Below are 112474 nucleotides of genomic sequence, written 5' to 3'. Positions count from 1 at the left end.
GGGTCAGGCTTGCAAGCTCGGGAATCGCCCCCGCAGAGCCACCACAGCCCGAGGCCACGAGGCCGAGTGCGACGACGTAGGCCGCGAGAAGAGGGAGGCGCCGCACGGTCATGCCAGGGTACCCATCGACGCTGACGCCCTTCCCCTCAACCACCAAACGGGGTATCGACGAATCGAGGCGCTTCCGCCCAGATCCTCAGCGTCTCGGCCGCACGGCTGACCGCGTCGCGATCGAGCCGAATGGGCGTTGCGTGCGGCACCTGCTCGAGGCGAGCCGCAGGGAACCTCCCGTCCGACGCATCGATCACGTACCTGAGCGGCAGGGCGTGGCTGACGACGAGCAGCTGGTCCTCCGGCCGTGCGAGCAGCGTCGAAAGGGCGTCGGCGATACGAAGCGCGGCCGCCGTCCTGCTCTCACCGCCGCCGGGACACGGTGCCTCCGGCCCGTGCTCCCAGGCCCACTGCCGATACGCGGAGAGCGACCCGCCGTCGAACGAGCCGAAGCCGATCTCGTCGAGGAGCGGCTCCACGATCCGAGGCACGGATCGACCCGCGAGCGCGACATCGAGCGTCTGTTGCGTTCGGAGGAGCCTCGAGCTGAAGCCGACGTCGATCGACTCCGAGGCCAGCAGCGAGCCGAGGAGTCGTGCCTCCTCCCGGCCCTCGTCGGAGAGCCCCCCACCCGGCGGAGTGGAGCTGACGGACGCAGCCGCATTCGACTCCGCGTGCGCGTGGCGCGCGAGGATGAGCGACTTCACAGGAGAACCGAGCGGTAGTCCAGCACGTGCTTCATCCCGACCGATTCGTAGAGCCCGATTGCGACTGCGTTCTCGGCACGGACGAACAGGCAGACGGTCGGCGTCCGTTCCAGAAGCAGCCGGATGAGGTCGCGAAGCGCGCGTCCCGCGTAGCCCTGCCCGCGGGCAGGAAGATCGGTCCACACCTGCTGCAGCTGGACTGCCTCGCTCGTCCAGGCAGACACCTCGGCCTTGAACCTGATCACACCGCTCTCGATCCAGAGCCAAGATCGACCCTCGTCGATCTGGCTTCGCGTGCGCCAGCGGAAGCCACTCGGATCGCGGCGCAGCGGATCGACCGCGATCTCCTCGAGGTGCGCCGCAGCACACGCCGGGACGAGGACGTCCAGATCGGCGGGAGACGCTGGCCTGATGCCCGTGTCCCCCGCGGGCGGAGGCTCCGAGATCGCGTAGACGGGCTGGCCCGGGCGGTCGAGACGCGGACGCGGGAGCTTCTTGCGCGCCGCCTCCCAAAGTTCGGTCACGGCGCCGGCCTCACCTATCAGCATCCGTGCGCCCGACTTCGCCGCGAGGCTCGCGAAGGCATCGCACCCGACGCCCGAAGGCACGAGGTTGCTGCCGAGATGACAGAGCGCCGTGAGCTCCCCCTCCTTGTCGGCGAGCGCGGCGAACCGTCCCTGGCGACGGCGCGCGACGTCTTCGAGGAAGACGCGCTCGACGGGAGCGGCCGCGCAGAAGCGCAGGATCTGTTCCGTCGTCGGCTCGATCACACGGGAACGCACGGGCGCACTCTATTTCGGGGACGACCGGAGCGGAGCGGTAGGCTTCCGCGCATGCCAATTCACGTTCGAGCCAACCCCGGCGACTACGCCGAAGCCTGCCTTCTCCCCGGCGACCCGTTGCGGGCGAAGTACATCGCTGAAACCTTCCTCTCCGACGTCGTGCAACGCAACGGCGAGCGCGGCATGCTCGGGTTCACCGGAACCTTCAACGGCAAGCCCGTTTCCGTGCAGTCGAGCGGAATGGGCTGCCCCTCCGCGGCAATCGTGATCGAGGAGCTCGTCCAGTTGGGCGTGAAGAAGATCATGCGCGTGGGAACCTGCGGTGGCCTCCAGGCGGACCTGACGATCGGCGACCTGATCATCGCCCTCTCCGCAACCGCTGCCGACTCGACTGCCTCCCACTACGTTCTCGGCGAGCCCCATGCTCCGACCGCGGACTTCGCGCTCGTCCACGAAGCCGTCCATCAGGCGAAGCACCTCGGCAAGCCGGTGCGAGTCGGGCCGATCGTCTCGAGTGACATCTTCTACAACCCGGACACCGATCAGGCCGGCCGCTGGTCGGATCGAGGCATCCTCGGCGTCGAAATGGAGGCGGCTGTGCTCTTCACGCTCGGGGCGCTTCGGAAAATCCAGACCGGTTGCATGCTGCTCGTCAGCGACGTGATCGTCGAGGGCGAGTTTCTGCGGATCAGCGATGAGGAGATGCGCAAGGCCGTCGACGAGATGACCGAGCTCGCCCTCCACACCGTGACCTCGTAGCTCAGGGCTCCGGAACGTGCCGATGAGCGAGACCGTCTTTCTCGTCAACCCGGCGGCGGCCAACGGCGCCACCGGGCGCCGCTGGCCGGAGTTCGCCCATCAGGCTGCGGGCGTCGGCCTCGAAGGAGACGCGCTGATCAGCGAGCACCGCGGGCATCTCGGCGTGCTCGCCCGGGAGGCAGCGGCCGGTGGCGCACGCCTCCTCGTCGTCGTCGGGGGTGACGGAGCATTGAACGAAGTCGCGAACGGAATCGCGGATCTGGACGATCCTCCCGCCGTAGCCCTGATACCGAGCGGAACCGGAGGCGACTTCGTGCGCACCTTCGGGATCCCGAACGACGTCGCGGAAGCCGCGCGCATCGCACTCGACGGAGAGACGACAACGGTGGATCTCGGCCGGATCGGTTACCGCGCCTGGGACGGCGGCGACGCAACCGCTGTGTTCGCGAACGTGGCGAGCGCGGGGATGAGCGGAGCCATCGCCCAGCGTGCGAACGACACGTCGAAGGCCCTCGGGGCGAAGGCGTCCTACCTGTGGGCAACGCTCGCGGTCTTCCGGAGCTGGTCGGCCGTCGAGACGGCTCTAACGGTCGACGACGAGAGCCGCAGCGGGAAGATGTTCGACGTCGTCGTCGCGAACGGACGGTTCTTCGGTGGCGGGATGAAGATGTGCCCCGACGCCGTCCCGGACGACGGGCTCTTCGACGTCGTCACGATCGGTGACGTCACGAAACGCGATCTCGTGATGACGATGCCGAAGATCTACCGCGGCACGCACCTGCCCCATCCGAAGGCAGAAGCACTGCGCGGACGCGTCGTCACCGTCGAGACGGCGGAGCCGGTGCCCGTCGAGCTCGACGGCGAGCAACCTGGCACGACGCCGGCCCGGTTCGACGTTCTCCCCGGCGCGCTGCGCCTCCGGGTGCCTGCGTCGACCCAGGAGACTGCATGACGTTCGGCACGTCGCTGACGATCGTCCAGCTCACGGACTGCCACCTGTTCACGGATCCAATCGGCTCGCTTCGCGAGATCGTGACGCGGCCACGCCTCCGCCGTGTGATCGAGGACATTCGCAGGCGCGTCCCGGAAGCGGACCTCCTCGTCGTCACCGGAGACACGGCCCATGACGAGGCTCAAGCGACCTACGAAGAGTTCAGCCGCGACCTCGGTGATTGGACGGATCGGCTTCGGATCGTTCCCGGCAATCACGACAACAGGGCGTCGCTCAGGCGCGTCTTCCCGGACGCCTGCGACGAGGCCTCGGGTCGCGTCGTCTTCCGCGTCGAGACGACCGAATGGCTCGTCCTCGGCCTCGACTCGCAACGGATCGGCGAGGATGCGGGCGAGCTCGGCACCGCGCAGCTCACATGGCTCGGAGACCAACTCGAGGCAGCCCGGACTCGCAACGCCGTCGTTTTCCTCCACCACCCTCCGATCGAGGTCGGGAGCCCGTGGGTTGACGGTATCGGGCTCCTCGATGCCCGAGCTCTGGAGAACGTTCTCGCGGAACACCCGCAGGTGCGGGCGGTGATCTCGGGTCACGTGCACCAGGAGGCGTCGGGTCTGATCGGCGGCACGACCGCGCACACGTCGCCGGCGGTCGGCCCGCAGTTCCGACCACATACCGAGACCCTCGTGATCGATCAAGGGCCGCCTGCCTATCGCATTGTCGAGCTACACGCCACGGGCGACTGGTCGACGACGGTCGTCCGCTGTGCTTCCGTCTGAGCCTTGCAGGTGCTGCTACTCGGATGCCTTCCGAGCTCGCGTTCCCGTCGACGCCTTGGGCTTCTGCGCCCGCTTCAGCGTCGCCAGCTCCCGCTCGAGTTTCGCGACGCGCTGCTCGAGCTCGTCGATCCCACGCACCTTCTTGCCGAGGTCGTCCATACCCTCGCGAAGGTCGTTGACGGCCCTCAACGCCTTCGTCCCGCCGGGGAGCTCGGCGAGCTTCGCGATCGTCTGCTCGCCCCGGTCTGCAAGCCGGGCGATCATGTCGCGGTCGTCCTTCGGGGTCTTCGTCGCCTCTGTCATGACCCAGTCATAGCAGTAGAGCCCCGGAGAGGGAACCCCGCCGGTCTATTGTTGAGCTGTGTCCGAGGGCTTTCGAAGCTCATATGACGTACGTGTTCGCTTCGCCGAGACAGATGCGCAGGGGATCGCGCATCACGCGGCGTTCGTCGTGTGGCTCGAGGTCGCGCGTGTCGCCTACTGGGCCGAGCACGCAGGCGGCTACCGCGCGATCCAGGAGCAGGGCCTCGAGGCGCTCACGACAGGCCTGCAGATCGACTACCGGGCCACCGCGGCGTTCGACGACGTTCTGACGGTTTACCTCCGCTGCGTGGACGTGAAAGGCGCGCGGTTTCGTTACGAGTATCGCGTCGAGCGAGGGGGCGAGCTGATCGCGACCGCCGAGACGCTGCATGCCACCGTCGATGCGAGGACGCATGCACCGACCAGGTTGCCTCCCTGGTTCGTCGAGGCGATCGCTAGGGCTGAGCAGACGTAGCGGGGGCCACCGGCGTCGTCGCAGTCCCGGTGGGCGTCGTCGCTGTGGGTGGCGTGCCGCTCCGCCCCGTCTTGGCCTTGCCGCCAGGCTTCTTCGGCGGCTCCTTCGTCCCGATACGGACGAGCGAGGGCTCACCGACGTAGAACGACCGCCACGTGTTGTCGTAGAGAAGCTCGTCGTTCCCGTCATAGACGAGGCGTCGAACCGATGTCTCGCGTGGCGGCGAGCCGATCTCCTCGACGACCCGCTTGCCCTTCTCGAGCGTCGGCTCGTCGGTCTTCTCTACAGGAATCGGGCCTGTCACGACGAGCGGCGCAACGGTGCTCTCGACGCGCCGATTCACGGGCGTCCCGTAGAGATTGACCGTCAACGAGCCCGTTCCGACGAAGGTGCGCAGAAGCAGCCACCGGCCGGTGTCGTTCGCGAATCGGATGTCGAGGTCGGGATAGTTCACCGTGGCATCTCGGCCCGTCGGGTAGTGGCTGATGTAGAGCGCGTGGTTCGTCCGCGCTGTGATCGGCAACCCGCCCTCGTACGCCGCGTTGAAGACGGTCGTCGAGACCTGACAGACACCCCCGCCGAGGCCGTTCTGGAGCTCCCCGTTGATGATCACCGGAGCCTCCTGGAATCCCCTCTCGGCCGTCCGCTCACCGGTCGTCTCGTTGAACGAGAAGGTTCCTCCGGGTGCGATCAACGTTCCGTCGATCAGCTCGGAGACGAGTTGCACGTTGTTGAGACGACCGGGCGTACCACCGTAGGTCGTCGTGTACGACGCAACGACACCAGTGATGCCCATGGCCTTCGCGTCCGCGGTCGTCCGGACGGGCTCTGCGACGCGAACGACGAGCTTCGCCGTCCGCTGGTCTGCCGAGAACGCGGCAGCCGCGATCGCCTTCGCGGTCGCGGGGGTATCGAGCAGGAGCCCCGGAGCAGACGGGCGAACCACGATTGTCCCTGTTGCGGTGACCTCGAACCGCGCGTCCTGCGGCTCCCGCGCGATGGTCGCAGAGAGACGCTCGAGGTACTCCTCGGCGCCACGTCCTGCGATCGCAACGTCGGTGTTGCCCGCAACCGGTAGCTCGATGAGAGATGCGACCTTCCATCGCGGGATGCGCCAGCGGGTCTCGCCGTATGCGAGCCGGATGGGAGCGGAGAGGGCGACGCGCGCCTTCGCGGCAGCAGCATCGAGATCGGCCGCGCCGACACGGAGCGGCGTGGTCACGAGCGGAAGGGCCACCGGCGTGCCTCGGTCGAATCGGGCGAGGGACTGAACGACAACGGCCGCTGCGGCAACCTGGTCGAGCTTGCGGCCACCCTGGCCCTCGACGATCTGCACCGTGAGGCCTTTGCGAACGACCTTTGCGTCCACGCCGCTGCGGGCGACCTCCTTTGCGATCTGACCGAGCTTGTAGTCGACGGCGGCGTCGTATGCCGTCACCGGAGGTGTGGAATCGACCCCGAAGAATCGGGCCTGGAGCCGCTTGTACCCTCGGACGGGAGCGACGCCTCCTCCGGCAGAGGCGGCTTCCCGGACCGCAGCCTCCCAGTTGGCGGCGACCCCGAGCTGCGAGGCCGAAAGCGTGTACGACGTGCCGTCGGCGGTGAACGTGATCGGTGCGTCTTCGACTGCCGCGGAGCGCACCGTGAGCATCCGAACCGCCTCGCCCTGCGAGAGCCCGCCAACGTCGACCCCCCCGACGGTCGTGCCCGCGGCAAGCGCCGACGCCGAGCCGGAGAACGAGAACCCGATCAGAAGGACGAGCAGCGCGAAGACGGCCGCGAGAAAAACGGCCCGGCGCAGGGCAATCCGACGAGTCGAGTGTCGTTGCCGCGCGCGAGAGCTATAGACGGTCGTTTCGGCGCGCACAGAAACAGGGATTCTAGCGGAGGAGGTCTACGACAGGTAGATCTCTTTGGCGATCACGAGCCGCTGAATCTGCGAGGTTCCCTCGTAGATCTGGAACAGCTTCGCGTCGCGCATCAGCTTCTCCACGGGGTACTCCTTCATGTACCCGTAACCACCGAAGACCTGGACCGCGTCGGTCGTGACCTTCATCGCCGTGTCCGCGGAGAAACGCTTCGCGAACGAGGAGTACTTGGTCGCCTGGCGGCCACGCCCCTGATCGATCATCCAGGCTGCCTGCCAGCAGAGCAGGCGTGCCGCCTCGATCTCGGTCGCCATGTCGGCAACGAGGAAGCTGACACCCTGGTTCATCGCAATCGGGAGTCCGAATTGAACCCGCTCGCGCGTGTACTCGACGGAGAGCTCGAAGGCAGCCTGCGCCACACCCACCGCGCCGATAGCCGTTCCCGGCCGCGTGAAGTCGAGCGTTTGCATGGCGATCTTGAACCCGTCGCCCTCGGCGCCGAGCCGGTTCGCAGCAGGAACCACCGCATCACTGAAGGCGACGGCCGACGTGTCCGTCGATCGCTGGCCCATCTTGTCGAGGTGCCGCTCGACGATGACACCCTCCGTGTCCATCGGGACGACGAAGGCCGAGAGACCCTTGCTTCCGGCGCTCGGGTCGGTGGAGGCGAAGCAGACCATCCAGGATGCGTGGCCGGCATTGGTGATGAACATCTTGGAACCGTTGATGACGTAGTCGTCGCCCCGACGGACGGCCGTTGTCTGAATACCCGACACGTCCGAGCCGGCGCCTGGCTCCGTCAGCCCGAAGCAGCCGAGAACGGGGGCATCGACGAGCGGGGCGAGCCACTGCTTCTGCTGCTCCTCCGAGCCTGCGATCAGGATCGGGCCCGCGGCGAGGCCGTTGGCACTGATCGACGTGCCGATGCCGGAGCAGCCCCAGTTCAGTTCCTCCGACACGAGTATCCCCTCGAAACACGGGAGGTCGACCCCTCCGAGTGCCGCCGGCAGATGCACGTTCATCAGGCCGATCTCGTGCGCCTTGGCAATGATGTCGGTGGCATGGACCTGACCCTCGTCACATTCGGCTGCGCGCGGACGGATCTCCTTCTCCGCGAACTCGCGGGCGAGCGCGCGCAGTTCGCGTTGCTCGTCGGCCAGCCCGAACGAGACGCCGGTGGAGACACCACTCTCGACTGTTGCCATGATCTTGCCCCTTCTTCCGCGGAACGGCGGGCACCGATCGCAGGGATATGTTTCGATTGACTAGTCAGTCAATAAGTGTAGACACAGCCGAGGTAGACGGTCAACCCCTCGTCGCGCTCTGCTGCTCCGACGTTCGCGTCTGGCGTTGGCATCAGGCGAGCGGGAGCCGCAAGCCGCTGCTCGACGCCGTCTCGTGGACCGTGCGGCGAGGCGAACGCTGGGCGTTGCTCGGCCCGAACGGGGCCGGAAAGACGACGCTCCTGACGCTCGCCGCCGCAGCGGACTTCCCGAGCGCCGGGAGTATCGAGATCCTCGGGGAGGCAATGGGGCGCACAGACGTAGCGCGCCTCAGGGAGCAGATCGGGTTCGTCGACGCCCGCGACGTCGACCGCTTCGCACCGATGCTGACGGTTCGCGAAGTGGTGCGCACGGGTGCCACGGGCACGATCGGCTACTTCGAGCAGCGGCTCGGGATGCTCGACGTCGACCGGGCGGACACGCTGCTCGGCACATTCGGACTCGGCCCGCTCGCCGAGCGGCGATTCGGCGACTGCTCGCAGGGCGAGCGCAAGCGCGTTCTCATCGCGCGGGCACTCGTCGGGAGACCACGCCTTCTCCTCCTCGACGAACCGGGGGCCGGCCTCGATCTTCCCGGACGCGAGATCCTCCTCGGGTCGCTCGCGCGGCTGGCCGGCTCCGATCCGGAACTGACGATGATCGTGACGACCCACCACCTCGAGGAGCTCCACGGATCGACGACCCATGCGCTTCTGCTTCGGGACGGCGTCGTCCTCGCCGCAGGGCCCGTCGCGGAGACGCTGACGGACGAGCATCTCACGGCATGCTTCGGGATCCCGATCGCGGCGCAGCGCAGGGGCGATCGCTGGGCTGCCACCGCCGGGTAGGGATTTTTCTATATATTTTCGAGAAATGCCCCGACCCGGAGGTTCACTCCCGTGACCACGACTGCAGCTCTCCCCGCGCTCGACCCTCATGACTTCCTCGCGATCGACGCGCTGCTCGACGACGAGGAGAAGGCGATCCGCGACACGGTGCGGCAGTTCGTCCGCGAGCAGGTCGTACCGTATGTCGGCGACTGGTTCGAGCAGGGCATCCTCCCCCGCGAGGTCATCTCAGAGCTCGCGAAGCTCGGGCTCTTCGGCATGCATCTCGACGGCTATGGCCTCCCGGGCGCAAGCGCTGTCGCGTACGGGCTGACCTGCATCGAGCTCGAGGCAGGCGACTCGGGAATCCGTAGCGCTGTCTCCGTGCAGGGGTCACTCGCAATGTTCGCGATCTGGAAGTGGGGGTCCGAGGAGCAGAAGGAACGCTGGCTTCCCGGGATGCATACGGGCGACGTGATCGGCTGCTTCGGCCTGACGGAGCCCGATGCCGGCTCCGACCCGGGCACCATGCGCACGCACGCACGCCGCGACGGCTCGGACTGGATTCTCAACGGGACGAAGATGTGGATCACGAACGGCTCGATTGCCGACATCGCGATTGTCTGGGCCCGCACCGATGACGGTGAGATCCGCGGGTTCATCGTCGAGAAGGGAACGCCCGGGTTCACGGCACCCGAGATCCACAAGAAGCTTTCGCTGCGCGCCTCGGTCACGTCCGAGCTCGTTCTCGACGATGTGCGTGTCCCGGCCGATAGCATGCTGCCAGGGGCATCGACCCTGCGAGGACCTCTCTCGTGCCTCAATGAAGCGCGGTTCGGGATCGTCTTCGGTGCGGTCGGAGCCGCACGTGCGTGCTTCGAGGAGGCGCTCGCCTACTCGAAGGAGCGAATCGTCTTCGACAAGCCGATCTCGGCCTACCAGCTCACCCAGCTGAAGCTCGCCGAGATGGCGCTCGAGATCAATCGCGCTACCCTTACCGCGCTCCACATCGGCCGGATGAAGGATGCCGGCACGCTCCGGTCGGAACACGTCAGCCTCGGCAAGATGGGCAACGTGCGCGGCGCGATCGAGGTGTGCCGAAGCGCCCGAACGATCCTCGGCGGCAACGGGATCACGCTCGAATACCCGGTGATTCGCCACATGAACAACCTCGAGTCGGTGCTCACGTACGAGGGAACGCACGAGGTGCACACGCTCGTCGTCGGAGGCGCGCTCACGGGCACGCCGGCCTTCCGGTAGATCGCGCGCATGGCGATCACGGTCCCGGCGCGGGCGCCGACGGCCCAGGATCGCGCCGCCTCGACGCTGCGGCGTGCGATCCTCGACGGCGAGCTACGGCCCGGCCAACGCGTGAATCAGGAGGCCTGGGCGGAGCGTGCCCGGGTCAGCCCGATTCCCCTGCGGGAGGCGCTGCGAGCACTCGCGGGAGAGGGGCTCGTGACGTATCGGCCGCGGCGCGGGTACGCGGTGACGGAGCTCGACCTCGCGGAGTTGGAGGAGGTGTACAGGCTGCGAAAGATGCTCGAGACCGATGCCCTGCGACGCGGCGTGCCCCGTGCAACCCGGGCCGACGTCGCCTCGCTCGAGGCCGCGGCGGAGGCCTGCCGGGCGTCTGCCGCGAGCGGTGACGTGGCGGGGCAACTCGCCGCCAACCGGCGTTTCCACGACAGGCTCCACGCGCTCGCAGAGAGTCGTCCCGCGACGCGCCTCATCGACCTTCTCTGGGACTCCACGGAGGCCTACCGGGCGCTCTACTACGCGCTTCCCGGTGAGGCTGCCGCGGCCGACCGAGCGCACCGGACGATCATCGCCGCCGTGCGGGCCGGCGATCCGGAGCGCGTCATCGCTCTCCAGGACCAGCACCGTGCACGGGCGCTCGAACGTCTACGGACGTCGTTCCGGGGTGAGGCCGATACCTCCCCCGAAGCCGCGCTGAGCGTCTAGGCAGGCGAGCCTGCCGGCACGAACACGCCCGTCGGTGCCGAGGCGCCAGGCGGCGCCCCGCCCCACCCCGAGTGGCCGTGGTGACCACCTGCACCGCGCTTCGCCTCGATCATGTCGTCGAGGCGCTCACTCGTTCGGGCGCGGATCTCGTCGGCCTGAGCCTTGGTGATCCGACCTGCCTTGACCGCCGCGTCGAGCTTCGACTCGAGGTCGGCCCTCAGCTTGGCCTTGAGTCCCGCCACGGACTTCCCTTCGGCCTTTGCGACCTCGGCCAGCGATTTCCCCGACTCGAGTTCGGCACGAAGCTCGGCCTCGGTGAGGCCCAGGTAGGTGGCGGCTGTCGCAAAGCCGTGCCCGCGGTGGCCGCCGGGGCCGCCGCGGTGTCCGCCGCCCGTCCCGCCAAAGCCGCCGTGACCACGACCGCGAAAGAGCGGGAGCCCACCGTCCTTCGACCGCTGCTTCATTTCCTCGCCCTGCTCCTTCGTGATCTTGCCCGCAGCCACAGCGGCGTCGATGCGCGCGCCGAAGGCGCCCTGGAGCGCCGCCTCGAGCTCGGCCGGGCTGACGTCGAGCCGCTTCGCAGCGTCGCTCAGGAATGCCTGTTTCTCGGTGTCGGAGTCGAGCGTGCTCCCTGCGATCGCGACTCCCGTGCCCACCGCCATGATCGCAGCCACGAAGCCGACGAGCATCGCCGTCTTCTTCCGATTCGTCACGTTGTCTCCTTCGTTCGGATTCTCTACTCGAAGTACAGCACGCGAATCTAAGAGCCACCTGTGAGTTCCTCAGCCTTGACCAACGAGAAGACGAGCGGGATCGCGAGCAGGATCGGAATCGCGAGCACGGGCCAGAGCACCTGATATCCCTGCGTGTCCGGGAGGGACGGCGCCAGCACGTCGATCAGGATCCCCGCAAGGAGCGTGCCGAAGATGAGTCCGATTCCCTTGGTCGTCGTCGCGAGTCCCGAGATCGCGCCGCGGTCATCCGGCGGCATCAGTTTGAAGAGCAGTCCCCACGCGAGCGTCATCACCGTTCCCGCGAAGATCGCTACGACGAAGATCAACCCCAGGAACCAGGTGTGCCACTGCGTCGCAAATCCCCCGGCGAGCAGCCCAAGTCCGTAGACCACAGAACACCACGTGATCACTCGCGCGAGGCCGAGGCGGTCGCCCACCCATCCGGACACGAGCGCGGCGACGACATACCCGCCGGCGACAGCTGCAAGCACGAGCGTCGACGTCCCGAGTGACTCGTCGAGCCCGACCGTGATGTAGAGGACGACGAACGTGCGAGCACCGGCGAACGTCCCCTCCCACGCCGCATTCGCGACCAGGAAGCGGCCGATGTCGGGGTTTCGGCGAAGGACGCGCCAGGAGTGGCGCAGATAGACCCGAACTCCCTCGAAGACGCGGCCATGTCCACCGTCTTCGCGGAGGAAGAGAACCGGTACGAGGCACGCAGCCGAGACGATTCCGGCAGCGAGCAGGAACGGCGCGGGCTGCCAGAGATGGAAGAGCACTCCACCGAGAATCAGCCCACCCCCGAGGGCGATGCCCCGGAAGAGGTGCTGCACGCCCTGGGCGCGCCCGTAGACGCCCTCCGGCAGCAGGTCGGGGTAGAGACCCCGGTACGGCGGCTCGTAGACGTAGTAGGCGAAGAAGAAGGCTAAGACGAGGAGCGCGGTGGTCCAGAGGCTCGGCATGAAGGCCATCAGCGCGAGGCAGAAGCCGATCGGGGCAACGGCGACGAGCATGAAGGGCCGCCGCCGCCCGAGCGGCGTGTGAAACGTGTCGCTCCACGGGCCGATCACGAGCGGCAACGTAAGCGCGAACAGGCCTTCGGCGGCGAGCACCGCCCCGATCAGCGAGGTCGATCCCGTGTACTCGCCGAGCACGGGAGGGAGATATGCGGCGGTCGTCGTCAGCGACCAGGCGAGACCGAACGCTCCGACACCGAGCTTGATAACCGTCCCGACACTGGAGGGGTCGTCAGGCGTTATTGTCGCTGCGGACGGTGAGACCGCCACAGACGACGTCGATGATTGTCCGCTCTGCACGGGCAACCTCCTCGTCACCGTCGGGAAGCTGGCCGAGCACCCACCCCGTGAGGATCTCCTCGAGCCCTCCGTAGAAGATCCAGCTTGCGAGCCTCGGGTCGAGGTCGGAACGGAAGACACCCTCGGCCTGCCCGCGCTCGACGACGCGCTGGATCGTAGAGAACGCGGCACCGATCTCCTCGATCTGATCGTTGAGGTGGGAGCTCCGCGCCACCTCACGCACCATCACGCGCACGAGGTCGGGATCGTTGCGCCAGGAGCGAAGGAGTATCTTCGCCATCCCGCGGAGCTGCTCGTCGGCCGGCTCGTCGGAGCTCTCGACGTCGGCCAGTCGACCGAGAAGCTCGCCCCAGTTCTCCCGAAAGACCGTTGCCAGCACCTCTTCCTTCGAGGAGAAGTAGTGATAGAGCAGCCCGTGGGCGATGCCGGCCTCTTCCGCGATGTCACTTACCCGAGAGGTGTGGTAGCCGCCGCGGGCGAAGACCCTCACGGCAGCATCGAGAATGAGCCGACGCTTCTCCTCGCTCGCCGCCTGCCGATCGCGCGCAGGGCGCTCCTGTGCCGTTGAACCTTCAGTCAATGTGCAGGGAGGATACGGCGCATTGCAGATGGCGCGCGGCGGCGGCCGCTAGACGGCAGTCAGCCCGAGCGCGACGGGCAACTGGAAGAGATCCGTGATTCGGTCGCGCTCGCCGGGATAGAGGTCGTCGCGATCGACGAGGATTGCGCGCATACCGAGCGCTCGGGCACCCTCGATGTCGTCCTTGACGGAGTCGCCCACCATCACAGCTTCGGGCACCGTGACCCCGAGCGTCGACAGTGCGCACTCGAAGATCGAGGCATGCGGCTTCGCCCTCCCGTGCGCCTTCGACCCCACGGCGCAGTCGACGCGCAACTGATGATGCGTCGCGAACTCCTCGAGGTCGCGTTGCCCATTAGAGATCAGGCCGATCGAGAGCCTGTGCTCGCGGAGAGACGCGATTACGGGAAGCGCGTCGTCGTAGAGGTGGAAGTTCTCGTGGATCTCCCAGCGCCGCACCATGTCGGCTGCGCAGGCGCGGGCACCGGCCGCGTCGCCGCCCATACCCCGCACGATGTCCTCGGTAAACGTCACCCACAGCTCCTCGTCGTGGACGAACTCCGGGTGTGAGCGGAGATCCTCCATTGCAGCAAGACGGGCCTCCTCGTACTGACCCGGGTCGAGATCGAGCCCGTGCGCGAGCCCGACCCGCCGATATGCCTCTGGTCCGAGTTCAGGCCCGGGCTGCGAGAGCGTGAAGTCCACATCGAAGATGACGGCCCGCAGCATGGAACGAGGATAGTCGGCACGTCCCGGCCGACAGCGGACAGCCGGCCGACAGCCGACAGCCGACAGGAGGATGGGGTTGGCGGGGGAACCATGGGTTCCCCCGCCGTATCGGGGTGCCCAGATTCGAACTGGGGACCTCTCCGACCCGAACGGAGCGCGCTACCAGGCTGCGCCACACCCCGAGCGCCCACAGGGTACCCGCTCGGGCATCTCGGAGAGCGTGGTTCGTGCCTTCTAGACTGTGCGCGTGGCCCGCCGGGACGAGATCGTCGCATACGCCAACGCGCTCCTCGAGGTCGAGCGTTGGCCCGAGTTCGCCCCGCCGGGGCTGCAGGTCGTCGGGAACGACGAGGTGACTCTGCTCGTGTGCGGTGTCTCGAGCTCGCGTGAGCTGTTCGAGCGCGCCGGCGCAGAGGGAGCCGACATGATCCTCGTCCACCACGGGCTCTTCTGGCGCAACGAGCCGCTCCTCATCGACGCGCGACAGCGCGGCCGACTCGAGGCGCTCTTCGACGCCAAAGCATCGCTCGTCGCCTACCACCTCGCCCTGGATGCGCACACAACGCTCGGCAACTCCGCGCAGCTCGCCGCGCGTATCGGGGCGACGCCCGACGGGTCGTTCGGAGGAGTGGGCCTTGCCACCACTGTTCCGGGCGTCACCGTCTCGGAGTTGGCTCGGCGCGTCGCGGCGGCCACCGAGCGTGACCCGCTCGTGTTCGCGCACGGCCCGAACCGGATCGACCGCCTGGCGATCTCGACCGGCGCAGCCGGCTATGACCTGATCCGCGCGGCTCACGAGGGCTTCGACGCACTGCTTACCGGCGAGCCGGAGGAGCCGAACCTCGCAACGGCGCGTGAGCTCGGCATCCATCTCATTGCGGCGGGCCATCACGCGACGGAGCGATTCGGTGTCCAGGCACTCGCCGCCCACCTCGCGGAGACGTTCTCGATCGAGTGGCGCTATCTCGAGGTCGACAACCCGGTGTAGCTCCTGGTGGCGCGGGAGGCCGTCGGCGCAGCCATGGGAGGGGCGAGGCCCCAGATCGACAAGCAGGACGCAATCCTGTGTGCTCGCGGTACGCTCTCCCCTCGCGAGCACACAGGATTGCGTCCGTCCTCCTGCAGGAGTATCCTGAATGCAACCATGGTAAGAATCGGGAGGCAGGCCCGTTGACCCCTGTCATTGACAATCCGAGCGTCGAGTTAGCCCGACTGCGCGCCTTGCGCCGGCGGGCTTTTTTGATGCTCGAAGGAGGCACCGAATGGCGAATCATCTGACGCCCGAGGAGCTGTCGGTCGAGCTCGGCATCGACCGTGACGTGATCATCAAGCTGTGTATCGAAGAAGGTGTGCCGATCTACCACGGCAAGATCGACAAGCATCTTTTCCAGGTTCAGGCCGAAGCCGTCGGCCTGCCTGTCGTTCAGCACGCCTGAGCCGGCTCGCGCGCCGCGGAGCGTCGATTCTCCCCTGGGAGACGGCGCTTCGCCGCGCAGCGCTAGCTCTTCGAGCGTGCCCGCGGCTTCGCAGGCGCCTTCTTCTTCGGCGTTGCGGGCGTATGGCGTCCGACCTTGGCGGCGGCAACGCTCGCCTTGAGGGCCTCGAGCAGATCGACGGCCGGTGCGCGCTCGGGCTCGGCGTCCGCAACCGGTGTCAGCTCCTCGCCGTGGAGCTTCGCCTCGAGTAGCGCGCGAAGGTCACGCCGGTACGAGCTCGTCAGTGCGGTGGGATCGAACGTCCCCTCGAGGCTCTCGATGATCTGGTGGGCAAGCGCGAGCTCGGGGTTCTTGACCTCCGTCGTCCCGACTGCCTCGCTGATCTCCGCGTCCGAGTACACGTCCTCCGAGAGGAACAGCGTCTCGAGCACGAGCGCTTCGCCTCGCGACCGAACGAGGCAGAGCGACTCCCGGCCGGTGCGAACGAAACGCCCGAGAGCTCCCGTACCCGTCTCACTCATTGCCTCGAGAAGCAAGCGGTAGGGCCGCCGCTGAGCGGGGGTCGTACCCGGGACGAGAAAGTAGGCGCGATCGCGCCAGATCGAATCGACCTGCTCGACGGGCACGAATTGCGAGATCTCGATCGACCTCGAGTCGTCGTGGCCCTCGAGCGCCTCGAGCTCGGCCTCCTCGACCAGCACGAACTGGCCCTTCGACGCCTCCCACCCCTTCACGATCTCGTCAGGTGCGAGCTCGCGGTCGTGCTTGGGACAGAAGCGCTTCTGCTTGATCGGGGTCAGGCACTCACGATGCAGCAGCCGGAACGAGACGTCCGACTGGCGGGCGGCAGGCTTCGTCGCCGGCGCGAGTCCGACGGGGATGCTAACGAGGCCGAATGTGAGTGATCCGTTCCAGGTCGTACGCATGGCTCCTCGATCGATCGGGGACCGACCTCATTCTGCCCCGAAACTTCCGTTCCTGCACGCCGACGAGTAGATTGCCAACCGTGGACAGCAATCGCACGATCGCCCGTCTCTGGCGGGAAGCAGTCTCCGGAGAGCGCGAGGGGACGGCCTACCTTGTCCAGCATGGCGACCACTGGCACGAGGTGAGCTGGGGTCAGGCCGCAGCACGCGTGGAAAACCTCGCGAACGGCCTGCTGGCACGTGGGATCGTGAAGGGTGACGCGTTCGCGACGCTTGCCCGCACGACACTCGAATGGGCGCTGTTCGACTTCGCGCTGGCGCAGGTCGGGGCGGTCGGTGCCGGAATCTACGCGAACAGCTCGTCGAAGGACGTCGGCTACGTCCTCGCGCACTCGGAGGCGGTCGGCGTTCTCTGCGAGGACGCAACACAGGTCGAGAAGGTCGACGCGGAGCGCGCCTCCCTTCCGCGTCTCCGCCACATCCTGACGTTCGCCGACCTTGCCGCGCTCGAAGCAGAGGGTGTGGCGTTCAAGGCACAGCATCCGTCGGCGCTCGACGAGGCGATCGCCGCGATCGACGAGGACGACCTCTTTACGTTCATCTACACGTCGGGGACGACCGGACCGCCGAAGGCCTGCATGATCCGACACAGGAACTACTACGCGATGGTCTCGGTCGTCGACCGCCTCCCGGGCTACTTCCACGGGAACGACTTGATGTTGCTCTACCTCCCGTTGGCGCACAACTTCGGCCGCCTGATGCACCTCGCCGGCCCGTACGTCGGCTACACCACGGCGTTCCTCCCGGATCCGCTCAAGACCGCCGACGCACTGACGACGCTCGGCCCGACGGTGCTACCGAGTGTCCCGCGCGTGTACGAGAAGATCCATACCGCGATCGTCAGTGCCATCGACGAGGCGACGGGCGCAAAGCGCCGACTGGCCGAGTGGTCACTCGTCGTCGGCAGGGAGGCGAGCGCGCGGGAGGCTGCTGGAAATCCCGTCACGGGAGCGCTTGCGTTGAAGCTGCGTGTCGCCGACAAACTCGTGTTCACAAAGATTCGCGCTCGCCTCGGCGGACGTCTCCGCACGCCCATCTCCGGCGGAGCGCCCCTCTCGAAGGAGATCGAGGAGTTCTTCGACGCGATCGGGATCCGCATCCTCGAGGCCTACGGGCTGACCGAGTGCACGACGGGCGTCACGACGAACACGCCCCAGAACTGGCGTTTCGGCACCGTCGGGCAGGCGTTCCCCGGCACCGAGCTTCGTCTGGCCGAAGACGGCGAGCTGCTCGTCAAGAGCGAAACCGTCTTCGCCGGTTACTACAAGGAGCCGGAGGCGACCGCAGATGTCCTCGACGCCGACGGCTGGGTGCACACGGGCGACATCGCGGAGATCGACGCGGACGGGTTCGTGACGATCACCGATCGCAAGAAGGACATCCTCGTCACCGCGGGTGGCAAGAACATCGCCCCGCAAAACATCGAGAACGACCTGAAGGCCTCGAAGTACGTCTCGCAGGCGGTCGTCGTGGGAGATCGCCGGCCGTATCCCGCAGCGTTGATCACGCTCGACGCGATCGAGATCGGGAAGTGGGCCGACGCTCAGGGCATCGCGGATGGCCCGGACGAACTCGCCTCCGACGACCGTGTCCGTGAACTCATCCAGGTAGTCGTCGACGACACGAACCGCGACCGATCACGTTACGAGCAGATCAAGCGCTTCGCGATCCTGCCGCGCGACTTCACGATGGAGCACGATGAGATGACGCCGACCCTGAAGCTGAAGCGAAAGCCGATCCTGGAGCACTTCGCTGACGTCGTCGAGTCACTCTACGACGCGTAACGCTCGACACCCGAACGGAGCGGGCTAGAGACGACGCGCGCCGACCCAGCCCGAGCGGTAGATGCTCGAGATCTTGACCACATCGCCGGTCTGGGGCGCGTGGATGTACTGGGAACCGCCGATGTAGATGCCCATGTGACCGAGGCCGTTGTAGAACACGAGGTCGCCCGGCTGAAGATCCGACTGGGAAAGCGGCGTTCCGTAGTTGTAGATCGAGGCGGCGTGATGCGGGAGGGAAACGCCGACCTGCGCAAAGACGTACGCAACGAGACCTGAGCAATCGAAGCCGCTCGGACTCATACCACCCCAGAGGTAGGGAACGCCGAGGTATTGCATCGCGATGGCGACGACACCACCGTACTTCGCGGGCGAAGCGGTCGGAATGAGCTCCTCGGCGCTGTCCTGCGGGGCGATCGACGAGGAGGAATCCGGGGCGACGGTCGCCTGCGCTGTCTGCGTCGCCTGCGCTGCCTGAGCTGCCTGAGCTGCCTGAGCGCGGGAAGCGGACTCCGCCGCGCGCGCCTGTGCGTCGAGTCGCGCTCTTGCCTGAGCCTCGATCTGGGCCTGACGTCGGGCCTCTTCGGCCTGGAGCTGGCGGATCTCACTCTGCAGCCCGGCGAGCATCCGCTGCTGCTGTGCAATCTGGCTCTCGATCGCCCGCTGTTGGCTCGCCCGCTGCGCGACGATCCGTTCCTGCGAGATGCGCGCGCGTTTCAGGTTCGTGCGGCGCTGCTTGACCTCCTTGCGGAACTGCGTCACATCCTTGAGAACTTTCGCGTCCTGACTGCCGACGCGCTGCACCATGTCGAGGCGCCCGAGGAGATCGTCGAGGCTCTCGGCTCCGAGAATGACCTCGACCGCACCGCCGCCGTCGCCGTTCACGTACAGCGCCCGCAACCTGTCTGCGATGTGCTCCTGTGCTACACCGAGACTCTTCCTCGCAACGACGAGATGTCGTGCGTTCGAACTCAGATCGGCGTCGATCTCCTTCAACTGCACGTTCGCGTAGTTATACGTCTCGATCGCCTGCTCGAGTTGCGGGTGTGCCGCCTCGATCTGGGCCAGAACCGCCTGAGCCTGCGCTCGCTTCGACTTGATCGACGGATCGGCAGTCGATGAGGAGGCGAGGGTCAGGACCGAAAGACAGACCACCGCAACGGCGAGGATTTTGGCCGGAGCCTGTCGCGTTCTCGAACTATTCATAAGCCGGTTCGATCGTCGAAAGGCACCTCCAAAAGCGGCGAAGCCCATCCGAGGGGCGCACTCTAGCAGCGCTCGCGGCCGACTGCAACCGGGAAGGTAGTGAAACCCCTGTAAATTACCGCTTTCTGGCCCGTTGACGGCGGCGGTTTTGCTACGGTCTACGCCTTGTGCGAGCGCTGAACTCACGATGGCCGCTGCTCGCGGCGGCTGTCGCAACCGGCGCTCTGGTCACCGTCTCGACACCGTCCGCAGGCGGCGCCGAAGCCGCGCCGGCGCTCGCCGAACGGGTGGCAGCGCTTGGACGCTCGGAGTCTGCGATCCTCCTCGAGCTCTATGCGGCAGAGTCGGCGCTTGCGCGCGCGCGGAGCGACGCGGCGGCGCTCACCGAGCGATCCGCGCTCCTCGAGCAGAACGAGCGGAGCCTCGCCGCTCGCACGGAGATCGTCCGCCGCTCCCTCAAAGCGTCGCAGGCGCGCGTGGCGATGCTCCTGCGCGCGCTCTACATCCAGGGCGAGCCCGATCCGATCTCGGTGATTCTGGGCGCCACATCGCTCGAGGAGGCGGTCGCGGGGATCGAGGGCCTTTCGCGAGCGACGGCCCAGAACCGGCGGCTCAGCGTCGAGGCCACGGCCCACGCCCGGAAGCTCGTCGGACTCAAGACGCAGCTCGCCGAGGAGCGCACGAACCTGACACGCGCCGAGAATGCCGCGCGCGCGAGCGTTGCGCACCTCGAAGCAGCCGTAGCGGGGCGAAGCGCAACCGTTGCCGCAGTTCGCCGCGCGCGATCGCTGACGACGACGCGACTCGCGGCGCTCGAGGCGCAAGCGCAGGCAGCCGAGCGCCGATCGGCCAGGATCGCGTCGACCGCCGCGACGCAGACGACCACCGAGGCCGCTTCCGCGCAAAGCGCGTCCGAGGACGCTCCGGTGCCGGAGGCGGCGGCACCTTCTGCCTCACCGATGCAGGGGACGCGCACCCTCGTCGCCGACGCTGTCGCGTATCACCTCCCGGGGAGGACGGCCAGCGGCCTGCCCGTCGGTGTGGGCGTGATCGCCGTCGACCCGAGCGTGATCCCCCTCGGCACGCGGGTCTTCGTGCCCGGATACGGGCCAGCGGTCGCGGCGGACGTGGGCACGGCAATCAAGGGCAACATCATCGACCTCTGGATGCCGAGCACGGCGCAGGCGCGAGCCTGGGGACGACGCACGGTCACGATCACGATCTACGGGTGAGCTTGTGAGGATTCGGGTATGTCTCGCTGCGCTCGCCGTGGCGTGCGTCCTCGGTGCCGCGGCCACGGCGCTCGGCGCAAATGGCCTCGAGCCACGACTGACGAAGGCGTTGACCGGGACATCCCTGTCGCTCGGCAAGACGGCCGCCCTGGCGATCGACATGTCGAACGGCGAGACGATCTACGCCCACAACAGCGACGTTCCGTTGGCCCCCGCCTCGAACGAGAAGATCCCCGTCTCCTTCGCAGCCCTCACGCGCCTGGGGACGGGATACCGCTTTCACACCGAGGTCTACGGCGTCGGGCGGCGCGCCGGGTCGGCGTGGGACGGCGACCTCGTACTCAAGGGCTTCGGCGATCCGACGCTCGCCTCGGCCGACATCGACCGACTCGCCGCAACGATCCGCGGGCGCGGCATCCGTTCGGTCACGGGCAGGATCCTCGGCGACGAGACGTTCTATGACTCGAGGCGGGCGGTGGCCGGGTGGAAGTCGACCTTCCTCCTCCGTGAGACGCCGCCGCTCTCGGCCCTGATCGTCGATCGCGCACAGGGCTGGCCGGCGCTCTCGCCGCCCCTGCTCGCCGCTCGGGCGCTTCGTGACGCTCTCGGGCGACGTGGTGTCGTCGTGGCTGGACGCCCGGGACTCGGCGTCGCTCCCGCTGCGGCGACGACACTCGCCTCGGACACGTCCGACCCCCTCGCAGGGGTCGTGAAGCACATGAACCAGGAGAGCGACAACTTCTATGCAGAGATGCTGCTCAAGCAACTCCCCGCAGCCGCGGGCCAGGCCGGCACGTCGGCGGGCGGCGGTAAGATCGTGATCGCGACGATGCGGGCGGCGGGGATCCCGGTCGCAGGGGTGCGTATCGTCGACGGGTCGGGCCTCTCGAGCCTCGACCGCCTCACGGCGGCAGCCCTCGTAGGCGTGCTCCGTGCCGGGGCCACAGATCCGTCCATCGCGCGCGCGTTCGTCGACTCCCTCGCCGTCAGCGGCAACAGCGGCACGTTGGGCGATCGCCTCCCGGCCCTTCGTGGCGTCGTGAAGGGGAAGACCGGCACGACGAACCTCGCCTGCACGCTGTCCGGGCTGATCGGGGCAAAGATCGTGTTTGCGGTGCTCCAGAACGGGAACCCGGTGCCGTCGTGGGCGGCTCGGGGCGCGCAAGATCGGTTCGTGACGATCCTTGCTACAACGACGCCGATCGGCTGAGTGAAGGCAATGGCGACCGGCTTCAGCCGGTCGCCAGAGTTACTCGATCAGACTACGAGCCGTCGAGGAGCGCCCGCAACTCGGCTTCGCCGAGGATCGGGATGCCCGCCTTCTCAGCCTTCGCCGCCTTCGAGCCGGGGCTCTCGCCCACGATCACGCCCGTCGTCTTCTTCGAGACCGAATCCGACACCTTCGCGCCGAGCGCCTCGAGGGCGGCCTTGGCTTCCTCGCGCGTGTAGCCGTCGAGGGTGCCCGTGATCACGTACTGCGAGCCGGTCAGCGGGCCGACGACGGCGCGCTCGGCCTCCCCCACCTCGAACTGCAGCCCGAGCGAGCGTAGATCATCGACGAGGGCCTGATTCTCCTCGTCGGCGAACCATTCGGCGATCAGCTCGGCGCGATCGGGCCCGATTCCCTCCGCCTCCTCGAGGTCCTCCTGCGTCGCGCCGACAAGCGCGTCGATCGTGCCAAAGTGCCTCGCGAGATTGCGCGCGAGCACCCACCCCACCTTCGGCATGTTGAGACCGAAGAGGACGCGTGAGAACGGCTGCGCTCTCGACCGCTCGATCGCAGCGACCGCATTCGTCGCAGAGATCTCGCCGTAGCCCCCGATCTCGAGCAGCTGCTCCGACGTGAGCCGATAGAGGTCGGGCATCGAGCGCAACAGCCCCTCGTCCCAGAGCTTGCGCACGAACTGCTCGCCCACGCCCTCGATGTCCATCGCGGCGCTGACCCAATGGATCAACGTCTCGAGGCCACGCGAGGGGCACGCACGATTGGGGCAACGATGCTTGACCTCCCCCTCGGGCTTCACGACCTCGATCCCGCAGAGCGGACAGTGCGACGGCATCTTCCATTCGACGGTTCCGGGCCGATGCTCGCCTGCCGGCCCGACGACCTGCGGGATCACATCGCCGGCGCGCTGCACGATCACGAGGTCGCCCTCGCGAATCCCCTTACGGTTGATGTCCTCCTCGTTATGCAGGGTCGCGCTCGTGACGGTGACACCGCCGACCTGGACGGGCTCGAGTTCGGCCCACGGGTTCAGCGCGCCCGTCCGCCCGACCCGGATGTGGATGCGCGTCAACGTCGTGATCGCCGTCGAGGGTGCCCACTTGAACGCCCGTGCCCACCGCGGCCGTTCGTGCAGCGCTCCGAGGCGCTGCTGCTGCGCGAAGGAGTCGACCTTGATCACGATGCCGTCGATCTCGTAGTCCAGGTCAGCCCGGTGGCTCTCCCAGGCCTCGCACGCGCTCGCAACCTCCGCGATCGTCTCGAAGCGCTCTGCGTGCGGGTTCGTCCGGAAGCCCCGCTCGCGCAGCCAGCCGAGCATCTCGAAGTGCGTCACGGGCGTCGCGCCCTCGTGGATACCGGCGCCGTAGATCCAGAGCGACAGCGGCCGCTCGGCGGTGATCGCCGGGTTCAGCTGACGGAGCGATCCCGCCGCGGCGTTGCGGGGGTTAGGTGCCTCCTTCTTGCCTGCGTCGATCTGGGCGGCATTGAACCGCGCGAAACCCGAGAGCGGGAAGTAGACCTCTCCCCTCGCCTCGAAGAGCGGCAGTGGTCTCTCACCGTCCGGCACCCGCATGCGCAGCGGGACCGCCTCGATCGCGCGGACGTTCGCGGTCACGTCCTCACCTCGGAACCCGTCACCACGCGTTGCTGCGCGCACGAGCACGCCCTCCTCGTAGATGAGCGAGATCGCGGACCCGTCGATCTTCGGCTCGATCACGTAGGCGACCGGCTCGTCGGTGCCGAGACGCTTCTGCACGTCCGCCGCCCACTTCTCGAGCGCCTCGCTCGTCGTCACCTTCTCGAGCGATCCCATCGGAGTGAGGTGCTCGACCTTCGTGAAGCCTGCTGCGGGGGCGGCACCGACCCGCCTCGTGGGTGAGTCCGCAGCGATCAGCTCGGGATGCTCGTCCTCGAGTGACTGCAGTTCGTCGTAGAGCGCGTCATAGGCCGCGTCGGGGATCTCGGGGTCGTCGAGGACGTGGTACCTGTAGGCGTGGTGCTCGATCACTCGCCGGAGCTCATCGATCCGTGCCGAGGCGTCAGACAAGCGCGAGGATCTCCCCCGGATGCTGAACGAGGGCATCCGGCCCTACAGCAAGAAGCCGTTCGTCGGGATGGATCCCACCCCAGCCAACCGCTATCGAGTACGCGCCCGCGGCGTTCCCGGCGTTGATGTCGAACGGCGAGTCGCCCACGTAGACCGCCTCGTCCGGGGTCGCACCGAGACGGCGCAGGGCCTCGAGCACCGGGTCGGGATCAGGCTTGTGCCGCTCGGTGTCGTCGGAGCCGATGAGAACGTCGGTCAACTCGGCGAGAAACGGGAACCGGTCGAAGGCGAGGTGAACGGTCGAGCGCCGCTTTGCTGTCACGATCCCGAGCTGGTGTCCGCGCTCGACGAGCTCGCGCAGGAGCTCGGGGATCCCGTCGAACGTCTCGAGCGTCGCGTGCAACGGCTCGTTGTGGGCACGATAGACGTCGATCAGTTCGTCGACGCGATCAGGGTCGAGGTCACGCATCTGAGACACGAGCCCTTGTCCACCGATGGCTGCACGCACAGCCTCCTCATCGGGCTCGCGGCCAAGAACGGTGACAGACGCATGGCGCATCGAGGCCATGATGATCGGCCCAGAGTCGATCAGCGTGCCATCGAGGTCGAAGAGGATGACGCGGTAGCGCACCGCCCGATCGTATCGACGCCAGCACGCGTCACTCGTGAGACGCGTACTCGACTCCCACGAGGTACAGCCCATGCGGAGGCGAGGTCGCCCCACCCTCTGACCGGGGCCGACCGTCGAGAAGCCGAGCAAACCGCTCCGGGCTGCTCTGCAGCATCGTCCCGACGAGCGTCCGCACCATGTGCCGTAGGAACGAGTCAGCCGTGACCGTGAAATGCAGGTGGTCGCCGCGCCGTTCCCAGGCCGCCTCGCGGACGATCCGCACGAACACCTCGTGCTGGCTCTCGACCGGCGTGAACGCCGTGAACTCGTGCTCCCCCGGGAGCAAAGCGGCACATTCCTGCAGTCGCTCGAGCTCGACGGGTCGCGGCCACCAGAGCGAGCTCCGAACCTCGAGCGCCGACCGCGCGGGGCGATTGAGCACGACGTAACGGTACGAGCGCGCCGTGGCCGAGAAGCGCGCATGGAAGCCCTCGGGCGCATCCTCGACCGCGAGCACCGAAACGTCCGCGGGCAGAGCCGTGTTCAGTGCCTCGGCAGCCTTCACGGCCGGCGCGCCGGCCGTGACGTGCACGCTTGCGACCTGCCCGGTCGCGTGAACCCCCGTGTCGGTGCGGCCGGCAACCGCCAGGTCGCTCCAGCCGCGAGGGTAGATGACGTCGAGCGCCTCGCGCAGAGCGCCCTCGACGGTTCGCTGGTCGGGCTGCCTTGCCCAACCATGGAACGCGCCGCCGTCGTACTCGAGTGTGAGCCTGAGCAGTGCCACGGCCGATCGTTGTACCAGGCTTCTACCGCTCTGGAGCGGGATCGACCTCGAGCACGAGTTCGTCGACGGCACGGACGATGATGCTCGAGCCCGGTTCGATCGTCGCACGGGAGCGAGCACCCCAGATCTCCCCGTCGACCCGCACCTGCCCGGTCTCCTCGGGCGTCCCCGCCGTGAGGCGCGACGACGCGACGCCACGGCGCCCGACGAGTGCCTCCACCCCGACTGCCGGAGGCCCCTCGCGGCGCTGTCGACGCGACCACCACAGGAAGACGAGAACCTCGACGACATCGATCACGATGGCAACGACGACGACGACGACGTTCCAGGGCGACGAGAGGAACAGGAGCGCGAAGATGAGCGCGATCAGCGTGAGCATGCGTGAAGCGTACGGGTCGGCATGAGGGTCAGGGAGCACTGGTCCCGCGAGAACGACGAGGGGCGCCCGCGGGCGCCCCTCGAATCAGCTTCGACCGTGTCAGGTCAGGCAGCAGCAGCCGGGTCATAATCGACGAACTCGAGCAACACCATCGGCGCTGCGTCACCCGGGCGCGGCCCGAGCTTGACGATGCGCGTGTAGCCACCGTTCCGCTCCGCGAAGCGCGGAGCGACATTCAGGAACAGGTGGTGCACGACATCGTTCGAGCGAAGCTCAGCCATCGCCTGGCGTCGCGCGTGAAGGTCACCACGCTTGCCGAGCGTGACCATCTTCTCGGCGTACGGCTTGACCGCCTTCGCCTTCGCCTCGGTCGTCTTGATCCGGCCGTGCTGAATCAGCGCGCCTGCGAGATTGGAGTACAGCGCCTTGCGGTGAGCTGAATCCCGGCCGAGCTTCTTGCCTGCGCGTGCGTGTCGCATGACTTAAACGAGCTCCTCGCCCTTGAGTGTCAGCCCGTGGGCGGCGAGGGTCTCGCGCACCTCCTCGACCGACTTGCGACCGAAGTTCGGGATCGCGGCGAGCTCGGCCTCGGACTTGGAGGTGAGATCGCCGATCGTTTCGATGCCGACGCGCTTGAGGCAGTTGTAGGAACGGACACCGAGCTCGAGCTCCTCGATCGGGAAGTTCTCCATCCCGTGCGAGGTCGACGCCTCGGCAGCTGCCTCGATCGCAGCTTCGCTGAAGCCCTCGATCGCGTCGAGATCGGTGAAGATCGCGAGCTGCCGAATCAGGATGTCTGCGGCCTGACCGATGGCATCACGCGGCTCGATCGAACCGTCCGTCGTAACGTCGAGGACGAGCTTGTCGAAGTCGGTGCGCTGACCGACACGAGCGGACTCGACCTCGTACGCGACCCTACGCACCGGCGAGAAGATCGAGTCGATCGGAATCACACCGATCGTCATGGTCTCCGTGCCACGATTCACGTCGGCCGGCATGTAGCCGCGGCCACGACCGATCGTGAGCGTCATCTCGAGCTTGCCCTTCGCGGCGAGCTGAGCGATCTCGAGCTCCGGGTTGAGAATCTCGAGGTCGGCGGGCGCCTCGATGTCGGCAGCGGTGACGATGCCGGGACCCTTCTTGGAGATGTGCACCTCGACCTCGGGTGACTCGCCGTGGAGCAGGCAGATCAGGCTCTTGAGATTGAGGATGATGTCGGTGACGTCCTCGCGCACGCCGGGGAGCGTCGTGAACTCGTGCGACACGCCCTCGATCTTCACCGCGGTCACAGCCGTCCCCTCGAGTGACGAAAGTAGGACGCGGCGGAGCGAGTTACCGAACGTGTAGCCGAATCCGCGGTCGAGGGGCTCGATCGCGAACACGCCGCGATGATTGTCGCCCTCTTCGCTGACGATGCGGGGAATCTGGAATTCCATCAGGCTTGAACGAGTTGCCAATGCGATCCTTTCGTGTTCTTCACAGCGGGCGAGCGGCCGGGGTTGCGCCTCACCCATACGGTCCAGAGAGGCGTGCCTCTCCGAGGTCTACTTCGAGTACAGCTCGACGATGAGTGACTCCTGCACGGGGGTGTCGATCTCCGCCCGCTCGGGCCAGCGAAGCACCTTGCCGGCGAGACCCTCGTGATCTGCCTGCAGCCACGGTGCAACGGAGGCGGTGAGGTCGGTCGCGTCGCGCACGAGCGGCGCCGCAGCACTGCCCGACTTCAACGTGATCACGTCGTTCGGGCGAACGGCGAAGCTCGGGATGTTGACCCGACGGCCGTTGACCTGAAAGTGGCCGTGGCGAACGAGCTGCCGCGCCTGTGCGCGGGAGCCCGCGAAGCCGAGCCGGTAAACGACGTTGTCGAGACGGGTCTCGAGCATCCGAAGCAGGTTCTCGCCGGGGGCGCCGAGGCCCTTCGTTGCCTTCTCGTAGGTGTTGCGGAACTGCTTCTCGAGCAAACCGTAGTAGCGGCGCGCCTTCTGCTTCTCGCGCAGCTGCAGCAGGTACTCGCTCTGCTTGATCCGGCCGCGGCCATGCTCACCCGGCGGATAGGAGCGGCGCTCGATGGCGCACTTCTCGGTCAGGCAGCGCTCGCCCTTGAGGAACAGTTTGATGCCCTCGCGGCGGCAGAGCCGACACTTGGGGCCGAGGTCGCGAGCCATTAGACGCGCCTCCGCTTCTTCTGCCGGACGCCATTGTGCGCCTGCGGGGAGACGTCCTTGACGCCCAGGATCTCGAGCCCGGCTGCCTGCAGCGAGCGAATCGCCGTCTCGCGGCCGGAGCCCGGCCCCTTGACGAAGACCTCGACCTTCTGCAAACCGTGCTCCATTCCCTTGCGTGCGCAGTTGTCCGCCGTGACCTGTGCTGCGAACGGCGTGGACTTGCGCGAACCCTTGAACCCGGCCGATCCGGCCGACTCCCAGGCGATCACGTTTCCATCCTTGTCCGTGAGCGACACGATCGTGTTGTTGAACGATGTCTTGATGTGGGCCTGGCCGATCGCGATGTTCTTCTTGACGCGCCGGCGCGTGCGACCGCGAGCAGCCGCTGCTTTACGAGGAGGTGCCATCTACTTCCCCTTCTTCCCGCGTCCGACCGTCTTCTTCGGGCCCTTGCGTGTACGAGCGTTGGTCTTGGTGCGCTGGCCGCGAGCCGGAAGTCCACGACGATGCCGGATGCCGCGATAGCAGCCGATCTCGGCCAGTCGCTTGAGTGCCTGGGATCGTTCGCGACGCAGGTCACCCTCGACCTCGACGTGGTCGTCGATGTAGGCGCGGAGCTTCGTGATCTCGTCGTCGGTCAGATCCTTGATCTTTTGGTCGGGATCGAGCGCGAGCGCCTTGCAGATCTTCTGCGCGGTCGACTGGCCGATGCCGTAGATGTAGGTGAGCCCGATCTCGAGACGCTTCTGATTCGGGAGGTTGACGCCTGCGATGCGAGCCATTAGTGGTTCTCAGCCCTGCCTTTGCTTGTGCCGTGGGTTGACGCAGATCACCATGGTGCGCCCATGCCGCTTGATCACGCGGCAGCGCTCACACATTGGCTTGACTGATGGGCGGACTTTCATCGTGAATTCCTCGGTGGCGGTTGTGTGGTGACGAGTCAGCGGTGTCGGAACGTGATACGGCCGCGTGTGAGATCGTAGGGAGAGAGCTCGACCTTGACTCGGTCGCCAGGGAGAATGCGAATGTAGTGCTTGCGCATCTTCCCGGAGATCGCGGCGAGAACCACATGTCCTTCATCGAGCTGCACCCTGAACATCGTGCTCGGGAGCGCCTCGACGACCTCGCCTTCGACCTCGATCTTCTCTTCCTTGACTGCCACCCTTCCCTCGCGCGAACGTCTTGTGGTGATGGAGCCCCCGCTTCGGGGGCACGAACGAAAACGGTGAAACCGAACCGTCTGACGAATCCCATTGCGCAGCGAGACGGCCACGCCGCGGGCCGCTTACTGTAGCAAACTCGCAGTCTCGACCGCGATTCCGACGCGCGGGGTGAGAATGCGAGGTCCCGATGCTGCGATTGCGACCGTGTGCTCGAAGTGCGCGGCGAGCGAGCCGTCTTCCGTCGAGATCGACCAACCGTCGTCGTGGAGGTAGACCTCAGGCGATCCGACCGTGATCATCGGCTCGATCGCGATCGTCATCCCGGCCGTGAGCTTCGGTCCTCGGCCGGGCTGGCCGAAGTTCGGCACGTGCGGATCCTCGTGGTAGTGCCGGCCGACGCCGTGACCGACGAGGCTTCGAACGACGGAGAAGCCCGCTTGTTCGACCACCGTCTGGACGGCGAACGAGACGTCCCCGATCCGGTTCCCCGGCTGCGCCTGCGCAATACCGGCCGCTAGGGCCGCCTGGCAGGTGTCGAGAAGGCGCTGCGCCTCCGGGTCGATCTCCCCGACGCCGAACGTGTACGCGCTGTCGCCGAACGCCCCCTCGAGGACGATCCCGACGTCGATCGTGACCAGGTCACCGTCCCTGACGACATAGGGGCCTGGGATCCCGTGGACGACCATCGAGTTCGGGGAGATGCAGATCTCGGCGGGGTATGTCCCGTGGTAGCCCTTCGAGGCGGAGACGCCGCCGTGCGCGGTGACGAACGCGCCGGCGATGTCGTCGAGCTCACCCGTCGTGATGCCCGGGCGCAGGTGCTCGCCGACATGGGAGATCGTCGCGGCGACGAGGTCACCTGCGCGCGCGATCCGCTCGATCTCCTCTGGCCCCTTGCGGATGATCACCGGGCGACCTGACGGAGAGCGTCCTCGATCTCGGCAAAAACGTCGTCGACACCCCGATCCGCAGCGAGGGTGTGAAGCGTTCCGGCGGCGATGTACCGCTCGATCACCGGCTCGGTCTGCTCGTGATAGATAGCGAGCCGCCGTGCCATCACCTCGGGCGTATCGTCTGTCCGACCTTCCTCGTGGGCGCGCCCGAGCGCGCGAACGGTCGCCGTCTCGTCATCGAGGTCGAAGAAGAGCACCGTGTCGAGCGGCCTTCCGATCGCCTCGAGCATCTGGTCGAGCTCCTCTGCCTGGAGGAGATTGCGCGGGAAGCCGTCGAGGACGAAACCGCGGCTCGCATCATCCCGTGAGAGCCGCTCACGGATGAGGGCGACGGTCAGCTCGTCCGGGACGAGCTCGCCAGACGCGAGAATCGGCTCGACCTGGCGGCCGAGATCCGTTCCTTCTGAGATCGCGGCACGAAACATGTCCCCTGTCGAGACGTGAGGGATGCCGTGGGCTGCGCAGATCCGCTTCGCCTGCGTGCCCTTCCCGGATCCCTGTGGCCCGAGAACGAGGACGTTGATCGTGGCTATTTGAGGAAGCCCTCGTAGTTGCGCATCATCATCTGACTCTCCATCTGGCGCATGGTGTCGAGTGCAACGCCAACCGCAATCAGCACGGACGTACCGCCGAGGGCGCCGGAGCTCGCCTGGGAGAACCCGAAGAAGCGGATGAAGAGGCTTGGCGAGATAGCGACCAGCGCGAGGAAGAGCGCGCCGGGAAGGGTCAGCCGCGTCATCACGCGGTCGAGGTACTGCGCCGTCGGCGGGCCAGGCCGGATGCCGGGGATATAGCCGCCGTACTTGCGGAGGTTGTCGGCTTGCTCCACGGGGTTGAACTGCACCGCTGTGTAGAAGTACGTGAAGAGGATGATCAGCGAGGCCTCGATCAGCAGATACGTGATGTTGCCGGGCTGGAAGTGATCGTTGATGAACTCCTGCGTCGCCGGAAAGTACTGCGCGATCGTCGCCGGGAACGCGAGCAGAGCAGCCGCGAAGATGACCGGGATCACTCCGGCCATGAGGATGCGTAGCGGCAGATACGTCGCGCCGCCCGTCGTCATCCGCCTGCCTACCTGGCGGCGCGCGTACTGGATGGGGATCCGACGCTGCCCTTCCTGGACGAACACGACGGAGGCGACGATGGCAAGAGCGATGAGCGGGAAGAAGATGCGCTCCATCGGCCCGCCGTTCCACCAGGCGCTGATCCCGATCGGAAGGCTCGTGAGGATGGAGGCAAGGATGAGGATCGAGATGCCGTTGCCGATCCCGCGCTTCGTGATCTGCTCGCCGAGCCACATCAGGAGAACGGTGCCCGTCGTCAACGAGACGACGATGAGCGTCATTCGGCCGGCGTTGGCCTCGAGCGCGTCCTGCCGCTGAAAGAGCACCGCGTAACCAAAGGCCTGCAGCGCGGCGAGCACGACCGTGAGATACCGCGTGTACTGGTTGATCTTGGCGTACCCGGACTCGCCTTCCTTCTGCAGTTCGGCGAGCTTCGGCACGGCGACCGTCATCAACTGCACGATGATCGACGCCGTGACGTACGGCATGATCCCGAGCGCGAAGAGGGAGAACTGCGAGAGTGCACCACCGGAGAACAGGTTCAAAAGCCCGAGAATCGAGCCTCCCTGGCCGTTGAAGTAGTTCTCGATCGCGGCCGCGTCGACGCCCGGGGCAGGCAGCCACGACCCCAGCCGATAGATGGCAAGGATGAACGCCGTGAAGAGAATTCGACGTCGAAGTTCAGGGACGCGCCAGGCGTTTCCGAGCCAGCTCAGCATTACTCAGCGGTTGCCTCGTCGGCCGCAGCCTCGGGTGCCTCCTCGACGATCTCGACCGCGACATCTTCGACCGCAGCCTCCTCGGCCGCGTGGGGCCGCTTCGCCTTGGCCCTCTTCGGCTTCTTGGCGACGGGCTCGCCGCGCAACCACGTGACCGTTCCGCCCGCTGCCTCGATCTTCTCCTTCGCGGTCTTCGAGAAGCCGTGTGCCGTGACGCTGAGGCTCTTCGTGAGATCACCGGAGGCGAGGATCTTGATGTCGATCTTCGTGTTCTTGATCAACCCGGCCTCGACGAGTGCGTCGGGAGTCACCTCGGCGCCCGCTTCGAAGCGGGCCTCGAGGTCACGGAGGTTGACGGGCTGCGTGTAGGTGCGGAATGGCCCGATCGGCATTGCGTCGGCAGACGTGTTCCCCCGGAGCTTCGGGAGCTGCATGTCGATCGGCATCTGCCCACCCTCGAACCCGGCCGGCATCATGTGCGACCCGGAGCGTGACTTCTGGCCCTTGATCCCGCGACCGGAGTAGCGGCCCTTGCCGGAGCCCATGCCGCGGCCGACCCGCTTGCGTGCCTTGCGCGGCTGTGCCGGCTTGAGGCTGTGGAGATTGAGCTCCTCGGCCATGTCTACGCGTCCTTCCCTTCGACCTTGACGAGATGAGCAACGTGGCGCAACTGGCCGGCCAGCTCGGCGCACTCGGTGTGCTCCGCGCTGCGACCGATCTTGCCGAGGCCGAGCGCCCTGATGGTGCCGTGGTGCGCCTTGCTCTGGCCGATCGTGCTCCTGATCTGAGTGACTTTCACCGTGGTCATGCCGGCACCTCCACCGCGTCAGCGTCGGAAGGCGCCTCGGCCTCAGCAGCAGCGGCGGCCGCAGCGGCCACCGTGACTGCGTCGTACCCACGCGGCAGCGGCAGCACTTCACGGATCGTCTTGCCGCGCTGCCGTGCGATGTCCTCCGGCCGCCGCAGGTGCTTGAGCCCGTCCACGGTGGCCTTCGCCATGTTGATCGGGTTCGTCGTGCCTAGGCTCTTCGCGAGAACGTCACGGATACCGGCGAGCTCGAGGACGGCACGCACTCCGCCGCCCGCGATGACGCCCGTACCCTCACTTGCGGGCCGGAGGAAGACGCGTGCAGCTCCGAACTCGCCGAGGATCTCGTGCGTGATCGTGGTGCCGTGCTTCGGCACCGTGAACATGTTCTTCTTCGCGTCGTCGACGGCCTTGGAGATGGCGAGCGGAACCTCGCGCGCCTTCCCGTATCCGACGCCGACCCGATCGGTCTCGTCCCCGACGACAACGAGTGCCGTGAACGAGAACCGCCGGCCGCCCTTGACGACCTTGGCGACGCGGTTGATCTCGATCACGCGTTCCTTCAACTCGCGCGTCTCAGCTACCCCAAACGTGCTCAAAACTCAAGTCCTCCTTCGCGCGCGCCGTCGGCGAGCGCCTTGACACGGCCGTGGTAGAGGTAGCCGCCGCGATCGAAGACACAGGCGGTAATGCCTGCTGCCTTCGCGGACGCGGCGAGCTGCTTGCCCACCTCGGCTGCCTGTTCTGACTTGTTGCCGGAGAAGTCCTTCAGCTGGAGCCAGCCGGCGGCCGCCAGCGTGCGTGCCTCCCGGTCGTCGATCAACTGGGCGAAGATGCCCTTGTTCGAGCGGAACACGGCGAGACGCGGCCTTTCGGCCGTTCCCGCAACCTTGCCGCGAATGCGGCGATGGCGGCGAAGCCGTGCTTCGCGCGTCGACAGAGAGCTCATGCGCGCTTCCCAACCTTTCTCCGAACCTGCTCGTCGCGATAGCGGATTCCCTTGCCCTTGTAGGGCTCGGGCGGCCGCACCTTGCGGATCTCGGCGGCGATCTGTCCGACCGCCTGCTTGTCAGTGCCCTTGACGATGATCTGCGTGGGGATCGGCACCTCGAAGCTGATGCCGTCGCGCGGCGTGATCGTCACGGAGTGCGAGTAGCCGACGGCGAGCTCGAGGTCGCTGCCCTTGAGCTGTGCGCGGTACCCGACGCCCTGGATCTCCAGGTGCTTTTCGAATCCCTTCGTGACGCCCTCGACCATGTTTGCGACGAGCGTGCGCGTGAGTCCGTGCAGCGCGCGATCGTCTCCCCGGTCGGTGGGTCGCGTGACGTTGAGGACGCCGTCCTCCTGGACGATCGAGATCCGGACTGGGACCTGCTGCTCGAGTTTTCCGAGCGGGCCTTCCACGTTCACCGTTCCACCCGGCGACACCTCGACGGTGACACCACTCGGAACCTCGATTGGCCTGCGCCCGATACGACTCATCGCGCTACCAGACGAAGGCGAGAACTTCGCCGCCAACGCCGCGCTCAGCGGCCTGACGGCCGGTGATCACGCCGGTCGAGGTGGACAGGATCGCGGTACCGAGACCACCGAGCACGCGCGGGAGCCGGTTCTTCGGCGCATAGACGCGCCGGCCCGGCTTGGAGATGCGCTTGAGATCGGTGATCACGCGCTCGCGGTTGCGGCCGAACTTGAGCTCGACTACGAGCGTGGAGTAGGGAGTGCCTTCGACGACCCTGAAGTCCTTGATGTACCCCTCGTCTTTGAGCAGGCGGGCAATCTCCTCCTTCATCCGCGAGGAAGGCATCTGGGTGCTGTCGTGCATCGCCTTGTTGGCGTTGCGGATCCGGGTCAGCATGTCTGCAATTGGGTCAGTCAGCATTTTCGCTCCGTGGAACAGCTGCATTGTCGCTTCGCGAAACGGCTGTTTCACGGAGCGAAAATGCTCGATGGGCGGGATAATTGTCGGCTCGAACCGAGCCGAATCTCTTCCCTTGGATACGGTGATTCATCCCCATGAGATCGTGTCCACCGAAGGCGGAACCATAGATATGGTTTTCATCACCAGGAACTCTTGGTCATACCTGGAATGGCTCCTTGGTGTGCCAATTCGCGCAGGCAGATCCGACAGAGCTTGAACTTCTTGTAGACGGCACGCGGGCGACCGCAACGGTTGCACCGCGTGTACGCCTGGGTCTTGTACTTCGGCGTCCGCTTCTGCTTGACGCGGAGTGAGGTCTTTGCCACTTTTAATCCCTTCTGCTTTCGGCTGCGAACGGCAGACCGAGGTGGCGCAGGAGCGCGCGCGCCTGGTCATCGTTCTCCGCCGTTGTGGTGATAGCGATGTCGAGGCCGCGGATCGACTGCACGCTGTCGTAGTCGATCTCCGGGAAGATGATCTGCTCCTTGATGCCGAGGGAGTAGTTGCCCCGGCCGTCGAACGAGTCCGGGTTGAGTCCCCGGAAGTCGCGGATCCGCGGAAGCGATATCGAGACGAGTCGGTCGAGGAACTCGTACATCTTGGCGCCGCGCAGAGTGACCCTGGCGCCGACGGCCATGCCTTCGCGGAGCTTGAAGCTCGCGATCGACTTCCGGGCGCGCCTGACCTGCGCGTGCTGCCCCGCGATCGTCGAGAGCTCCTCGATCGCAGCGTCCATTGCCTTCGCGTCGGTCTTCGCCTCGCCGACACCCATGTTGAGCGTGATCTTGGTCACCTTGGGGACCTGCATGACCGAGTCGAGCTCGAGCTCGTCCTTCAGGGCGGGGCGAATCTCGTCGTCGTAGCGCTGCTTGAGGCGCGCGACATATGTCTCGGTGGCGGCCATCAGCGATCGATCTCCTCGTTACAGCGCTTGCAGAATCGGACGCGAACGATGCTGCCCTTGATCTCCTTGACATGCACACCGGTGCGCGACGCCTGCTTGCAGGTCGGGCAGACGAGCATCACGTTGCTGACGTCGAGCGGCGATGCCTTTTCGAAGATGCCGCCGGGCGTCATCTGCGCACCGCCCATGCGAGACGTATCGCGCACGGGTGCCGGCTTGCGGTGCCGCTTCACGAGGTTGAGGTTCTCGACGATGACGCGACCCTCACTCGGGCGTGCCTCGATGACACGGCCCTGCTTGCCGCGATCCTTGCCTGAGAGCACCTGGACGGTGTCGCCCTTCTTGATCTTCATGGTTGTTGCCATTAGAGAACCTCTGGAGCCAGGCTGACGATTTTCATGAAATTCTTCTCGCGCAACTCCCGTGCGACCGGCCCGAAGATGCGGGTTCCGCGCGGGTTCAACTGTGCATCGATGATGACGGCGGCGTTCTCGTCGAAGCCGATCAGCGTGCCGTCGCTACGACCGTAGGGCTTCTTCGTCCGGACGATAACGGCCTTCACTACCTCGCCCTTCTTGACCGTGCCCTGCGGTGTCGCGGCCTTCACGGTAGCAACGATGATGTCGCCGACGCGGGCGTAGCGACGGTGCGATCCTCCCATCACGCGGATGCAGAGGATCTCGCGGGCGCCGGTGTTGTCGGCGACCTTGAGTCGGCTCTCCTGCTGGATCACTTGGCTACCTCGACGATCTCGGTCAGGCGCCAGCGCTTCGTTGCCGAAAGCGGGCGCGTCTCGACGATGCGGACGACGTCGCCGACGTTGGCGGTGTTGCCCTCGTCATGCGCGTGGAACTTGACCGACCGACGAACGACCTTCTTGTACTTCCGGTGCGACTTCGTCACCTCGACCTTGACGACGATCGTCTTGTCCATCGCGGCCGACACGACCGTGCCCTGGCGCTCCTGGCTGCGACCGCGCTCGTGCTCCGGCTTCTCGAGTCGGACGATCGGCTTGCGCTCGGTCGCCTTCTCACGCATCGGACGCGTCTTCTGCGGACGGAGCGCGCGAGGGAGCCGCTTCTTCTTCTGCTTCGGCCCTGACTGCGGGGCAGGAACCTTCTCCGCTGCGGCCTCGACGACCTCCTCGGCAACCACCTCAGCGGCAGCCTCCTCGATCGCCTCCTCGACAACGGCGGCCTCAACGACCTCCTCCGCGATCACCTCGGCAGCAGCCTCCTCGATCGCCTCCTCGACAACGGCGGCCTCGACGGCCTCCTCGGCAACCGCCTCGGCGACAACCTCCTCGATCACCTCGATTGCCTCCGCGCCTTCCTCGGCCGTGATCTCGCCATCGGCGACGGCCTCGACGACAGCTTCCTCTGCCTCCACGCCGGCCTCGAGATCGGCCGCGGTCGCTTCCGCGGCTGCTTCCTCGATCACTTCCTCGACGGCTACGACCTCGGCAGCGATCTCCCCGGCGTCCGCGACGACGGCGGCGTCAATGGCCTCCTCCGCCTCGGCGACCTCGGCAACGACCTCGGCGATGTCCTCGGCAACAGCCTCGTCGATCGCCTCTTCGACCGCGACGACCTCGTCAGCGATCTCGGAGGCGTCCTCGGCGACTGGCTCGACGACGACCGCTTCGACCTCCGCGGTGTCGACCGGAACCTTCTCGGTTGTCTTCTTCTTTCGTTCTGCCATCTCAGATCTTCCCCAGTCGCTCACGTTCGGTCTTCACGGTCAGGATGCGGGCGATCTCGCGCTTTGCCGACTGCAGCCGGGCGCTGTTCTCGAGCGCGCCGGTGGCCGACTGGAAGCGGAGATTGAAGAGCTCCTTGCGGGTTGCAACCATCTTCTCCTCGAGCTCCTCGTCCGTCATGTCACGTAGCTGGCTAGCTTTCAAAGAGATCAGCCTCCCGCCTCACGAACTTCACTTTCATCGGCAGCTTCTGGGCTGCGAGGCGCAACGCCTCGCGCGCAAGAGCCTCGTCGACGCCGGCGAGCTCGAAAAGCACACGGCCTGGCTTGACGACAGCGACCCAGCCCTCGGGTGATCCCTTACCCGAGCCCATGCGCGTCTCGGCGGGCTTCTTGGTGAACGGCTTGTCCGGGAAGATGTTGATCCAGACCTTGCCGCCACGCTTGATCTTGCGCGTCATCGCGATACGAGCAGCCTCGATCTGCCGGTTGGTGATCCAGCCGTCCTCGAGGGCCTTGATCCCGTAGTCGCCGAACTGAACGGTCGTCTGACCCTTCGCGAAGCCGTCACGGCGGCCGCGATGGTGCTTCCGATGCTTGGTCTTCTTGGGCAGCAACATCAGGAATCAGTCCCCTCTGCCGGAGCCTCGGGCGTCACGTCCGGCATCGGCGCGTCCGTCTGCTCGGGAGCCGGAGGTTCAGCCTGGCGCGGCGGGCGCTGGGACCGTGCCGGCCGCGGACCGCCACCCTGTCCACCCGAAGGGCGAGCCTGACCGCCACCCGGCCGTGGGCCACGCCCACCACCCGGAGGACGTCCGCCACCGGGTGCTCCGCCGCCGCCCGGGCCGCGTCGGCCCTTCTTGACGAGGCCGAGACCCTCTCGATCCTGACTGCGACCGCGACCGCTCTCGCGCGAGGCGCCGAGGCCCTCTGCAGCGCCACCGCGCTTGCGCCGCGCCTGATCCTGGTCGCCGAGACGAGTCTCCTTCCCGGTGGACGTGCCTTCGTAGCCTTCCGGCATGATCTCGCCCTTGTTGACCCAGACCTTGACGCCGATCCGTCCGAACGTCGTCCGTGCCTCGGCGAAGCCGTAGTCGATGTCGGCGCGGATCGTGTGCAACGGCACGCGACCCTCGGTGTATCGCTCGACGCGGCTCATCTCGCCGCCGCCCAGCCGCCCGCCGCACTGGATCTTGATTCCCTGAGCACCCGACCGCATTGCCGAAGCGAGAGCCCTCTTCATTGCACGCCGAAACGAGACACGGTTCTGCAGCTGCTCGGCGATCGACTGCGCGACGAGTTGAGCATCGAGCTCGGGACGCTTGATCTCGTTGATGTTGATGTGAACCGACTTGCCGGTGATCGCGTGCAGTTCCTTACGAAGCGCATCGACCTCGACTCCCGACTTGCCGATCACGATCCCGGGGCGCGCGGTATAGATGTCGACCGTGATCCGCTGCTTGTCCTTCCGGATCAGGATGTCGGAAAGGCCAGCGTGGGAAAGCTTGCCGTTGATGTGCTCGCGGATGCGAACATCCTCGAGGATGTAGTCGGCGAACTCCTTCTTGCCGGTGTACCAGTTCGACTTCCAGTCGTGGATGACACCGACGCGTAGGCCGCCAGGATGGATCTTCTGGCCCATCAGGCAACAGCCTCCTTCTTCTTCGCCGGCGACTTGCGCTTCGGCTTCTCGACGGCAGCGGGAGTCTCCGAGACCGGGGCTTCGGTTCTGGCAGGCTTCTCGGCCGACCGCTTGGGCCGCGCCGCCGCCTTCGGGTTCTCGCTGACGATCAGGGTGATATGACACGTGCGCTTGCGAATCCGGTTGACGCGGCCGCGGGCGCGGGCACGCCAACGCTTGAGCGTCGGCCCCTCGTCCGCGTAGGCGGCAAGAACGATGAGCTCATCGCCGTCGAGGGCATGGGCGGACTCGGCGTTCGCGACGGCCGAGCGCAGCACCTTCTCGATGTCCACTGCGGCAGCGCGCGGCGTGAACGCGAGGATCGTGCGGGCCTCGGGCACGCTGCGGCCGCGGATGTGATCGAGGACGAGGCGGGCCTTCCGCGCCGACAGTCGAACGTACTTCGCCTCCGCGCGCGACTGGGTGAGCTTGGATGTGTCCTTGGTAGCCACTAGCGCTTCTTCACCTGGGTCTTGTTGTCACCGGCGTGGCCGCGGAACGTTCGGGTCGGCGCAAACTCGCCGAGCTTGTGCCCGACCATCTGCTCGCTGACGAACACCGGCACGTGCTTGCGCCCGTCGTGGACGGCGATCGTGTGGCCGACCATGTCGGGGAACACGGTGGAGCTGCGCGACCACGTGCGGATCATCCGCTTCTCGTTGGTGGCGTTCATCGCCTCGATCCGACTCAGCAGCCGGTCGTCGATGAAAGGCCCCTTCTTCGATGATCTGGACATAGTTTGTTAGCGCCTTTCCTTGCCGCGGCGACGGCCGCGAACGATCAGCTTGTCGGATTCCTTGTGCTTCTGGCGGGTGCGCTTGCCGAGCGTCGGCACGCCCCAAGGCGTCACCGGATGGCGACCGCCCTTGGACTTCCCCTCGCCGCCGCCGTGAGGGTGGTCGACCGGGTTCATGGCCGAGCCACGCACTGCGGGGCGCTTGCCGAGCCAGCGGCTGCGGCCGGCCTTGCCGGACTGCTCATTCGCATGATCGGAGTTGCCGACCTGACCCACCGTCGCACGGCAGGTGAGGAGCACGCGACGCATCTCGCCGGAGGGAAGGCGCAGAACGCCGTACTCCTGATCTTTCGCGACGAGCTGCACACCGGCGCCGGCCGAGCGCGCCATCTTGGCACCCTGACCCGGCTTGAGCTCGACGTTGTGCACGAGTGTTCCCGTGGGAATGTTGTCGAGAGGCAGCGCATTGCCGGCCTTGATGTCGGCGCCGGGGCCGGACTCGACCGACGTGCCGACCCGGAGGCCCTGGGGCGCGATGATGTATGACTTCGCGCCGTCCGCGTAGTGCAGCAGGGCGATTCGCGCCGACCGGTTGGGGTCGTACTCGATCGCCGCGACCTTCGCGGGCACGCCATCCTTCGTCCGCTTGAAGTCGATCACGCGGTACATCCGCTTGTGGCCGCCACCCTGGTGGCGCGTGGTGATTCGACCGTTGTTGTTGCGGCCGCCTGTCTTCTTGAGCGGTTCGACGAGCGAGCGCTCGGGAGCCTTCTTCGTGATCTCCTCGAAGGAGGAGACCGCCATGAAGCGGCGTCCCGGGCTTGTCGGCTTGTATTTCTTGACTGCCATTAGACCTGTGCCCCTTCGAAGATCTCGATGGACTCGCCCTCGCGCAGCTGCACGATGGCCTTCTTCCAGCTCGGCCGCACACCCTTGAACACGCCGCGGCGCTTCGGCTTGGCGGCAACCTTGATCATGTGAACGCTCTGCACCTTGACGCCGAAGAGCTCCTCGACGGCCTGACGCACCTGCGTCTTGTGGGCGTCCTGATGCACCTTGAAGGTGTACTTCCGGTCGGCGAGCCCCGAGTAGCTCTTCTCGGAGACGACGGGCGCGATGAGAACGTCGGCGGCGTTCACGATGCCTTCCCTTCGACGAGTGGGAGAGCCGCCTCGCTGACGAGGACCGAGCGCGCCCAGACGATCGGCGCCACCTCGAGCTCGGAAGGAACCGTGACGAGAACGCGTTCGAGATTGCGGAACGACTTGATCAGCCCGATCTCGTCCTCGTGAGCGACGACGACGAGCGGCGTCTCCTTGCCCCACTTATCGATCAATGCCTTGGCCTGCTTCGTGGACGGCGTCTCGAAGGCTCCACCGTCGACGAGCGCGAGCGTCCCGTTGCCGACGTGGTTCGAAAGCGCTCCGGCGAGAGCGGCGCGCCGAACCTTGCGGTTCACCTTGACGTCGAAGCTGCGCATACCGGGAGCGAAGGCAACGCCGCCACCCGTGAAGTGAGGGGCGCGAATCGTGCCCTGGCGCGCGCGGCCGGTGCCCTTCTGGCGCCATGGCTTCGCACGTCCACCGGAGACCATTCCGCGGGTTTTCGCGCCACGTGTACCCGCGCGGTGCGCGTTCAACTCGGCGCGCACGACCTCGTGCACGATATGCCTTTTGAGCTCGGCGCCGAACACGGCGTCTCCGAGCATTGCCGACTTGGCCGTCGTACCGCCAAGAACGTCTGCCTTCAGCGCTGCCATCAGCCGGTGCTCCTGATCTCGACGATGCCGCTCGTCGGGCCCGGAACGGCGCCCTTTACGAGGAGCAGATTGCGCTCGACGTCCACGTCGTGGACGACCAGCCCGAGCTGCGTGACGCGCTTGCCACCCATGCGGCCCGACATCTTCTGACCGCGGAACACGCGCGACGGTGTTGCTGACGCGCCGATCGAACCGGGCGCGCGAACGTTGTGTGAGCCATGAGAGACGGGGCCACGCTTGAAATTGTGGCGTTTGATGGTGCCCGCGAAGCCCTTGCCGATCGACGTGCCTGCAACCTTGATCGCGTCGCCGGGTTGGAACGCCTCGACGGTGACGGTGTCACCGACTGCGAGCTCACTCTCGCCACGGAACTCGACGAGGTGCCGGTGAGCCGAAGCTCCGGACTTCTTCAGATGACCGATCTCACCCTTTGTGATCTTGCGGTCGGCAACGGGTTCGTAGGCGAGCTGGACGGCCGCATAGCCGTCGGCGCTCTCGTTGCGCACGTGCGTCACCGGGCAGGGTCCAGCCTCGATCACGGTCACCGCGGTAACCGCACCGGATTCCGGATCAAAGATCTGGGTCATCCCAAGCTTTTTCCCGACTATGCCTTTCACGACGTCCCTCCATTGCAACGGGAAAAAGCGTTAGATAGTGCGTTCACTTGTGTGTGGAGAAGTGGTGCGTTCACTTGTGTGTGGAGAAGTGGTGCGTTCATTTGTGTGTGGTGAAATCTCATTTGAGTTTGTTCATGCTGTTATCTAGAACTGTAGAAATTGCCTCAGCAATTTCTACAGTTTTATTTCGATGTCGATGCCGGCGGGTAGGTCGAGGCGCATCAGCGAATCGACCGTCTTCGGCGTGGGGCTGTGGATGTCGATCAGGCGCTTGTGCGTACGCACCTCGAAGTGCTCGCGCGAGTCCTTGTCCTTGAACGGGCTCCGGATCACGCAGTACACGTTCTTCTCGGTGGGCAGGGGCACCGGGCCGGTGATTGTGGCGCCCGTGCGCTGCGCCGTCTCGACGATCTGCGACGCCGAGCGATCGAGCTGCTGGTGGTCGTAGCCCTTGAGCCGGATTCGGATTTTCTGTTGCGCCATAGTGTCTTGTCTCTCTTTCGAGGGAGAGGCTGCGCCTCTCCCCAACACAAAGAGGGGAGAGGCTACGCCTCTTCCCCTATTTGATGATCTCCGTGACGACGCCGGCACCGACGGTGCGGCCACCCTCGCGGACGGCGAACCGAAGTCCGGCATCCATCGCGATGGGCTGACCCATCTCGATCTCCATCTGCGTGTTGTCGCCCGGCATGACCATCTCCTGGCCGTCCGGCAGCTTGATCGAGCCCGTCACGTCCGTCGTGCGGAAGTAGAACTGGGGCCGGTAGCCGTTGAAGAACGGCGTGTGGCGGCCACCCTCGTCCTTCGAGAGCACGTAGACCTCGGCCTTGAAGTGCGTGTGTGGCGTGATCGAACCCGGCTTCGCGAGTACCTGACCGCGCTGGACCTCCTCGCGCTTGACACCGCGGAGCAGCACTCCAGCGTTGTCGCCCGCCTGGGCGAAGTCGAGCACCTTGAGGAACATCTCGAGGCCGGTGACGGTGGTCTTCTCGACCTTTTCCGTGATCCCGACGATCTCGATCTCCTTGCCGACCTCGATCTGACCCTGCTCGATGCGGCCCGTGACGACCGTACCGCGGCCCGTGATGGTGAACACGTCCTCGATCGGCATCAGGAACGGCTTCTCCGTGTCGCGAACCGGCTCCGGGATGTAGGAGTCGACTGCGGCCATCAGCTCGAGGATCTTCGGCGTCCACTCGGGGTCGCCCTCGAGCGCCTTGAGTGCCGAGACCTGGATGATCGGGATGTCGTCGCCCGGGAAGTCGTACTTCGTGAGCAGCTCGCGCACCTCGAGCTCGACGAGCTCGAGCAGCTCGGGGTCGTCGACCATATCGGCCTTGTTGAGCGCGACGACCATGAACGGCACCTCGACCTGGCGGGCAAGCAGAATGTGCTCACGCGTCTGTGGCATCGGGCCATCGGCGGCGGAGACGACGAGGATTGCCCCGTCCATCTGGGCGGCACCTGTGATCATGTTCTTGATGTAGTCGGCGTGCCCCGGACAGTCGACGTGGGCGTAGTGACGATTCTCCGTCTCGTACTCGACATGCGCCGTGTTGATCGTGATGCCGCGCTGCCGCTCCTCGGGAGCCGCGTCGATCGACGTGAAGTCGCGAACGGCGGTCCCCGTGCCGGACTCGGCGAGCACCTTCGTGATCGCCGCGGTCAGCGTGGTCTTGCCGTGGTCGATATGGCCGATGGTGCCGACATTGACATGCGGCTTCGACCGCTCAAACTTCTGCTTGGCCATCCTGCAATCTCCTTCTTACGAGCCTGACTGCGAGTCGACGATGTCGCTCGCGATGGACTGGGGTACTTCGTCGTATCGATCGAACGCCATGGTGAAAGCTGCCCGCCCCTGCGACATCGAGCGCAGGTCGGTGACATACCCGAACATCTCTGAGAGTGGCACGCTCGCCACGATCGACTGGGAGTTGCCGATTGGCTTGAGCGACTCGACTCGCCCACGCCGACCGTTGAGGTTACCCATAACGTCGCCGAGGTAATCGTCGGGTGTGACGACCTCGACGGCCATGATCGGCTCGAGCAACTTCGGCTTGGAGCGTCTCAACGCCTCCTTGAAGGCCATCGAGCCCGCGATCTTGAAGGCCCGCTCGCTCGAGTCGACGTCATGATACGAGCCGTCGATCAACTCGATCAGGACATCGACGACCGGGTAGCCGGCAAGCACACCGGCGTTCATTGCTTCCTGGATTCCCTCGTTGACCGGCTTGATGTACTCCTTGGGAATCTTGCCGCCGACGATCTTGTCGATGAACTCGTAGCCCTTGCCCGGCTCCTGCGGCAGGAGGTTGATCGTGACATCGCCGTACTGCCCTGAGCCACCCGTCTGGCGGACAAACTTGCCCTGCACCTTCTCGGCGGGCTTGCCCGCGGTCTCACGGTAGGCGACCTGGGGCCGGCCAACATTCGCGTCGACGTTGAACTCTCGCATGAGCCGGTCGACGATGATCTCGAGGTGGAGCTCACCCATGCCCGCGATGAGCGTCTGACCGGTCTCCTCGTCGGAGGTGACGCGGAAGGTCGGATCCTCCTCGGCAAGGCGCTGAAGGCCCTGTGAGAGCTTGTCCTGGTCGCCCTTCGTCTTTGGCTCGATGGCGACGGAGATGACCGGTTCGGCGAACGTCATTCGCTCGAGCACGATCGGTGATTTATCGATTGCAAGCGTGTCACCGGTCGTCGACTGCTTCAGGCCGACCGCGGCCGCGATGTCGCCTGCGCCGATCTCGTCGCGCTCCTCGCGATGATTGGCGTGCATCTGGAGGATGCGGCTGATTCGCTCGGTCTTACCGTTCGTCGTGTTGACGACGCGATCGCCGGCTGTGATCTGACCGGAGTAGACGCGGAAGTACGTCAACTTGCCAACGAACGGATCGGACATCACCTTGAAGACGAGGGCCGAGAACGGGGCGTCGAACGAGGCAGGCCGCGACAACTCCTCGCCGGTCTTCGGGTCGACGCCCTGCACCGATGGGACGTCGAGCGGGCTCGGCAGGTAGTCGACCACCGCGTCGAGCAGCGGCTGCACGCCCTTGTTCTTGAAGGCGGAGCCGAGCAGGACAGGAGTGATCGCGCTCGCGAGCGTGCCGGCGCGGAGTGCGCGGCGGAGCATCTCGGGCGTAACGGAGTCTTCGTCCTCGAGGTAGCTCTCCATCAGGTCATCGTCGAACTCGGCGACCGCGTCGATGAGTGCGTGATGGTGCTCTCTGGCAAGTTCGACGAGGTCGGCAGGAATCTCACCGACGGTGAAGGACTCGCCGAGATCGTCGTCGTAGGTGACCGCGTTCATCTCGACGAGATCGATGACGCCGCGATGGTGCTCCTCCTCGCCGACGGGGATCTGGACGCAGACGGCAGTGGCGCCGAGACGGTCGCGCATCGTCTGAACGGCGTTGAAGAAGTCGGCGCCTGTGCGGTCCATCTTGTTGATGAACGAGATCCGCGGCACGCCGTAGCGGTCTGCCTGTCGCCACACCGTCTCGGACTGCGGCTGCACGCCGGCCACCGAGTCGAAGACCGCGATTGCTCCGTCGAGCACGCGCAGTGACCGCTCGACCTCAGCTGTAAAGTCCACGTGCCCGGGCGTATCGATAATGTTGATCTTGTGGTCGCGCCACTCTGCCGTCGTCGCCGCAGACGTGATCGTGATGCCGCGCTCCTGCTCCTGCGCCATCCAGTCCATCGTCGCCGCGCCCTCGTGTACTTCGCCGAGCTTGTGTGTGCGGCCGGTGTAGTAAAGGATTCGCTCCGTCGTCGTCGTCTTACCGGCGTCGATGTGCGCCATGATCCCGATGTTGCGGACGCGGTCCAGAGAGATGCGGGAGGCAGTTGTGCTCATCGTTGTCTCCCCGCTACCAGCGGTAGTGAGCGAAGGCCTTGTTGGCCTGCGCCATCCGGTAGATGTCGTCCTTCTTCTTGTAGGCGCCGCCCTGCTGATTGAGCGCATCCATCAGTTCGCCCGCGAGCTTGTCACCCATGTGCTTCTCGCGGCGGTCGCGCGCGAACTGCACGATCCAGCGGATCGCGAGCGTGCGGGCGCGGCGCTGCGGTACTTCGATCGGCACCTGGTAGTTGGCACCACCGACACGGCGTGAGCGCACCTCGAGAACAGGGGTCACGGACTTGACGGCGCCCTCGAGGATCTCGAGTGCCGGCTTGCCGGTCTTCTCGGAGGCGAGTGCGAGGGCGTCGTAGACGATACGCTCGGCCGTCGACTTCTTGCCGTCGAGCATGACGCAGTTGATGACCTGCGTGACGAGCACCGACGAGTAGACGGAGTCGGGCTCGAGCTGGCGCGGCTGGATCTCTGCTCGACGTGGCATCAGCTCGAGCCCTTCTTGGCGCCGTACTTCGAGCGGCCCTGACGACGATCGGAGACGCCCGACGTGTCGAGTCCGCCGCGAATCACCTTGTAGCGGAAGCCCGGGAGGTCCTTGACGCGACCGCCGCGGATGAGCACCACGGAGTGCTCCTGGAGGTTGTGCCCCTCACCGGGAATGTAGACGCCGACTTCCATCCCGTTCGTGAGCCGGACGCGCGCGACCTTCCGCAGCGCCGAGTTCGGTTTCTTCGGAGTGGTGGTGTACACGCGCGTGCAGACGCCGCGCTTCTGCGGAGCTCCGCGAAGGGCCGGGGTGTTCGTCTTGGCCACGGGGGCCTTGCGGCCTTTGCGGACGAGCTGATTGACGGTGGGCACGCTGCTCCTAACACTCTCGAGAAACACAGACAAAGAATCACGCGCAGATGTGGCAGGGATCTCACCCCGCCACCTGCGGACGGAGAGTGTAGCTGAGACCGGTCCGGTCCGGCAAGAGGCGAACGCTGGTTGAGCTCCCCATATACAGATGCCTCATTCCTGCGTAGAGTTGGCTCAAGGGGAAGGGAGAGAAGGATCACGACTGCGGTAGTCGTTGCGGCTCTAGGTGCCATCTGTGTTGTCGGCGTGCTCGTCGCGTTCTGGCTCGCCTTGCGGCGGCCGGTTGACGCGCGGATTGCAACGGCGCTCGACAGGGTCGATGAGCGCCTGATCGGGCTCACCGAGCGAATAGAGGCCGCGGCCCCAGCTCCGAGCGTCGGGCCGTCGAGCCTCGACATGATCGGCTCGACGATCGACCTCGACGAGGTGTTGGGCCGCGCCCTCGCGGCGGTGGGGGCTCTGCCCGCGGTCGACGGTAGCTCGATCCGGGTCAACCGTGCCAACGGCGAGGTCAGCGTTGCGACCCAGGGCCGTGTCCGACCCGAGGATGCCCCCTTTCTGACCGGACCTCCCGACGGCGCACCGTTCAAGGCCGGCGTGATGTCATGGGACACCGAGGAGACCCACGCGCTGCGTTCGGGCCTCGTCGTCCCGATCGGCCCGGACGGAACCGGAACGCTCGCGGTCTACTCACGCATTGCGAACGCCTTCACCCAGGACTCGGCCGCGCTGCTCACTGCGATAGCGCGCCACGCCGGCCCGGCGATTCAGAATGCGTTTCGCTTGCTCGACGTTCAGAATCTTGCGGCGACGGATACCCGGACGGGGCTGCGGAGTGCGCTCGCTTTCGCCGACGAGTTGCCGCGCGAGATCAACGCGGCGCGGCGCCACGGCCGGCCGCTCTGCATGATCCAGGTCGACCTCGACGACTTCGGTTTGATCAATAGGACGTTCTCCCAGGAGACGGGCGACGCTGTCCTCGCAGAGTTCGGCGAGCGGGTTCGCGCCACGATGCGTTGGGGCGATACCGCGTACCGGAACTCCGGCGGCGCGGACGAGTTCTTCGTGATCCTCCCCGATACGACACGGGCTCTCGCGAAGCGGTTCTACGGTCGACTCGCGTTCGAGATCGCGGAGGAACCCTTCGGCGAGGCCGGCACGCTGACGATGTCCGGCGGCCTCGCCGAGCTTCGCGCAGACGACACGGTCGAGAGCCTGACGGCTCGAACGGGTGCGCTCGTGACGCGCGCGAAGCAGGCCGGCAAGAACCAGCTCGCCGACGACCGCACCCCGTAGCGGGCCGGGCACGCTCTTGCACGCTCTCGGCAGTAGGGTTCGCGCATGATGAGCACTGCCGCGCTCGCTCTCCTCGCTGCTGCCGTGCTCGCAGCTCTCATCGCCGGGGGCATCCGTGTCCGGCGTGCGAACCGCGAGAGGCACGCCGCCCTCACGCGAGGTCTCCGTGAGATGAGCGACCGCCTCGACAGCCTTGCGCGCGAGTTGGCCGAGGCCTTGGAAAGGGTGCGTGTAGAGGGCCTGAGAGCGCGTATTCTCGAGTCGCTCGGTGGGACGCTCGATCTCGACGAGGTTCTGGTTCGATGCGCCGAGGCGGCGGGGTCTCTGTCCGGTGTCGCAGCTTCCGCGATCACGGTGGAGATCGACGGGAGCCCGCATGTCGCAGCCGTCGGTGTCGACCCGAGCGCGGTAGGCCCGATCGTTGGCCCTCCGGGGAAGGAGGCCGCCCGCGCGGTCGGGCTCTCCTATCACTACCGCGAAGGGAGCAGCGCCGCGGAGCAGATGCTCTCGGCCGTGGCAGTCCCGGTCGAGTCACAACATGGCCGCCTCGGATTCCTGGCCGTCTTCGGTCGGGACGAGGCACCGCCCGTCGCCGGGACCGATTTTTTGACGCTCGAGGCGATCGCGGGCCATGCCGGACCGGCGATCGACAGGGCCTGGCGAACCTCCACGAGTCCGGCCCCGGCGACCGACATCCTGACCGGTCTCGCGAACCGCCAGGCACTCCACGAAACGCTTGCGCTCGAGGTCGCCCGCGCACATCGAGCCGGTGAATCGCTCGCCGTGTGCGTACTCGACGTCGACAATCTCTCCGAGGCGAACGCCCATCTCGGACAGCCGGGCGCCGACCGGCTTCTCGGTCAGATCGCGGCGCTCCTGTGTGAGCCGCGCCTTCCTCGCGAACGCGTCTTCCGGTGCGGGGGCGACGAGTTCGCGGTCGTGCTGCCGTCGGCAGGCCGAATCGACGCTGAAGCGACGTTCGCGCGTGTCCAGGCATCTCTCGGCCGTCTCCCCCGCGCCCTGGGCTTCACGCCATCTCTCTCGGCGGGGATCGCCGAGCTCAAACCCGACGACGATGGCGTCTCGCTGTTCGAGCGTGCCGAGCGGGCGCTTCGCCACGCGAAGGCCACCCGAAAGGGAAAGGGCACGGCCGCTTAGAAACCGCGGAGAACCCGGCAGGCCCGCGGGCGGGTCTCCCAAGAATCACGCGAAGCGTGCAGCAAGCATCAGCAGGGGGAGGGCGCGGTATGCTCTTCCACCGCGCCCTCCCCCGCTTCCGTTCCCTACGACTCTTCGGTGGCCTCTGGCGGTGCGTCTTCGACCGGCAGTTCGTCCTCGAACCCGAGGCCGAGAGCGGTCAGGTCGATGTCGCCGTCGCCGATCTCCTCGAGCGCAGCGAGCAGCTCCTGGGCCTCAGCGGCGAACATCGAGGACGGCAGTGGCTCCGCCGGCTCGATCTCGATGCCACGGTACTTCTTCAGGCCCGTCGCAGCGGGGATCAGCTTGCCGATGATCACGTTCTCCTTGAGTCCGAGCAGACGGTCGATCTTGCCCTCGATGGCGGCGTCCGTGAGGACCTTCGTGGTCTCCTGGAACGATGCTGCCGAGAGGAACGACTCGGTCGCGAGCGAGGCCTTCGTGATCCCGAGGATCAGCGGCTCGACGGTCGCCTCCTCCTTCTTGGCCTTGCGGGCAATCTCATTCGCACGCGCCAGCACGGCCTTGTCGACGAGCTGACCCGGGAGCAACGTCGTCTCTCCGGCACTCTCGACCCTGACCTTCTTGAGCATCTGGCGGACGATCAGCTCGATGTGCTTGTCGTGGATGTCGACACCCTGCGACTTGTAGACCCTCTGGACCTCGCCGACGAGATAGAGCTCGGTTGCCGTGGAGCCCTTGAGCGCAAGCAGCTCGGCCGGGGCGATCGATCCCTCGTTGAGCGGATCACCCGCCTCGACGACCTGACCATGCGTGACGAGGAACCGTGTCCGGCGCGAGAAGCTGTACTCCTTCGCGGGAATCGGCTCGCCGTTCTCGTCGAGCGACGACGGGACGACGGTCACCTTGATCGTGCGGTCGGCGTCCTCGATCTCGATCCTGCCCGAGACCTCGGCGATCGTTGCCGCACCCTTGGGATTCCGCGCCTCGAAGATCTCGACGACACGCGGGAGACCGTGGGTGATGTCGGCACCTGCGACACCACCCGTGTGGAACGTGCGCATCGTGAGCTGCGTGCCCGGCTCACCGATCGACTGCGCCGCGATGATGCCAACGGCGTCGCCGACCTCGCAGATGTAGCCGGTGGCGAGGAACGTGCCGTAACAGGCGCGGCACACGCCGTGCTCGCTCTTGCACTTGAGGGCCGAGCGCACCGGGGCGAGATACCCTTCGGCGTGCTCCTCGAGTCCTTCGAGCAGCTCCCGCAGGAGCGGCATCGTCAGTTCGGTTCCCGCAGCGAGAAGAAGCGTCTTGCCGGGCTTGCCGTCCTTGAGTGGCTTGTACACATCGAGCGCGAGGAGGCGTCCGACAACGCTGGAGTTCTCCTTGTCGTCGAGCATCGCCGCGAGCTCGATGTGATCGGTCGTGCCGCAGTCGAGGTCACGGATGATCACGTCCTGGGAGACGTCGACGAGACGCCGCGTCAGGTAGCCGGAGTCGGCTGTCCGTAGCGCCGTGTCGGCGAGTCCCTTGCGGGCTCCGTGCGTCGAGATGAAGTACTCGAGCACTGACAGGCCTTCCATGAAGTTGGCCTTGATCGGGCGCTCGATGATCTCGCCCTTCGGATTTGCCATCAGGCCGCGCATGCCGGCGAGCTGGCGAATCTGGTTGAACGATCCGCGAGCACCCGAGTTGGCCATCATGAAGATGGTGTTCGTCTTGTGGAGGTTGGCCTTCATCGCCTCGGCAACCTCCTCGGTCGCCTCCGTCCACACGGCGACGATACGCTCGTGCCGCTCTTCCTCGGTCATGAGGCCGCGCTGGTACTCGCCCTCGAGCTTCTTGACCTCGGCCTCGTAGCCCACCAGGATTTCTTCCTTGTTCGGCGGGATCACGATGTCGTTCTTCGAGACGGTGATTCCGGCCTGCGTGGCGAAGCGGAACGCGAGCGACTTGATCGTGTCGAGCACCGTCGCGACGGCATGTGCGCCGTAGAGATCCACGAGCTCAGCGATGAAGAGATCGATCTCACGCTTCGAGAGCGGCCGGTTGATGAACGTGTGCCTGACCGTCTCGGCCGTGTGCACCGCGACCTCGAGCGAGCGCTCGATCTCGACGTTGAAGATCACACGCCCGGGCGTCGTCAGGATCACCTCGTCGTGCCAGCGGTACTCGATCGGCTCCTGCAGGTGAACCTGACGGGACTCGACTGCGAACTCGACCTCTTCCTCGGAGCGGAATCGCTTCAGCCCCTTGACGCCGAGCAGCTTCACGATGTCGGCCGAGGTCGTCTCGGGCAACTCGTGATCGCAGTAGGTCAGGTAGTACGCGCCGAGGACCATATCCTGCGTCGGTGTCGCGAGCGGCCGACCATGTGCGGGTGAGAGGATGTTGTTCGCCGACAGCATGAGAATCCGAGCCTCGGCCTGGGCCTCGGCGGAGAGCGGCAGGTGAACGGCCATCTGGTCGCCGTCGAAGTCAGCGTTGAAGGCGTGACAGACGAGCGGGTGCACCTGGATCGCCTTGCCCTCGACGAGGATCGGCTCGAAGGCCTGAATCCCGAGGCGGTGGAGCGTCGGTGCGCGGTTCAGGAGCACCGGATGCTCGGCGATCACCTCTTCGAGGACGTCCCAGACGTCCAGTGACATCGACTCGACATGCTTCTTTGCAGCCTTGATGTTCTGCACGGCCTTGCGCTCGACGAGCCGGCTCATGATGAACGGCTTGAAGAGCTCGAGCGCCATCAGCTTCGGCAGACCGCACTGGTGGAGCTTGAGGTTCGGGCCGGCAACGATGACCGAGCGGCCCGAGTAGTCCACGCGCTTGCCGAGCAGGTTCTGACGGAAGCGACCCTGCTTGCCCTTGAGCATGTCGGACAGCGACTTGAGGGGCCGGTTGCCCGGGCCCGTCACCGCGCGACCGCGGCGGCCGTTGTCGAACAGTGCGTCGACGGCCTCCTGGAGCATGCGCTTCTCGTTGTTGACGATGATCTCCGGCGCGCCGAGATCGAGCAGGCGCTTGAGCCGGTTGTTGCGGTTGATCACGCGCCGGTAGAGATCGTTCAGGTCCGACGTGGCGAAGCGGCCACCGTCGAGTTGGACCATCGGCCGCAGCTCCGGCGGGATAACAGGCACGGCCTCGAGGATCATCCACTCCGGCTTGTTCTCGGACTTGATGAACGCCTCGACGACCTTCAGCCGCTTGATGCCGCGCTGCTGCTTCTGTCCCTTGGAGGTCTTGATCACGTCGCGAAGCGTCACCGACTCCTCGGCGAGGTCGAGGTCGCGGAGGAGATCGCGGATCGCCTCGGCGCCCATCCCGCCACGGAAGTACTGCCCGAAGCCGTACGGCGAGCCGAAGCGGTCCTTCAGCTCGCGGAACAGCTGCTCGTCGTTGACGACGAGCTTCGGCTCGAGCTCCCGGAAGAGCTTCCACGTCTCCTCGAGACGACGGACACCATCGACTGCGGCCTCCCTGGCATCGTTACGACGGGAGTCCATATCCTGCACCATCTCGCGCACCTTGAGCGCCCACTGGGCGACGATGTCGAGATCGTCCTTCTTGGCTCCGGGGAGCAGGCAGAGGTCGGAGGCGAGTTCACGCACCTCGTCGACCGTCTGGCCGACGTTCTCCTCGTGGAGGACGTCAGCGAGCAGGCCATTGCCGACCTCGCGGGCCTTGTCGAGGTTCTTCACGTCGACGTTCGCGACGAACTCGGCGTCCTCACCTGAGAGCTCGGCACCCGTGGTGAGCGCCTCGACGAGCTTGTTCAGGTGCTTCGTGATCGCGCCCTTCTTCGATCCTGTAGCCGTCTCGAGCTCCGCGCGCAGCGGATCGAGCGACTCGTGAATCTCCTGGGCGGCCGTCGCGACGGACTCGACCTCACGCGGCGTGAGCTTGCGATCCTCGCGCGTCGCCGTCTGGCGGACGAGGTCTCGGATCTTCTTGCCGTCCTCCGTCGTCAGCGACTTCGCGAGCTTGGGGAAGATGCCGCCGGCGAGCTGGCGCGCCTCCTCGAGCGTCGGCAGCATCTGATCCTCGGCCCAGTTGTTGAGCGAGCGAGTCCAGAACTCGTCGTCCTCGTCGAAGTTCTTCTCCTTGCCGGCCGCGAAGTACTCGCGGCGACGGGTGAGGCGCTCCTCCACGGCGAGCACATGCTCGTCGCGGTCGACATAGATCTGCTCGGACTCGGCGCGGACCTTGTCCTCCAGGTCTGCGAGGTCCTTGGCACGGGCTTCGTTGTCGACACCTGTGACGATCGAGGCGGCGAAGTAGAGCACCTTCTCGAGTTCGCGCGGGGCGATATCGAGGAGGTAGCCGATCCGGCTCGGGACACCCTTGAAGAACCAGATGTGCGAGACGGGCGCGGCCAGGTCGATGTGACCCATGCGCTCGCGACGCACCTTCTGGCGCGTCACCTCGACGCCGCAGCGCTCGCAGATGATGCCCTTGTAGCGGACACGCTTGTACTTGCCGCAGTAGCACTCCCAGTCCTTGGTCGGGCCGAAAATGCGCTCGCAAAAGAGGCCGTCGCGCTCGGGCTTGAGCGTGCGGTAGTTGATCGTCTCCGGCTTGGTGACCTCGCCTGACGACCAGTCGCGGATCTTCTTGCTCGACGCGAGCCCTATGCGGATCGCGTCGAATTCATTGATGTCGATCAAAGGATTTCACCTGAGGTGAAATCCCTATATGGGGCGTTCATCGTTTGCATTGTTCCTCCGCGTCGTCAACTTCTTGGAATCTGCTCTCTACAAAACGTTCCGAATGCACTATCTAACGGGGTTCGCGTAGCGAAGCCCTTCAGTCGTCGAGCTCGGCGTCGGCAAGGCCGACTTCGAGCTCCGCGTCGGCCTCGAGGCCGTCCAGAGTCTCGTCGGCGGCGACGGCGACGTCTCCGCCCTCGTCGACGGCGACAGCGCCCTCCTCGACCTCCTGGACCGAGAGCTCACCGGCGGCAGCGCGAACCGCGGCCGGCGACAGGTCGATGCCGAGCTCCTCGGCAGCGCGAAGCAGCTCGTCGTCCTCCTCACGAACCTCGACGTCGCGCCCGTCGTCCGACTGGACGTGGACATCGAGCGCCAGGGACTGCATCTCCTTGAGCAGCACCTTGAACGACTCGGGAATGGACGGCTCGGCGATGTTCTCGCCCTTCACGATCGCCTCGTACGCCTTGACGCGGCCGATCGTATCGTCAGACTTGATCGTGAGCATCTCCTGGAGCGTGTACGCGGCGCCATACGCCTCGAGCGCCCACACCTCCATCTCTCCGAATCGCTGACCGCCGAACTGCGCCTTGCCGCCCAGCGGCTGCTGGGTGACGAGCGAGTAGGGACCGGTGGAGCGAGCGTGGATCTTGTCGTCCACGAGATGGAGCAGCTTTAGGATGTACATGTAGCCGACCGTGACCTTCTGCTCGAAGGGCTCCCCGGTCTTGCCGTTGAAGAGCTGCACCTTGCCGGATGCCTTGCGGCCCGCGGGGCGCGAGTGGTCGACGTTCATCTTGATCGGCAGGTCCGTCGTCTCGGCCCAACGCACGAGCGCGTCGTCGACATCGGTCTCGGTGGCGCCGTCGAAGACGGGCGTCGCGACCGGATGCGGCTTGGGCGCGTTGATCGAGGCGCGCGGGTTGACACCGATCGGCGTGTCCGACTCGGCGAACATGCCGTGGGCAGCGGCCCAGCCGAGGTGCGTCTCGAGGATCTGACCGATGTTCATCCGGCTCGGCACGCCGAGCGGATTGAGCACGACGTCGACGGGACGGCCGTCCTCTAGGAACGGCATGTCCTCCTCGGGCACGATCTTCGAGATGACGCCCTTGTTGCCGTGGCGGCCGGCGAGCTTGTCACCTTCCGAGATCTTGCGCTTCTTCGCGACGAAGACGCGCACGAGCTCGTTGACGCCCGGCGGCAGATCGTCGCCCGCATCACGTGAGAACGTCTTGACACCCATGACCTTGCCACCCTCACCGTGCGGCACCTTGAGCGACGTGTCGCGCACCTCGCGTGCCTTCTCCTTGAAGATGGCGCGGATCAGCTTCTCCTCCGCCGTCAGCTCGGTTTCACCCTTGGGCGTCACCTTGCCGACGAGCAGGTCGCCGGAACCGACCTCGGCTCCGATGCGCACGACACCACGCTCGTCGAGGTTCGCGAGCGACTCCTCCGAACGGTTCGGAATGTCGCGCGTGAGCTCCTCGTCGCCGAGCTTCGTCGTGCGAGCGTCGATTTCGTACTCGTGGATGTGGATCGAGCTGAGCACGTCGTCCTTGACGAGGCGCTCGGACAGCACGATCGCGTCCTCGAAGTTGTAGCCCTCGAACGGCATGAAGGCCACGAGCAGGTTCGCACCGAGTGCGAGCTCACCACCGTCGGTGGAGGAGCCGTCCGCGAGGACGGTGCCCTTGCCGACCTTGTCGCCGAGCTTGACGACAGGCTTCTGGTGGATCAGCGTGCCCTGGTTCGAGCGCATGAACTTCGTGAGGTTGTACTCCTCACGGGTGCCCTTGCCCTCGACGACGATCGTCTCGGCGTCGACGTCGATCACGGAGCCCTCGGTGCGGGACATGACGACGTCGCCCGTGTCGATCGCGGCGCGGTACTCGACCCCGGTGCCGACGAGCGGCGCCTGGGCGATCATCAACGGCACTGCCTGCCGCTGCATGTTTGCGCCCATCAGGGCGCGGTTTGCGTCGTTGTGCTCGAGGAACGGGATCAGCGCGGTCGCCACGGAGACGATCTGCGATGCCGAGACGTCCATGTACTGAACGTCCTTCGGCGAGACCATCACGGCCTCACCCTCGCGTGAGCGGCAGAGCACCTGCTCCTGCACGAACTTGCCGGTCTTCTCGTCGACTCGCTCGGACGCCTGGGCGATCGTGAACAGGGCCTCCTCGGATGCGTCGAGATAGACGATCTCGTCGGTCACCTTGCCGCCCTTGACAATGCGGTACGGCGTCTGGATGAAGCCGAACTCGGACACGGTCGCCATCGATGCGAGCGAGCCGATCAGGCCGATGTTCGGGCCTTCAGGAGTCTCGATCGGGCACATCCGACCGTAGTGGGTGGGGTGCACGTCGCGGACCTCGATCGGGGCACGCTCGCGGGTGAGTCCGCCGGCACCAAGGGCACTGAGGCGCCGACGATGGGTGAGGCCGGCCAGCGTGTTCGTCTGATCCATGAACTGCGAGAGCTGCGAGGAGCCGAAGAACTCCTTCAACGCCGCCACGACCGGGCGAATGTTGATGATCGTCTGCGGCGTGATCGTGTCCACGTCCTCCGTGGTCATGCGCTCGCGAACGACCCGCTCCATGCGGTACAGGCCGACGCGGAACGCCTCCTGGATCAGCTCACCGGTCGTGCGAAGGCGACGGTTGCCGAAATGCTCGTACTCGTCGAGCTCGGCGCGGATCGGGTCGCGGTTCATCTGCGCGGCATCTGCTGCGAAGTCCTTCGAGTCCTCCGGCACACCGAGGTTTGTCGGCAGTGCGACGAGCCGGCGGATGAGCGCGAGGATGTCCTCGGTCGTGAGGACACGCGTGTCCTCGGGGACCGAGACGCCGAGGCGCTGATTCAGCTTGTAGCGGCCGACCTTCGTCAGGTCGTAGCGCTTGGGATCGAAGAACAGCGCTTTGAGGAGGTTGCGTGCGTTGTCGAGCGTCGGCGGCTCGCCGGGACGCTGCTTCTTGAAGACCTCGATCAGCGCCTCTTCCTCGCGCGTGGTCGTGTCCTTCTCGAGCGTGTTCTGGATGTACACCGAACCGTCGAAGAGCGCGAGGATCTTCTCGTTCGTGCTCGTGTCGAGCTGGAACCCGGTCGTCGGATCCTCGAGCGGGAGTGCCCGCAGGAGCGTCGTGATCGGCAACTTGCGCTTGCGATCGATACGGGCATACGCAATGCCCTTCTTGTCGATCTCGAGCTCGAGCCACGAGCCACGAGACGGCATCAGGTTCGCGATGAACACCTGCTTGGTGGCGTCCTTCGGCTCCATGAGGTAGGCGCCGGGTGAGCGAACGAGCTGCGTCACGATGACGCGCTCGGTGCCGTTGATGATGAACGTGCCGACCCCCGTCATCATCGGGAAGTCACCCATGAAGACCCGCTGCTCGCGAATCTCGCCGGTCTCGGTGTTGACGAACCTGACCGTCATCGACAACGGGGCCTGGTAGGTCATGTCCTTCTCGCGACACTCGTTGATCGTGTTCGCGGGCTCGCCGAAGGCATAGTCACCGAACTCGACGGCGAGGGTGCCGGTGTAATCCTCGATCGGTGAGATGTCGTCGATCGTCTCGCGAAGACCCTCGTTGAGGAACCAGTCGAACGACGTCTTCTGGATGTCGATCAGATTGGGGAGGTCAAGGACGTGCTTCAGACGGGAAAAGCTCGTGCGCGCGCGCGGCGCAACAGTAGTGCTGCTCAAGATGCGACAGCCTCCCTTAACGGCGTGCAGGGTCGAAGGAGCAAGAACGCTCGGAACGGACGATAATAGCGGACGCGCATGCGCCACCGCAACCGCCCTCGGGCGGCGTCGGCGGAGCGTCCGCTGTGAAGCGTAGCAAAGTGGGGTTAGGTCTTGCATTGCAACATCTCAGACCGCCAAGCGAACTCAGCACCGCTTGGATGCTGCAATGCAAGACCTGACCCCGGTTGTGGTGCCTTATTTCAGTTCGACGCTAGCGCCGGCCTCTTCGAGCTCGGCCTTGAGCTTCTCGGCCTCGTCCTTCGTGACGCCCTCCTTGACCGGGCCGGGGGCACCGTCGACGACATCCTTGGCCTCCTTGAGACCAAGGCCGGTGATCGCGCGTACGACCTTGATCACCTGGATCTTCTTGTCGCCGACCGCCGTGAGGACGACGTCGAAGGAGTCCTTCTCCTCTGCGGCACCACCGTCGCCGCCGCCCGCGGGTGCAGCCGCTGCGACTGCCACCGGAGCTGCGGCAGTGACGCCCCACTCCTCCTCGATCGCGTTCTTCAGCGCGACGAGCTCGAGCACGGTCATCTTGCCGAGCGTCTCGAGAACCTTTGCCGTATCCGTAGCCATTGCTTGTTGTTTCCTCTCACGTGTGTGGTTTTGGATGGAAGCGTACGAGGCATGCCTCGCCCCTACGCCTCCGGGGTTTCTGTCTCGACCTCGGCCGCCGATTCGTCGGCTGCCTCGGCGGCGTCATCGGTGCTCGCTTCCGCGACGGTCTCGGGGGCCGGCTCCTCGGCAACGACCTCCTCGGCCGCAGCGTCGTCAGCAACAACCTCCTCGGCCACAGCCGCTTCGGCAACGACCTCCTCGGCCTGTGCTTCCTCGGTCGGGCTTGCGTCCGCGACGGCGTCCGGGCCTCCGAGCTGCGTGATCCGGGCGTCGATCAGGCCAACCAGGTTCTGCAACGGCGCGTTCAGCACCGCAGCGAGCTGGCTCAACGGAGCGACGATCACTCCAACGAGCTGTGCCTTCAGGACGTCGAGCGGCGGCAACTTGGCGAGACTCTCGATGTCGGGACCGCTGATCGGGTTACCCGACAGCACGCCACCGCGCAACGTGAGGATCTTCGTCTCCTTTGCCGCGTCGCTCAGCGCCTTCGCTACCGCGACGGGGTTTCCGTCCGCCTCGACAAACGCGATCGCTGTCGGGCCCTCGAGGAGGGCCAGCAACGCATCGGCTCCTGCCGCCTCGGCGGCACGCCGCGTGAGCGTGTTCTTGACGACGCTCAGCTTGGCACCGTGATTGAGTAACTCGACCCGCAGGCTTGCGAGCTGGCTGTTCGTGAGACCGCGGTAATCGGCCACGATCAGCGCATCCGCCGACTTCAGTCGGTCGGTCAGCTCGGCGATCACCTTCTCTTTCTCTGCTTTCTCCATCTTTCACCTCCTCTCGCACATCGAGCCCGCACGGAGGCGGGCTCGAGAGAAGAACAGCCCTGGGGTGCCTCCCCTGCTCTTTCGGGAGACACCCACAGGTCCGTTCTACGCTTTGAGCGCACCTCGGCCGGGCTTCCGCCACCCACGAAAGGGCGGCTGCCGGCTGTCTTCGGCGACGGGCATGTCAGAAAAACATCATTGGGCAAGGCTCGCGCCTCAACCCACCAGGGCTTCGGCCTCCTCGAGCTCCTCGACGATTCCCCGCGTGCGCGACGGATCGACGTGCAGACCAGGCCCCATCGTGGACGTCAGCGTGATGCCCTTGATGTACCGGCCCTTCGCCGATGAGGGCTTCGCACGAACGATTTCCTCGACAAGCGCGGCGTAGTTCTCGACGAGCTGCCGTTCGTCAAAGCTCTTCTTGCCGATCGCGACATGGACATTCGCGCCGCGGTCGGTGCGGTACTCGAGCTTGCCGGCCTTCGCATCGGAGACGGCCTTCGCGATGTCGAAGGTGACGGTGCCCGTCTTCGGGTTCGGCATCAGGCCGCGAGGACCGAGGACGCGACCGAGCTTGCCGACGTTGCCCATCTGATCCGGCGTCGCGATCGCGACGTCGAAATCGACGAACCCACCCTCGATCTTGGCGGCGAGATCCGCAGCACCGACGACGTCGGCCCCGGCCTCTTCGGCCTCGCGAGCCTTGTCGCCCTCCGCGAAAACCGCCACACGCGTGACGCGGCCGGTTCCGTGGGGGAGCATGAGAGTCCCGCGCAGCTGCTCGTCCGCATGGCGAACGTTCAGCCCGAGGAGGAAGTGCACCTCGACGGTCTCGTCGAACTTTGCACCCTCGATCTCCTTGAGGATCTTGATCGCCTCGACCGGGGTGTAGAGGTTCTCGCGGTCGATCTTGGCGCGCGCTGCCTGGTAGCGCTTCCCGTGGCCGCTCATGCCTCCACCTCGACGCCCATCGACCGGGCGGTTCCGGCGATCACCTTCATCGCCTGCTCGATGTCGTTCGCGTTCAGGTCGGGCATCTTGGTCTCGGCGATTGAGCGGAGCTGATCCTGTGTGAGCTTGCCGACCTTCACCCGGTTCGGCTCTGCCGAGCCCGACTGGAGGTTGAGCACCTCCTTGATCAGGACGGCCGCCGGCGGTGTCTTCGTGATGAACGTGAAGGAACGATCCTCGAAGACCGTGATCTCGACCGGAATGATACGGCCGTTCTCATGTGCTGTCTGCGCGTTGAAGGCCTTCGTGAACTCGACGATGTTGACGCCGTGCTGGCCGAGTGCCGGACCGACCGGCGGCGCCGGGTTGGCCTGGCCACCCGGGATCTGAAGCTTGATGACTGTGAGTACTTTTTTTGCCATATGCGTGAGTGCAGTCGGGGCTGCTCGCCCCTCCTCCCGTCTATCGTTTACTGGAACGTATTGCGATGCCCTGCGGGCGAGGCTTCGTCTCGCTGAGACGAGACTACGCCTAGCCCCTACGGTTTGTGCTGCAGTCTTTCGTGGCTCAATCTATTTTCTTAACCTGGTCGAAACCGAGCTCGACCGGGACCTGGCGCTCGAAGATGTCGACGAGTACCTTGAGCTTCTGGGCGTCAGGGTTGACGTCGACGATCTCGCCGTCGAAGTCGGAGAGCGGTCCGGACGTGACCTTGACCGACTCGCCGAGGACGAACTGGGCCTGCGACTTCGCTGCCGGCCCGCCGCCCGCACCCGCCGTGTGGAGGATCCGGTCGACCTCGTTCTGGGAGAGCGGTACCGGCTTCGCGCCGGCGCCGACGAACCCGGTGACACCGGGTGTTCCCTTGACCACGATCCAGGCCTCATCGCTGAGATCCATGTTGACGAGAACGTAGCCCGGCAGAACGCGCTTCTCCGTCTGCACCTTCTGGCCGTCCTTCGTCTCGATCACCTGCTCGGTCGGCACGACGACGCGCCGGAACCGGGGTGATTGGTTCAGCGAAATGATCCGGTGCTCGAGGTTCGTCTTGACCTTCTTTTCATGCCCGGAGTAGGTGTTGATCACGTACCAGAGAAACATGTTGGCCTCACTGCCCGAGAAGGACGTCGCGGACGAAGGGGCGGACGACCTGGTCGACCCCCCAGAGATATGCGCCCATGATCGCAACGGCGATGATGACGGCGACGGTGCCCTGGATTACCTGGGCGCGGTTCGGCCAGTCCACCTTGTGGAGCTCGGCCCATGATTCACGGACGAAGCCGCCGCGGCGCTTCGGATCCTGCTCGACGGGCGCGACGGATCCACCGCCGCCTGCAGCAGCAACCGGTTGAGGGACGTTGCGGGGCTCGTTCGGAGCGGCGTCACCAGACGCGCGACGCGCGTCCCGCCTCTGCCTCCGGGTTTCGTCGGCCATTAGACGCTCGACCCGAGACGGTTCGCCTGGATGCCCCACAGGCTGGTAAACGTTCCGGCCGCTGCCGGGACAGGCTGCGCCAGTCTCCTACGGGGTTTCCGGTCGAAGGTACCGCGAAGGCGCATCAGCGCGTCTCCCGATGGATCGTGTGGGAACCGCACCAGCGGCAGTACTTCTTGAACTCGACCCTGTCGGGGGAGTTCCGCTTCGACTTCTCGGTCTGGTAGTTCCGCCGCTTGCAGTCGACACAGGCGAGCGTGATTGCGACTCTGACTCCGGTTGCCATGGCTTCTTCTCGTGTTGTGGGAAAGGGCGTGCGAGGTAGCGGCGGTAGGACTCGAACCTACGACACGCGGATTATGATTCCGCTGCTCTAACCAACTGAGCTACGCCGCCGAGCAGTCCCGCAGTCTAGCAGCGCCCAAGTCTAGCAATATCGCATGAAGAGGGCTCGTCGACCGGAGCGGCACACGGGCGGTCGTCCGACCGACGGTGGGAGTAGCCTCTGCCACCGTGATCAGGATTCCCCCACAGCGCGGCGGCTGGCTCGAGGTGATTTGCGGGCCTATGTTCTCCGGCAAGAGCGAGGAGATGATCCGGCGCCTTCGCCGGGCCGAGATCGCCGGCCAGCGGGTCGTGATCTTCAAGCCGCGCATCGACGACCGCTACGACACAACCGACGTGGTCTCCCACGCCGGCGCACGGATGCGGGCGGTCTCGGTCGAGAGCGTCCCGGAGCTCGTTGCACGTTCCGCCGGCCACGACGTGATCGGCATCGACGAGGTGCAGTTCTTCGACCGAGCTGTCGTCGACGCAGCGCTCGCGCTCGCCGACAGCGGCGTCCGGGTCGTCGTCTCAGGCCTCGATCAGGACTTCCGCCGCCTTCCATTCGGCGTCATGCCCGACCTGCTCGCCCACGCCGAGTTCGTCGACAAGTTGCAGGCAGTGTGTCACCGCTGCGGCGGCACGGCCACGACGACGCAACGACTCGTCGACGGGCGTCCGGCGCCGTACTCGGGCGAGACGATCGTCGTCGGGGCACTCGACTCGTACGAGGCTCGCTGCAGAGACTGCCATGAAGCGCGCCAAGGGGATCTGATCGTGGCAGAACCCTTGGTGGCCTGAGGATCTGAGGGCAGCGGCATCCGGCCTTCAGCGTGGGCCGTGCCGCCGGTCGGTCACGGCTCGCAACGACGTTCTTGGGCGCCTCAGGAGGCGAGTGAGACGGCGAAGATCTGCCAGGCCAGGAAGGACTTCGCTCCGAGGCTGAGCACCAGATAGGTCTTCTCCCCAAACGCGTAGTCGGCCCAGCGGCCGATCTCCCGGTACTGAAGCCACTGGTTGAGGCCGAAGCTGAAGAAGAAGCAGAACTGAACGATGAAGATGGCGTACACACCGATTGGGATCGTCGACGAGCCGAAGACGTTGACGGCGATCGCCACCCACGGAGCGATCCCCGCGATCGTCCCGAACCAGAAGGGCAGCATGGTGGTCGAAGTACGCCCGGGAGGGTTCATTCGTTCCTGGAGCCAACCGAAGAGGATCATTGCGACGTTGGCACCGGCGATCGCGATCACGGCGTTGATCGACGTGATGCCGAAGTAGAAACTGATCAGCACAACCATGATCGTGGCGCTGACGGAGTACTCGATCCAGCGGAAGCGATTGATGCCGTGCCGCAGGTCCTGCTCGTAGGTGTCCCGCGCCACGGTGGACGTGAGCAGGTGATCCAGGCCCGCCAGGCCGAGGAAGACCGCGACGGCCCATCCGATCCTCACGTCGAACAGTGTCGAGGGTGCCGGCACGGCTGTTCCCGGAGGGCCCTCCGGGAAATTCGATGTCACCGCGATCGCGAAATCGCTGGTCAGGAACAGGATCAGAGCGGCTTGGCCGAAGTGCAGAAATGTCAGGCCAAGGTTCCAGCGGCGAAGCCGGGCGAGGCGTTCGTCGTTGACCCCCGTTGCGATCGCAGTTGGATTGTGGCTACCAGGCATCGGACACCTTGAGTTCGACGGGCGAGGCGAGGATGCAGCGCCACAGGCAACGGTACAGGCGGGCTAGGTGTACGCGGGGAGGGATTCTCGCTCGTCGCGTAGCACCCGACCATGGTGGCGCCCTACACGGAAGGCGCGACAACAAGCACGAGCTTGCCGGTGAACGACTTCGTGATGAACTCCTCCTGCGCTCGGACGATCTCCCGCAGGGGGTAGGTGCGGGAGACGACAGGCTCGATCTCGCCACGCTCGACGTAGCGGATGAGATTCTCGAAGACGATCGGCTCCTGGACGGTGCAGCCGAGGAGGGTCAGATCCTTGAGGTAGAGCGTTCGCAGGTCGAGCGCGACGACCGGCCCGGCGATCGCTCCCGAGGTGGCAAGCCGGCCCCCGTTGCGGAGCACCGCGAGCAGCGGTGGCCAGCCCGGGCCGCCGACGACATCGATGACCACATCGATGCTCGCGGGTCCGAGCACGACCGCAGGCTCGTCCCCCCGTGGGATGACGGCCTCGGCGCCGAGGGCGCGCACCGCTCCCGCCTTCTCGGGCGAAGCGACGCCAACGACCTCGGCGCCGCGGCGTTTCGCGAGCTGGACGGCGGCAGAGCCAACACCACCGGAGGCGCCTGTGACGAGCACGCGTTCTCCTGCTACGACTGCAGCGCGGTGGAGGAGGTTCTCCGCCGTCGAATACGCGCACGGAAGCGAGGCGAGCTCGACATCCGACCAGGCGGACTCGACACGGTACGCCTCTCGCGAGGGTACGGCAACGTACTCGGCGAACGCTCCGTCACACTCGGACCCGAGCGTCCAGTACGGGAGCGGCGAGGAGGCGGGCGGGCGCATCATCGGTCGAACGAGGACTCGCTGACCGATTCGGGTTGCGGCGACGCTGGCACCGACACGGACGATCCTCCCGCAGCAGTCCGCACCCTGGATCAACGGGAACGCGAGCGGCGCGCCTGACCACGCACCGTCCGGTGGCACGCTGTCGTCCTCTGCTGAGACGTTCGCCGCGTCCGTCCCCGTAGCGATCTCCTTCGAGTACCAACCGACCCGCGTGTTGATGTCCGTGTTGTTGACGCCCGCTGCCGCCACCTCGATGAGAACCTCGTCGTCATTGACGAGCGGGAGGGCGATGTCCTCGCGATAGACGAGCAGGTCGGTGCCGCCGTGGCCCGTGAGGACGACGCCGCGCATGACCTCGGGAAGACGCGAGAGCGAGGTCGTAGCCATGCTCAGAGACTCGGTGGACCCGCGAGTTGGGAATCGAGCACGAGCACCGTTCTCGCTCCTTCGCCACGACGAAGCCTCTCCAGCGCGGCGTTCACGCCGTCGAGGTCCGAGACATGGGTGACGACGTCAGACAGATCGAGCTCGCCCGTGACCGCGAGCTCGGCCAACGCAGGCAGGTCGGCCGCCGGGTCGCCGGAGCCGTAGTAGGAGCCGCGGATGCCCTTGTCGGCGAGGAAGTCGATCGCGGGGAAAGAGACCTCGACACCCGCCGGTGCGAGGCCGACGACGACCGCAGTGGCCGCCGGGCGCAGAAGCTCCCACGCGAGGCGCATCGTCTCGGAGCTACCGACTACCTCGAACGCATGATCGACGCCCCCGGCGTTCAACTCCAGCACGGCCTCCCGGGGATCAGTCGTCGTCGCGTCGATCACGTGGGTTGCGCCACGCCGACGCGCGATCTCGAGCTTGGCCGGATCGCGGTCGATCGCGATCAGCGGCCACGCGCCGGCGAGCGCCGCGGCGGCAACGACCTGGAGGCCGACCCCGCCGCAGCCGATCACGGCGACGCTCTCCCCCGCACTCACGCGACCGACGTTGCGGACGGCGCCGAACCCCGTCATCACACCGCAGCCGAGGAGCGCCGCCTGCCAGAGCGGCAGCCCGGGCGGAAGCTTCACGGCGCCACGGCCATCGACCACCGTGTGCTCCGCGAAGCAGGCCGTCATCAGTCCGTGTTGCAGCATCGTCCCGTCGGGCAGGCTCAGCCGCGATGTGCCGTCCATCAGCGCCCCCTTGGCGCCGTTCGTACCGGCAGGGCCACACATGTTGAAACGCCCCGCGAGGCACGCAGGACACTTGCGACAGGACGGAACGAACGAGAAGCCGACCGGGTCGCCGACCACCACGTGCGTGACCCCCTCCCCGACGGCCTCGACGACACCGGCTCCTTCATGGCCTAGCACCATCGGCCAGCGGCCGTCGCCGAGATGGCCGTCGACGAGATGGAGATCGGAGTGACAGACGCCCGCGGCGGCAACCTTCACGAGCACCTCGCCGGCCCTCGGAGAGTCGAGCTCGACCTCTTCGACCACGACATGTCCGGGCTCGTGCAGCACGGCAGCCCGCATGCGCATCAGGCAATCCTCCAGCGTTCGAGCGCGTCCAGGTCTGGCGTCACTCCTAAGCCCGTGCCTTCGGGCGGCGCGATCGTCCCATCGGGTGCAATCTGGATCGGCGCCGGCAGGAGCCAGTCGCGCCGCTCCGCCGACCACGCGGGAGGATCGAACGGCACCTCGACGAACGGCACGGTCGAGAACGCGAGAGCTGCGTGGAGGTTGACGAGGAGGCCGTAACCGTTCGACCACGTGTGCGGCGACCACGACCGCCCCATCAGATCCGCGAGGCCGGCGGCGCGGCGACAACCTCCGACCCCGAGCGAGAGAACTGCGTCGCACTGCAGGACGTCGATGCCGCCCCGGACGACGAGGTCACGCGCCTCCTGCGCGGAGCGCACCATCTCGCCCGCTGCCAGCCGGAGGCTCGTCAGCCGACGCAGCGCGGCGTACCCGTCGACGTCGTCGGTTCGCAACGGCTCCTCGAGCCAGTAGATGCCAAGCGGTTCGAGCGCTCGGGCGACCTGAGCCGCAGTCGCGACGTCCCAGCGCGGCTCGAGATCACCCGGCATCCGCCACCCCTGGTTGGCGTCCACCATGAGCTGCAAATCGCTCCCGACTGCATCGCGTACACCCTCGACGACGGCCACGTCGTCGCGCCAGTCGGCGTGGTGAAAGCGAATCTTGACCGCCTTGACTCCGGCGTCGCGCAGCGCCACACACCGGCGAGCGCGCTCGTCTGGCTCGACGAGCTCGCCGCTCGACGCGTAGGCAAGGAGACGGTCGGAGCGGCCGCCGAGGAGCCTCCAGACGGGTTGGCCCGTCGCCTGGCCGACGAGATCCCAGACTGCAGCCTCGGCGATCCAGGGGCGGCTGCCGTGGAAGTCAACGGTCTCGCCGATCTCACGGACGAGCTCCGTCCGAAGCGGGTCGACGCCGACGAGACATGACTCGAGCAGGGCGCGATCCGGCAGTGCATCACCGCTCGCCCATCCCGAGAGGCCCTCGTCCGTGTGGACACCGACGAGCGTTGCAACCTGATGATCGCGTGGGATCGGATCCCAGGCTGCGCGAAACGGCGGGTCGAAGTCGACGCGGTAGCGTCGTGCCTCGACGGATGTGATGCGCATCAGCTGCCGCTGTAGAACGGATTCGTGAGCGTGTCGCGCTGGGCCACAATGCGCGCTGCAGCATCCGGGTCCCGTCCCGAAACGCAGACGCCGATCGCTTTGTGCACCGCTTCCCGATTCGCCACGCGCACAGCCGTCTCGTCGTCTGCTCGCGGATCGACCCAGACGGCCACCAGCACGTACAGGTCGCCCGTAGCCTCGACGAGACCGTCAGCCACGGAGTCGAGCACGCCCTGCCCGATACCGAGCTGGGCCGCGCCCCACGTGATCGTCTGGTGGCGATCGTCGGTGGCGGTCGCCTTGTTCATCATGAGGGTCGGCGGCCAAATCGGCTCGTATCTCTGCTGACTTGGGCCGACGCAGCACAGCACAGGTGTGTGACCGGGAGACGGCTGCGCAAACATCGTCAGCGCTGCCGCTGCCGTCGGGCTGCCCCGGCGTGCGAGCACGACGTTGACGTGGCTCCCGTTTGGCGCCTCGCCGCTCCAGCCCTCGCCGATCCGGCCGTCCATTTCGTCCAGGTTCATCGCTCTCCCTCGGGCCTCGAGATTGTCAGGTTTTCCTGCGTTCCGTGAGGGTCACGTCTGCAGTCTCCGAACGGGTCAGGTGTTGAGATCGAGCACAACGCGCAAGGCATCGCCGCTCCTCATCAGCTCGAACCCGCGCCCGACCTCGTCCAGAGACAGGCGGTGCGAAACGAGTCGATCGAGCGGCAGACGGCCCGAGCGGTAGAGGGCGAGGGTCGTACCGAAGTCGCGCTCGGGGCGCGACGAGCCATAGATCGACCCGAGCACCCGCCGTTCCATCCGAGGGATCGAGAGCGCTGGCAGCGTGAGCGTGGCGTCTGCCCTTGGAATCCCGATCAACACTGCGGCACCACGCGCCCGGGTCGCGAGGAACGCGGCCGCCATCGCCTCGGGCCGCCCGGTCGCTTCGATCGCGTAGTCGACGCCACCGCCCGAAACCTCTCGGATCGCCTCCGCAGTCGCCTCCGCCGAGCCCGCCCAGAGGACGCCTTCGGAGGCACCGAAGCTGCGAGCGGTCTCGAGCTTGGCGGGTGCCGCGTCGACCGCGATCACGGGCTCCGCACCGACCGCCAGCGCTGCCATCAGGGCAGAAAGGCCGACACCGCCGCACCCGATGATCGCCACTCGGTCGCCGGGCCGAACGCCTGCGGTTCGCCAGACCGCGCCAACTCCTGTCGTCACCGCACAGCCGACGAGGCCTGCCACGTCGAAGGGAACGTCCTTCGGAATCGGGACGCACGACTTTTCGGGCACGACGCAGGCCTCGGCGAACGTCGACAGGAACGAGTAGTGAAAGACGGGCTCGCCGTCGCGAGAGAGTCGGGTCGTCCCGTCCATCAAGCCACCCGTCTCCATGGCCGGCCAGGCCGTCGAGCAGAGCTGCGGCAGGTCCCGCAGGCACTCGCCACACATACCGCACGACGGCGCCCAGGAAAGCGCAACGTGGTCACCGACGACGACCCGTGTCACGCCCGGGCCGATGGCCTCGACGACACCCGCGCCCTCGTGGCCGAGCACTGCGGGGCATCGGGTCTCGGCCGTACCGTCGATCGCATTGAAGTCGGAGTGGCAGACCCCGCTCGCCTCGAGTCGGACGAGCACCTCAGCCGGTCCCGGCGGAGCGAGGTCGAGAGACACAACCTCGAGAGAGGCGCCCGTGCGCTCGAGAACCGCGGCGCGGACCTTCACGTGGTCGTAATCGTCGACTTCAGCGACGTTCGATCGCTCTGCAGAGCGCGAAGCTGATCGAGCGGGATGTGACAGCGCATCAGGTGATTCTCCTCGACGTCGATCAGCGGGGGCTCGACATCGTCGCAGATTGCGCCGATGCGGCGGGGGCAGCGCGTGTGGAAGACGCAGCCAGTTGGCGGGTTCGACGCGCTCGGTATGTCGCCGTCGAGCTTGATCCGCTCGCGGGCCTCCCCGTCGATCGTCGGCACAGCCGAGAGGAGGGCTTCGGTATAGGGATGGTGAGGACCGTCGTAGATCGTCTCGGACGGCCCGAGCTCCATCAGCCGACCGAGGTAGAGAACAGCGATCCTGTCGGAGACGTAGCGCACGACCCCGAGGTCGTGCGAGATGAAGAGGTACGAGACGCGCTTTTCGGCCTGGAGCTCGACAAGCAGGTTGAGGATCGCGGCCTGAACGGACACGTCGAGCGCCGATGTCGGCTCATCACAGACGACGAGCTTCGGGTCACCCGCGAACGCGCGAGCGATCGCGAGGCGCTGCTTCAGCCCTCCCGAGAGCTGGCTCGGGCGAGCGCTGACGTATCGCTCCGACAGCCGCACGGAGTGCATGAGCTCGAGCATTCTCGCGTCCGCCTGCTTCCCGGTCAGTCCCGCAAGCTTCCGGAGCGCACGCCGCAGGATGCGCCGCACCTGGTGACGCCGGTTCAACGCCGAGTCGGGGTTCTGGAAGACGATCTGGAGTTCGCGGAGGTCGGATGCCGAGCGCTTCCCGAGCGTTCCGGCGAGGTCGCGCCCGTCGAACATGACGGCCCCGGACGTCGGTGCGATGATCCCGAGCAGCGTGCGGGCGAGCGTCGTCTTCCCACTTCCGGACTCACCGACGAGACCTAGCGTCTCGCCGGGCCAGATCGCAGCCGACACCCCAACGAGGGCATGGACGTCGTGTCCTCCCTGGGCGAAGACCTTGCCGAGATCGTCGAACCGGAGGAGCGGCGCGCCGGAGCGATCGACATCGGGCAACACGAGATCGGCGCTGAACTCCCGCGGGAGCGTCTGCGCGCGATCGTGGAAATGGCAGCGGCTCAGGTGTGCGAGCCCGACGACGTGGGCATCGGGCTCCTCGGTACGGCAACGATCCTCCGCGAGCGTGCAACGACTCGCGAACACACAGCCGGGGAGATCGTCGCCGACATTGGGCATGAAGCCCGGGATCGTGTCGAGCCGCCCGTGGTCCTTCCGAACGCCTCCACGCGGCACGCAACGGAGGAGGCCGACCGTGTACGGGTGACGCGGATCGTTGAGGAGCGACTCCGTGTCACCCTCCTCGACGAGTCGTCCGGCGTAGAGCACGCCGACCCGGTCGCACATCTTCTGGATGATCCCGAGGTTATGGCTGATGAAGAGAACGGAGGTCTTGAGCTCGGACTGCAAGCCAGCGACGAGGTCCAGCACCTCGGCCTCGACCGTCGCGTCGAGTCCTGTCGTCGGTTCGTCGAGAATGAGCAGCGCAGGGTCGGTCGCGAGCGCCATAGCGATGATGACGCGCTGCTGCATGCCTCCCGAGAGCTGATGCGGGTATCTCTTCATCACCGAGCCAGGATCGGCAATCTGCACGGTCTCGAGCGCCGCACGTGATCGATCGTCCGCATCTGAGCCGGTCACACCAAGCACCTTGAATACCTCGGCGACCTGGCTCCCGATGCGAACCGACGGATTCAAGGCGGCACCGGGATTCTGGTAGACCATCGAGACGGCGGTCGCACGGTGGCGTCGCAGCTCACTCCCGGACAGAGCCAGGACGTCCCGACCGTCGATCCGGATTGCCCCGGACCGAACGAATCCGTTGCGAGGGAGATACTGGATGATCGCGAGCGCCGCCGTCGACTTCCCACATCCCGACTCGCCGACGAGGCCGTACGCCTCGCCTCGCTCGACGTTCAGCGTTAGCCCGCGGAGAACCTGGCGGTCACGACCTCTGACGCGATAAACGACGTCGAGGGCGTCGATCTCGAGCGCCGCGTCGGCGGTGACAACGTCCGTCATGAGCGCCTCACCGGTCGAGCACCTGCTGGAGACCGTCGGCGATCAGGTTGACACCGACGACGAGGCTCGAGACCGCGAGCGCAGCGAACAGCACCGTCCACCAGTACGTTCCCGAGCTGAGGAGCTGGTAGTTGTCGGCGATCTGCAACGACCAGTCCGGCGACGGGGGCTGAACGCCGAAGCCGAGAAAGGTCAGACCGGCGACGGCGAAGATCGCATAGCCCAGCCGTACGGTCGCCTCGACGATGATCGGGCCTGTGATGTTCGGGAGGATTTCGACGAACATGATGTACCCCGAACCCTCACCACGCAGCTTTGCCGCGTCCACGTAGTCGAGCTCTCGCTCCCCGAGCACCGTTGCCCGCACCGTCCGAGCGACGATCGGCGTGAAGGCGACCCCGATCACGATGATCAGCGTGGTGTTGGAGCTGCCGAGCCCGACGAGCGCAGTGACTGCGAGAACGATGAGCGGCAACGCGAGAAACGCATCGATCACACGGCTGATCGACTCGTCTACGATTCCTCTGAAATAGCCGGTGATGAGCCCGATCGTCGTGCCGAGCACGATTCCCAGCAGCGTCGCCAGTGGCGCGATCTTGAGCGTCTCGCTCGCGCCGACGATCACGCGGGAGAAGACGTCTCTCCCGAGCGCGTCGGTCCCGAACCAGTGAGCTCCGCTCGGCGGGGCGAGGACGACGTCGGTCAACTCCAGCGGATCGTCGGGAGCGATCGTCGAGCCGAAGAGCGCACAAGCAACCCAGAAGCCGACGATCAGGACACCGGCGATGAGCGTCTTCGACTTCGCAAGCTGGCGCAGCGTCTCGCGTCGCGCGATGTCCCGCTCGCGCGGCTGGATCCCAGCCGCGGCTTCGCTCATACCGCTCATCCGTCTGCCTGGAACCGGATTCGCGGGTTGAAGACGGAGTAGAGGATGTCGGCGACGAACGTGGCGACGAGGTAGATCACGCCTACGATCATGACGCCACTCTCCAGCATCAGGAAGTCCTTGTTCACCGCAGCCGTGTAGATGCGCTGGCCGATGCCGTTGTAGTTGAAGAGCTTCTCGATCACGAGCAGCCCTCCGATCAGGTACCCGACCTGCGTCGCAACGACGGCGATCGTAGGCAGCAACGAGTTGCGCAAGACGTGGCGTCCGACGACCTGTCGCCGGGTCAAGCCCTTCAGATATGCGGTGCGGGTGTAGTCGGCGTCGACGGACTCCATCACGCTTGAGCGTGTGATCCGGGCGATGTAGCCGAACAGGACGGCGACGAGCGCAAAGCTCGGCAGGAGGAGGTATTCGATCTGCGTCGGAATGCTCGCGCCCTCGGGTGCCGTCGCGGTGACGGGGAGCCACCCGAGCGTGACACCGAAGATGAGGATGAGCACGATCGCCGTCACGAACTCGGGTACCGCGGTCAGTGAGAGCCCGCCGACGGTAATCACCCGGTCGATGATCCCGCCGCGCTTGAGCCCGGCGATCGTGCCGCCGATGATGCTCAGCGGTACGACGAACACGAAAGCGACCGCGGCGAGCTTGAGCGAGTTGGCGAGGGCCGGCCCGAGCAGATCCGAGACAGGAACCTGGTATTGCAGAGACGTGCCGAGGTCGCCGCGTAAGAAGTGGCTGATCCAGTCCCAGTACTGCACGACGAGCGGTCGGTTGACTCCCAGAGCTTCGTTGAGACGGTCGACCTGTTCTTGCGATGCAAACGGCCCGAGTACGTTGCGGCCGACATCGCCCGGGAGTAGCTGAGCCAGAGCGAAGACGATCACACTCAGGAGGAAGAGCGTGATCAGCGCTAGGCCGAGCCGCTTGAGAAGGAACCTGGTGATCGCGCGCTCCCGGTTCGAACATCAGGGCTCCGGATGTCGGGCCGAAGCCGACCCGACATCCGGAGCGAGTTGACTCTAGGCTAGCGAGGTACGGCTCAGGTACACGAGCGCCGAGGCGTCGTGGTTGTAGCCCCTGACCCTCTTCGATCCCGCCGCGAGCGAGTTGAAGAAGTAGGGGAAGATGAACGGCGTGTCCTTGAGGAGCGTCCGCTGAATCGAGCCGGCGTACCGACGCTGATCAGAGAGTGCTATCGCTCCCAAGTACCTGTCGATGATCTTGTCGAGTGCCTTGTTCTTGTACTGCGCCTCGTTCCAGACGCTGCACGACTTGATCTCTGACGAGAGGTAGACGTTCGGCACCGATCGTCCACCCCACCCGGTGAGCGTCATCGGGCCGTTGAGCCAGGGTGTGTTGCCGTACTTGCAGGGCGCCGACCACTGGGTCCCGGCGAAGAACTGGGCGTCGGTTTGGAGCTGCAGTGCAAGGTTGATCCCGATAGCTTTCGCCGACCGCTGCATGATCTGGGCGAGCTGCGGCATCTCCCCGTTCTTCTGCACGATGAACGGAACCTTGAAGCCCCTCGGGTACCCGGCCTGTGCCAGCAGCTTCTTGGCGAGCGGGATGTTCTTCGTGCGTTGTGGGACGCGCTTGTTCGTCGATGGGTAAACGGGAGCAAACGGCGAGTCGTTGCCCACGTCCGCGTACCGGTTGAACAGCGTCTTGACGGTCGCAGGACGGTCGATCGTCAGGGCAATCGCCTGCCGCACACGCCGGTCCTTGAGCGGGTTGTTGAGGTTACCGCGCAGGCCCACGGTTCTGTTCTGCGCGCCCCGGACGGCGAAGATCTGCACGTTCGAGTTGTTGAACAAGGCGCGAGCGTTGGCGAACTGCACTTCGTTGAGCATGTCGACCTGTCCGCCGAGCAGAGCGGAGATCTGGGCAGCAACGTCGGAGTAGTAGGTGATATCGACGCCGTCGAGCAATGCTTTGCCGCCCCACCAGGTGGGATTCCGGTCGAACTTCGCCCCGACTCCGGGAGTGTACGAGACGAGACGGAACGCACCGGTCGCCTGCTGGGTCTTGTCGAACGTCCCCACCTTGTAATCCTTCGGCAGGATGATGGCCTGGTAGGTCGACGAGCACGTCAGGTACGGAAAGCTCGCGGTGGCTGCGTCGAGCGTGAACCGCACCGTGAGGTTATCGACGGCCTTGATCCCACCGGACGAGAGGACACCCTTGTAGGCGGAGAGCGCACCCGAATCGGCGCTGACGAGCCGCTCGTACGACGCGACGACATCTTCGGCACCGAACGACTGGCCACTCTGGAACTTGACATTGGGCCGCAGCTTGTAGGTCCACACGGTCGCGGTCGCGTTGGGCGTCCAGCTGAGGGCAAGCTCGGGTACGACCGTCAGGTTCTTCGTCGAGCGATTGAGGAACTCGCCAGCGATGCCGTCGGTCACGAGACCCCCGGTGTCCGCCAGCTTGTACGGCTCGAGATCCTTCGCCGGCGGCGGCAGCACGGCTAGCCGCAGGCGACCTCCCACCTGCCCCCGCGACTGCGCGGCGAACGCGAGCGGCGCATCGTAGGCCGCAAGAGCGGAGCCGACGACCCCCATCGACAATCCGAGCACCGTGGCCTTCTGAAGGAACCCTCGCCGGTCGAGCTCGCCGCTTGCGAATTCGTCGATGAGGTCGTTCTCGAGCTCTCCCGCCTGACCCAACCGATACTCATCGAGCCGACGCATTTCTTCAAAGTTCATCTCGATCCTCCCTCGCTCCTATGGGCTTCTGACGTGGGACACTACACCTGACCGAACGCATTGTCGTGGGCAAGCATCATGACCCAGGGCAACGGATATGCACCGTGCAAGCTTTGACGCGCGTGCCCTGCAGGAAGTTAGGCAGGCCGAACAGGGCGTGCGAGATGGGATAGTTGGCGCGTGCGGATCCAAGCGGATACGATATATGTCATGTTCGTTCCGGAAAGTCAAGCAGGCGGCACGCGCCCCGTTCACTACCGCGGCGCCGCCGCGTGAAGTCGACCGACCAACGTGGTAATTGGCGATCAGGTCTTCCCTGTTCCGTCAGCTGTGGATGCGTTCGGCCGCCTCGCTAGAGCGTTGGCACTCAGGTCAGCTACGACGTCCCGTACCGACGAGAGCACCAGGCATCACGATTCGGGGCGACGCCCTCACCGATCGGGGAGCGGCCTCGCAGGCGCTACGAGGTGCAACGCCCGCGCTAGGCGGTGGATCCTCGTTGAGCCGATCTCGGACTGAGCCGAATCAAGGACTGCGTCGCGCAGTTCCGACGGCGGATGGGTGGGCGCACGAAGCACGATGGAAGCGCTGATGCCGGCGCAGCCGAGCAGAACCGCCGCAAGAACGAGCAGGAATGCAGGGCGGGTGAACGCGTCGAGGAGATAGCCACCGAGGACGGTCGTCAAGGCGATGGCCGTGTACTCCCGGATGTTCCAAGCAATCGTGACCTTCGCCCGATCGCGAGGTTGGATCCTTGCCAGGGCGCCATCGACGATGATGGGCCAGGCTCCGATACCGAAGAACACCGCGGCGATCGTCAGCACGATGTACAGCAGAGCCTGGTGCGCTCCAACGAGGAGAGCCGAGCTCGCGGCACTCGCCGCCAGCATGATCCCGACCGTCAGCCGTGCTCCCGTAGCGGCTGCGATCAGGCCGGCGACGAAGGCGCCGGCGATCTTGGAGAACGAGGTCAACGCCGCCACGAACCCGATCACGAGCGGGCTTAGCAGGAAGACTTCGGACATGACGACCGGAGCAAGACTCACGAGCATCCCCATCGCGCCGACCAGGAAGAGATCAGGCGTCTGCAGCGCGAACCCCGCCGTGATCGCCAGCCGCGGCCTCGCAGATACCGCGGCGCTCGAATCTCGAAGCCACTGGCGCACGCTCGGCAAGGCCGTGAGCACCGCGGCAGTGCCGAGCAGGAACGTGAGGGAGATGCTCGTCGACCGGTGAACGCCAACGGCACGAAACGTCGCCACACCCAGCCCCGTAATGACAGCTCCCGCGATCGTTCCAGTGACATACAACGAGTACTGGGACACGAACGCCCGCTCCGACCCGCGCCGACCAGAGCGCCGCCCGAGGGCCGCTTGCACGCCCACCCAGAACAGCCCATGGCCGACACCTTGAATCATGGCAGCGGCCGACGTTGTCGCGTTCGACGGCGGGAGCGCAAGAGCCACCCCCCCGATCGCGATCAGGCTCAGGCCGACCGCAACTGCGCGCTCGGTCCGACGGAGAACGAGGGCGATCAAGGCGCCCAGGGCAATCGAGATCGTGTTGAGCGCGATCAGCGAGCTCGCGAAGAAGGCCGTCCTCCCTTCTGCGAGGAGGAGGAGCGGCAGCCCTATGGCCACGTTGGCATAGGAGATCCCCGCAGCGAGCGAGGCCATGCCTATCGCCCTTCTGATGGGTGTCACGAGATGGCAGTCAGCTGATGGGTTGCACGGGAACAGATCGTCGTGCATCATATACGGGATATGCTAAGCTCGATGCGGCAGTGAGCGCAAACTACCCAGACGTCGCGACCCCGGGCGGACAAGCGGATCTTCGCGACGCGAATCTCAGCGAGCTCCGCGCGTCCAATCTCGTCGACCTCGTATTCGACGAGGTCAGGGCAGCGATCCTCGACAAGTCTCTCGCGCCGGGCCTACGGGTAACCGAAGCCGGCCTGGCCAAGCACCTGAATGTGAGCAAGACCCCCGTGCGCGAGGCGCTCCTACGGCTCAGGCAGATCGGCCTGATCGAGGACGACGGTCGGCGCGGAGGCAGAGTTATCGCCCCGTCCCGTTCTGCGATCGAGCATGCCTTCGAGATTCGCGAGGCGCTCGAGGTGTTCACAGCCCGCGCGGCCGCAGAGCGGGCCACCGATTCGGAGCGCAGGGCTATCGATTCGGCCGCGGCCGAATCGCTCCGGGGAGCGGAAGCGGGCGACCGCAACGCATTCAGCCGTTGGGACTCGGTGTTCCACGAGCGTATCGCGAGGACGACATCGAATCCCCGTCTGACGCATCTGCTCGATGACGCATGCGGACTTATCGCGACACTTCGCACGCGCGACCTTCCGCACGCGGGTGCGTCGATCGAGTGCGCCAAGGGACATGTCGCGGTCGCCGCCGCTATCCAGGCAGGTGACGCCGCCGCCGCAGCAGTAGAGATGCGGACTCATCTGCTCCGCGTCAAGGACTACATCCTCGAAGCCTTGGCCGATGTGCTCGACATGTCCGAGCAACTCGCTGAACCGATGTCCACTCCACCGAATCAGGAGCCCAACCCGTGAACACCATCCCCTTCAAGGCGCATGCGGGACCTGTCCGCGACTTCATCGGGTACGGCCCCACCACACCGGACCCTCAATGGCCCGACGGGTCGGCCGTTGCTGTCAACCTGGTCCTCAACTATGAGGAAGGGGCCGAGTATTCGCTGCTCGACGGCGACGAGTTCAACGACACGTGGGGCGAGTACTCGTACCAGATCCCGCCGGAGATCCGCGACCTCGGCACCGAGATGCACATGGAGTACGGCAGCCGCGTCGGAGTCTGGCGGCTCGCGCGGATGTTCGACGAGTACGGGATCGACGTCTCGATCGACGCCCCGGCGGTTGCGCTCGAGCGAAACCCCGAGTTCTGTAGTTGGATCCGCGAGCGCACCCACGACGTCATCGGCCACGGGTACCGCTGGACCGAGGACTCGCGGATGACACGCGACGATGAAAAGGCGTACATGCAGCTCGCGATAGCCTCGATCGAGCGCACGACAGGCCAACGCGTCAAGGGATGGATCGTGCGGTCGTTCCCGAGCGTTAACACGCGCGAGCTGCTGGTGGAGGACGGAGGGTTTCTGTACGACTCGGACTCGACGAACGACGAACTGCCCTACTACGTCACGACTCTCGGCAAGCCGTTTCTCGTCGTGCCGTATTCCAAGGTATACAACGATGTCCGGTATCTGATCGCACCGACGTATGCCACGCCGAGGCACTTCTTCGAGAACCTCAAGCTCGCGCTCGATTTCATGGTCGACGAGGCTACCAAGGGGTATGGCGGAAGGACCATGTCGGTTGGTCTGCACGCGCGGTGGAGCGGCCAGGCAAACCGCGCGACTGCCGTCCGAGATTTCATCGAGTACGTGCTCAATAAAGACGGAGCCTGCTTCATGCGACGCCTTGACATCGCACAGCATTGGCTCGAGCAGCACCCTCCGGGATGACGGAGGACTCAGCCGGGAACGGTGCAGGCCGCCTGTCTCGGCGCGTCGCGCTCGTGACGGGCGGAAGCTCCGGGATCGGCCGCGAGATCTGCCGGCTCTTCGCGGCCGAGGGGGCAACCGTCGTGATCGGCGACCAGACCCAGGACGCGGTCGAAGGCGGTGTCCCAACGCAGCAATTGATCGCGGACGCGGGCGGCACGGCGACGTTCGTGCAGGCCGACCTGGGCGTCTCGGCCGACATAGCCGCGCTCGCCACTTCCGTGCTGCGCGAGCACGGCCGCATCGACATCCTCGTCAACAACGTGGCGACGTACGTCGGAAAGCCGCTCCTCGAGACCACCGAGGACGAGTGGAATCGGGTCTTCGCCGTGAACGTGACCGGGGTCTTCCTCCTGACGAAGGCCGTCGTCTCGCAGATGCTGCGGCAGGAGTTGCGCGAGGGAGTCAGAGGTCGGATTGTCAACATTTCGTCGCAGCACGGAATGATCGCGGCACCCAGGGACATCGCCTACGGCACTTCGAAGAGCGCGATCGTCTACATCACCCGTCAGATCGCCACGGACTACGCCGCCGACGGAATCATCTGCAACGCTGTCGCACCCGGCAAGATCGCGACGGGGAAGGGAGGGCGCGAGGACGAGCCCGAGTGGACCGAATACTGGCGTTCTCGGACGCCTCTGCCTCGCCTGGGAACGCCGGTCGATGTCGCCCGCGCCGCGCTGTTTCTCGCGAGCGACGAAGCCACGTACATCACAGGAGCGAACCTGATGGTCGACGGCGGCTGGAGCGCGAGCTAAAGACGTGCGCGTAGGGATCGTCGGAGCAGGCTGGGCAGCGAACGAGCACAGTGCGACGCTCGCCCGCCTGGACGGGGTCACGATCGCCGGGTTCGCCGACCTGGACGTGACGCGAGCGAAAGAGCTCGCCGCCCGATACGGGGCGACCCACCACGCGACGGCGGGCTCGTTGATCGCCGCAGAGGAACTCGACGCGGTCGTCGTCGCCACTCCGCCGGGGGCGCACCGCGAGGCGGCAATTGAGGCAATTGAAGCAGGACTCGCCGTCTTCCTGGAGAAGCCGATCGCCCGCTCGCTGGAGGATGCAACCTCGATCGCCGCGGCCGCAGAGGCGGCTGGCACGGTCTGCGCGGTGGGGTACCAGTGGCGTGCAATCCCGGCTCTCGATTCACTGGCCGCAGCTCTCGAGGGGGAGGGTGTGAGACAGATCGTCAGCGAGGGCACTGGCATCACGCAGGCACGGAGCTGGTTTTCTAACACCGCACTCTCCGGCGGCTTGATCTCCGAGCGCGGCAGCCATCACATCGATCTACAGCGCGCGGTCGGCGGCGAGATCGTCTCTGTCCAGACCGCGGGGAGCAGGCTCGTCGCCCAGGAGCTCGGCCACGCTTCGGACCTGGGCAGAGGGACAGAGACAGGCGTGGCGATGACGCTCCACTTCGCATCCGGCGCCCTCGGCATCGTCCATGTCCTCTGGGTGCCGGAGACGTATCCGAGCCGTCACCGGCTCACGGCCTTTGGCTCAACGTCGATGTACGAGCTCGACCTCGACCCCGTCTTCTCGCTGCGCCGCGACTCAGGGGAGCCAGTCCTCCCCGATCCTGCCGGCGAACATCCCTTCGCAATTGGGCTGATCCGCTTCGTCGACGCAGCGCGCCGACAAGATCCAGAGGGCGTTATCTGCTCTCCGCGGGAGGCAGCGAGCACCCTGGCGGTGGTCGTGGCCTGCGAGCACGCGCTCGTGAGCGGCCGCACCGTTCCCGTCGAGCCGTTGACGGGCACCGCGGGATGATCGCAGGCAGCCGTGTCCTCGTTACCGGCGCCGGCTCGGGAATCGGCCGTGCTCTCTGTGAGTACCTGGCAGCGAGGGGTGCGGCGATTGCCGGGCTCGATCGGAACGGGGCGGGCCTCGGTCGGACGATCGACGAGCTTCGGTCGCGTGGCGCGACGACTGTCGGCCTCGAAGCTGACGTGGCCTCATTCGACGAAGTGAACGCCGCAATCGGGGCCGCGGCTTCAGCCTTCGAAGGGCTCGACGCGGCAGTAAACGTCGCGGGCATCGGCGGATACACGGGAGATGTCGTGGAGACGCCGCTCGAGGCGTGGGAACAGACGGTGGGCGTGAACCTCACAGGAGTCTTCCACGTCTGCCGTGCCGTCATTCCACTGCTCCGTGCAGCGGGCGGTGGCTCGATCGTCAACGTCAGCTCGCAGTACGGACTTGTTGGGTGCCTCGCGAGCCCCGCCTACTGTGCCTCGAAAGCGGGTGTGATCGGCCTCACGCGCTCCCTCGCCGTCGATCACGCCCGCGACAGAATCCGTGCCAACTGCGTGTGCCCGGGACCGATCGAGACACCGTTGTTGTACGCCAGCGAGTCACAGACTGACGTCGCGCAGCGCGAGCACGAGCGGACGCACGGAAGGCTGCTCGCCGGCCGCCCCGGCACGACAACAGAGGTCGCCGAGGCGATCGGCTACCTGCTCGAGGCAGAGTTCGTGAACGGCGCTGTCCTGACCCTCGACGGCGGCTGGACCGCTGGCTAACGCAGCCGCTCGACCATATGTCGTATATGATGCAGAAGTGACATACGATCTCGTTGTGCGCGGGGGGACGATCATCACGTCCGACCGCAGCGTCGTTGCCGATGTCGGAGTGCGCGGCGAGACGATCGCTGCGATCGGAGACCGCCTCAGAGGCGCGCGCGAGATCGATGCAACCGGAATGTACGTCCTCCCTGGTGCGATCGACGGTCACGTTCACATGCGGACGAACCGGGCTCACGACGTCTACGACGACACCTTCGAAACTGGCACGATCGCCGCAGCCTTCGGCGGCGTGACGACGATGGTCGATCAGGCGCAGGTCGAAGTGGGAACCTCGTTGAGCGATGGCCTCGACAGCCGCCTCGCCGAGGCCGAGGCGTCGCTGATCGACTACAGCGTGCACATCAACGTCCGCGAGGCGTCTCTCGAGCGGGTCGCCGAGATTCCGGCGATCGCTGAACGCGGCTTTCCCAGCTTCAAGTTCTTCATGAACTACGAGACCTACGCACTACCGGACGAAATCATCTTCGCCGCGATGCAGGCGGTAGCCTCATGTGGTGGGCTGGCGATCGTCCACGCCGAGCACCGAGGGGTGATCGAGGAACTCGAGCGTCAGAATCGTCTCGCTGGCCGCACCGGGCCCGAATGGCACCTGAGTGCACGACCGCCAGAGCTCGAAGCAGAAGCTACCCACCGTGCACTCGCACTCGCCCAGATTGCCGGCGTACGGTTGCTGATCTTTCACATGACTGCCTCCGAGGCGCTCAGAGAAGTCCGTGCCGCACGCGCCCGCGGCCAGGAGGTTTACGGCGAAGTCTGCACGCAGTACGTCCTGCTCAGCGACGCAGACATCTATGACCCGGTCAGCGGCACGGCTCTCAGGTTTAGCCCGCCCCTCCGGACGCCCGCGCACCAGGAGGCGCTGTGGGCTGCGCTCGCCGACGGGACATTGGACGTGATCTCGACGGATCACGGGCCACGACGTCGCGTCTCCGGTCCCGACGGACAGCTCTACACACCGCCTGGAACGAGCGGGATCGAGACACGCCTGTCGCTCTTCCACACCTTTGGAGTCCTGGCGGGGCGGATGTCCCTGCAGCGCTGGGTGGATGCGTGCTGCACACGCCCCGCAGTCGTCTGCGGTCTCCCGACGAAGGGGCGCGTGGACATCGGGTACGACGCCGATCTCGTCGTCTTCGACCCCGAAGCGAAGCTCACGCTGTCACACGAGGTTCTCCATTCCGACATCGACTATTCGACGTACGACGGGATCACCGTCCAGGGACTGCCCGTGACGACGATCAGCCGTGGTGAAGTGCTCATAGAAGATCGAACGCTCATGGCGGCGCCGGGACGCGGACGACTCGCTCCGCGCGGCTATCCCGGTCCGCTCTGATCGGTAGCGGCCCGCGCCGCCGCCTCGTACGGGAGTGCCTCACTGTCGATCGGGAGTCGGCGGACGGCCATCACCTTCCGCTCCGACATCGGACGGTTGAGATCGGCCAGGAGCTCCCGCGCATCGTATCCCCGCCCTGCCGCCTCGAGCTCAGTGGTGGCGAAGACAATCCGCACGACGCCCGCGAGCAGAGCGGCCGCCTGACACATCGGGCACGGCTCGGTGCTTGCAACCAACGTCGCTCCGGACAGATCCGGGCTCCCGAGCGCGCGCGCCGCGTTTCGCAACGCGACAACCTCCGCGTGCGCCGTCGGATCGTCGTCAGCGACATATCGGTTGACCCCCTCCCCAACGATCTCTCCGCCGAGTGCGACAATGGCACCGAACGGACGTCCGCCGGTCTCCGCGTTCTCCACGGCGAGTGCGATCGCACGGGTAAGCCAGACTTTTTCGCGAGGCGACCCCGTCAACCGAGGGGTGCTTTCGATCGTAGCCCGAATCCACCAATGTGCTTGATCCCGCCAAACGGTGGGTACAGGCTAGGCCAACACATGCACGCGGCCTCCGAGAACCTTCACTTCGTAGACGGCCACGCGCATGCCGGGATCGTCGAGGCAGACACCTGAGACGAGGTCGAACTCCCAGCCATGGTGGGGGCAACGGAGCACCTTCCCCTCCTCAAGGGAGTACGCACCGGGCGTGCCGCTCTCCCGCGTCCTCAGCGTTCCCCGACAGAGAGGAGACCCGACATGCGGGCACCGATTACGGAGCGCCTTGAGGCTCCCGTCGCTCGGGTCGACGAGAACTCCGATCTCACGTCCGCCGACACGGACGATGGCTCTTCCGTCGCGTATCACGTGCTCGAGAGAGGCGACGTCGTGCCACTCCCTCATGCTGTGACGAGCCCCAGCTTGTCCCCGTAGAAGGCCGCGGCGTTCTCGTGCATGACCTTGGCGCGCCACGCCTTGGGCAACCTGTTGATGACAAACTTCGGATCGTCCCAGTCCCAATGCGGATAATCGGACGCGAAGCAGAGAATGTCTGGAGCCCCTGCAGCCTCGAGCATCTCGAAGAGCAACGAATCGTGGCCGTCCGTATGCTCGAGTGGCTGGGTCGAAAAGCGCACATGATCGCGCATGATCTCGCTCGGCCGCCGCTCGAGCCAGGGTACCTCCGCCCGCAACCCGCGCCAGTTCGTGTCCAGGCGCCACAGGAGGCCTGGGAGCCAGGCGACGCCGCCCTCGAGCAGCATGACTTTCAGGGTCGGCAGGCGCTCGAAGATGCCGTTGCAGATGAGCGACACGAGATGCGACATCACGCTGGTCGCGGAGCCGACCGTGTGCCACTCGATGTAGAACGTGTGCGCCCCGGCTCCACCCCCGGGAGCGGCGATTCCCATGCCCTCGCCGCTCGTGTGGATAGCGACCTGCAGCCCACACTCGGCCGCCGCCTCGAAGATCGGCAGATAGCGCGGCTCACCGTAGGGGCGTTCGGATCCCGCGCAGAGCAGCACCTCCACAAAGCGGTCATCCGTCGCCGCAGCTCGCTGGATCTCTCGCGCAGCGGCCAATGGATCCTGAGCCGGGCAGAGGATCGATCCCCGCAGGCGCGGCTCACCGTCGAGCCACTGCTCGCGCACCCAGTCGTTGTGCGCACGCGCAAAGGCCGCGGCACGATAGGGGCTGGCCATCAGGGATACCGTCGATGCATCGTTCGCGTGGAGGATCCCGACGTCGGCGCCATACGCGTCGAGTGCCTCCCGCGAGATCCGCTCCAACGCGCCAGGCGCATAACCGGGCTCTAGGAGACCCTCGTCATTCGCAAAACCGAAGGGGTGACTCCAGGGGTATCCCGGCAGACCGAGATCCCCGCGAGTCTGGAACCACTCGCGCTGAGCCGGATCCATATACGACAGGAAGTCGGCCTGATCCGCGATCACATGGTGAATGTCACAATCGATCACTTGTTGAGCATATACCAGATATCTGGTGGAGCATATACCAGATATGATGTAAGGGTCGCCATGATAACGTCCCTCTCCGGCGGCATGACCAAGGAGCGAACATCGAACTAGGCGCATACGCTACGACCGATGCCTTCGACGGGTCAACCCTCTCTGTCGCGGCGACCGGAGCCCTCAAAACCCAAGTCTCTGAGCGAACGGGCACGCTGTGGGCAGCCGTCGAGACCGACGCGAGCGGCGGTCTGCAACTCATCCGAGGCATGCTCTCGCCCGAGTATCGCGGGCCTGGCTCGGGCGCTCGAAGGCACCCGACATGAAGCAAGCCGTCGTGCTCGTCACGGGAGGCGCAGGCTTCGTCGGGAGCAATCTCGTCAGGCGGCTGCTCGAGAACGACACCGACACCCGCGTCATCGTGTTCGACCGCTCCGCCGACGCCCTCGCGCACGCGCTGTTCGCCCCGTTCGCCGACCGTGTCACGGTGCACCTGGGTGACATCACGAGCCCTCGGTCACTCTCCGACGTGCCCGGAAAGGAACTGATCACACACGTGGCACACGCCGCCATGGTCGCGCACGTGCCGCAATGGGAGATCGACGACCCGACACGGTTTGTCGACGTGAACATCGTCGGTACCACGAACGTTCTCGAGTGGGCGCGACGGCTCCCCTCGCTCGAACGTTTTCTCTACCTCAGCAGCGGTGGCGTGTACGGCGATGCGACGGCGGACAGCCCCGAGGCACCCCAACCGGAGACGGGCCCGTTCAATCCACCGGAGCTCTATGCGATCTCCAAGTACACATCCGAACTGATCGCGTGCCGTTATGGCGTCCTCTTCGGCCTCGACGTGCGCGCGGTACGCCTGAGCTGGGTTTTCGGCCCGATGGAGCGAACCACGTCGAGCCGGTCCCTCATGTCGCCGCCCTACGCGATCGCAAGGGCGATTATCGAAGACCGGCCGGTCACAGTTACGCGACGCTCGCTGTCGGCGGTCGGCGACTTCCTGAGTTCCGAAGACATCGCGCATGCGCTTTGCTCACTCCTCGGCGCGGTCGCCCCTCGGCAGGCGTGCTACAACATCGCCGCCGGCGAGCTGACGAGCATTTCGGACCTGCTCGACCTGGTGGCCGCCGTACACCCGTCTCTCCGGCGTGCGGTGGTAGCCGACGGAGAGAGCGCCGACATCGACCATGATCCGACCCTGCGACGCGCACGCTGGAACGCCTACGACATCGAACGCATGCGCAGCGAGTTCGAGTGGGAGCCGCGCCCACTGGCCGAGCAGCTCGCGTCGTACTACGCCTGGGTGTTCGGCGACGCGCCGACGCGCTGCCCGGCTGTCGCGCAGGTCTGACCCGATGAAGTTCGGAATCCTCCTGATCGCACCGAACGTGAGCGGCGACTACACGCGGGACTTCACCGAACTGCTCGAGCAGGCTATCGCCGCCGACGAACTGGGCTACGACTCGGTCTGGGTCACCGAGCACCACTCTGCGTTCGGTGTCATCGGGTCGCCAGCCGTGCTTCTCGCCGCGATCGCGATGAAGACGAGCCGAGTGCGCCTCGGCTCGATGGCGGCAATCTTGCCGTATCACCGACCGATCCACATCGCCGAAAGCTACGCGCTCGTCGACGTCCTGAGCGGCGGACGCCTTGAGCTCGGCGTCGGCCGCGGGAATCTCGCTTCCGAGCTCGCGTTGCACGGCGTCGATCCCGACACGAGCCGAGCGACGTTCTGGGAGAGCCTCGAGACACTCCGTGGTCTGTGGGGGGACGGCCCGCAGCCCGAGGGGCTGACGACGTTTCCGCAGCCCCTACAGTCTCCGGTCCCGATCTGGGTCGCTGCAAACAGCCTCGAATCAGCCGAGCGGGCTGCCGGGCATGGCCTCCGGATCGCGACGTCGCCCGCCGGAGGCGATTTGGCCGACTACACGCGAAACATGCGCGCGATGCGCGCGATGCTCGAGGCACGCGGTCACGAGCCTGCGCGCATGGAGTTTCCGCTTTCGACCTTCGACACCTACATCGCACCGACGCGGGCCCAGGCTCGCTCAGACTTCCTCGAGTCCGCCTTCAGGATGCACCAGCTGATGTCCGCGGCGGGACGCCGCCCGCCTACCGCAGCAACGCCAGCGGCGTTCGCCGACCGCGCCGACGCCCTGGGCACACGAGTCGTGACCGACCCGACGGAAGCAATCTCATTCCTGCGGGCGCTCGACGCCAGGGCCGGCCTCGGGCATTTCGTTGCGGCGACGGCGCAAGGCGGCCTCGCGCACGAACTCGTGCTGTCGTCGATGACACTCTTCGCCGAAGAGGTAATGCGCGTCATCCGAGCCGGTTAGAGGCACGGCGGATCAGCAAGTAGCGAACCCGCGGGCCGACTCCTGGTATCCGGCTCGCCGTCGGCTGACTCCGCGAGGCGCGACCGGCCTCTCGGCTGGCGCGCAATCGAACGTGCACCCGCCCACCCACGCCCTCCGTCGGGTCGATCCGAATGCGATTCGACTTGTCGAACAGAGACGAGCCGCTTCTCACGTCGAACTCCCAGCGATGCAAAGGGCAAACGAGCACGTGGCCGTCCAACATGCACGATGCGTCCGTTCGCGAATCCGATGCGACTCGTGATCAGGGGGGCGTGCGCGCCTGGTGCGTTGCTCGACGCGTACGGTGCGGCGGACGACGTCACGTCGCGAGTGTTCCTTATTTGGTACAACGTCCCACCACGATGGTGATCGCGAAACTCGAAACGTTCGTCGTCGGCAACCCGTCCCCTGGCTTCGGCGGAAAGTACTTCATCTTCCTCAAGCTGACGACCGACGACGGGATCGAGGGCATCGGCGAGGTCTACACCGCCACCTTCGGCCCGCACGTCGTGACGCAGATGATCGAGGACGTCTGCGGCCGCCACGTGATTGGCGCCGACCCGTTCCGGATCGAGCGACTCTGGCGCGACGTCTACGGCCAGGGCTACTCTGGGCGTCCGGACATCTCGCTCGTCGGCGTGCTGAGCGGGATCGAGATGGCCTGCTGGGACATCGTCGGCAAGGCGGTCGAGAAGCCCGTCTACGAGCTCCTCGGCGGCCTCGTGCACGAGCGCCTCCGCGGGTACACCTACCTCTACCCTGAGCCTGCCGATACGACCAACGTCTACTTCGACGCCGATCTCGCAGCCGAGCGTGCGGCGGAGTACATGGCGCTCGGGCACACCGCCCTGAAGTTCGACCCGGCGGGTGGCTACTCGACCTTCGACCCGAGGCAGCCCGGTCTCGAGGAGCTCGAGCGCTCCGAGCGCTACGTCCGGCAGGTGCGCGCGGCCGTCGGCGACCGCTGCGACCTGCTCTTCGGCACGCACGGCCAGTTCACGCCTGCCGGAGCGATCCGTCTCGCGCAGCGCCTCGAGCAGTACGACCCGCTCTGGTTCGAGGAACCAACGCCACCCGAGATCCCCGAGGAGATGGCGAAGGTCGCACGCGGGACGTCGATCCCGATCGCGACCGGTGAGCGGCTGACCACGAAGTACGAGTTCTCACGCGTCCTCGAGACCGGCGCCGCGGCGATCCTGCAGCTGAACCTGGGTCGAGTCGGCGGCCTTCTCGAGGCAAAGAAGATCGCCGGGATGGCCGAGGCGCACTATGCCCAGATCGCGCCTCACCTCTACTGCGGCCCGGTCGTCGGCGCTGCGAACATCCAGCTCAGCGCCTGCAGTCCGAACTTCCTCGTGCTCGAGGGGATTCGGGACTGGGGAGGCTTCCACGCCGAGATCCTGAAGACGCCGATCGAGTGGGAAGACGGGTACGTCATTCCTTCGAGGGCACCCGGCCTCGGGGTCGAGCTCGACGAGGCCGTTGCGGCAGCGCACCCGTACGACGGTGACGAGCTCCACCTGACGCCCGTCTTCGGGCCACCCACCTAGCCGCTACGCAATGATCTGAGCGGGAAACCCGGGCGCGCGCAGGTCTGCGCCCACCGCATCCTCGAGAAGCTTGACGACCATTGGCGACCACGCGGTGCCGCCATACTCCTCGCGCGCGCGAAGGAATGTGTCCTGGACGAGCGAGGCGAGCTCGAGAGGCACGCCGAACTCCTCGCCGAGCTCGTGTGCGAAGCCGAGATCCTTGCAGGCCAGGTCCATCGTGAAGCCGATGTCGTAGCTGCCGTTCAGGATCACCTGGCTCTCGGTCTCGTGGACGAAGCTCGTGCCCGAGCTCGCCTTGATCACCTCGAACGACTGCGCGAGATCGAGACCACCCTGCTTCGCCAGCATCAACGCCTCCCCGGCGGCTACGAGATGGATAAAGGCGAGCATGTTCGTAATCACCTTGATCACGGAGGCGCTACCCAGCGAACCGATGTAGAAGACCTTGCCGCCGATCGCCTCGAACGCCGGGAGGTGTTCGGCGAAGACGTCAGCGTCGCCACCGACGAGGACCGTGATCTGACCGGACGCAGCGAGATGGACGCCACCGGTGACCGGTGCCTCGAGCGTCCGGACGCCGAGCGCAGCCGCGACCTCCGCAAGACGGAGCAGCTCGTGGCGGTCGTTCGTGCTCGAGTCGATCCACGTGCCTCCCGCCGAGAGCCCCTCGAGCACTCCATCGTCTCCACAGAGAACATCCTCGACAACCTTCGGGGACGGGAGGCAGGTGAAGACGGAGTCGGAGGCGGCCGCCACTCCCTTCGGGGACGCGGCCCAGACGGCGCCCGCCTCGACGAGCGACGCGGCGGCGGCTTCGTCGCGATCGTTCACGGTCAGCGGGAATCCTGCTTCCAGCAGGCTCGCTGCGAGGTGCCGCCCGAGATTGCCGAGCCCGACGAAGCCGAGGCGTTGCATGGTGGGTCCTTTCGCCAATTCAGGGTCAGGTCAATTCAGGGTCAGGGGATGAGGACGATCTTCCCGAACTCAGTGCCGTCGTGGAGGCGCGTGAATGCGGCCTGGGCGTCCGAGAGTGCAAACTCGGAGTCGATCAGCGGCTTCACCCCGGTCTGCTCGAGGAACGCGCACATCTCGCGGAACTCGTCGCGCGTCCCGATCGACGATCCACGGACCGTGAGCTGCCGCCAGAACATTCGAGACAGGTCGGCCGACGGGTCCGGGCCGCTCGTTGCTCCTGCGACGACCACCGTGCCGCCCGTGCGAAGCGACTTCAACGAATGATCCCACGTCGCCTTGCCGACCGAGTCGAGCACCGCGTCGACCCGGTGTGGAAGCCGACTGCCCGGAGCAAAGGCGCCCGCTGCACCGAGCTCGAGGGCCTTCGCCCGCTTCTCCTCGCTGCGGCTCGTCACGTAGACGACGAGGCCGGCGGCGTTGCCGAGCAGGAGGGCCGCGGTCGAGACCCCTCCTCCCGCGCCCTGGACGAGAACGGACTGGCCCGGTCGGAGACCGGCGCGATTGAAGAGCATGCGATAGGCAGTCAGGTAGGCAACGGGGAGGCATGCTGCCTCGACGAAGGAGAAGCCCGCCGGCTTGGGCAGGAGGTTACGCGTCGGAACCGCCATCCGCTCTGCTAGCGATCCGGGCACGCCTCTCTCCGAGAAGACGTGAAAGTCGGCGGCGAGCGTCTCGTCCTCACCCGGCTCGGGATTCCCGAGCACTGCATGCGCGACGACCTCTCGCCCGTCGGCCGTCACACCGGCTGCGTCGGTGCCGAGGATGATCGGTACCTCATCCTTGGTGACCCCGATGCCGCGCAGACTAAAGAGGTCGTGGTGATTGATCGCCGCCGCGCGAACGGCGATGACTTCCCAGCCATCGGGAGCCGTCGGCTCGGGGACATCACGGATCTCGAGGCCGGCCAGCGGATCGTCGGGCGTGATTCTGGCGCAGACAGCTGCGAGCAATTCAGAAACCTCCGCGGGGAAGAGCGCAGCCGTCGACGACGGCGTGCATCGGAAGGCGCGAGCGTACCGACCCAAGGTTGTGTCCGTCGCATATGCTCACGCAATGCGTGTAATTGTCTTCAACGGGGCCGGCGGAAACGAGGTTATCGATCTCGTGGAGCGAGCCGACCCGCTCCCGACCGGTGACGACGTCCTCGTCGCCGTCCGCTACGCGGGACTAAACCCCGCTGACATCGCACAGCGCGAAGGTCGCTATCCCGCCCCTCCGGGCTCGCCGCCGGACGTTCCCGGGATCGAGGTCTCCGGAACCGTGATTGCCTTCGGACCGACGGCGCGTCGATTCGCGATCGGCGACCGCGTCTTCGGGATCGTGGGAGGCGGTGGGCTCGCCGATCGCGTCCTCGTCCACGAGCGGCACGTCGCCGCCGTTCCCGACGTTCTCGACGACCTTGCCGCTGCGGCCGTTCCAGAGGCCTTCGTCACCGCTCACGACGCAGTAATGTCACAGGCGCAGCTTCGACCGGGCGAGCTCCTCGTGGTCAACGGGGCGAACGGCGGAGTCGGAACCGCCGCCGTGCAGATCGCAGCCGTCTCGGGCGCTCGCGTTCTCGCAACCGTCAGGACCGAGTCTCTTCGCGACGACGTCACGAAGCTCGGCGCGACCGTGATCGCACCGGACGATCTCGTCGAGCGCGCGGTTGCCGAGGGCGGCGCCGACGTCATCCTCGAGCTCGTCGGTTCTCCTAATCTCGACCCCGACCTTCGCGCACTTGCTGTCAAGGGACGGATCGTCATCGTCGGCACCGGCGGCGGGACGGAGGCGCCGCTCGACCTACGGAAGCTGATGGGACGTCGCGCGCGCCTGATGGGGACGGTCCTCAGGGCACGACCTCTCGAGGAGAAGGCTCTCGCGGTTCAGTCGTTCGCCCGCGAGGTCGTACCGCACCTCGCCACTGGGCGAATCGTCTCCCTCGTCGATCAGGTCTTCCCGGCCGAGGACGCTGGTGCCGCGTTCGACCGGCTCGAGGCGTCGGGCAAGCTCGGCAAGGTGCTTCTCGACTTCGACGCGTAGTGGCATGGCCCAGGTAGCGTTCCTCGCGCACTGCTTGCTCAACCAGAACGCGAAGACGCTCGGCGGCGCGAAGACGCCCGCCGTCTGGGAGCCGGTGATCGACATCCTGCTCGAGCGCGGCTGGGTGATCCGACAGATGCCGTGTCCCGAGCTCGCCTTCGGCGGGGTGCGGCGTTTCTGGTGGGTGCGCGAGCAGGCAGACACGCCGCTCTTCCGCGAGCACTGCCGGCGGCTGGCGCGCACCGTCGCCGCCACGATGCAGCCACACGTCTCGGCAGGCGATGACGTGGTGATGATCGGGATCGATTCGAGCCCCACCATGGGCGTCTCCTTCCAGCCGTCGTCGACGACGTGGGGAGGCGAGCCCAACATCGGAGCCGACGACACAACGATGGTCGACGGGGAAGGAATCTTCCTCGAAGAGCTGCGAGCCGAGCTCGAGAGCCGCGACCTGCCGATGCCACGACGAACGGGCATTCGCCACTGGTTTCCGGACTACGACCCGGCCGAGGAGCACGCTCGCCTCGTCGAGCTGCTCGAAAACGCATGACTGCAGCGGATCCTCGATCGGAGAAGGTCGCCGTCGTTCCCGAGGCACGGTTCGCCGAGCTGTTGCCGGAGCTCCGAGCTGCAGGCTACGGGCTGATGCAGCTTCCGCCTGCAACTCTCGCGCCGTCGACCGCCGCCGAAGCGGTGGGTCAGCTCGCCGAGCAGGTGACCGAATACCGGCGGAACGGCTACGAGGTCGTGCTCGCGGACACCGGCGCGTGGTGCGCCGAGCTCGATGCCGTGTTGGTGCGGCTCGGGCTCGAACCGCTCGCGCGCCGCTCCGCATAGATCAGGCCGTCACGCTATTCGGTGCGGGTCAGGCGGCGCGCAGGGTCGGCCCGCGAACATAGAGTAGGAGCGTGGCTGCTCCTCTCCGCATCGGGCTCATCGGCGCCGGCTGGATCGCCACCGACCACGTCTTCGTCCTCCGCAAGCTCGGCCACGACGTGGTCGCGGTGTGCGACATCGATCTCGAGCGCGCGGCGAAGGTCGCTCCGGAAGGCGCGCGCAGCTACGGCGCCTGGGAGGAGCTGCTCGACAACGAGGAGCTCGACGCCGTCTGGGTCGCGACGCCGCCACTCCTTCATCGGGCGCCCGCAGTTGCCGCCATGGAGCGGGGCTTACCGGTCTTCCTCGAGAAGCCGATCGCGCGGACGCTCGAGGATGCGATCGCGATCGCCGAGGCGGCCGAGCGCGCAGCCGTCGTATGTGCAATCGGCTACCAATGGCATGCGACCGAGGCGCTCGAGCACCTGGTCGCCGCGCTCGGCGACCAGCCGGTTGCCTACCTCTGGGGGGTCAGTGTCGGCCCGACAGCGGCCCGCCCGTGGTTCCTCGAGCGGTCGGGCGGCGGCGGCAATCTTCTCGAGCGAGGCAGCCACCAGCTCGATCTTCAGCGCGCCGTTGCCGGCGAGGTCGAATCGGTGCAGGTCGCTGCGACGGGCATTCATCTCGCCCAGAGCGAGCTCGACCCGGGCGACATCGAGGACGCGGCGACGATCACGCTGCGATTCGCGAGCGGGGCGGTCGGCACGGTGATCCTCGCGTGGACGAAGCAGGGGCAACCTGGCGCGTACACGCTGGACGTGCTCGCACCGTCGGCAACGCTTCATATCAAGCTCGACCCCGCCTTCACCCTCACCGGGCAGGTCGGAGACGTCCGGATCAAGGAGACGATGGTGGTGCATCCGTTCGAGCGCGCCATCGCCCGCTTCGTCGAGGCGATCGAGGTCGGCGCCCCGGATTCCGTGTTCTGCACACCTCGCGACGCGATCGGGACACTCGCAACCGCGCTCGCATGCGAGCGGTCGCTGCTCGAAGGTGGTCGCGTCGTCGAGGTGACCGAGGTTCACGCACCGTGACGGTGACGGACGAGAGCTCCGTGGGGGCTTTCCTCGTACCTGCGGCGACTGCGCTGCCGTCCAACCGGGCCTACCTCGCGCACCTTGCCGCGTCGACGAGCAACCCGGATCTGATCCGTCTCGCATCGAACGAGAACACCGAGCCCCCATCGCCTCGCGTACGCGAGGCACTCGAGCGGGCTTTCACGGACGCGAACCTCTCTCCCCCTCCGACCTCGCCTCTCCAGGTCGCACTGGCCGAGCGCCACGGCGTGGACACCGCGCAGGTGCTTGTCACCGCAGGCTCAACCGAGGTGATCGATGCCGTCTTCCGCACCTTCCTGCGCGCCGGAAGCGAGGTCGTCCTCCCCGATCCCTCCTGGCCCGTCTTCCGCCGGCGCCTCGAAGCGCTCGAGGCACACATCGTGGACATCCCACTCTCGCGGAGCGAGGACGGCTTTCGCTACGACGCTCCACTCATGCTCGCTGAGATCACGAGCGAGACGCGACTGGTCGTCATCTGTACACCGAACAACCCGACAGGGAACGCGATGGAACTCGCCGACATCAGGCGGATCGCTGACACGGGCGTGCCGCTCCTGCTCGATGCCGCCTACGCCGACTTCGACCCCGCCCGCGACCCGATGCACCTCGCGCACGAGTACGACAACCTCATCATCACCCGCACGTTCTCGAAGGCCTATTGCCTCGCTGGCGTCCGGGTCGGGTACGCCGTCGGCAACGCCGCTCTACTCGACTACGTCGACCGCTTCCTCGTGCCCGGCAGCTCGGTCAGCGGGCCCTCGCTCCACGCCGGCCTCGCGGCATTCGAGGACGAGGGGTACCACCAGCTGCAGGTCGAGCGCATCACGCGCGAGCGGGAGAGACTCCTTCCAGTTCTTCGAGGCCTCGGCCTCCGCGCCTACGCCTCCGGTGGGAACTTCCTGCCCGTCGACTGCTCCGAGCCGCCGGCCGCTTCCGCGTTCGCCGCCTCGGTCCTGGCGCATAACGTCGTCATCAGGCCACTGCATTCACTCGTGCGGATCAGCATCGGTCGTCGTGAGGAGAACGATGCACTCGTCGCGGCGATCGCGCGGGTGATCGAGGCCGAGGGGGCGCCGTGATCCCTGATCGGGTCAGACAGCGCGATCTCGTCGGCTACGGACGCACGCCGCCGACGTTCTCGTGGCCGGACGGCGCGAAGGTCGTTGTCAACTTCGTGCTGGTGTACGAGGAAGGTTCGGAGGCATCCGTTCTCTGGGGTGACGAACGCAACGAGGGGTGGGGGGAGTACGCCGATGCCGGAGTGCACCCCCCGCGACGCGATCCCGGCACCGAAGCACACTACGAATACGGCAGCCGCGCAGGCGTGTGGCGCCTCGCTCGTATCTTCGACGAGGCGGCCGTGCCCGTGACGGTGTCCGCTGCTGCCGTGGCGCTCGAGCTGAATCCCGAGGTTCCCGCGTGGATGCACGAGCACGGGCACGATCTCCTCGGCCACGGTTGGCGCTGGATCCCGCTCTGGGACATGTCACGTGACGAGGAGCGGGAGCATCTTCGGCGTGCGATCGCGAGCTACGAGAAGACCCTCGGCTATCGCCCGATCGGCTGGAACTGTCCGTCATGGCCGAGCGACGCGACGCGCGAGCTCCTCGTCGAAGATGGCGGCTTCCTCTACGACTCAGACGGCTGCGCCGACGACGTTCCCTACTACGCACTGTGCAACGGACAACCGTTCCTCGTCGTCCCCTACTCGAAGACGTACAACGACAGCCGCTTCCTGATGAACCCCGGTTTCGCGAGCCCGCGAGACTTCCTCGACACGCTCGTCATGGGACTCGACGAGCTCGTGCACGAAGGGCGCACAACGATGATGACCGTCGCCGTGCACGCGCGCTGGAGCGGGCAGGCAGCCCGAGCGGCGGCGTTGCGCGCGTTCCTCGACCATGCACGACGCACGCCGGACGTCTCGTTCATGCGCCGTGGCGACATCGCGCGCTGGTGGCTCGAGCGATACCCACCCCGCGACGTGCCACGAGCAACCGTCTAGCCGGTGTCGCGTGTCGGTTCATGCGTCCCGCCGATAGCGCCCGAGAGCTCGTTCGCAGCAAGGACAAGGCGCGCAGCGGCTTCCTCGAGCCGATCCTCGAACCGGAACAACGGAGCGGACACGTTGATGGCTGCGACGACAGCGCCCGAAGAACCCCGGATCGGCGCGGCGGCAGCAACGAGCCCCGATTCGAACTCCTCCCTGACGATCGCAAAGCCCCGAACCGTGACGTCCGCAATAGCGGCGCGAGCTTCTTGCAGCCCGAGCGTGTCCAGCTCCTCCGACGTGAGGTCGCAGACGAGCACTCGACCCGCCGAGGTCATTGCAAGTGGCGTCAGGCTTCCCACTCGCCCCGGCGCGTGAAGCGTGGATACCGGTGACTCCGTCAGGAGCGTCAGAACCGCGTCACCCTGGCGGACGGAGAGATGAACGCTCTCGTTGAACTCGCGAACGAGCTCGCGAAGGACAGGCCGTGCCGCCTCCAGCAGTCGCGGGTCCCCGGCCCTCGCCGCGAGGCCAAACACGCGCCAGCCGAGACGGTAGGCCAGCGTGACTGGATCCCGGTCGACGTATCCCCGCTCGTCGAGAGCCTGCAGCGTCCGGGACAACTGGCTCTTGTCACCCCCGACAAGCTCCGTCAGTCGCACGACACCGAGGCCATCGCGAGCCACTCCTGGATCGGCCAGGGTGTCGAGTACCTCCAGGCCGCGGATCAGCGCGGCGGTGCCAGGATTCACCGGTGGTCGCTCGCTGTCAGATCCGCGATCCGAAGAAAGCTCTCGATGATCGCCTGCCCGTCCGGGTGCTCCCGGTCCCAGGCCTCCGGATGGAACTGGGTGCCCCACCAGGGGCGATCGCCAGCGGCGATCGCCTCGACGCTGCACGTCGCGCTCGTGGCGAGCACGCGCATCCCGGAGGGAACATCGGTGACCTCGTAGCTGTGGTCCTGGAACACCTCGATGGACGGGGAGCAGCCCGCGAAGAGGTCGGAGTCGTCGACGATCCCGACGCGTGCGAACCCGTGCGTCGACTGCCCCGCAGGGCCGATGGAACCGCCGGCAGCCCGCACGAGCGTCTGCATGCCAGCACAGATCCCCAACACGGGGCCGTCGTAGGAACGCAGGACGTCGTAGAACCGTTCAAGCGCAGCCGGGGCATGCAGTGCCCATGGCTCTCCAGAGCCCGAGAGCACCAGGGCATCGGCGTCGGGTGCCTCGATCGCCCAGTAATGACGCGACTCGACGTGTGCATCGGTGAGCGACGAGATCTGAGCTTCGGCCTCGAGGTAGCGATTGCGCCACTCCGGTGTAATACCGCCCTCCCGCTCGGAGATCACGAACAGGAGGCGCTTCGTACCGGTCGTTCCGGCGGGGTCAGTGGTCGACATCGCGGAGCTCGATCTTGCGCCGAGCCACGTAGGCGGCCAGTTTCATCTCGACGTCTGCGTCGAGCGGGGGCTGCTCGTACCGTTCGAGCGCTTCCTGCCAGACACGGGTGGCGCGCACGTCTGCTGTCAGGGAGCCGGCCTCCTCCCAACTCTCGTAGTTCTGCCAGTTCGACACGAGCGGCTCGTAGAAGGCGGTTTCATAGCGGGCCAGAGTGTGCGCCGATCCGAAGAAGTGCCCACCCGTCGCGACCTCGGAGATCGCAGCAAGCCCCGCTTCGATCTCTGTCGTCGAGACGTCGGCAGGTGCAATCGTGGCGGCGATCATCTGGAGCATTTCGACATCGATCACGAGCTTCTCGAACGACGCGGTGAGCCCGCCCTCCATCCAACCCGCACCGTGGTAGACGAGATGTGCGCCTCCGAGAATCGACGACCAGATCGACATCTGCGACTCGTACGCAGCCTGGGCATCGACCGCGTTGCTTGCACTGGCATTGCTGGCTCGGTAGGGAATGCGGTAGTGCCGCGCAAGTTGGCCTGCGGCGATCGTGGCGCGGGCATTCTCCGGCGTGCCGAAGGCAGGGGCGCCGCTGCGCAGGTCGACGTTGGATGTGAACGCGCCGTACACGACCGGCGCACCCGGGCGAACCAGCTGGGTGAGCGTGATCCCGGCGAGCGCTTCGGCGTTCTGCTGGACGAGCGCCGCGGCGAGCGTCACCGGGGTCATCGCCCCCATCAGAGTGAACGGGGTGATCACGGCCGGCTGACCGTGCTCGGCCATCGCCATCAGACCGTCGGTCATCGCCTCATCGAAGCGGCGCGGGGAGTTGACGGAGATGATCGTGAGGACGCAGGGGTCATCGATGACCTCCTCCAACGTCAGGCCACGCGAAATTGCCATCATCTCGATCCCGTCGATCGTCCGCTCGCGACCGATCGCGAGACAATGGAACGTCCTGTCCGTGTATGTGAGGTTCGCGAGGTACGTGTCCAGGTGGCGCGTACTGACAGGGAGTTCCTGCGGTGACGTCGGCTGATTGCCGATGAAATGGATGATGTCGAAGCACTGCGCCAGCTTGACCAGGGTGATGTAGTCGTCGAGGTTGCCCGTGCGACGCCCGCGCACGCGATCGTGCACCGTCGGCGGACCGGCGACGAGGCCGAAGGCGACACGATCGCCACCGATCTCGAGCCGTCGCGTCGGGTTCCGGGGAGTGACGACGAATTGCGCCGGAACCGAGCCGAGGGCATGCTGTACGACCTCGCGCGGAATGCGCACCACACCCGTTTCGTCGTCGACAAGCGCACCCGCCGACGCGAACGCCGACCGGGCAGCCGCTCCCATGAACTCGACACCGGTCTCTTGCAACAAATCGAGCGACGCGTCGTGCACGGCAGCGAGCTGATCGTCGGCGAGCAGTGCTACCGGCCCGAGCGCGTTCTGCGGTGGCGTGCCGACGAACCGGGAGGGTCTCGCCCGTGCCGCGCGACGTTCGGCACGCTCGACCCTCGAACTGCGACCGCCCCGGGAATGGCCATCGGCTGAATCTGCAACCATAGTTGCATTATGGCTGCATCGGCGGCTGTGCAACCACGGTGATCCAGGCGAAGCAGTTGCGTCAGGCGGCGCCGAGCAACTCGTCGGCGTAGGTCATCGCGATTCGCCGCATGACCCCGTTCGCGTCCTCCTCGTAGTGCCCCATACGCCAGAGCGCGGGCGAGTAGACGTGGATCGACGTGGCAGGCACCTCGGTCTCGTTGCGCACGCCGTGGATGTAGGCGGCGTCGAAGTCGAATGAGCCACCCGCCTCGTGGTATTTCGTCCGTTCGCGAATCCACCCGTCCTCGTCGCGGTGAAAGTGATCCTCACAGAGCATCCCGCTGCAGACGTAGACGCCGCCTGACGAGCGATCGTGATCGTGGTACCCGGTGTCCTGTCGATGCATCCAGCAGATCAACCAGACGTCGATGTTCGGGTCTCGATAGAGCTGCTGATACTGACGCACCCCCGAATCGTGACGCTCGAACTCCTTCCAGAGGCTCTCATCCTTCCCGATCGCACACGCCAGATCGTTGAGCTCCGGTCGAGCGAGGTCGAGGCCGGGCGAGATGCGCTCGGTGAGAAATGTGGCCAGGGGGTTCATGTCAGAAGTCGATTCGGGTTGTCCACTGTAACGAGTTTTTCGACGGACTCACCGAAACCCCTTATCGCCCCGAGCGTCGCCCCGGGATCGATCACGGGTGCGTCGCTGCCGTGCACGAGTTGCTCGACGCCGAAGGTCTCGACGCAAACTTCGAGCGCGCGCCTTCCGTACGACGATGTGTCGAAGAAGACGTTCGAAAACAGAACGGAGCGCACGTCGACACCACGCGAAGCGAGTCGCTCGAGCTGGATGGGCGCGCCGCCCGCGAGGATGGCAAACACGATGTTGACGTCGGGCCAGCGGCTCTGCCCGCCGGCAAGCCACGCGAAGTACGCGCGCTGCATCTGCGCGGTGTAGTCGACGAGCGCCGGCCACCAGGGAGGAGCGCCGGGCACCGGCGTACCCGCGACCGGGTGAACGAAGAGGAAGCCCGACCCCCGCACCGCGTCGAGAACGGGAGTCAGTCCGTCGAGGTCGTCGAGCGCGTCGGCGCCGACCGAGACGCCGGCGAACCCATCCCGTGGCCGACTCGCGGCGAGAGGGACGATCCGCCCTTGCGACGCCTCGGCGAGCTCGAGAATGTTGTCCTCCCAGACCTGCTCGAGATGCGCGCGCTCCCCAGCGGGGAGCGCCTCGAACCCGAACGTCGGCTGCAGCGAGACGACAGCGACATCGATGCCCGCTACGTCGAGTTGCGAGAGTCGCTTCTCGAGCCGATGATCGCCCAGCTCGACCTCATACGTTCCTTCGGGCAGGAAGAGCATGTTGCCCTCGAGTCGCGGCACGCCGTCGCGCGCCGACAGCGCATCGATGAATGCGCGCGGCCAGAGGTGCTGGTGGACGTCGATCGCGCCCACTTCAGCTCGCAAGACTCCCCGAGCGGATCTCGTCAACGAGCAACTCCAGGTCCGGAAGAATGCCGCCCTCGTCGAGGAACGGGGCGAACTCGCGAACCTTCGTACGGAGGGCACCGGTGCCGGCGCCGAGCCGGGAGCCGCGGAGGTCGCACGCTTGCGCGGCGAGGAGCAGCTCGATCGACACGACTCGCGCACCGAGCTCGACCATCGCCTCGAGTCGGCGTGCCGCGAGCGGCGCCATCGTCATCCTGTCCTCGAGTCCTTCGGCCTGCGTCGTCGAGACGTTCTCGAACGAGACGGGCTGCGCCAGGAGCCGGGCTTCCGCGGCGAACGCCTGGGCCGCGATCCCGAACTCGCTCAGCGCACTCTCGGCCATCGCAGGTCGCGCCCCGAGCCCCTCGGGCAGGCCGGTAAGCGGCGCCTGGAGCAGCTTCACAGCCCGTTCCGCGGCGCTCGTGATCGCGGGGGCGAGCGCGATGCGGGCAAAGTCGAGAGCACTTGCGAACGGCTGAATCTCGAAGTTTCCCACCGAGATCACCACCCCCTCGTCGATGAGCACGAGAGGGTTCGACTGTGCTGCGTTGAGCTCGATCGCGATCTGGGCTCCGACGAAGTCGAGGGCATCGCGCGCACCGCCGTTCACGTGCGCGAGGGTACGAAAGCTCACCGGATCCTGCAGCGCGCGGGCCTCGACCTCGCTCCCTGCGAGCAGCGCCCGAAGGCGCACGAGTGTGCTCTGCAGGCCCGGGTAGGGACGAACCTCGCCGACACGGGGATGAAGCACACTCCGGTTGGCGCCGAATGCCTCGAGATCGAGCGCACCGGCGGCATCGAGCATGTCGAGCAACACAGCGGCATCGGCGAAGGCGAGCGCACCGTACGCCGTCGAGAATGAGGCCTGGTTGAGCAGTGCGATCCCCTCGCCCCGCGCAAGCTCGAAGTCTCCGAGAACCCCGTCCACGAGATCCGCCATCTGAGCGAGGTCGCTCAACCCGATCGAGCCGAGCGAGCGAACCGCGGGAAGCCTGTCGGCGTTCAGTGCATCGACGACGAGCTGGGCGAGAATCGGTCGCGCGACCGTCGTCCCGGAAGCAAACGCGTTCGCCAACCGCACCGCCATCGCTCGCACGATCTCGTGCGCGACCGGGGAGCCTTGCGCGGTCACGTGCTGGCGTACGAGCAGACGATCGTGCCCCGGGGAGTCAGCGGCGAACGACTTGCGACTCCCGACGCCGGTGGTGACGCCGTACGCGCTCGTACCTTCATCGATCGTGCGCTCGGCTATCTCGCGGGCCCGGGTCATGCGCTCGAGAGCCGTCGGAGCGAACTCCACGCGCGTGCGCCGTCGAGCGACGGCGAGCAGTTCGTCAAGCGTGAGATCCGAGCCTGTGAGAACGACGCTGTCCACGAACCCCACCCTAGATGCTCATACGCGTCGTGCTACCGCGCTACCCACGGCGCAGAGTGCAAAGGTCCCGGCCGCTACGAGGACGATCGTGCCCCCGGGCGGTAGGTCGGCGTAGTACGCGATCGATAGCCCTGCGAGCACCGAGCTGAGGCCGAACGCCATCGAGAGAGCGAACGTCGAGCGGAGGCTCCAGGCAACGCGGTTCGCGGCGATCACCGGCAGCACCATGAGAGCGGCGATCAGAAGGATCCCGACGATGCGCATCGAGACCGCAACGGTGAGTGCGGCGAGAACTGCGACGACCACGTTGAGGCGCGTCACGGGAACGCCGGCGACGCGACTACCCTCCTCGTCGAGCACCGTCGCGACGAGACCGCGAAAGAGAACAGCGATCGTGACGAGCGCACCGATCCCGAGCACGAGCACCGTCCAGAGATCGTCGCGCGTGACCGTGAGGATCGAGCCGAAGAGGAACTGGAAGAGGTTGACGTTGAGCGCCCCGGCTTTCGACACGAGCACGACGCCCGCCGCAATCCCCGTGTAGAAGACGAGGGCGAGCGCCTGGTCACCTGCCGTACCGCCTCGCGTCCGTAGCCACTCGATCGTGAGCGCACCGATCACGGCCGCAACGAGAGCAGTCAGCACCGGCGAGATCCCGAGCAGGTAGCCGAACGCGACACCGGCGAATGCCATGTGTCCGAGCCCATCGCCGATCAGCGAGGCCTTCCGCTCGACGAGGAAGAATCCGACTGCGGGCGCGAGCAAGCCCACGACCGCCCCGGTCGCCAGCGCGAGCCGCATGAACTCGAGCTCAAGCATGCGTGTGCGACGGGTCGTGCCACACGCCGGGCAAGCCGCTCGGCGGCCCGTCGTAGACGATGCCGCCGCGGACGAGGACGATCCTGTCGACGACGTGCTCGACGGCGCCAAACTCGTGCGAGACGTAGAGGATCGTGACACCGAGCTGCTCGCGTAGCCCCCCGAGGAGGAGGCCGAGCGATTCCTGGGACTCGGCGTCGACACCTGTGGTCGGCTCGTCGAGCGCGAGCAGCGTGGGCTCGGAGGCAAGCGCCTTCGCGATCAGCGCGCGCTGTTGCATGCCACCGGAGAGCGTCCGGAGCGGCGAGTCCGCGCGGTTGGAAAGACCCACCGTATCGATCGCCCGTGCGACTGCCTCGCGGTCGGCGCGGCGCAGTGGCCCCCAGATGCCCGCAGGCGCGAGGCGCCCTGTGGATACGACCTCGCGCACCGTGACCGGAGCCTCGCCGATCAGCCGGGCTCGTTGCGGGAGGTAGCCGATCCGGGCGCCGTCGACACTCCTGGCGCCCGCCCATCCGAAAACCCTCACGCTGCCTGCCGTCGGGCGCTCGAGGCCGAGCACGAGGCGAAGGAGCGTTGTCTTGCCGCCACCGTTCGGGCCGGCGATCGCGACGAACTCGCCCGCGTCCACACGCAGGGAGACATCCTCGAGCACGCGGACGCCGGCGCGGTAGCCGAATGAGACGTCCTCGAGCTCGACAACGGGCGTCAGGTCTGACATCCGAGTGCCTTCCGGAGCGCAGCGAGATTCGCTCGCATGACGGAGAAGTAGTCCTCCCCGGCGGCAATCTCGTCGTCGGTCAGCCCTTCGAGTGGGTTCAGCACAGCCGTCTCGATGCCGGCCTCACGCGCGACCGTTTCTGCGAGCTTTGGCGAGGCGAGCGTCTCGAAGAACACGGTCGTTGCTCCCGAGGTCTTCACGAGTTCGACGAGGTCGGCAATGCCGCGAGCCGACGGCTCTGCCTCGGGCGAGAGCCCTTCGAGGGGCACCTGCTCGAGGCCGTACCGCGACGCGAGATAGCCGAACGCAGCGTGGCTCGTGACGATCTGGCGTCGCTTGCACATTGCAAGCCGACGGCGAAGTTCGGCGTCGAGTCGTTCGAGCCTGCCGGAGAGACGCGCGGCCGCTTCCGTCTGCCCGAGCTCGGCCCCGATCGCGCGCGCCATGGCGGCGAAGCGAATCGGGTCGAGCCACACGTGCGGGTCGGGCACGATCTCTCCGTCCTCGTTCCTCTCCTGCTCCAGCTCCTCTCCGCCGAGCAGATCGAGGGAACGGCCCTCGCGCTGCGCCACGGCAGTCTCGAGCCCGGGCATGAATCCCTCCCCGAGATAGAGCACGAGCGCTGCGTCGCCGACCGCACGGGCGTCGCTCGGCGTCAGCTCGAGGTCATGGGGCTCCGCCCCGGCGGGTGTGAGGTTCCTGACGGCCGTCCCGCCGACTGCGATCTGCTCGGCGGCGAACGCGAGCGGGTAGAAGCCTGCAACAATCGCCTTCTCGTTCCCGGAGCTCGCACCGCCGCCACAGCCCGCAACGAGCGCGGCTGTCGCGACGAGAACGACACAAAAGAGAATGGTTCTCGAAAACACGTGGTCGCAGGCTACCAGAATAATGGTAATTGGTATCATTATCGGCAATGCACCACCACCACGCCTCTGATTGGAGCGCCCAGGCGCTCGAGAGCCTGCAGGCACAGGGCCTTCGGAACGGCGGCGCCCGGCGTGCCGTTGTCGAGCACCTCGGGGAGCAACCCTGCTGCAAGTCCGCGCAGGAGATCTTCGACGGCATCCGCGGGCAGGGCGGCCGGGTGGGAATCGCGAGCGTCTACCGGGCGCTCGACCAGCTCGTCGAGCTCGATCTGGTACAGCGGGTCGAACTCGGGGACGGTGTCGCCCGATTCGAGCCGTCACATGCAGACGGAGACCACCACCATCACCTCGTCTGTGACGACTGCGGGAAAGTGGAGCCGTTCTCCGACCCCGGCCTCGAGCAGGCGCTCGAGCAGACAGCGAGCCGACTCGCCTACGCCATGCGAGGGCACGAAGTCGTCCTCCACGGATACTGCGGTGACTGCGTCCCGCCCCCGCCCGCCGGTAGCGGCTAGCCCGGGCGGGGCCGGGCCAGGACTCGGTCGCTCGGCCGGCCACGGCGGCAGTGCCGCCGCGGCCGCCGAGAAATGCGATCCTGTCGACATGGCCGGAACGATTCTCATCGGGTACGACGACTCCGAGGGCGCCGATCGTGCACTCGACCGCGCGATCGCCGAGGCGACGTCGTCCGGCGACACGCTCGTCGTTCTGTCGGTGCTGGAGATGCTCCTCGATCCAGAGGGGCCTCAGAACTTCGGCAGCATCAACGAGAGCGCGGAGATGATGCCGCTCGTCGAGCCCCCCGAGCTCGAGGCGCTCTTCGCCAGGGCACGAGGTCGGATCGAGGAGGCGGGGCTCGAGGCCGACTACGTTTGGGCCGTCGGCAACGCCGCGGACAAGATCGGAGCGACCGCGCGCGATCGCGAGGCACGCCTCGTCGTGCTCGGAGCGCAGCATCATGGATTCCTGAGTCGTCTCATCGGCACCGACGTTGCCGCCGAGGTCGAGCGCGAGCTCGGCTCGAGCGTTCTCGTCGTCGACTGACCTGGCCGACGAGCATCTCCAGCCCCTCCCTCCCCGCCGGACGTCGGCGAGGGGACGTCTTCTCTCGCTGATCCCCGGCGTTCGTTCGGTTCGCGCCCAGATCACGCCATACGCGAACGCGTGGCACCGCTCGAACGTGGTCGCACTCGGACGATCGGAGCCTCTGTGGCTCGCCCTCGGCGATTCCACGGCCCAGGGCATCGGTGCTTCGGCGTTCGACCGTGGCTGGGTGGGTCAGCTGCACGGGCTGATGGTCGCCGACGGACGGGAGTGGCGAGTCGTCAACCTCTCGCAGAGCGGGGGCCGCGTTCGCGATGTCATCGGCGATCAGCTACCGCTTGCCCGTCGACTCGCGCTCGAGCCGGCCCTGATCACGGTCGCGGTCGGCGCAAACGATCTCAGGCCGAACCGGCGCGATGACCTGGCGGCTGACCTCGAGACGCTGACGGCAGTGCTTCCTGCGGGAACGGTACTCGGCACGATTCCCGGCCGACCGAAGACGGTGGCCCCGTTCAACGAGCTCGTTCGCGCGTGGGCGTCTCGCCTCGATCTCCGCGTCGCGGAGACCGGCGGCGCGATCATTCCACCCTGGCGAGGCAAACTCGCGGCCGACTGGTTTCACCCGAACGACGTTGGCTACGCGATGTGGGCGCGGGCGTTCGCCGACGCGCTCGACATGCCGTAAGCGTGTTCCTAGGCAAGGAGCGCGCGCACTCGCTCCTTGGGCCGCCCGATGATCGCCTTCTCCGACGTCACGACGACCGGCCGCTGGAGCAGCTGCTTGTGCCGAACGAGCAGCTCGACGACCTGCTCATCGGTGCGGGCGTCGTCGTCAGTGAGCCCGAGCCTCTTCCAGAGCGAGTCCCTGCGGACGAGATCCGTGACGGGATCCTCGAGCTTCGCGACGATCTCCCACAGGGTCGCGGCGTCAGGCGGCGTCTTGATGTAGAGCACGACATTTGCGTCGACATCCAGCTCCTCCGCAATGCTCACGGCATTGCGACTGCTGCCTCAGTGCGGGTTGTGGTAGATCGTGACGCTGGCCATAACGCCACTCTACGGGCTCGACCGTTGCAGTGCGCGCTGCAGACAGACCAGACAGACCAGACAGACGACGCGACTGCTACTTGACGAGCGTGAGCAGCTTGAACATCGGCAGGTACATGCTGATGATGATCACGCCGACCATTGCGCCGACGCCGACCATCATCATCGGCTCGATGATCGATGTGAGTGCCTGCACGGACGCGTCGACCTCGTCCTCGTAGAAGTCCGCGACCTTCGAGAGCATCTTCTCGAGCTCGCCGGTCTCCTCGCCGATCTTCACCATCTGGGAGATCATCGGCGGGAAGATGTCGCTCTCGATGAGGGGCGTCGCGATTGCAGCGCCCTCCTCGACGCGGAGCCTGAGCGCGGCCGTCTCGTTCTCGACGACCCAGTTGCCGGACGTCTGCGCCGTGATCTCGAGGGCTCGCATGATGTCGACGCCTGACGCGATCAGCGTCGCGAGCGTCCGCGACCAGCGCGCCATCGAGACCTTGAGGACGACCGTTCCAATCTGCATCGGGATGTGGAGCTTGAAGGCATCCCATCGCGCGCGACCGCTCTCGGTCCCCTTCCATTTCCGGAAAGACCAGAGACCGAGTCCGAAGCCGGTGACGACGAAGACGACGCCGGGAATCGGGACTCCGGGGAACCACGGGTGTCGGAGAGCATTCGACGCCTTGAGGACGTACTGAGTGAGGATGGGCAGGTCGCCGCCGAGCTGGTCGAAGATCTTGACGAAGACCGGGACGAGGAACATCAGCATGCCCATCATCACGAGCGTCGCAAACACGACGACGACGGATGGGTAGATCATCGCCCCTCGGATCCGGCGCTTGATCATCTGCTCCTTCTCGATCTGGACCGCGACGCGGTCGAGCACCGTGTCGAGAACGCCGGCTGCCTCGCCTGCCTCGACCATCGCCACGTAGAGGCGGCTGAACACGGTGGGATGGGCGGCCATCGCCTCCGAGAGGAGCGCTCCGGTCTCGACCTGCTCGCGGATGTCCACGATCACGAGCCTCAGCGGCGGATCGTCGCTCTGCTGCTCGAGGATGACGAGCGCGCTGACGACCGAAAGGCCGGCTTCGATCATCGTGGCGAACTGGCGCGAGAAGACCTGGAGCGACTTCGGCTTCACCTTCTTGTCGAAGAACCCCGGCGTCTTGACGCCCTCGGTCCGAGCGCTCTTCTGCTCAGCAATGAAGTCGGCAAAGAGGCCGTTACCGCGGAGCGCATCTCGCGCGGAGACCAGATCGGCAGCCTGGATCTCTCCTGAGAGCTCGATCCCCTGCGCGTTGATGGCGTTATAGGCGAATTGCGGCATTGGGAGCTCCTAGGTGCGGGCGACGGTCGCGCTGGCGGGAATCACGGATTCTTGGTGGTGGTCGCGGCGGCCGCCGGATCGGCAGTGGTACCGGCGGCAGGCTCCTCGGAAGCGAAGGTCGCGGCGTTCTCGGTCCGCACGAGCAGCAACTCGTAGCGGACATTCGTCGCCGTGTTGACGAGGACGATCTTCTTCCCGATCGTGAGCGTGATCGTCTCTCCGCTGGCGAACGATCCACCGGAGACGGCGATCCTGGCCGATTTCTTCGCGACCGAGACGAGAACGAACGCTGGCTCGTCGGTCGGGAACTTCCCCTTCACTGCGACCTGCTGTGGCTTACCGCCGATCTTGATCGTCGCGCTGTTGAGTGCCGCCTTCGGAGCGGCCGGCGGAGAACTTGACGGGGCAGGCGGAGCCGCCTTTCCGTCGGCCCCCGGGCTGGCGACCGCGGGCGGCGACGTGTCGGCGGGGGAGCCGGAACTTACCTCTTCCTGCGGGACGAACGGATCCTTGGCCTCGAAGAGCGTGAACGAAACGAGCTGATCCGACGCAGCGACGACGGCCGGCCCCGCGGGAAGTGGCACGCCGGCAACGCTGCCAACGGACTTGATCGTGACGGCGGTCGGCGTCGCCGTGCCCGTCACCGTGCCGGAAGCGGGTGTCGTCGGAGCCGTCGGCGTCGATCCTGAGCCGTCGGTCGCCGCGGGAACAGCCTCGACCTGAGCACCACCGCTCATGAGCTTCGGCACCTGGAAGGCTGCCACGGCCACGAGGAGGACGGCACCGCCGATGAGAATCATCTTCTGCTTCTTCGCCTTGGCAGCAAGCTGATCATCCAGCTTTTTCGACATCTTTGACATCAGGGGGTCGCTCCTGCCGCGACCGTCCCGCTCGAGGACGGATCGGTTGTCGTGGACGGGTCAGTACCTGTCGGCGCAACCGGTGGCGGGGCGCTGAAGGTGAAGGCGTTGACGAGAATCCGCGCCTGAACGATCGGGAACTTTGCCTCGCCGCCCTCCGGGGCACCGAGTTCCACCTGCGTCACCGAGTACAACCGGCCACGAGAGTCGAGCCGCCCTCCGCGAACCGCGACGAGCTTCCGAGCCTCGCCGAGGAAACGCGAAACGTCGGAGAATCGACCACGGAGACTCACGTTCAGTGGCTGCTTCATGTACCCCGTTCCGGCCACCTGAACGCCCGGCGTCACGGAGATGAACACGAGGTCGTTACTTCGAGCGAGGCGATTCAGGTCGAGCAGGATGCCCGGCATATCCATCTCGTTCGGAAGCGCCTTCGCCAGCCGGAAGAGATCGGTAGGCCTCACCGAGACCGAGACCGACGGGTTCGCGAGGGCGGCGCGCCGCACGACCAGCTCTCCTTGCACCGCCACGAGCTGCGCATCGAGCTCCGCAGCCTGCGACCGCTGCGGCGCGACGATCAGGAACCAGATCGCCGCGAGGACGAGGAGGCCACCCACAGCGATCGCTCCGATCTTGCCCTTCGGGGACGAAAGCATGGCACTCACGAGGCACCTCCGGCGTTCTTCAGGTCAGCGACGATGACGAAGTGGACGACAGCCTTGTCCCCTACCTTTGACTGCTCGCTGCTCACGAGCGTCACCCTCTCGAGGGTTGGCAGGACGGCCAGTCGGGCGAGGAGGCGTGCGACGTCCGGCTGGTCGTACGTGAAGCCGTCGATCTTGACTGCGCTTGGCGCCGCGGGGGCCTGACCCGGAAGCGGTGCGGCTACTGCAGCGGCGCTCGCGGGGTCGATGCTCTCGGGCTGAGCGAGGGAGAGGCTCTGCAGCCAGACGTTCGCAGGCAGGACGAGCGAGAGATCGCGGAAGACGGCGTCCCACGCTACCCGCCCGCCGAGAACGCTTGCAACCGCGGTGGCGCGAACCGCCTCGTCACCAACGATGTTCGCTGCAATCCGCGGCGCCGCCGGTTTCGGGAGGCTTGCGATCTCGGCTGCCACCGCGTCGATCTGAGACTGGCTGTCGGAGGCCGAACCACGCGCGCCGACGTACAGGAAGCCGAGTGCGACGAGCGGAACCGCGATCGCAACAGGTCCGGCGATCGTGAGGGCAGTCTTGCGCGTGCTCTTCTGCTTGGCCGCGTCGCCCGGGATGAGGTTGACGCCTCGCATCGTGGCGTCGTCGATGGCGAGGCCGATCGGGACAGCCATCGATCCGATCATCGCCTCGATGACGGGGTCGAAGTCGCCGGTCGGGCTGACGCGGGTGAGCGGATCGCCGATCTCGACGTCGACACCGATCATCTGTTGCAGCGCAGCTTCGAGGCCTTCGAGGTGCGACGTGCCGCCCGTGACAACGATGCCGCCGATCCCGAGCGACTCGGCCTGGGTCTGGTAGAACTGCAGCGAGTTGACGAGTTCGCGTGCGAATGTTGTCAGCCGGTGCCGGATCGCGTCGACTGCACGCTCTCGCGTGTCGTCGTCGAGTGTCTCGAGCCTGAGGCCCGGCCCGGACAGCGAGAGGTGCTTGAGAATGACTGCAGCCTCGTCCAGATCGACGTCGAGGGTCGAGGCGATCGCCTGCTCGAGCTCGCCTCCGCCCCAGTCGAAGACCCGGGTGAACTCGCAGGCGCCGCCACCCGCAACGAGCAGGGTCGACGAATCGTGGCCGATCGCAACGACGACCGTTGCCGTGTCTGCGACGACTCCGGCGGCAGCCGGCTTGGGCTCGACAAACGCACGCAGGAGTGCGAGCGCTTCGAGATCGATCCCTGCGAGCTTGAGGCCGGCGGCGTCTGCGACGCGTGCATACGGCTCGACCTGGTCGCGTGGCGCGACGACGAGGAGCACGCGGCGCATCGTCTCGCCCTCCGCGTTCGGCCGCTCGCCCAGGACGCGGTAGTCGAGCACGGACTCGTGTACCGCGACCGGCAGCAGCTCGTGGGCCTTGAACCTGACCGCATTGTCGAACTGCTTCTCGTCAACCGTGCCGAGAAGGTCGAACGTGCGGACGCCGATGCGATTGCTCGAAACGCCGATGCGGACGTCCTTCCGGGGCAGCTTCTCCTCGTCGAAGAACGACTTCAGCGCCATGGCGAGGGCATCGTGATCGCGAACCTCACCGTCGACCACGATCCCCGAAGCAAGTGGGCGGCGCGCGAGCCCAACGAGCTCGTGACCCTCGTCTGACTTGTTGACGACAGCGGCGGCGATCTGGGAGGCGCCGATCTTGAGACCGACGACCGTACGACCCTTCTTGCTGCGCGATGGGCGGCCCTTGTCCTTCGACGTGCGGTTGGGCTTGCGTCGCGAGAAACGGCTGGCCGGCGCGACTGGCGTCCCGGCCGCAGGCTTGTCGTCCGAGACCGCGTCGGCCGAAGGAACGTCGTCATCCACCTCGGCGACAGGCGTCGTTGCGTCGTTCTCCGGGACGACGACGTCGTCCGCCTCGCCGATCATTGGCGGCACGGCCTCGGCAATAGTGTCTGAGGTGGAGGGCGTGTCGGCGTCGGAGAGCGTGTTGGAGTCGGAGAGGATGTCGAAGTCGAAGAGAGGGTCGCCTGGCTCGGAGACGATGTCGAAGTCAAAGGTCGCGTCGCCGGGCTCGGAGACCGCATCTGACCCGTCGGCCTGAGCGAGCCACGCATCGTCGGTCGCCGCTTCGACGACGTCATCTGCCTCGAGGGAGTCGATAAAAGGCTCGACGGAGGCTCCAACAGCCTCGACGGAGTCGACAACAGGCTCGACGGCGTCCTCCGGCTCGACCACCGATTCTACGGCGGGTTCCATCGCAGCGGTGTCGTGCTCGGCCGAAGCGACGTCAAGGGGGTCGGGCTCGTCGACGTCGGCCTGGTTGGCTCCTTCGTCACCGGTATCGGTGCTCTCGCCGGCATCGCTCTCGACCGAGGCAGCGGATGAGGCGACGAACGCCGCGGCAGCGACCTCGGTCTCGTTCTCTGTCACCTCGGGCTTGCGGCGCAGGCTGATCTCGCGCCGGTAGAACGGAACCTTCGCCTGCGGCGCCTCATCCACGATTGCGTCCTCGACGGTCGGCTCGGTGGCGGCCTCGACCTCGGTTCGACTCTCGGTCTCGTCGGCAAGCGGCTCCTGGAGCTCCTCGACCGGCGCCGCGTCAACCACGGCGCTAGCGGGCGGCATGAACTCTGCCTCGTCGCTCGCGCCCTCGAACGAGTCATTCACAGTACTCTCGTCGCCGACGGGTTCGCTTGTCGCGGCCTTCTTCTTGCGACCGAACCCGATCTCGCGCTTGTAGAACGGCACGCTCGCGTCCTCGGGGTCGGCGTCGGCCTTCGTGCGGTCGGCAACTGCATCGAGCGCCGGCTCGTCCGTTCGAGTGGCCTCGGTCGTGTGCCATGACTCCGAGTCCTCTGCACCCGGCTGTTCGGGCGTCGCGCTGGCGCGAGGCGGGCTCGCATGGCGCTTGAAGGAGAGCTCGGTGCGGTAGCTCGGCTCGGAACGATCCTGCTCGGGCGGCGCAAAGCCGATCGGCCTGCGCTGCGGGTCACTCGTGCCGAGGTGCCCATCGGCCCGGGTCGTGCCGAAGCCGATCGAAGGCTGGTCACCACCAGGGAGCAGCGGATCGCCGGTGCTCGACGGGTCGAATGAGGCCGACGGCATCGTGCCGTTCCTCCGCTCAGGGTTCGAGAAGACGTTCAGTGGATTCCACGAGGTCATTGGCGGCTAGCTCCCAGCCACCCGCAGGCCCGCGCCGAGTCCAGGCGAGGAGGCGGGTGTCGCGTCGGTGGGTATGACAGGGATTGGGACTCCGGCGCGCTCGAGCGCCGAAACCAGGGCGTCCGGCCGACTCGAGCGGCCGACAGCCTCTTCGATCGTGATCTTCTTGCTCTGAACGAGCTCCGTGAGCGACTGCTCCATCGTCTGCATGCCGCGACGGGTACCGGTCTGCATGTACGAGTAAACCTGCTCGATCTTCCCCTGCCGGATCAGGTTCCGGATCGCGTCGTCGAGGAAGAGGATCTCGAGTGCGACGGCTCGACCACGTCCATCGAGAGTCGGGAGGAGCGTCTGGGTGACGATCCCCTGCAGGGTGTTCGCGAGCTGCATCCGTACCTGGGCCTGCTGCTCGGCAGGGAAGACATCGATGATCCGGTCGATCGTGCTCGGAGCGCTCTGCGTGTGCAGGGTGCCGAAGACGAGGTGGCCGGTCTCGGCCGCTGTGAGCGCGGTCGAGATCGTCTCGAGGTCGCGCATCTCGCCGAGGAGGATCACGTCCGGGTCCTGCCGAAGCGCTCCTCGAAGCGCGTCCGCGAACCCGCGTGCATCCTCGCCGATCTCGCGCTGATTGACGATGCAGCGCTTGTGAAAGTGGAGGAACTCGATCGGATCCTCGATCGTGATGATGTGATCGGTTCGCGTGTTGTTGATCTCATCGATCATCGAGGCGAGAGTCGTCGACTTACCCGAGCCGGTTGGGCCGGTCACGAGCACGAGACCGCGTGGCTTCGTGGTCAGGTCGAGCAGGCTCGACGGGAGGCCGAGCTGTTCGAGCGACTTGATCTCGGTGGGAATCGTGCGGAACGCGGCCGCGAGACTTCCACGCTGAAAGTAGGAGTTGACGCGAAAGCGGGCGAGTCCACGTACGCCGTAGGCAAAGTCCAGCTGGCGGTTGAGCTCGAGGTGCTTCTGCTGCTCCGTCGTCGTGATGCGATAGACGAGCTGACGAACCAGATCCGGGGTGAGGACGGGGAAGTCCTCGAGCAGCTCGATGTGCCCGCGCCGGCGAACCGCGGGATAGGAGCCGGCCGTCAGGTGCAGGTCGGACGCGCTCAGGCCGACAGCGCGCTCGAGGAGAGCGTCGACCGACAGCGTGGCAGTGGCGGTGTGCTCTGAAGGATCCACGCCGCTGCTATCGGCAGCGACGGCGCCCGGCTTGAGTGTCTGACCGAGATCGGTTTGAATCCCGCTTTTTCCGCGCCCTCGAGGCTTCCGCGCCAGTCACGCGACGCGCTCGTTGGGACGCATTCTCTTGCTCTTGACACGATCCCGCCCCTCCTCCGCCGCGAGCTTGCTCCCACGCGACTGACCCCGGTCATCCATCGTGGGTGAGGTCGTCACCCGCGAATCACCCATTCGGGGGTGCAGCGTTTCGCCCGTGGCGACCGATGAACGGCACGTCGGTTTCCCCCCTAGTAAGGAGTTAGTAGATGTCCTCGTTCATCTCCAAGCTGCAGGCGCGGCTTGCCAAGGAGGAGTCGGGCTTCACGCTCATCGAGCTCCTCATCGTGCTCGTCATCATCGGCATCCTGCTCGCGATCGCAGTGCCGTCGTACCTCGGCTTCAAGGATCGTGCCAACAAGACCGCAGCCCAGGCGAACGTCCGCTCGGCCGTTCCGGCCGTCGAGGCGTACTACGCGGACTTCGGCACGTACGTCGGCATGAACGCGAC

At 66.3% G+C, this 112474-nt stretch carries 122 protein-coding genes, 2 tRNA genes and 3 pseudogenes (1 of these 127 cut by a window edge); 34 read left to right on the top strand and 93 right to left on the bottom strand.

All coding sequences use genetic code 11. From position 1 onward, the window contains the following. The 3 genes in view from ABIR74_RS00790 to ABIR74_RS00780 are tightly spaced (at most 34 nt apart) and all read right to left on the bottom strand, a layout consistent with a single transcriptional unit that may run on beyond the window. Nucleotides 1–112, bottom strand: partial view of a hypothetical protein gene (locus ABIR74_RS00790; RefSeq protein ID WP_348174702.1) — the 5' portion only. 797 nt of this gene lie to the left of the window's left edge; 112 of the gene's 909 nt are visible here — the first part of the coding sequence; the start codon lies at nt 110–112; its stop codon lies beyond the left edge, outside the window. Nucleotides 113–146: 34 nt separating this feature from the next. Then, nucleotides 147–758, bottom strand: a complete 612-nt coding sequence (locus tag ABIR74_RS00785) for a histidine phosphatase family protein (RefSeq protein WP_348174701.1) — start codon at nt 756–758, stop codon at nt 147–149. After that, nucleotides 755–1540: a GNAT family N-acetyltransferase gene (locus ABIR74_RS00780; RefSeq protein WP_348174700.1), complete on the bottom strand. Its 786-nt coding sequence runs from the start codon at nt 1538–1540 to the stop codon at nt 755–757. The genes ABIR74_RS00785 and ABIR74_RS00780 overlap by 4 nt, the downstream gene beginning before the upstream one ends. Nucleotides 1541–1591: 51 nt before the next feature. On the opposite strand from ABIR74_RS00780, the gene ABIR74_RS00775 reads away from it, so the two are divergent. The 3 genes from ABIR74_RS00775 to ABIR74_RS00765 are packed head-to-tail and all read left to right on the top strand — an operon-like array spanning nt 1592 to nt 4027. Then, a complete protein-coding gene (locus tag ABIR74_RS00775; protein ID WP_348174699.1) occupies nt 1592–2299 on the top strand; it encodes a DeoD-type purine-nucleoside phosphorylase in 708 nt (235 codons plus the stop codon). A 22-nt stretch (nt 2300–2321) separates the two neighbouring features. After that, complete coding sequence (locus ABIR74_RS00770; protein WP_348174698.1) at nt 2322–3251, top strand: diacylglycerol kinase family protein; 930 nt, start codon at nt 2322–2324, stop codon at nt 3249–3251. After that, nucleotides 3248–4027, top strand: a complete 780-nt coding sequence (locus tag ABIR74_RS00765; RefSeq protein WP_348174697.1) for a phosphodiesterase — start codon at nt 3248–3250, stop codon at nt 4025–4027. The genes ABIR74_RS00770 and ABIR74_RS00765 overlap by 4 nt, the downstream gene beginning before the upstream one ends. Nucleotides 4028–4042: 15 nt before the next feature. Here the strand turns inward: ABIR74_RS00765 and ABIR74_RS00760 are convergent, their stop codons facing one another. Then, nucleotides 4043–4330, bottom strand: coding sequence for a hypothetical protein (locus tag ABIR74_RS00760; protein WP_348174696.1), 288 nt, complete (start codon nt 4328–4330; stop codon nt 4043–4045). 58 nt (nt 4331–4388) lie between these two features. On the opposite strand from ABIR74_RS00760, the gene ABIR74_RS00755 reads away from it, so the two are divergent. Then, on the top strand, nt 4389–4805 hold the full coding sequence (locus ABIR74_RS00755) for a thioesterase family protein (protein WP_348174695.1): 417 nt from the start codon (nt 4389–4391) through the stop codon (nt 4803–4805). On the opposite strand, the gene ABIR74_RS00750 is transcribed toward ABIR74_RS00755, so the two are convergent. Further along, the gene (locus ABIR74_RS00750; protein ID WP_348174694.1) at nt 4786–6672 is read right to left on the bottom strand and encodes a VanW family protein; all 1887 of its coding nucleotides are present in this window, start codon (nt 6670–6672) and stop codon (nt 4786–4788) included. The genes ABIR74_RS00755 and ABIR74_RS00750 overlap by 20 nt on opposite strands. Before the next feature lie 27 nt (nt 6673–6699). Then, nucleotides 6700–7878, bottom strand: a complete 1179-nt coding sequence (locus ABIR74_RS00745) for an acyl-CoA dehydrogenase family protein (protein WP_348174693.1) — start codon at nt 7876–7878, stop codon at nt 6700–6702. A 56-nt stretch (nt 7879–7934) separates the two neighbouring features. Here ABIR74_RS00745 and ABIR74_RS00740 point away from each other — a divergent pair, with 56 nt between their 5' ends. Genes ABIR74_RS00740 through ABIR74_RS00730 form a run of 3 tightly spaced genes read left to right on the top strand, consistent with a single transcriptional unit; the run spans nt 7935 to nt 10727 of the window. Beyond that, entirely contained in the window at nt 7935–8783 is an 849-nt protein-coding gene (locus ABIR74_RS00740; RefSeq protein ID WP_348174692.1) for an ATP-binding cassette domain-containing protein, read from the top strand. A 51-nt stretch (nt 8784–8834) separates the two neighbouring features. Next, nucleotides 8835–10022, top strand: a complete 1188-nt coding sequence (locus ABIR74_RS00735; protein WP_348174691.1) for an acyl-CoA dehydrogenase family protein — start codon at nt 8835–8837, stop codon at nt 10020–10022. Between the two features lie 9 nt (nt 10023–10031). Further along, entirely contained in the window at nt 10032–10727 is a 696-nt protein-coding gene (locus ABIR74_RS00730; RefSeq protein ID WP_348174690.1) for a GntR family transcriptional regulator, read from the top strand. Here ABIR74_RS00730 and ABIR74_RS00725 read toward each other — a convergent pair. The 5 genes from ABIR74_RS00725 to ABIR74_RS00705 form a co-directional block, all read right to left on the bottom strand. Beyond that, a complete protein-coding gene (locus ABIR74_RS00725) occupies nt 10724–11440 on the bottom strand; it encodes a hypothetical protein (RefSeq protein WP_348174689.1) in 717 nt (238 codons plus the stop codon). The genes ABIR74_RS00730 and ABIR74_RS00725 overlap by 4 nt on opposite strands. 47 nt (nt 11441–11487) lie before the next feature. Next, nucleotides 11488–12750, bottom strand: coding sequence for an MFS transporter (locus ABIR74_RS00720; protein WP_348174688.1), 1263 nt, complete (start codon nt 12748–12750; stop codon nt 11488–11490). Then, nucleotides 12713–13360 (bottom strand): TetR/AcrR family transcriptional regulator, encoded by a 648-nt coding sequence (locus tag ABIR74_RS00715; RefSeq protein ID WP_348174687.1) that lies wholly within the window; start codon nt 13358–13360, stop codon nt 12713–12715. Before ABIR74_RS00715 ends, ABIR74_RS00720 begins: the two co-directional genes overlap by 38 nt. A gap of 48 nt (nt 13361–13408) precedes the next feature. After that, nucleotides 13409–14089 (bottom strand): HAD family hydrolase, encoded by a 681-nt coding sequence (locus ABIR74_RS00710; protein WP_348174686.1) that lies wholly within the window; start codon nt 14087–14089, stop codon nt 13409–13411. A gap of 108 nt (nt 14090–14197) precedes the next feature. Beyond that, nucleotides 14198–14271, bottom strand: a tRNA-Pro gene (locus ABIR74_RS00705). A 65-nt stretch (nt 14272–14336) separates the two neighbouring features. On the opposite strand from ABIR74_RS00705, the gene ABIR74_RS00700 reads away from it, so the two are divergent. Both ABIR74_RS00700 and ABIR74_RS00695 read left to right on the top strand, forming a co-directional pair. Then, on the top strand, nt 14337–15077 hold the full coding sequence (locus tag ABIR74_RS00700) for a Nif3-like dinuclear metal center hexameric protein (protein WP_348174685.1): 741 nt from the start codon (nt 14337–14339) through the stop codon (nt 15075–15077). Nucleotides 15078–15351: 274 nt separating this feature from the next. After that, nucleotides 15352–15525 (top strand): hypothetical protein, encoded by a 174-nt coding sequence (locus ABIR74_RS00695; protein WP_348174684.1) that lies wholly within the window; start codon nt 15352–15354, stop codon nt 15523–15525. Between the two features lie 62 nt (nt 15526–15587). Here the strand turns inward: ABIR74_RS00695 and ABIR74_RS00690 are convergent, their stop codons facing one another. Beyond that, nucleotides 15588–16451, bottom strand: coding sequence for a Ku protein (locus tag ABIR74_RS00690; protein WP_348174683.1), 864 nt, complete (start codon nt 16449–16451; stop codon nt 15588–15590). Nucleotides 16452–16531: 80 nt separating this feature from the next. Between ABIR74_RS00690 and ABIR74_RS00685 the strand changes: the two genes are divergently transcribed. Then, the gene (locus ABIR74_RS00685) at nt 16532–18295 is read left to right on the top strand and encodes a long-chain fatty acid--CoA ligase (RefSeq protein WP_348174682.1); all 1764 of its coding nucleotides are present in this window, start codon (nt 16532–16534) and stop codon (nt 18293–18295) included. Nucleotides 18296–18319: 24 nt separating this feature from the next. Here the strand turns inward: ABIR74_RS00685 and ABIR74_RS00680 are convergent, their stop codons facing one another. After that, nucleotides 18320–19447 carry an NlpC/P60 family protein gene (locus ABIR74_RS00680; protein ID WP_348174681.1) on the bottom strand — a complete coding sequence of 376 codons (1128 nt, stop codon included), beginning with the start codon at nt 19445–19447 and terminating at the stop codon, nt 18320–18322. A 218-nt stretch (nt 19448–19665) separates the two neighbouring features. Here ABIR74_RS00680 and ABIR74_RS00675 point away from each other — a divergent pair, with 218 nt between their 5' ends. After that, the gene (locus ABIR74_RS00675; RefSeq protein ID WP_348174680.1) at nt 19666–20730 is read left to right on the top strand and encodes a 3D domain-containing protein; all 1065 of its coding nucleotides are present in this window, start codon (nt 19666–19668) and stop codon (nt 20728–20730) included. Between the two features lie 4 nt (nt 20731–20734). Further along, a complete protein-coding gene (gene dacB / locus ABIR74_RS00670) occupies nt 20735–21940 on the top strand; it encodes a D-alanyl-D-alanine carboxypeptidase/D-alanyl-D-alanine-endopeptidase (protein ID WP_348174679.1) in 1206 nt (401 codons plus the stop codon). Between the two features lie 52 nt (nt 21941–21992). Here dacB and ligA read toward each other — a convergent pair whose 3' ends face one another. From ligA to rpsL, 39 genes and pseudogenes are all read right to left on the bottom strand, one after another. Beyond that, a complete protein-coding gene (ligA, locus tag ABIR74_RS00665; protein ID WP_348174678.1) occupies nt 21993–24002 on the bottom strand; it encodes an NAD-dependent DNA ligase LigA in 2010 nt (669 codons plus the stop codon). Further along, nucleotides 23995–24633, bottom strand: coding sequence for an HAD-IA family hydrolase (locus ABIR74_RS00660; RefSeq protein ID WP_348174677.1), 639 nt, complete (start codon nt 24631–24633; stop codon nt 23995–23997). Before ABIR74_RS00660 ends, ligA begins: the two co-directional genes overlap by 8 nt. 28 nt (nt 24634–24661) lie before the next feature. Beyond that, complete coding sequence (gene truA / locus ABIR74_RS00655) at nt 24662–25396, bottom strand: tRNA pseudouridine(38-40) synthase TruA (RefSeq protein WP_348174676.1); 735 nt, start codon at nt 25394–25396, stop codon at nt 24662–24664. Between the two features lie 22 nt (nt 25397–25418). Continuing rightward, nucleotides 25419–25775: an NfeD family protein gene (locus tag ABIR74_RS00650; protein WP_348174675.1), complete on the bottom strand. Its 357-nt coding sequence runs from the start codon at nt 25773–25775 to the stop codon at nt 25419–25421. 104 nt (nt 25776–25879) lie between these two features. Beyond that, nucleotides 25880–26254, bottom strand: coding sequence for a 50S ribosomal protein L17 (gene rplQ, locus ABIR74_RS00645; RefSeq protein WP_348174674.1), 375 nt, complete (start codon nt 26252–26254; stop codon nt 25880–25882). A gap of 3 nt (nt 26255–26257) precedes the next feature. Further along, complete coding sequence (locus tag ABIR74_RS00640; protein WP_348174673.1) at nt 26258–27232, bottom strand: DNA-directed RNA polymerase subunit alpha; 975 nt, start codon at nt 27230–27232, stop codon at nt 26258–26260. A gap of 87 nt (nt 27233–27319) precedes the next feature. Further along, nucleotides 27320–27940: a 30S ribosomal protein S4 gene (gene rpsD, locus ABIR74_RS00635; protein WP_348174672.1), complete on the bottom strand. Its 621-nt coding sequence runs from the start codon at nt 27938–27940 to the stop codon at nt 27320–27322. Further along, on the bottom strand, nt 27940–28347 hold the full coding sequence (gene rpsK, locus ABIR74_RS00630) for a 30S ribosomal protein S11 (protein WP_348174671.1): 408 nt from the start codon (nt 28345–28347) through the stop codon (nt 27940–27942). Before rpsK ends, rpsD begins: the two co-directional genes overlap by 1 nt. Beyond that, nucleotides 28348–28722, bottom strand: a complete 375-nt coding sequence (rpsM, locus tag ABIR74_RS00625; RefSeq protein WP_348174670.1) for a 30S ribosomal protein S13 — start codon at nt 28720–28722, stop codon at nt 28348–28350. 9 nt (nt 28723–28731) lie between these two features. Further along, nucleotides 28732–28845 carry a 50S ribosomal protein L36 gene (gene rpmJ, locus ABIR74_RS00620; protein WP_114795975.1) on the bottom strand — a complete coding sequence of 38 codons (114 nt, stop codon included), beginning with the start codon at nt 28843–28845 and terminating at the stop codon, nt 28732–28734. Nucleotides 28846–28880: 35 nt separating this feature from the next. Next, nucleotides 28881–29102 carry a translation initiation factor IF-1 gene (gene infA / locus ABIR74_RS00615; RefSeq protein WP_348174669.1) on the bottom strand — a complete coding sequence of 74 codons (222 nt, stop codon included), beginning with the start codon at nt 29100–29102 and terminating at the stop codon, nt 28881–28883. A 123-nt stretch (nt 29103–29225) separates the two neighbouring features. Beyond that, entirely contained in the window at nt 29226–30011 is a 786-nt protein-coding gene (gene map / locus ABIR74_RS00610) for a type I methionyl aminopeptidase (protein WP_348174668.1), read from the bottom strand. Continuing rightward, nucleotides 30008–30580, bottom strand: coding sequence for an adenylate kinase (locus ABIR74_RS00605; RefSeq protein WP_348174738.1), 573 nt, complete (start codon nt 30578–30580; stop codon nt 30008–30010). The genes map and ABIR74_RS00605 overlap by 4 nt, the downstream gene beginning before the upstream one ends. Before the next feature lie 5 nt (nt 30581–30585). Beyond that, on the bottom strand, nt 30586–31839 hold the full coding sequence (gene secY / locus ABIR74_RS00600) for a preprotein translocase subunit SecY (protein ID WP_348174667.1): 1254 nt from the start codon (nt 31837–31839) through the stop codon (nt 30586–30588). 158 nt (nt 31840–31997) lie between these two features. Continuing rightward, nucleotides 31998–32459: pseudogene (gene rplO / locus ABIR74_RS00595) on the bottom strand (50S ribosomal protein L15); the annotation flags it as partial. Nucleotides 32460–32461: 2 nt separating this feature from the next. Then, nucleotides 32462–32647: a 50S ribosomal protein L30 gene (gene rpmD, locus ABIR74_RS00590; protein ID WP_348174666.1), complete on the bottom strand. Its 186-nt coding sequence runs from the start codon at nt 32645–32647 to the stop codon at nt 32462–32464. Next, nucleotides 32644–33246: a 30S ribosomal protein S5 gene (gene rpsE / locus ABIR74_RS00585; RefSeq protein WP_348174665.1), complete on the bottom strand. Its 603-nt coding sequence runs from the start codon at nt 33244–33246 to the stop codon at nt 32644–32646. The genes rpmD and rpsE overlap by 4 nt, the downstream gene beginning before the upstream one ends. Further along, nucleotides 33243–33596 (bottom strand): 50S ribosomal protein L18, encoded by a 354-nt coding sequence (rplR, locus tag ABIR74_RS00580; protein ID WP_348174664.1) that lies wholly within the window; start codon nt 33594–33596, stop codon nt 33243–33245. The genes rpsE and rplR overlap by 4 nt, the downstream gene beginning before the upstream one ends. Next, on the bottom strand, nt 33593–34129 hold the full coding sequence (rplF, locus tag ABIR74_RS00575; RefSeq protein ID WP_348174663.1) for a 50S ribosomal protein L6: 537 nt from the start codon (nt 34127–34129) through the stop codon (nt 33593–33595). Before rplF ends, rplR begins: the two co-directional genes overlap by 4 nt. Nucleotides 34130–34133: 4 nt before the next feature. Beyond that, nucleotides 34134–34529, bottom strand: a complete 396-nt coding sequence (gene rpsH, locus ABIR74_RS00570; RefSeq protein WP_348174662.1) for a 30S ribosomal protein S8 — start codon at nt 34527–34529, stop codon at nt 34134–34136. A 179-nt stretch (nt 34530–34708) separates the two neighbouring features. Beyond that, nucleotides 34709–34894 (bottom strand): type Z 30S ribosomal protein S14, encoded by a 186-nt coding sequence (locus tag ABIR74_RS00565; RefSeq protein ID WP_348174661.1) that lies wholly within the window; start codon nt 34892–34894, stop codon nt 34709–34711. A 2-nt stretch (nt 34895–34896) separates the two neighbouring features. After that, nucleotides 34897–35472, bottom strand: a complete 576-nt coding sequence (gene rplE, locus ABIR74_RS00560) for a 50S ribosomal protein L5 (protein ID WP_348174660.1) — start codon at nt 35470–35472, stop codon at nt 34897–34899. Next, nucleotides 35472–35825 (bottom strand): 50S ribosomal protein L24, encoded by a 354-nt coding sequence (gene rplX / locus ABIR74_RS00555; RefSeq protein WP_348174737.1) that lies wholly within the window; start codon nt 35823–35825, stop codon nt 35472–35474. Before rplX ends, rplE begins: the two co-directional genes overlap by 1 nt. Nucleotides 35826–35836: 11 nt before the next feature. Beyond that, entirely contained in the window at nt 35837–36205 is a 369-nt protein-coding gene (rplN, locus tag ABIR74_RS00550) for a 50S ribosomal protein L14 (protein WP_348174659.1), read from the bottom strand. Beyond that, the gene (rpsQ, locus tag ABIR74_RS00545; RefSeq protein ID WP_348174658.1) at nt 36202–37173 is read right to left on the bottom strand and encodes a 30S ribosomal protein S17; all 972 of its coding nucleotides are present in this window, start codon (nt 37171–37173) and stop codon (nt 36202–36204) included. Before rpsQ ends, rplN begins: the two co-directional genes overlap by 4 nt. Before the next feature lies 1 nt (nt 37174). Continuing rightward, nucleotides 37175–37375 carry a 50S ribosomal protein L29 gene (gene rpmC, locus ABIR74_RS00540; protein WP_348174657.1) on the bottom strand — a complete coding sequence of 67 codons (201 nt, stop codon included), beginning with the start codon at nt 37373–37375 and terminating at the stop codon, nt 37175–37177. Beyond that, entirely contained in the window at nt 37365–37790 is a 426-nt protein-coding gene (rplP, locus tag ABIR74_RS00535; RefSeq protein ID WP_348174656.1) for a 50S ribosomal protein L16, read from the bottom strand. Before rplP ends, rpmC begins: the two co-directional genes overlap by 11 nt. After that, nucleotides 37790–38812 carry a 30S ribosomal protein S3 gene (gene rpsC / locus ABIR74_RS00530; protein WP_348174655.1) on the bottom strand — a complete coding sequence of 341 codons (1023 nt, stop codon included), beginning with the start codon at nt 38810–38812 and terminating at the stop codon, nt 37790–37792. Before rpsC ends, rplP begins: the two co-directional genes overlap by 1 nt. A gap of 137 nt (nt 38813–38949) precedes the next feature. Further along, nucleotides 38950–39303, bottom strand: a pseudogene (rplV, locus tag ABIR74_RS00525) (50S ribosomal protein L22); the annotation flags it as partial. Then, the gene (gene rpsS / locus ABIR74_RS00520) at nt 39303–39587 is read right to left on the bottom strand and encodes a 30S ribosomal protein S19 (protein WP_348174654.1); all 285 of its coding nucleotides are present in this window, start codon (nt 39585–39587) and stop codon (nt 39303–39305) included. The gene rpsS and the pseudogene rplV, both read right to left, overlap by 1 nt. 6 nt (nt 39588–39593) lie before the next feature. Continuing rightward, complete coding sequence (rplB, locus tag ABIR74_RS00515; protein WP_348174653.1) at nt 39594–40436, bottom strand: 50S ribosomal protein L2; 843 nt, start codon at nt 40434–40436, stop codon at nt 39594–39596. Beyond that, nucleotides 40436–40726, bottom strand: coding sequence for a 50S ribosomal protein L23 (gene rplW, locus ABIR74_RS00510; protein ID WP_348174652.1), 291 nt, complete (start codon nt 40724–40726; stop codon nt 40436–40438). The genes rplB and rplW overlap by 1 nt, the downstream gene beginning before the upstream one ends. Next, the gene (gene rplD, locus ABIR74_RS00505; RefSeq protein ID WP_348174651.1) at nt 40723–41346 is read right to left on the bottom strand and encodes a 50S ribosomal protein L4; all 624 of its coding nucleotides are present in this window, start codon (nt 41344–41346) and stop codon (nt 40723–40725) included. Before rplD ends, rplW begins: the two co-directional genes overlap by 4 nt. Continuing rightward, nucleotides 41346–41981, bottom strand: coding sequence for a 50S ribosomal protein L3 (gene rplC / locus ABIR74_RS00500; protein ID WP_348174650.1), 636 nt, complete (start codon nt 41979–41981; stop codon nt 41346–41348). Before rplC ends, rplD begins: the two co-directional genes overlap by 1 nt. A gap of 156 nt (nt 41982–42137) precedes the next feature. Next, the gene (gene rpsJ, locus ABIR74_RS00495) at nt 42138–42446 is read right to left on the bottom strand and encodes a 30S ribosomal protein S10 (protein ID WP_114795953.1); all 309 of its coding nucleotides are present in this window, start codon (nt 42444–42446) and stop codon (nt 42138–42140) included. 76 nt (nt 42447–42522) lie between these two features. Further along, nucleotides 42523–43713 (bottom strand): elongation factor Tu, encoded by a 1191-nt coding sequence (gene tuf / locus ABIR74_RS00490; protein WP_348174649.1) that lies wholly within the window; start codon nt 43711–43713, stop codon nt 42523–42525. A gap of 15 nt (nt 43714–43728) precedes the next feature. Continuing rightward, nucleotides 43729–45822 (bottom strand): elongation factor G, encoded by a 2094-nt coding sequence (gene fusA / locus ABIR74_RS00485; protein ID WP_348174648.1) that lies wholly within the window; start codon nt 45820–45822, stop codon nt 43729–43731. A 13-nt stretch (nt 45823–45835) separates the two neighbouring features. Next, nucleotides 45836–46306 carry a 30S ribosomal protein S7 gene (gene rpsG / locus ABIR74_RS00480; RefSeq protein ID WP_348174647.1) on the bottom strand — a complete coding sequence of 157 codons (471 nt, stop codon included), beginning with the start codon at nt 46304–46306 and terminating at the stop codon, nt 45836–45838. After that, the gene (gene rpsL / locus ABIR74_RS00475; protein WP_348174646.1) at nt 46306–46680 is read right to left on the bottom strand and encodes a 30S ribosomal protein S12; all 375 of its coding nucleotides are present in this window, start codon (nt 46678–46680) and stop codon (nt 46306–46308) included. Before rpsL ends, rpsG begins: the two co-directional genes overlap by 1 nt. A gap of 246 nt (nt 46681–46926) precedes the next feature. Between rpsL and ABIR74_RS00470 the strand changes: the two genes are divergently transcribed. Together ABIR74_RS00470 and ABIR74_RS00465 are read left to right on the top strand one after the other, a co-directional pair. After that, nucleotides 46927–47976 carry a sensor domain-containing diguanylate cyclase gene (locus tag ABIR74_RS00470; protein WP_348174645.1) on the top strand — a complete coding sequence of 350 codons (1050 nt, stop codon included), beginning with the start codon at nt 46927–46929 and terminating at the stop codon, nt 47974–47976. Nucleotides 47977–48021: 45 nt separating this feature from the next. Continuing rightward, entirely contained in the window at nt 48022–49134 is a 1113-nt protein-coding gene (locus ABIR74_RS00465) for a GGDEF domain-containing protein (RefSeq protein ID WP_348174644.1), read from the top strand. A gap of 125 nt (nt 49135–49259) precedes the next feature. Here ABIR74_RS00465 and rpoC read toward each other — a convergent pair whose 3' ends face one another. From rpoC to ABIR74_RS00415, 10 genes are all read right to left on the bottom strand, one after another. Then, on the bottom strand, nt 49260–53795 hold the full coding sequence (gene rpoC, locus ABIR74_RS00460) for a DNA-directed RNA polymerase subunit beta' (protein WP_348174643.1): 4536 nt from the start codon (nt 53793–53795) through the stop codon (nt 49260–49262). A 139-nt stretch (nt 53796–53934) separates the two neighbouring features. Continuing rightward, nucleotides 53935–57546: a DNA-directed RNA polymerase subunit beta gene (locus tag ABIR74_RS00455; protein ID WP_348174642.1), complete on the bottom strand. Its 3612-nt coding sequence runs from the start codon at nt 57544–57546 to the stop codon at nt 53935–53937. A gap of 237 nt (nt 57547–57783) precedes the next feature. Continuing rightward, nucleotides 57784–58167, bottom strand: coding sequence for a 50S ribosomal protein L7/L12 (gene rplL, locus ABIR74_RS00450; RefSeq protein ID WP_348174641.1), 384 nt, complete (start codon nt 58165–58167; stop codon nt 57784–57786). Between the two features lie 62 nt (nt 58168–58229). Then, complete coding sequence (rplJ, locus tag ABIR74_RS00445; RefSeq protein ID WP_348174640.1) at nt 58230–58976, bottom strand: 50S ribosomal protein L10; 747 nt, start codon at nt 58974–58976, stop codon at nt 58230–58232. A gap of 216 nt (nt 58977–59192) precedes the next feature. Then, nucleotides 59193–59927 carry a 50S ribosomal protein L1 gene (gene rplA / locus ABIR74_RS00440; protein WP_348174639.1) on the bottom strand — a complete coding sequence of 245 codons (735 nt, stop codon included), beginning with the start codon at nt 59925–59927 and terminating at the stop codon, nt 59193–59195. Beyond that, entirely contained in the window at nt 59924–60349 is a 426-nt protein-coding gene (gene rplK / locus ABIR74_RS00435; RefSeq protein ID WP_348174638.1) for a 50S ribosomal protein L11, read from the bottom strand. The genes rplA and rplK overlap by 4 nt, the downstream gene beginning before the upstream one ends. Nucleotides 60350–60494: 145 nt before the next feature. Next, a complete protein-coding gene (gene nusG, locus ABIR74_RS00430; protein ID WP_348174637.1) occupies nt 60495–61028 on the bottom strand; it encodes a transcription termination/antitermination protein NusG in 534 nt (177 codons plus the stop codon). A gap of 7 nt (nt 61029–61035) precedes the next feature. Continuing rightward, on the bottom strand, nt 61036–61362 hold the full coding sequence (gene secE, locus ABIR74_RS00425; protein WP_348174636.1) for a preprotein translocase subunit SecE: 327 nt from the start codon (nt 61360–61362) through the stop codon (nt 61036–61038). A gap of 124 nt (nt 61363–61486) precedes the next feature. Beyond that, complete coding sequence (gene rpmG, locus ABIR74_RS00420) at nt 61487–61648, bottom strand: 50S ribosomal protein L33 (protein WP_348174635.1); 162 nt, start codon at nt 61646–61648, stop codon at nt 61487–61489. Between the two features lie 36 nt (nt 61649–61684). Next, nucleotides 61685–61758, bottom strand: a tRNA-Met gene (locus tag ABIR74_RS00415). 126 nt (nt 61759–61884) lie between these two features. On the opposite strand from ABIR74_RS00415, the gene ABIR74_RS00410 reads away from it, so the two are divergent. Then, nucleotides 61885–62487 (top strand): thymidine kinase, encoded by a 603-nt coding sequence (locus ABIR74_RS00410; protein ID WP_348174736.1) that lies wholly within the window; start codon nt 61885–61887, stop codon nt 62485–62487. Nucleotides 62488–62570: 83 nt separating this feature from the next. Here the strand turns inward: ABIR74_RS00410 and heR are convergent, their stop codons facing one another. The 11 genes from heR to ABIR74_RS00355 form a co-directional block, all read right to left on the bottom strand. Next, complete coding sequence (gene heR, locus ABIR74_RS00405; RefSeq protein ID WP_348174634.1) at nt 62571–63356, bottom strand: heliorhodopsin HeR; 786 nt, start codon at nt 63354–63356, stop codon at nt 62571–62573. A 122-nt stretch (nt 63357–63478) separates the two neighbouring features. Continuing rightward, nucleotides 63479–64591: an alcohol dehydrogenase family protein gene (locus tag ABIR74_RS00400; RefSeq protein ID WP_348174633.1), complete on the bottom strand. Its 1113-nt coding sequence runs from the start codon at nt 64589–64591 to the stop codon at nt 63479–63481. Nucleotides 64592–64593: 2 nt separating this feature from the next. Next, entirely contained in the window at nt 64594–65724 is a 1131-nt protein-coding gene (locus ABIR74_RS00395) for a Zn-dependent alcohol dehydrogenase (RefSeq protein WP_348174632.1), read from the bottom strand. Further along, on the bottom strand, nt 65724–66833 hold the full coding sequence (locus ABIR74_RS00390; protein WP_348174631.1) for a mandelate racemase/muconate lactonizing enzyme family protein: 1110 nt from the start codon (nt 66831–66833) through the stop codon (nt 65724–65726). The genes ABIR74_RS00395 and ABIR74_RS00390 overlap by 1 nt, the downstream gene beginning before the upstream one ends. Further along, nucleotides 66833–67360: a formaldehyde-activating enzyme gene (locus ABIR74_RS00385; protein ID WP_348174630.1), complete on the bottom strand. Its 528-nt coding sequence runs from the start codon at nt 67358–67360 to the stop codon at nt 66833–66835. The genes ABIR74_RS00390 and ABIR74_RS00385 overlap by 1 nt, the downstream gene beginning before the upstream one ends. A 75-nt stretch (nt 67361–67435) precedes the next feature. Then, on the bottom strand, nt 67436–68548 hold the full coding sequence (locus tag ABIR74_RS00380) for a Zn-dependent alcohol dehydrogenase (RefSeq protein WP_348174629.1): 1113 nt from the start codon (nt 68546–68548) through the stop codon (nt 67436–67438). Next, nucleotides 68545–70593 (bottom strand): ABC transporter ATP-binding protein, encoded by a 2049-nt coding sequence (locus ABIR74_RS00375; RefSeq protein ID WP_348174628.1) that lies wholly within the window; start codon nt 70591–70593, stop codon nt 68545–68547. The genes ABIR74_RS00380 and ABIR74_RS00375 overlap by 4 nt, the downstream gene beginning before the upstream one ends. Nucleotides 70594–70600: 7 nt before the next feature. After that, entirely contained in the window at nt 70601–71470 is an 870-nt protein-coding gene (locus tag ABIR74_RS00370; RefSeq protein ID WP_348174627.1) for an ABC transporter permease, read from the bottom strand. Nucleotides 71471–71475: 5 nt separating this feature from the next. After that, a complete protein-coding gene (locus ABIR74_RS00365) occupies nt 71476–72429 on the bottom strand; it encodes an ABC transporter permease (RefSeq protein ID WP_348174735.1) in 954 nt (317 codons plus the stop codon). 75 nt (nt 72430–72504) lie between these two features. Continuing rightward, nucleotides 72505–74193, bottom strand: a complete 1689-nt coding sequence (locus ABIR74_RS00360; protein ID WP_348174626.1) for an ABC transporter substrate-binding protein — start codon at nt 74191–74193, stop codon at nt 72505–72507. Nucleotides 74194–74624: 431 nt separating this feature from the next. Continuing rightward, nucleotides 74625–75869, bottom strand: a complete 1245-nt coding sequence (locus ABIR74_RS00355; RefSeq protein WP_348174625.1) for an MFS transporter — start codon at nt 75867–75869, stop codon at nt 74625–74627. A 107-nt stretch (nt 75870–75976) separates the two neighbouring features. Between ABIR74_RS00355 and ABIR74_RS00350 the strand changes: the two genes are divergently transcribed. Genes ABIR74_RS00350 through hydA form a run of 6 tightly spaced genes read left to right on the top strand, consistent with a single transcriptional unit; the run spans nt 75977 to nt 81642 of the window. Continuing rightward, nucleotides 75977–76756, top strand: a complete 780-nt coding sequence (locus tag ABIR74_RS00350) for a GntR family transcriptional regulator (protein WP_348174624.1) — start codon at nt 75977–75979, stop codon at nt 76754–76756. Beyond that, nucleotides 76753–77685: a polysaccharide deacetylase gene (locus ABIR74_RS00345; RefSeq protein WP_348174623.1), complete on the top strand. Its 933-nt coding sequence runs from the start codon at nt 76753–76755 to the stop codon at nt 77683–77685. The genes ABIR74_RS00350 and ABIR74_RS00345 overlap by 4 nt, the downstream gene beginning before the upstream one ends. Continuing rightward, the gene (locus ABIR74_RS00340) at nt 77682–78482 is read left to right on the top strand and encodes a glucose 1-dehydrogenase (RefSeq protein ID WP_348174622.1); all 801 of its coding nucleotides are present in this window, start codon (nt 77682–77684) and stop codon (nt 78480–78482) included. The genes ABIR74_RS00345 and ABIR74_RS00340 overlap by 4 nt, the downstream gene beginning before the upstream one ends. Nucleotides 78483–78486: 4 nt before the next feature. Continuing rightward, nucleotides 78487–79494 carry a Gfo/Idh/MocA family oxidoreductase gene (locus ABIR74_RS00335; protein ID WP_348174621.1) on the top strand — a complete coding sequence of 336 codons (1008 nt, stop codon included), beginning with the start codon at nt 78487–78489 and terminating at the stop codon, nt 79492–79494. Next, nucleotides 79491–80246 carry an SDR family oxidoreductase gene (locus ABIR74_RS00330; protein WP_348174620.1) on the top strand — a complete coding sequence of 252 codons (756 nt, stop codon included), beginning with the start codon at nt 79491–79493 and terminating at the stop codon, nt 80244–80246. Before ABIR74_RS00335 ends, ABIR74_RS00330 begins: the two co-directional genes overlap by 4 nt. 37 nt (nt 80247–80283) lie before the next feature. Next, nucleotides 80284–81642, top strand: a complete 1359-nt coding sequence (gene hydA / locus ABIR74_RS00325; protein WP_348174619.1) for a dihydropyrimidinase — start codon at nt 80284–80286, stop codon at nt 81640–81642. On the opposite strand, the gene ABIR74_RS00320 is transcribed toward hydA, so the two are convergent. The 3 genes from ABIR74_RS00320 to ABIR74_RS00310 all read right to left on the bottom strand — a co-directional run bounded on the left by ABIR74_RS00320 (nt 81624) and on the right by ABIR74_RS00310 (nt 83605). Beyond that, a complete protein-coding gene (locus tag ABIR74_RS00320) occupies nt 81624–82112 on the bottom strand; it encodes a nucleoside deaminase (RefSeq protein WP_348174618.1) in 489 nt (162 codons plus the stop codon). The two genes, hydA and ABIR74_RS00320, sit on opposite strands and share 19 nt — an antisense overlap. 69 nt (nt 82113–82181) lie before the next feature. Then, on the bottom strand, nt 82182–82535 hold the full coding sequence (locus ABIR74_RS00315) for a Rieske (2Fe-2S) protein (protein WP_348174617.1): 354 nt from the start codon (nt 82533–82535) through the stop codon (nt 82182–82184). Then, entirely contained in the window at nt 82532–83605 is a 1074-nt protein-coding gene (locus ABIR74_RS00310; protein ID WP_348174616.1) for an amidohydrolase family protein, read from the bottom strand. Before ABIR74_RS00310 ends, ABIR74_RS00315 begins: the two co-directional genes overlap by 4 nt. A gap of 313 nt (nt 83606–83918) precedes the next feature. Between ABIR74_RS00310 and ABIR74_RS00305 the strand changes: the two genes are divergently transcribed. From ABIR74_RS00305 to ABIR74_RS00295, 3 genes are all read left to right on the top strand, one after another. Further along, the gene (locus tag ABIR74_RS00305) at nt 83919–84956 is read left to right on the top strand and encodes an NAD(P)-dependent oxidoreductase (protein WP_348174615.1); all 1038 of its coding nucleotides are present in this window, start codon (nt 83919–83921) and stop codon (nt 84954–84956) included. Between the two features lie 4 nt (nt 84957–84960). Continuing rightward, the gene (locus ABIR74_RS00300; protein ID WP_348174614.1) at nt 84961–85944 is read left to right on the top strand and encodes an LLM class flavin-dependent oxidoreductase; all 984 of its coding nucleotides are present in this window, start codon (nt 84961–84963) and stop codon (nt 85942–85944) included. Between the two features lie 383 nt (nt 85945–86327). Then, the gene (locus tag ABIR74_RS00295) at nt 86328–87515 is read left to right on the top strand and encodes a mandelate racemase/muconate lactonizing enzyme family protein (protein WP_348174613.1); all 1188 of its coding nucleotides are present in this window, start codon (nt 86328–86330) and stop codon (nt 87513–87515) included. A 3-nt stretch (nt 87516–87518) separates the two neighbouring features. Here the strand turns inward: ABIR74_RS00295 and ABIR74_RS00290 are convergent, their stop codons facing one another. Further along, complete coding sequence (locus ABIR74_RS00290) at nt 87519–88433, bottom strand: NAD(P)-dependent oxidoreductase (RefSeq protein WP_348174612.1); 915 nt, start codon at nt 88431–88433, stop codon at nt 87519–87521. 41 nt (nt 88434–88474) lie between these two features. Continuing rightward, nucleotides 88475–89443, bottom strand: coding sequence for a zinc-binding dehydrogenase (locus ABIR74_RS00285; RefSeq protein ID WP_348174611.1), 969 nt, complete (start codon nt 89441–89443; stop codon nt 88475–88477). A gap of 103 nt (nt 89444–89546) precedes the next feature. Here ABIR74_RS00285 and ABIR74_RS00280 point away from each other — a divergent pair, with 103 nt between their 5' ends. From ABIR74_RS00280 to ABIR74_RS00255, 6 genes are all read left to right on the top strand, one after another. After that, on the top strand, nt 89547–90515 hold the full coding sequence (locus tag ABIR74_RS00280) for an NAD(P)H-quinone oxidoreductase (protein ID WP_348174610.1): 969 nt from the start codon (nt 89547–89549) through the stop codon (nt 90513–90515). Nucleotides 90516–90519: 4 nt separating this feature from the next. After that, complete coding sequence (locus tag ABIR74_RS00275) at nt 90520–91065, top strand: hypothetical protein (RefSeq protein WP_348174609.1); 546 nt, start codon at nt 90520–90522, stop codon at nt 91063–91065. Next, nucleotides 91062–91352, top strand: coding sequence for a hypothetical protein (locus tag ABIR74_RS00270; RefSeq protein ID WP_348174608.1), 291 nt, complete (start codon nt 91062–91064; stop codon nt 91350–91352). Before ABIR74_RS00275 ends, ABIR74_RS00270 begins: the two co-directional genes overlap by 4 nt. Nucleotides 91353–91423: 71 nt before the next feature. Continuing rightward, nucleotides 91424–92425: a Gfo/Idh/MocA family oxidoreductase gene (locus ABIR74_RS00265; protein WP_348174607.1), complete on the top strand. Its 1002-nt coding sequence runs from the start codon at nt 91424–91426 to the stop codon at nt 92423–92425. After that, nucleotides 92422–93528 carry a histidinol-phosphate transaminase gene (locus ABIR74_RS00260; protein WP_348174606.1) on the top strand — a complete coding sequence of 369 codons (1107 nt, stop codon included), beginning with the start codon at nt 92422–92424 and terminating at the stop codon, nt 93526–93528. Before ABIR74_RS00265 ends, ABIR74_RS00260 begins: the two co-directional genes overlap by 4 nt. Beyond that, nucleotides 93525–94454, top strand: a complete 930-nt coding sequence (locus tag ABIR74_RS00255) for a polysaccharide deacetylase family protein (RefSeq protein ID WP_348174605.1) — start codon at nt 93525–93527, stop codon at nt 94452–94454. Before ABIR74_RS00260 ends, ABIR74_RS00255 begins: the two co-directional genes overlap by 4 nt. Here ABIR74_RS00255 and ABIR74_RS00250 read toward each other — a convergent pair. The 9 genes from ABIR74_RS00250 to ABIR74_RS00210 all read right to left on the bottom strand — a co-directional run bounded on the left by ABIR74_RS00250 (nt 94451) and on the right by ABIR74_RS00210 (nt 102656). Continuing rightward, nucleotides 94451–95191 carry an IclR family transcriptional regulator gene (locus ABIR74_RS00250; protein WP_348174604.1) on the bottom strand — a complete coding sequence of 247 codons (741 nt, stop codon included), beginning with the start codon at nt 95189–95191 and terminating at the stop codon, nt 94451–94453. The two genes, ABIR74_RS00255 and ABIR74_RS00250, sit on opposite strands and share 4 nt — an antisense overlap. After that, nucleotides 95188–95841 (bottom strand): gamma-glutamyl-gamma-aminobutyrate hydrolase family protein, encoded by a 654-nt coding sequence (locus ABIR74_RS00245; protein ID WP_348174603.1) that lies wholly within the window; start codon nt 95839–95841, stop codon nt 95188–95190. The genes ABIR74_RS00250 and ABIR74_RS00245 overlap by 4 nt, the downstream gene beginning before the upstream one ends. Continuing rightward, nucleotides 95828–97399 (bottom strand): trimethylamine methyltransferase family protein, encoded by a 1572-nt coding sequence (locus ABIR74_RS00240; RefSeq protein ID WP_348174602.1) that lies wholly within the window; start codon nt 97397–97399, stop codon nt 95828–95830. Before ABIR74_RS00240 ends, ABIR74_RS00245 begins: the two co-directional genes overlap by 14 nt. Before the next feature lie 61 nt (nt 97400–97460). Then, complete coding sequence (locus ABIR74_RS00235; RefSeq protein WP_348174601.1) at nt 97461–97985, bottom strand: cysteine dioxygenase family protein; 525 nt, start codon at nt 97983–97985, stop codon at nt 97461–97463. Then, complete coding sequence (locus ABIR74_RS00230; protein WP_348174600.1) at nt 97982–98854, bottom strand: amidohydrolase family protein; 873 nt, start codon at nt 98852–98854, stop codon at nt 97982–97984. Before ABIR74_RS00230 ends, ABIR74_RS00235 begins: the two co-directional genes overlap by 4 nt. Continuing rightward, nucleotides 98844–100250 (bottom strand): aromatic amino acid ammonia-lyase, encoded by a 1407-nt coding sequence (locus tag ABIR74_RS00225; protein WP_348174599.1) that lies wholly within the window; start codon nt 100248–100250, stop codon nt 98844–98846. The genes ABIR74_RS00230 and ABIR74_RS00225 overlap by 11 nt, the downstream gene beginning before the upstream one ends. Before the next feature lie 18 nt (nt 100251–100268). After that, on the bottom strand, nt 100269–101069 hold the full coding sequence (locus tag ABIR74_RS00220) for a metal ABC transporter permease (protein ID WP_348174598.1): 801 nt from the start codon (nt 101067–101069) through the stop codon (nt 100269–100271). Beyond that, a complete protein-coding gene (locus ABIR74_RS00215) occupies nt 101062–101790 on the bottom strand; it encodes an ABC transporter ATP-binding protein (protein ID WP_348174597.1) in 729 nt (242 codons plus the stop codon). The genes ABIR74_RS00220 and ABIR74_RS00215 overlap by 8 nt, the downstream gene beginning before the upstream one ends. Then, the gene (locus ABIR74_RS00210) at nt 101778–102656 is read right to left on the bottom strand and encodes a metal ABC transporter substrate-binding protein (RefSeq protein WP_348174596.1); all 879 of its coding nucleotides are present in this window, start codon (nt 102654–102656) and stop codon (nt 101778–101780) included. The genes ABIR74_RS00215 and ABIR74_RS00210 overlap by 13 nt, the downstream gene beginning before the upstream one ends. Before the next feature lie 47 nt (nt 102657–102703). On the opposite strand from ABIR74_RS00210, the gene ABIR74_RS00205 reads away from it, so the two are divergent. From ABIR74_RS00205 to ABIR74_RS00195, 3 genes are all read left to right on the top strand, one after another. Continuing rightward, complete coding sequence (locus ABIR74_RS00205; protein WP_348174595.1) at nt 102704–103171, top strand: Fur family transcriptional regulator; 468 nt, start codon at nt 102704–102706, stop codon at nt 103169–103171. Nucleotides 103172–103259: 88 nt separating this feature from the next. Continuing rightward, a complete protein-coding gene (locus ABIR74_RS00200; RefSeq protein WP_348174594.1) occupies nt 103260–103700 on the top strand; it encodes a universal stress protein in 441 nt (146 codons plus the stop codon). Nucleotides 103701–103836: 136 nt separating this feature from the next. After that, complete coding sequence (locus tag ABIR74_RS00195) at nt 103837–104385, top strand: GDSL-type esterase/lipase family protein (RefSeq protein WP_348174593.1); 549 nt, start codon at nt 103837–103839, stop codon at nt 104383–104385. Between the two features lie 8 nt (nt 104386–104393). Here ABIR74_RS00195 and ABIR74_RS00190 read toward each other — a convergent pair. The 6 genes and pseudogenes from ABIR74_RS00190 to ABIR74_RS00165 form a co-directional block, all read right to left on the bottom strand. Further along, nucleotides 104394–104696, bottom strand: a pseudogene (locus tag ABIR74_RS00190) (ArsC/Spx/MgsR family protein); the annotation flags it as partial. A 127-nt stretch (nt 104697–104823) separates the two neighbouring features. After that, the gene (locus ABIR74_RS00185; protein ID WP_348174592.1) at nt 104824–106071 is read right to left on the bottom strand and encodes a type II secretion system F family protein; all 1248 of its coding nucleotides are present in this window, start codon (nt 106069–106071) and stop codon (nt 104824–104826) included. A 41-nt stretch (nt 106072–106112) separates the two neighbouring features. Continuing rightward, nucleotides 106113–106931, bottom strand: coding sequence for a hypothetical protein (locus ABIR74_RS00180; protein WP_348174591.1), 819 nt, complete (start codon nt 106929–106931; stop codon nt 106113–106115). After that, a complete protein-coding gene (pilO, locus tag ABIR74_RS00175; RefSeq protein WP_348174734.1) occupies nt 106931–107587 on the bottom strand; it encodes a type 4a pilus biogenesis protein PilO in 657 nt (218 codons plus the stop codon). Before pilO ends, ABIR74_RS00180 begins: the two co-directional genes overlap by 1 nt. Before the next feature lie 5 nt (nt 107588–107592). Further along, entirely contained in the window at nt 107593–110685 is a 3093-nt protein-coding gene (gene pilM, locus ABIR74_RS00170) for a type IV pilus assembly protein PilM (RefSeq protein ID WP_348174590.1), read from the bottom strand. A 63-nt stretch (nt 110686–110748) separates the two neighbouring features. After that, the gene (locus tag ABIR74_RS00165; RefSeq protein WP_348174589.1) at nt 110749–111927 is read right to left on the bottom strand and encodes a type IV pilus twitching motility protein PilT; all 1179 of its coding nucleotides are present in this window, start codon (nt 111925–111927) and stop codon (nt 110749–110751) included. Nucleotides 111928–112232: 305 nt separating this feature from the next. Between ABIR74_RS00165 and ABIR74_RS00160 the strand changes: the two genes are divergently transcribed. Continuing rightward, the coding region (locus ABIR74_RS00160; RefSeq protein WP_348174588.1) for a prepilin-type N-terminal cleavage/methylation domain-containing protein at nt 112233–112474 on the top strand (242 nt) is incomplete at its 3' end.

The sequence above is a fragment of the Gaiella sp. genome (assembly GCF_039915195.1).
Classification (GTDB): domain Bacteria; phylum Actinomycetota; class Thermoleophilia; order Gaiellales; family Gaiellaceae; genus Gaiella.
The sequence above is the reverse complement of the archived record's forward strand: the minus strand, read 5'-3'. Positions and strand labels throughout refer to the sequence as shown.

Excerpts from the sequence above, each read along its gene's own strand:
- ABIR74_RS00775 (WP_348174699.1), top strand. The coding sequence starts at position 1,592 with ATGCCAATTCACGTTCGAGCCAACCCCGGCGACTACGCCGAAGCCTGC.
- ABIR74_RS00770 (WP_348174698.1), top strand. The coding sequence starts at position 2,322 with ATGAGCGAGACCGTCTTTCTCGTCAACCCGGCGGCGGCCAACGGCGCC.
- ABIR74_RS00765 (WP_348174697.1), top strand. The coding sequence starts at position 3,248 with ATGACGTTCGGCACGTCGCTGACGATCGTCCAGCTCACGGACTGCCAC.
- ABIR74_RS00760 (WP_348174696.1), bottom strand. The coding sequence starts at position 4,330 with ATGACAGAGGCGACGAAGACCCCGAAGGACGACCGCGACATGATCGCC.
- ABIR74_RS00745 (WP_348174693.1), bottom strand. The coding sequence starts at position 7,878 with ATGGCAACAGTCGAGAGTGGTGTCTCCACCGGCGTCTCGTTCGGGCTG.
- ABIR74_RS00730 (WP_348174690.1), top strand. The coding sequence starts at position 10,032 with ATGGCGATCACGGTCCCGGCGCGGGCGCCGACGGCCCAGGATCGCGCC.
- ABIR74_RS00710 (WP_348174686.1), bottom strand. The coding sequence starts at position 14,089 with ATGCTGCGGGCCGTCATCTTCGATGTGGACTTCACGCTCTCGCAGCCC.
- ABIR74_RS00695 (WP_348174684.1), top strand. The coding sequence starts at position 15,352 with ATGGCGAATCATCTGACGCCCGAGGAGCTGTCGGTCGAGCTCGGCATC.
- ABIR74_RS00690 (WP_348174683.1), bottom strand. The coding sequence starts at position 16,451 with ATGCGTACGACCTGGAACGGATCACTCACATTCGGCCTCGTTAGCATC.
- ABIR74_RS00650 (WP_348174675.1), bottom strand. The coding sequence starts at position 25,775 with ATGCTCACGCTGATCGCGCTCATCTTCGCGCTCCTGTTCCTCTCGTCG.
- rplQ (WP_348174674.1), bottom strand. The coding sequence starts at position 26,254 with ATGCGACACGCACGCGCAGGCAAGAAGCTCGGCCGGGATTCAGCTCAC.
- rpsD (WP_348174672.1), bottom strand. The coding sequence starts at position 27,940 with ATGGCTCGCGACCTCGGCCCCAAGTGTCGGCTCTGCCGCCGCGAGGGC.
- rpsK (WP_348174671.1), bottom strand. The coding sequence starts at position 28,347 with ATGGCACCTCCTCGTAAAGCAGCGGCTGCTCGCGGTCGCACGCGCCGG.
- rpsM (WP_348174670.1), bottom strand. The coding sequence starts at position 28,722 with ATGGCTCGCATCGCAGGCGTCAACCTCCCGAATCAGAAGCGTCTCGAG.
- rpmJ (WP_114795975.1), bottom strand. The coding sequence starts at position 28,845 with ATGAAAGTCCGCCCATCAGTCAAGCCAATGTGTGAGCGCTGCCGCGTG.
- secY (WP_348174667.1), bottom strand. The coding sequence starts at position 31,839 with ATGCTGAGCTGGCTCGGAAACGCCTGGCGCGTCCCTGAACTTCGACGT.
- rpmD (WP_348174666.1), bottom strand. The coding sequence starts at position 32,647 with ATGACCACGGTGAAAGTCACTCAGATCAGGAGCACGATCGGCCAGAGC.
- rplR (WP_348174664.1), bottom strand. The coding sequence starts at position 33,596 with ATGAGCTCTCTGTCGACGCGCGAAGCACGGCTTCGCCGCCATCGCCGC.
- rplF (WP_348174663.1), bottom strand. The coding sequence starts at position 34,129 with ATGAGTCGTATCGGGCGCAGGCCAATCGAGGTTCCGAGTGGTGTCACC.
- rpsH (WP_348174662.1), bottom strand. The coding sequence starts at position 34,529 with ATGCTGACTGACCCAATTGCAGACATGCTGACCCGGATCCGCAACGCC.
- rplE (WP_348174660.1), bottom strand. The coding sequence starts at position 35,472 with ATGGCCGCCACCGAGACATATGTCGCGCGCCTCAAGCAGCGCTACGAC.
- rplX (WP_348174737.1), bottom strand. The coding sequence starts at position 35,825 with ATGAAGATCAAGAAGGGCGACACCGTCCAGGTGCTCTCAGGCAAGGAT.
- rpsQ (WP_348174658.1), bottom strand. The coding sequence starts at position 37,173 with ATGGCAGAACGAAAGAAGAAGACAACCGAGAAGGTTCCGGTCGACACC.
- rplP (WP_348174656.1), bottom strand. The coding sequence starts at position 37,790 with ATGTTGCTGCCCAAGAAGACCAAGCATCGGAAGCACCATCGCGGCCGC.
- rpsC (WP_348174655.1), bottom strand. The coding sequence starts at position 38,812 with ATGGGCCAGAAGATCCATCCTGGCGGCCTACGCGTCGGTGTCATCCAC.
- rpsS (WP_348174654.1), bottom strand. The coding sequence starts at position 39,587 with ATGTCCAGATCATCGAAGAAGGGGCCTTTCATCGACGACCGGCTGCTG.
- rplB (WP_348174653.1), bottom strand. The coding sequence starts at position 40,436 with ATGGCAGTCAAGAAATACAAGCCGACAAGCCCGGGACGCCGCTTCATG.
- rplD (WP_348174651.1), bottom strand. The coding sequence starts at position 41,346 with ATGGCAGCGCTGAAGGCAGACGTTCTTGGCGGTACGACGGCCAAGTCG.
- rpsJ (WP_114795953.1), bottom strand. The coding sequence starts at position 42,446 with ATGGCGCAACAGAAAATCCGAATCCGGCTCAAGGGCTACGACCACCAG.
- tuf (WP_348174649.1), bottom strand. The coding sequence starts at position 43,713 with ATGGCCAAGCAGAAGTTTGAGCGGTCGAAGCCGCATGTCAATGTCGGC.
- fusA (WP_348174648.1), bottom strand. The coding sequence starts at position 45,822 with ATGAGCACAACTGCCTCCCGCATCTCTCTGGACCGCGTCCGCAACATC.
- rpsG (WP_348174647.1), bottom strand. The coding sequence starts at position 46,306 with ATGCCACGTCGAGCAGAGATCCAGCCGCGCCAGCTCGAGCCCGACTCC.
- ABIR74_RS00465 (WP_348174644.1), top strand. The coding sequence starts at position 48,022 with ATGATGAGCACTGCCGCGCTCGCTCTCCTCGCTGCTGCCGTGCTCGCA.
- rplL (WP_348174641.1), bottom strand. The coding sequence starts at position 58,167 with ATGGCTACGGATACGGCAAAGGTTCTCGAGACGCTCGGCAAGATGACC.
- rplJ (WP_348174640.1), bottom strand. The coding sequence starts at position 58,976 with ATGGAGAAAGCAGAGAAAGAGAAGGTGATCGCCGAGCTGACCGACCGA.
- rplA (WP_348174639.1), bottom strand. The coding sequence starts at position 59,927 with ATGAGCGGCCACGGGAAGCGCTACCAGGCAGCGCGCGCCAAGATCGAC.
- rplK (WP_348174638.1), bottom strand. The coding sequence starts at position 60,349 with ATGGCAAAAAAAGTACTCACAGTCATCAAGCTTCAGATCCCGGGTGGC.
- nusG (WP_348174637.1), bottom strand. The coding sequence starts at position 61,028 with ATGTTTCTCTGGTACGTGATCAACACCTACTCCGGGCATGAAAAGAAG.
- secE (WP_348174636.1), bottom strand. The coding sequence starts at position 61,362 with ATGGCCGACGAAACCCGGAGGCAGAGGCGGGACGCGCGTCGCGCGTCT.
- rpmG (WP_348174635.1), bottom strand. The coding sequence starts at position 61,648 with ATGGCAACCGGAGTCAGAGTCGCAATCACGCTCGCCTGTGTCGACTGC.
- heR (WP_348174634.1), bottom strand. The coding sequence starts at position 63,356 with ATGCCTGGTAGCCACAATCCAACTGCGATCGCAACGGGGGTCAACGAC.
- ABIR74_RS00400 (WP_348174633.1), bottom strand. The coding sequence starts at position 64,591 with ATGGCTACGACCTCGCTCTCGCGTCTTCCCGAGGTCATGCGCGGCGTC.
- ABIR74_RS00395 (WP_348174632.1), bottom strand. The coding sequence starts at position 65,724 with ATGCGCATGCGGGCTGCCGTGCTGCACGAGCCCGGACATGTCGTGGTC.
- ABIR74_RS00390 (WP_348174631.1), bottom strand. The coding sequence starts at position 66,833 with ATGCGCATCACATCCGTCGAGGCACGACGCTACCGCGTCGACTTCGAC.
- ABIR74_RS00385 (WP_348174630.1), bottom strand. The coding sequence starts at position 67,360 with ATGAACCTGGACGAAATGGACGGCCGGATCGGCGAGGGCTGGAGCGGC.
- ABIR74_RS00375 (WP_348174628.1), bottom strand. The coding sequence starts at position 70,593 with ATGACGGACGTTGTCACCGCCGACGCGGCGCTCGAGATCGACGCCCTC.
- ABIR74_RS00370 (WP_348174627.1), bottom strand. The coding sequence starts at position 71,470 with ATGAGCGAAGCCGCGGCTGGGATCCAGCCGCGCGAGCGGGACATCGCG.
- ABIR74_RS00360 (WP_348174626.1), bottom strand. The coding sequence starts at position 74,193 with ATGAACTTTGAAGAAATGCGTCGGCTCGATGAGTATCGGTTGGGTCAG.
- ABIR74_RS00355 (WP_348174625.1), bottom strand. The coding sequence starts at position 75,869 with ATGGCCTCGCTCGCTGCGGGGATCTCCTATGCCAACGTGGCCATAGGG.
- ABIR74_RS00340 (WP_348174622.1), top strand. The coding sequence starts at position 77,682 with ATGACGGAGGACTCAGCCGGGAACGGTGCAGGCCGCCTGTCTCGGCGC.
- ABIR74_RS00330 (WP_348174620.1), top strand. The coding sequence starts at position 79,491 with ATGATCGCAGGCAGCCGTGTCCTCGTTACCGGCGCCGGCTCGGGAATC.
- ABIR74_RS00315 (WP_348174617.1), bottom strand. The coding sequence starts at position 82,535 with ATGAGGGAGTGGCACGACGTCGCCTCTCTCGAGCACGTGATACGCGAC.
- ABIR74_RS00305 (WP_348174615.1), top strand. The coding sequence starts at position 83,919 with ATGAAGCAAGCCGTCGTGCTCGTCACGGGAGGCGCAGGCTTCGTCGGG.
- ABIR74_RS00300 (WP_348174614.1), top strand. The coding sequence starts at position 84,961 with ATGAAGTTCGGAATCCTCCTGATCGCACCGAACGTGAGCGGCGACTAC.
- ABIR74_RS00295 (WP_348174613.1), top strand. The coding sequence starts at position 86,328 with ATGGTGATCGCGAAACTCGAAACGTTCGTCGTCGGCAACCCGTCCCCT.
- ABIR74_RS00290 (WP_348174612.1), bottom strand. The coding sequence starts at position 88,433 with ATGCAACGCCTCGGCTTCGTCGGGCTCGGCAATCTCGGGCGGCACCTC.
- ABIR74_RS00280 (WP_348174610.1), top strand. The coding sequence starts at position 89,547 with ATGCGTGTAATTGTCTTCAACGGGGCCGGCGGAAACGAGGTTATCGAT.
- ABIR74_RS00275 (WP_348174609.1), top strand. The coding sequence starts at position 90,520 with ATGGCCCAGGTAGCGTTCCTCGCGCACTGCTTGCTCAACCAGAACGCG.
- ABIR74_RS00270 (WP_348174608.1), top strand. The coding sequence starts at position 91,062 with ATGACTGCAGCGGATCCTCGATCGGAGAAGGTCGCCGTCGTTCCCGAG.
- ABIR74_RS00245 (WP_348174603.1), bottom strand. The coding sequence starts at position 95,841 with ATGTCGACCACTGACCCCGCCGGAACGACCGGTACGAAGCGCCTCCTG.
- ABIR74_RS00240 (WP_348174602.1), bottom strand. The coding sequence starts at position 97,399 with ATGGTTGCAGATTCAGCCGATGGCCATTCCCGGGGCGGTCGCAGTTCG.
- ABIR74_RS00235 (WP_348174601.1), bottom strand. The coding sequence starts at position 97,985 with ATGAACCCCCTGGCCACATTTCTCACCGAGCGCATCTCGCCCGGCCTC.
- ABIR74_RS00220 (WP_348174598.1), bottom strand. The coding sequence starts at position 101,069 with ATGCTTGAGCTCGAGTTCATGCGGCTCGCGCTGGCGACCGGGGCGGTC.
- ABIR74_RS00215 (WP_348174597.1), bottom strand. The coding sequence starts at position 101,790 with ATGTCAGACCTGACGCCCGTTGTCGAGCTCGAGGACGTCTCATTCGGC.
- ABIR74_RS00205 (WP_348174595.1), top strand. The coding sequence starts at position 102,704 with ATGCACCACCACCACGCCTCTGATTGGAGCGCCCAGGCGCTCGAGAGC.
- ABIR74_RS00200 (WP_348174594.1), top strand. The coding sequence starts at position 103,260 with ATGGCCGGAACGATTCTCATCGGGTACGACGACTCCGAGGGCGCCGAT.
- ABIR74_RS00185 (WP_348174592.1), bottom strand. The coding sequence starts at position 106,071 with ATGCCGCAATTCGCCTATAACGCCATCAACGCGCAGGGGATCGAGCTC.
- ABIR74_RS00180 (WP_348174591.1), bottom strand. The coding sequence starts at position 106,931 with ATGTCAAAGATGTCGAAAAAGCTGGATGATCAGCTTGCTGCCAAGGCG.
- pilO (WP_348174734.1), bottom strand. The coding sequence starts at position 107,587 with ATGCTTTCGTCCCCGAAGGGCAAGATCGGAGCGATCGCTGTGGGTGGC.
- pilM (WP_348174590.1), bottom strand. The coding sequence starts at position 110,685 with ATGCCGTCGGCCTCATTCGACCCGTCGAGCACCGGCGATCCGCTGCTC.